74 protein-coding genes, 2 tRNA genes and 1 pseudogene are annotated in these 84,567 nt (G+C 40.4%); 28 read left to right on the top strand and 49 right to left on the bottom strand.

What is annotated here, in order from left to right:
* The coding region (locus tag CWC16_RS12730; RefSeq protein WP_502705075.1) for an HvfA family oxazolone/thioamide-modified RiPP metallophore at positions 1-219 on the bottom strand (219 nt) is incomplete at its 3' end.
* A gap of 227 nt (positions 220-446) precedes the next feature.
* Here CWC16_RS12730 and CWC16_RS12735 point away from each other — a divergent pair.
* Positions 447-1,427 (top strand): tRNA-dihydrouridine synthase, encoded by a 981-nt coding sequence (locus tag CWC16_RS12735; protein WP_138541794.1) that lies wholly within the window; start codon positions 447-449, stop codon positions 1,425-1,427.
* 57 nt (positions 1,428-1,484) lie between these two features.
* Entirely contained in the window at positions 1,485-1,817 is a 333-nt protein-coding gene (locus CWC16_RS12740; RefSeq protein ID WP_138541795.1) for a TraR/DksA C4-type zinc finger protein, read from the top strand.
* A gap of 4 nt (positions 1,818-1,821) precedes the next feature.
* Here CWC16_RS12740 and CWC16_RS12745 read toward each other — a convergent pair whose 3' ends face one another.
* From CWC16_RS12745 to pyrC, 9 genes are all read right to left on the bottom strand, one after another.
* Positions 1,822-2,865, bottom strand: a complete 1,044-nt coding sequence (locus CWC16_RS12745) for a hypothetical protein (RefSeq protein WP_138541796.1) — start codon at positions 2,863-2,865, stop codon at positions 1,822-1,824.
* A 63-nt stretch (positions 2,866-2,928) separates the two neighbouring features.
* Positions 2,929-4,188, bottom strand: a complete 1,260-nt coding sequence (locus tag CWC16_RS12750) for a tetratricopeptide repeat protein (protein WP_055016587.1) — start codon at positions 4,186-4,188, stop codon at positions 2,929-2,931.
* Positions 4,189-4,199: 11 nt separating this feature from the next.
* Positions 4,200-4,814: an energy transducer TonB gene (locus CWC16_RS12755; protein ID WP_004588133.1), complete on the bottom strand. Its 615-nt coding sequence runs from the start codon at positions 4,812-4,814 to the stop codon at positions 4,200-4,202.
* On the bottom strand, positions 4,814-5,218 hold the full coding sequence (locus CWC16_RS12760) for an ExbD/TolR family protein (protein WP_004588134.1): 405 nt from the start codon (positions 5,216-5,218) through the stop codon (positions 4,814-4,816). Before CWC16_RS12760 ends, CWC16_RS12755 begins: the two co-directional genes overlap by 1 nt.
* Before the next feature lie 14 nt (positions 5,219-5,232).
* Positions 5,233-5,757 (bottom strand): MotA/TolQ/ExbB proton channel family protein, encoded by a 525-nt coding sequence (locus CWC16_RS12765; protein ID WP_004588135.1) that lies wholly within the window; start codon positions 5,755-5,757, stop codon positions 5,233-5,235.
* Complete coding sequence (locus CWC16_RS12770) at positions 5,757-7,121, bottom strand: MotA/TolQ/ExbB proton channel family protein (RefSeq protein ID WP_004588136.1); 1,365 nt, start codon at positions 7,119-7,121, stop codon at positions 5,757-5,759. Before CWC16_RS12770 ends, CWC16_RS12765 begins: the two co-directional genes overlap by 1 nt.
* Before the next feature lie 7 nt (positions 7,122-7,128).
* Positions 7,129-7,899, bottom strand: coding sequence for a DUF3450 domain-containing protein (locus tag CWC16_RS12775; protein ID WP_004588137.1), 771 nt, complete (start codon positions 7,897-7,899; stop codon positions 7,129-7,131).
* Positions 7,900-8,735: 836 nt separating this feature from the next.
* Positions 8,736-8,939 carry a cold-shock protein gene (locus CWC16_RS12780; RefSeq protein WP_004588138.1) on the bottom strand — a complete coding sequence of 68 codons (204 nt, stop codon included), beginning with the start codon at positions 8,937-8,939 and terminating at the stop codon, positions 8,736-8,738.
* A gap of 463 nt (positions 8,940-9,402) precedes the next feature.
* Complete coding sequence (pyrC, locus tag CWC16_RS12785; protein ID WP_055016586.1) at positions 9,403-10,452, bottom strand: dihydroorotase; 1,050 nt, start codon at positions 10,450-10,452, stop codon at positions 9,403-9,405.
* 213 nt (positions 10,453-10,665) lie between these two features.
* On the opposite strand from pyrC, the gene CWC16_RS12790 reads away from it, so the two are divergent.
* The 3 genes from CWC16_RS12790 to CWC16_RS12800 all read left to right on the top strand — a co-directional run bounded on the left by CWC16_RS12790 (position 10,666) and on the right by CWC16_RS12800 (position 15,218).
* The gene (locus CWC16_RS12790; protein ID WP_138541797.1) at positions 10,666-13,035 is read left to right on the top strand and encodes an EAL domain-containing protein; all 2,370 of its coding nucleotides are present in this window, start codon (positions 10,666-10,668) and stop codon (positions 13,033-13,035) included.
* A 479-nt stretch (positions 13,036-13,514) separates the two neighbouring features.
* Positions 13,515-14,402 (top strand): LysR substrate-binding domain-containing protein, encoded by an 888-nt coding sequence (locus CWC16_RS12795; RefSeq protein ID WP_138541798.1) that lies wholly within the window; start codon positions 13,515-13,517, stop codon positions 14,400-14,402.
* A gap of 51 nt (positions 14,403-14,453) precedes the next feature.
* The gene (locus CWC16_RS12800) at positions 14,454-15,218 is read left to right on the top strand and encodes a YdcF family protein (RefSeq protein WP_249929247.1); all 765 of its coding nucleotides are present in this window, start codon (positions 14,454-14,456) and stop codon (positions 15,216-15,218) included.
* 11 nt (positions 15,219-15,229) lie between these two features.
* Here the strand turns inward: CWC16_RS12800 and CWC16_RS12805 are convergent, their stop codons facing one another.
* The gene (locus tag CWC16_RS12805; protein ID WP_138541800.1) at positions 15,230-15,982 is read right to left on the bottom strand and encodes a Nif3-like dinuclear metal center hexameric protein; all 753 of its coding nucleotides are present in this window, start codon (positions 15,980-15,982) and stop codon (positions 15,230-15,232) included.
* Between the two features lie 150 nt (positions 15,983-16,132).
* Here CWC16_RS12805 and CWC16_RS12810 point away from each other — a divergent pair, with 150 nt between their 5' ends.
* A complete protein-coding gene (locus CWC16_RS12810) occupies positions 16,133-16,501 on the top strand; it encodes a hypothetical protein (RefSeq protein ID WP_138541801.1) in 369 nt (122 codons plus the stop codon).
* A gap of 140 nt (positions 16,502-16,641) precedes the next feature.
* Here CWC16_RS12810 and CWC16_RS12815 read toward each other — a convergent pair whose 3' ends face one another.
* The 6 genes from CWC16_RS12815 to CWC16_RS12840 form a co-directional block, all read right to left on the bottom strand.
* On the bottom strand, positions 16,642-19,818 hold the full coding sequence (locus tag CWC16_RS12815) for an amidohydrolase family protein (RefSeq protein WP_138541802.1): 3,177 nt from the start codon (positions 19,816-19,818) through the stop codon (positions 16,642-16,644).
* A 97-nt stretch (positions 19,819-19,915) separates the two neighbouring features.
* Entirely contained in the window at positions 19,916-20,740 is an 825-nt protein-coding gene (locus CWC16_RS12820) for a M90 family metallopeptidase (protein ID WP_138541803.1), read from the bottom strand.
* A 58-nt stretch (positions 20,741-20,798) separates the two neighbouring features.
* The gene (locus CWC16_RS12825; protein WP_349665940.1) at positions 20,799-23,687 is read right to left on the bottom strand and encodes a ligand-binding sensor domain-containing diguanylate cyclase; all 2,889 of its coding nucleotides are present in this window, start codon (positions 23,685-23,687) and stop codon (positions 20,799-20,801) included.
* Between the two features lie 354 nt (positions 23,688-24,041).
* Positions 24,042-24,680, bottom strand: a complete 639-nt coding sequence (locus CWC16_RS12830; RefSeq protein WP_138541840.1) for a CatA-like O-acetyltransferase — start codon at positions 24,678-24,680, stop codon at positions 24,042-24,044.
* A gap of 108 nt (positions 24,681-24,788) precedes the next feature.
* Positions 24,789-25,829 (bottom strand): Leu/Phe/Val dehydrogenase, encoded by a 1,041-nt coding sequence (locus CWC16_RS12835; protein WP_055016578.1) that lies wholly within the window; start codon positions 25,827-25,829, stop codon positions 24,789-24,791.
* 450 nt (positions 25,830-26,279) lie between these two features.
* Complete coding sequence (locus CWC16_RS12840) at positions 26,280-27,806, bottom strand: fumarate hydratase (protein WP_055016577.1); 1,527 nt, start codon at positions 27,804-27,806, stop codon at positions 26,280-26,282.
* 170 nt (positions 27,807-27,976) lie between these two features.
* Between CWC16_RS12840 and pabB the strand changes: the two genes are divergently transcribed.
* From pabB to CWC16_RS12855, 3 genes are all read left to right on the top strand, one after another.
* The gene (gene pabB / locus CWC16_RS12845; protein ID WP_138541804.1) at positions 27,977-29,323 is read left to right on the top strand and encodes an aminodeoxychorismate synthase component I; all 1,347 of its coding nucleotides are present in this window, start codon (positions 27,977-27,979) and stop codon (positions 29,321-29,323) included.
* Between the two features lie 6 nt (positions 29,324-29,329).
* Entirely contained in the window at positions 29,330-29,905 is a 576-nt protein-coding gene (locus CWC16_RS12850) for an NUDIX hydrolase (RefSeq protein WP_171037657.1), read from the top strand.
* 102 nt (positions 29,906-30,007) lie between these two features.
* Positions 30,008-31,384 (top strand): L-serine ammonia-lyase, encoded by a 1,377-nt coding sequence (locus tag CWC16_RS12855; protein WP_055016574.1) that lies wholly within the window; start codon positions 30,008-30,010, stop codon positions 31,382-31,384.
* Positions 31,385-31,451: 67 nt separating this feature from the next.
* Here the strand turns inward: CWC16_RS12855 and cysB are convergent, their stop codons facing one another.
* Positions 31,452-32,429, bottom strand: a complete 978-nt coding sequence (cysB, locus tag CWC16_RS12860; RefSeq protein ID WP_055016573.1) for an HTH-type transcriptional regulator CysB — start codon at positions 32,427-32,429, stop codon at positions 31,452-31,454.
* 292 nt (positions 32,430-32,721) lie between these two features.
* Here cysB and CWC16_RS12865 point away from each other — a divergent pair, with 292 nt between their 5' ends.
* Complete coding sequence (locus tag CWC16_RS12865) at positions 32,722-33,480, top strand: hypothetical protein (RefSeq protein ID WP_138541805.1); 759 nt, start codon at positions 32,722-32,724, stop codon at positions 33,478-33,480.
* Between the two features lie 250 nt (positions 33,481-33,730).
* Here the strand turns inward: CWC16_RS12865 and CWC16_RS12870 are convergent, their stop codons facing one another.
* Complete coding sequence (locus CWC16_RS12870) at positions 33,731-35,023, bottom strand: NCS2 family permease (RefSeq protein WP_138541806.1); 1,293 nt, start codon at positions 35,021-35,023, stop codon at positions 33,731-33,733.
* Between the two features lie 117 nt (positions 35,024-35,140).
* On the opposite strand from CWC16_RS12870, the gene CWC16_RS12875 reads away from it, so the two are divergent.
* The 3 genes from CWC16_RS12875 (at position 35,141) to CWC16_RS12885 (ending at position 36,828) form a co-directional block, all read left to right on the top strand.
* Complete coding sequence (locus tag CWC16_RS12875; RefSeq protein ID WP_138541807.1) at positions 35,141-35,596, top strand: tetratricopeptide repeat protein; 456 nt, start codon at positions 35,141-35,143, stop codon at positions 35,594-35,596.
* A 275-nt stretch (positions 35,597-35,871) separates the two neighbouring features.
* Positions 35,872-36,306: a SulA-like leucine-rich domain-containing protein gene (locus CWC16_RS12880; RefSeq protein WP_138541808.1), complete on the top strand. Its 435-nt coding sequence runs from the start codon at positions 35,872-35,874 to the stop codon at positions 36,304-36,306.
* A 42-nt stretch (positions 36,307-36,348) separates the two neighbouring features.
* Positions 36,349-36,828 (top strand): YchJ family protein, encoded by a 480-nt coding sequence (locus tag CWC16_RS12885; RefSeq protein ID WP_138541809.1) that lies wholly within the window; start codon positions 36,349-36,351, stop codon positions 36,826-36,828.
* 116 nt (positions 36,829-36,944) lie between these two features.
* Here CWC16_RS12885 and CWC16_RS12890 read toward each other — a convergent pair whose 3' ends face one another.
* Together CWC16_RS12890 and CWC16_RS12895 are read right to left on the bottom strand one after the other, a co-directional pair.
* Positions 36,945-37,247: a DUF6172 family protein gene (locus CWC16_RS12890; protein WP_004589192.1), complete on the bottom strand. Its 303-nt coding sequence runs from the start codon at positions 37,245-37,247 to the stop codon at positions 36,945-36,947.
* A 190-nt stretch (positions 37,248-37,437) separates the two neighbouring features.
* Positions 37,438-37,965, bottom strand: a complete 528-nt coding sequence (locus tag CWC16_RS12895; RefSeq protein WP_138541810.1) for a VC2046/SO_2500 family protein — start codon at positions 37,963-37,965, stop codon at positions 37,438-37,440.
* Between the two features lie 112 nt (positions 37,966-38,077).
* Here CWC16_RS12895 and CWC16_RS12900 point away from each other — a divergent pair.
* Positions 38,078-38,162: transfer RNA gene (locus tag CWC16_RS12900), tRNA-Tyr, on the top strand.
* A gap of 48 nt (positions 38,163-38,210) precedes the next feature.
* Positions 38,211-38,295, top strand: a tRNA-Tyr gene (locus CWC16_RS12905).
* A 62-nt stretch (positions 38,296-38,357) separates the two neighbouring features.
* Here the strand turns inward: CWC16_RS12905 and CWC16_RS12910 are convergent.
* Positions 38,358-39,008, bottom strand: a complete 651-nt coding sequence (locus CWC16_RS12910) for a M48 family metallopeptidase (protein ID WP_138541811.1) — start codon at positions 39,006-39,008, stop codon at positions 38,358-38,360.
* A 298-nt stretch (positions 39,009-39,306) separates the two neighbouring features.
* On the opposite strand from CWC16_RS12910, the gene CWC16_RS12915 reads away from it, so the two are divergent.
* A complete protein-coding gene (locus tag CWC16_RS12915; protein WP_138541812.1) occupies positions 39,307-42,639 on the top strand; it encodes an MHYT domain-containing protein in 3,333 nt (1,110 codons plus the stop codon).
* A 9-nt stretch (positions 42,640-42,648) separates the two neighbouring features.
* Positions 42,649-43,644 (top strand): response regulator, encoded by a 996-nt coding sequence (locus CWC16_RS12920; RefSeq protein ID WP_138541813.1) that lies wholly within the window; start codon positions 42,649-42,651, stop codon positions 43,642-43,644.
* On the opposite strand, the gene CWC16_RS12925 is transcribed toward CWC16_RS12920, so the two are convergent.
* Both CWC16_RS12925 and CWC16_RS12930 read right to left on the bottom strand, forming a co-directional pair.
* Positions 43,641-44,069, bottom strand: a complete 429-nt coding sequence (locus CWC16_RS12925) for a VOC family protein (RefSeq protein ID WP_138541814.1) — start codon at positions 44,067-44,069, stop codon at positions 43,641-43,643. The genes CWC16_RS12920 and CWC16_RS12925 overlap by 4 nt on opposite strands.
* Position 44,070: 1 nt before the next feature.
* The gene (locus CWC16_RS12930; RefSeq protein WP_138541815.1) at positions 44,071-44,727 is read right to left on the bottom strand and encodes an HD domain-containing protein; all 657 of its coding nucleotides are present in this window, start codon (positions 44,725-44,727) and stop codon (positions 44,071-44,073) included.
* Positions 44,728-44,866: 139 nt separating this feature from the next.
* On the opposite strand from CWC16_RS12930, the gene CWC16_RS12935 reads away from it, so the two are divergent.
* Positions 44,867-46,057: a class I SAM-dependent methyltransferase gene (locus CWC16_RS12935; RefSeq protein WP_138541816.1), complete on the top strand. Its 1,191-nt coding sequence runs from the start codon at positions 44,867-44,869 to the stop codon at positions 46,055-46,057.
* A gap of 97 nt (positions 46,058-46,154) precedes the next feature.
* On the opposite strand, the gene CWC16_RS12940 is transcribed toward CWC16_RS12935, so the two are convergent.
* The 11 genes from CWC16_RS12940 to CWC16_RS20250 form a co-directional block, all read right to left on the bottom strand.
* Positions 46,155-46,451 (bottom strand): PilZ domain-containing protein, encoded by a 297-nt coding sequence (locus CWC16_RS12940; RefSeq protein WP_055016272.1) that lies wholly within the window; start codon positions 46,449-46,451, stop codon positions 46,155-46,157.
* Between the two features lie 9 nt (positions 46,452-46,460).
* Positions 46,461-46,841 carry a response regulator gene (locus CWC16_RS12945; RefSeq protein ID WP_055016273.1) on the bottom strand — a complete coding sequence of 127 codons (381 nt, stop codon included), beginning with the start codon at positions 46,839-46,841 and terminating at the stop codon, positions 46,461-46,463.
* Between the two features lie 74 nt (positions 46,842-46,915).
* Entirely contained in the window at positions 46,916-50,803 is a 3,888-nt protein-coding gene (gene hrpA, locus CWC16_RS12950; RefSeq protein ID WP_138541817.1) for an ATP-dependent RNA helicase HrpA, read from the bottom strand.
* 93 nt (positions 50,804-50,896) lie between these two features.
* On the bottom strand, positions 50,897-51,931 hold the full coding sequence (locus tag CWC16_RS12955; RefSeq protein ID WP_138541818.1) for an isoaspartyl peptidase/L-asparaginase family protein: 1,035 nt from the start codon (positions 51,929-51,931) through the stop codon (positions 50,897-50,899).
* A gap of 124 nt (positions 51,932-52,055) precedes the next feature.
* Complete coding sequence (locus CWC16_RS12960; protein WP_055018555.1) at positions 52,056-52,763, bottom strand: SapC family protein; 708 nt, start codon at positions 52,761-52,763, stop codon at positions 52,056-52,058.
* A 338-nt stretch (positions 52,764-53,101) separates the two neighbouring features.
* Complete coding sequence (gene pgl, locus CWC16_RS12965; RefSeq protein WP_138541819.1) at positions 53,102-53,812, bottom strand: 6-phosphogluconolactonase; 711 nt, start codon at positions 53,810-53,812, stop codon at positions 53,102-53,104.
* Positions 53,813-53,815: 3 nt separating this feature from the next.
* Positions 53,816-55,288, bottom strand: a complete 1,473-nt coding sequence (gene zwf, locus CWC16_RS12970) for a glucose-6-phosphate dehydrogenase (RefSeq protein ID WP_055016278.1) — start codon at positions 55,286-55,288, stop codon at positions 53,816-53,818.
* Positions 55,289-55,555: 267 nt separating this feature from the next.
* Complete coding sequence (gene pgi / locus CWC16_RS12975; RefSeq protein ID WP_138541820.1) at positions 55,556-57,202, bottom strand: glucose-6-phosphate isomerase; 1,647 nt, start codon at positions 57,200-57,202, stop codon at positions 55,556-55,558.
* Positions 57,203-57,542: 340 nt separating this feature from the next.
* Positions 57,543-59,768 (bottom strand): aminotransferase class V-fold PLP-dependent enzyme, encoded by a 2,226-nt coding sequence (locus tag CWC16_RS12980; protein ID WP_138541821.1) that lies wholly within the window; start codon positions 59,766-59,768, stop codon positions 57,543-57,545.
* Positions 59,769-59,894: 126 nt separating this feature from the next.
* Positions 59,895-60,971 (bottom strand): AI-2E family transporter, encoded by a 1,077-nt coding sequence (locus tag CWC16_RS12985; RefSeq protein ID WP_138541822.1) that lies wholly within the window; start codon positions 60,969-60,971, stop codon positions 59,895-59,897.
* Positions 60,964-61,182 (bottom strand): hypothetical protein, encoded by a 219-nt coding sequence (locus CWC16_RS20250; RefSeq protein WP_138541823.1) that lies wholly within the window; start codon positions 61,180-61,182, stop codon positions 60,964-60,966. The genes CWC16_RS12985 and CWC16_RS20250 overlap by 8 nt, the downstream gene beginning before the upstream one ends.
* Before the next feature lie 147 nt (positions 61,183-61,329).
* Here CWC16_RS20250 and CWC16_RS12995 point away from each other — a divergent pair, with 147 nt between their 5' ends.
* From CWC16_RS12995 to CWC16_RS13015, 5 genes are read left to right on the top strand one after another with little or no spacing between them, the layout of a single operon-like run.
* A complete protein-coding gene (locus CWC16_RS12995; protein ID WP_138541824.1) occupies positions 61,330-61,995 on the top strand; it encodes a hypothetical protein in 666 nt (221 codons plus the stop codon).
* Position 61,996: 1 nt separating this feature from the next.
* Positions 61,997-63,454, top strand: a complete 1,458-nt coding sequence (gene bepA / locus CWC16_RS13000) for a beta-barrel assembly-enhancing protease (protein WP_138541825.1) — start codon at positions 61,997-61,999, stop codon at positions 63,452-63,454.
* Between the two features lie 54 nt (positions 63,455-63,508).
* Positions 63,509-63,856, top strand: a complete 348-nt coding sequence (gene arsC / locus CWC16_RS13005; RefSeq protein WP_138541826.1) for an arsenate reductase (glutaredoxin) — start codon at positions 63,509-63,511, stop codon at positions 63,854-63,856.
* Positions 63,856-64,410: an NAD(P)H:quinone oxidoreductase gene (gene wrbA, locus CWC16_RS13010; protein ID WP_138541827.1), complete on the top strand. Its 555-nt coding sequence runs from the start codon at positions 63,856-63,858 to the stop codon at positions 64,408-64,410. Before arsC ends, wrbA begins: the two co-directional genes overlap by 1 nt.
* Complete coding sequence (locus tag CWC16_RS13015) at positions 64,407-64,850, top strand: DUF2069 domain-containing protein (RefSeq protein ID WP_055016287.1); 444 nt, start codon at positions 64,407-64,409, stop codon at positions 64,848-64,850. Before wrbA ends, CWC16_RS13015 begins: the two co-directional genes overlap by 4 nt.
* Positions 64,851-64,963: 113 nt before the next feature.
* On the opposite strand, the gene CWC16_RS13020 is transcribed toward CWC16_RS13015, so the two are convergent.
* Positions 64,964-66,301, bottom strand: coding sequence for an ankyrin repeat domain-containing protein (locus CWC16_RS13020; RefSeq protein ID WP_138541828.1), 1,338 nt, complete (start codon positions 66,299-66,301; stop codon positions 64,964-64,966).
* A 209-nt stretch (positions 66,302-66,510) separates the two neighbouring features.
* Positions 66,511-67,104 carry an MlaC/ttg2D family ABC transporter substrate-binding protein gene (locus tag CWC16_RS13025; RefSeq protein ID WP_004589167.1) on the bottom strand — a complete coding sequence of 198 codons (594 nt, stop codon included), beginning with the start codon at positions 67,102-67,104 and terminating at the stop codon, positions 66,511-66,513.
* A gap of 246 nt (positions 67,105-67,350) precedes the next feature.
* Between CWC16_RS13025 and CWC16_RS13030 the strand changes: the two genes are divergently transcribed.
* Complete coding sequence (locus CWC16_RS13030) at positions 67,351-67,887, top strand: acyloxyacyl hydrolase (protein ID WP_138541829.1); 537 nt, start codon at positions 67,351-67,353, stop codon at positions 67,885-67,887.
* 120 nt (positions 67,888-68,007) lie between these two features.
* Here the strand turns inward: CWC16_RS13030 and CWC16_RS13035 are convergent, their stop codons facing one another.
* Together CWC16_RS13035 and bamC are read right to left on the bottom strand one after the other, a co-directional pair.
* The gene (locus CWC16_RS13035) at positions 68,008-69,378 is read right to left on the bottom strand and encodes a YjiH family protein (protein WP_138541830.1); all 1,371 of its coding nucleotides are present in this window, start codon (positions 69,376-69,378) and stop codon (positions 68,008-68,010) included.
* A gap of 70 nt (positions 69,379-69,448) precedes the next feature.
* Positions 69,449-70,507 carry an NlpB/DapX family lipoprotein gene (bamC, locus tag CWC16_RS13040; protein ID WP_055016291.1) on the bottom strand — a complete coding sequence of 353 codons (1,059 nt, stop codon included), beginning with the start codon at positions 70,505-70,507 and terminating at the stop codon, positions 69,449-69,451.
* 360 nt (positions 70,508-70,867) lie between these two features.
* Between bamC and CWC16_RS13045 the strand changes: the two genes are divergently transcribed.
* Together CWC16_RS13045 and bcp are read left to right on the top strand one after the other, a co-directional pair.
* Positions 70,868-71,404 (top strand): glycine cleavage system transcriptional repressor, encoded by a 537-nt coding sequence (locus CWC16_RS13045; protein WP_138541831.1) that lies wholly within the window; start codon positions 70,868-70,870, stop codon positions 71,402-71,404.
* Positions 71,405-71,414: 10 nt separating this feature from the next.
* Positions 71,415-71,894, top strand: coding sequence for a thioredoxin-dependent thiol peroxidase (gene bcp / locus CWC16_RS13050; protein WP_058548127.1), 480 nt, complete (start codon positions 71,415-71,417; stop codon positions 71,892-71,894).
* A gap of 95 nt (positions 71,895-71,989) precedes the next feature.
* Here bcp and CWC16_RS13055 read toward each other — a convergent pair whose 3' ends face one another.
* From CWC16_RS13055 to queE, 4 genes and pseudogenes are all read right to left on the bottom strand, one after another.
* The gene (locus CWC16_RS13055) at positions 71,990-72,487 is read right to left on the bottom strand and encodes a lactoylglutathione lyase family protein (RefSeq protein WP_249929248.1); all 498 of its coding nucleotides are present in this window, start codon (positions 72,485-72,487) and stop codon (positions 71,990-71,992) included.
* A 78-nt stretch (positions 72,488-72,565) separates the two neighbouring features.
* Positions 72,566-72,646, bottom strand: a pseudogene (locus CWC16_RS20365) (twin-arginine translocation signal domain-containing protein); the annotation flags it as partial.
* A gap of 576 nt (positions 72,647-73,222) precedes the next feature.
* Positions 73,223-74,440 carry a hypothetical protein gene (locus CWC16_RS13060; RefSeq protein WP_138541833.1) on the bottom strand — a complete coding sequence of 406 codons (1,218 nt, stop codon included), beginning with the start codon at positions 74,438-74,440 and terminating at the stop codon, positions 73,223-73,225.
* A 449-nt stretch (positions 74,441-74,889) separates the two neighbouring features.
* Positions 74,890-75,555, bottom strand: coding sequence for a 7-carboxy-7-deazaguanine synthase QueE (gene queE / locus CWC16_RS13065; protein ID WP_138541842.1), 666 nt, complete (start codon positions 75,553-75,555; stop codon positions 74,890-74,892).
* Between the two features lie 145 nt (positions 75,556-75,700).
* On the opposite strand from queE, the gene queC reads away from it, so the two are divergent.
* Positions 75,701-76,357, top strand: a complete 657-nt coding sequence (gene queC, locus CWC16_RS13070) for a 7-cyano-7-deazaguanine synthase QueC (RefSeq protein ID WP_089348066.1) — start codon at positions 75,701-75,703, stop codon at positions 76,355-76,357.
* Between the two features lie 70 nt (positions 76,358-76,427).
* Here queC and CWC16_RS13075 read toward each other — a convergent pair whose 3' ends face one another.
* Complete coding sequence (locus tag CWC16_RS13075; RefSeq protein WP_055016298.1) at positions 76,428-76,877, bottom strand: methyltransferase family protein; 450 nt, start codon at positions 76,875-76,877, stop codon at positions 76,428-76,430.
* 197 nt (positions 76,878-77,074) lie between these two features.
* On the opposite strand from CWC16_RS13075, the gene CWC16_RS13080 reads away from it, so the two are divergent.
* Positions 77,075-77,317, top strand: a complete 243-nt coding sequence (locus CWC16_RS13080; RefSeq protein WP_138541834.1) for a hypothetical protein — start codon at positions 77,075-77,077, stop codon at positions 77,315-77,317.
* Here CWC16_RS13080 and CWC16_RS13085 read toward each other — a convergent pair.
* The 5 genes from CWC16_RS13085 to CWC16_RS13105 all read right to left on the bottom strand — a co-directional run bounded on the left by CWC16_RS13085 (position 77,314) and on the right by CWC16_RS13105 (position 83,433).
* Positions 77,314-78,351 carry a DEAD/DEAH box helicase family protein gene (locus tag CWC16_RS13085; protein WP_138541835.1) on the bottom strand — a complete coding sequence of 346 codons (1,038 nt, stop codon included), beginning with the start codon at positions 78,349-78,351 and terminating at the stop codon, positions 77,314-77,316. The two genes, CWC16_RS13080 and CWC16_RS13085, sit on opposite strands and share 4 nt — an antisense overlap.
* Positions 78,352-78,452: 101 nt before the next feature.
* Complete coding sequence (locus CWC16_RS13090; protein WP_138541836.1) at positions 78,453-79,124, bottom strand: tRNA (adenine(22)-N(1))-methyltransferase; 672 nt, start codon at positions 79,122-79,124, stop codon at positions 78,453-78,455.
* Entirely contained in the window at positions 79,125-80,063 is a 939-nt protein-coding gene (locus CWC16_RS13095) for a class I SAM-dependent methyltransferase (RefSeq protein WP_055016301.1), read from the bottom strand.
* Positions 80,064-82,058 carry an excinuclease ABC subunit UvrB gene (gene uvrB / locus CWC16_RS13100; RefSeq protein ID WP_138541837.1) on the bottom strand — a complete coding sequence of 665 codons (1,995 nt, stop codon included), beginning with the start codon at positions 82,056-82,058 and terminating at the stop codon, positions 80,064-80,066. It lies immediately after the preceding gene.
* Positions 82,059-82,062: 4 nt separating this feature from the next.
* On the bottom strand, positions 82,063-83,433 hold the full coding sequence (locus CWC16_RS13105) for an MATE family efflux transporter (protein ID WP_138541838.1): 1,371 nt from the start codon (positions 83,431-83,433) through the stop codon (positions 82,063-82,065).
* Positions 83,434-84,567 lie beyond the last annotated feature (1,134 nt).

Here is an 84,567-nt window from a genome sequence, read left to right on the forward strand (position 1 = left end):
ACATTTGCCTTCGCCGCACTTGCCTTCTTTTTTACCTTTTGCGTCGCCGCCACACTTGCCTTCACCGCACTTACCTTCTGCCGCATCAAGCTGGTATCCGGTCACTAGCTGTTGAAATTCAAATGGGTTTGCTTGTGCATCTGCAGAGGCAAAACTTGCAGAGCCAACAACTACTGCACCTAAGGTTAACGCGATTGAGTTTTTCTTTACTGTATTCATTGCATAACTCTCTTATATAAGTGTGTATTAAGATAACGCAAACTAATTATTGTCAATTATGCGTTGCTTGTATAATTAAATAGACCCTCTAACAGATAAAAACTTTCATTTATTTTCATTTTTTTTACTTTTAAATATATACAAACAAATATGGACAGTAATTTAAGTTTTATCAAACCACATTTTGCGGGTACACTACGCATCCGTTTTTTTAGTCAAAATACTCTATGAAACTTGTTTTAGCGCCTATGGAAGGTGTTGTTGATTTTAAAATGCGCCAACTTCTTACCGATATTGGTGGCTTTGACTTATGCGTAACAGAATTTGTTAGAGTGATTGATAGGCGTTTACCTGCAAAAGTGTTTTATCGCTATTGCCCTGAACTCAATAATAACGGTTTAACCAAAGCAGGTACTCCTGTGCGCGTACAGCTATTAGGACAAGTGGCAGACGTTTTAGCTGAAAATGCCGTCAGAGCGATTGATTTAGGCTCCCACGGTATAGATCTTAATTTTGGCTGCCCTGCAAAAACGGTTAATAAAAGCCGCGGGGGAGCTGTACTGCTTAAAGACCCTGATCATATGTATGATATAATCAAAGCGGTAAGGGATGCGGTAGATAGTAAACACCAAGTAAGTGCAAAGATACGATTAGGCTTTGACGATGATAGCAATAGCCAGGAAATTGTAGATGCCGTTGTAAGTGCCGGAGCAGATAGTATTGCTATACATGCACGTACCAAGCGCGATGGTTATAACCCACCTGCTTATTGGGAAAAAATCCCCCCGCTGATAAAAGGAAAAAACATCGCAGTGGTTGCCAACGGTGAAATTTGGCAAGTGGAAGATGCTCTACTTTGCCAAACCCGAAGTCAGTGTAGCGATTTAATGCTAGGACGCGGTGCACTTTCTCACCCTGATTTAGCGAAAAAAATTAAAGCACACGTTAATAATGAACAATATAACGGCCTAGAGTGGGAACATATAATTTATCATTTGATTCATTCAGCTGTTCATCAGGATCCTGCACAAGATGAAAAATACTTTGCCTCTCGTACTAAGCAATGGCTAGGTTACCTTAAACGTCAATACCCTCAAGCCATTTCACTCTTTGATGAAATAAGACGTCTAAAAGTAAAAGGAGAGGTCGCGCAGGTTTTAAAAAAATACGCTAAGTCTCCGCAACTTGATTCAAATCATAACGTATAATCAGCACAGCTCAGATAATACCGGTATAACGAAACGCTAAATGAAGGTTATACCAATATGCTTTATCAGCAACAACTGCACAGTGAAATAGCTCACGTTAAATCAGCCATATTAGCAATGCTGAATCAGTCTTCCCACCCTGCTCATCTTAAGCTACGTAACGTTATACTGACAAGCCAGTACAATGAATGGCTTGATACTGCCACTTATAACTTAGGCCCTGAGTATCAAACCTTAGTGAATAGATTGGCAAAATTGGAAGCAGCAATAAGCCAGATTGATATTGGTCAATACGGTTATTGCTGCGACTGCGAAGAAGCAATTGCAGAGCACTTGCTTAAACAAGACCCTGCAACACAGCGCTGTGAAATGTGCGCTAAGCGCACGTAAGCACTTAAAGCGTTAATAATTGCCCAGCAAAACTAAAAGCGTGGCCAGGATAAAGTACACTATCTTCAACTAAATACTGCGCGTTGCGCTCTGAAATAGCTAACCGTTTTACTAAGTTCACTTTTGCCTGAGATAAAGTCCATGCATGGTAGTGTATACCGACATCGGTTTCCATTAGCGCAAGCATTAGCCTCTTATCTTCGGGACTTAGCTGGCTATTTTTAGCCATAGCGGGCAATAGCATGAAATCAGTTTGCCAATCAATCCCTTTTACTTTTGGCGCCTTGCTTAAATATTGGCTTATAAACGAAGTACGATGATGCCCGTTATAGCTCAAATTAGGTGCAGTGTGCGAGTTCATTTGAAGATGCTGATTGATAGTATCAACCCATTGCAAAGGCGACTTAACTGCCCCACTGAAGTAATTTAGTTTACTTTGATACCATTCACTGCCATTAGCAAGTCCACGTAAGCCAATGCTTCCCCTTGGCTTGTACTGGGCCAAGTAATCATGAAACTCGACAATCTGAGCTTTTAAACCGTTTGCGTTAGCGTGTTTTAATAATGCCGTTTGTAAGTAACCCTGCAGGAGGCTTAATTCAATCTTGTTTAATCTCAAATTGCTTTGCAGCGCACTGTCTAATTGATCTTGAGTGAACTTAAGCCACTCAATTACCTGTTTAGAATTAGTACTTTGCATTTTCGCTGATAATAGATTGTCCAACACATTAACATGTGCTGGCCAGCTGAAAAAGCGCTCAGGAAAACGCTCGGCAATAATTAAGTAATTTAGCTGCTGCGTTTGCGCGTTTGAAAGAGTCATTGTTTGTAGGCGCTGATACATCTGATGACGAAGCGATAAATACGCTGAGGAAAAAGGCAATACTTGTTCAGTGGATACCCCTGCAGCGCCGACAGGCTTAAGCGCCGTATTTAAACTTTTGATACTTTGCTGCGCAGCATCATAAGATTCAAAAGGCAGTGGTTGTTTTGAACAAGCAACCAAAAACAGACTTAATAGGACAGACAAAAGATGCGTTTTATTCATTATAAATTCCAATAAAAAAAGCCCCATAGGGGCTTTTTATATAATTGCTAAAACAAATTAAAGTTAAATTTTAACACCGTTGCGAGCGGCTTTATCTTTAATAAATGTAGACCAACCTTTAGCAAACTTACGTGTGCGTGGGTCATCCATTGCTTTAGTAATAGCAGCATAAGCTTGCTTGTATTTAGCTTGGTAGTAATACGCTTCAGCTAAATCTGAATAAATGGTGCCTTTTTTGTCAGAGCCTAGCTCTAACGCTTTGTTCAAACGAACAACAGCAGCACTAAAGTTTTCAGATTGTAAAAGTAACGAACCTGCTTTGCGGTAAAGCTCTGCATCGTCGTCAAATTTAGCAGCTTCTTCGTAGTACTTTGCAGCTTTTTCGATGTCTTTAGAACGGTGGTAGTTACTAGCAATTGCGTTAACATTTTGCTTAGTACGCTTAACTTTGTCTTCTTTAATCGCATTTTCAAGGGTTTTAGCCGCTTTAAATGGAATTTCGTTTAAAGAGTAAAAGTTAGAAAGTACTTTGTAATCTACTTCCGCTTCAAAATAGCCATTTTTGAATGCTACTTCCATGGTCGCTAGACCTTTGGCGTAGTCTTCGGTTTGTAGGTAATATTTACCTAAACTAACCCAGGCTTTTTTGTCATCTGGCCAAACTCGTACAATCTCTTCACCAATTTTCACCATGTTGGCGTAATCTTTAAGTTCAAAGTAAGAACCTAATTTTAATTGGTAAGGCGCCTTGTTAGGCTCCTTTTGTAATGAGATTGCCTTGTCGGCAGGTTCAAAAACATCACGAAACTGACCTAACTGATAGTTAGCTTGCGCAATACGAGTGTACACTTTAGGGTCTTCTTCGCCGGTGAAGTCCATCCAAGCAGTATAAGCTTTTTTGGCTTCTTGAAACTTTTCAGTACCTGCGTATAAATCACCTAATAGCTTTAATGTTTGCTCGTGATCTGCGAAGTTTAAAATATCAGGGGCAACCGCTTGTCTAGAGTATTTAATCGCTTCATCGTACTTCTCTTTTTGCGCGTACATGCTACCTAGGTAACGATTTACAGTCGCTTTATCAAAGTCGTTAGATGCATCAATCTCTTTTAACAAGGCAATTGCTTCATCAATTTTGTCTTCATTGTACAAGTCAAACGCTTTAATTACCTTTTTACCAGTACGCTCGCCCATGATTTTAGTCTTGGCTTTTTTACGCTCTTCAATTTTAGCGTAATCCGGCGCTGCTAATACAGGTGCAGTAATAGCTGCACCTGACACAGACATAAGAATTGCAAGAGCAGTTACTTTAGATAAATTTCTCATTACTCGCCTCCTTAGCCTTGGTTAAGTTTAAAGTCTAGTTGAACTTGTAAACCAACTTGTTTCTGTGGTTTACCGTCAATAATTTTAGGACGGTATTTCCACTTGCGCAGTGCACGTTTAGCTTCACGGTCAAAGATACGTTTCGGTTCTGCGTCAATAACTTGAACGTCAGTTACGCCACCTAACTCATCAATTGTGAACGAAAGTTGTACCCAACCTTCTTTACCATCACGCGCTGCTTGCGTTGGATATTTTGGTTCAATACGAACGATAGGTGTCGCATCACCATCTCGTCCAAATGCACCTGGACCACTTAGTCCACCAGCCGAACTTCCTACATCAATGCTACCCATGTTAAATGACATAGCACCAGGGTTAGGATTGTTATTCTCCGGCTGTGGCGGCTGCGGTTTAGGCGGCTGCTTTGGCGGTGGCGGAGGCGGAGGCGGAACACGCTTCCTCTCCTGCACCTTAGATTCAGGCGGATTCGTCATTATTTCGACTATGATCTGCTCTTTTTGTTCAGTATTACGGTCAGCCCCACCAGAGATGAGGTAAGCCATGAAGTAGAACAAGCCGAAAGTAACTGCCCCACCTGCAATCAGTGAAAACAGAAAACGAATCATTACTGATCTCCAGCTATTGAAATTCTCAGGTTATCACCTGTCGCTTTGATCTGGTCCATAACTTTAACCACTACGCCGTGTTTTGCTTCTTTATCAGCTTGCAAAATCACAACATCAGTAGGTTGTTCTGCTAATAAACTTTCGATTTTTGCTGAAACACGTTCAACATCAACTTGCTGTTTATCAATCCAGATAGCACCATCACTGCGAATAGCAACAAAAATGTTAGCATTTTTTTGCTTCGTAGCTTGGGCCGCTTTAGGTTTATTGACCTCGATACCAGCCTCTTTAACGAACGATGTAGTTACGATAAAGAAAATAAGCATGATAAATACGATGTCAAGCATTGGCGTCATATCTACCGCTGCTTCTTCTTCTTCACGAAAACGTTGTTTACGTGCCATATTTAATTCTCTCTCTAGTGATGAGGCATGCTATCTACAAGTTTGGCTTTCACCATTCTCGCTCTTGCCTCAAGGCGTGAGCTAAAGAAAACTCCAGATAGTGCCGCAACCATTCCAGCCATTGTTGGGATTGTTGCCATTGAAATACCTGATGCCATTAAACGTGCATTACCAGTACCTTGGGTTGCCATGGTTTCAAAAACCGCGATCATACCCGTTACAGTTCCAAGTAAGCCTATTAAAGGACAAACAGCTACTAATGTTTTAATCAACAACATACGCTGATCTAATTTTTCAGACGCTTCAGAAATCCATGCTTCACGGATTCTGTGTGCGTACCAAGACGTAGTGTCTTGGCGGGCATCCCACTTTGCTACAATATCCTTCGTTAAACGAGGAAATTCAGCAAGTAGGAACCAATAGCGCTCAATCATTAAAACCCACATAAGAAAGAGTGCTATCGCGACCACGTATAATACCTGGCCGCCTGTGCCAACAAAATCCCTGATAGATTCCCATATCTCCATCAGGACTAGCATTAGGCTTTCTCCTTCTCCGCGTGAGTAGCAACGATACCCGCGCTTTGCTCATCAAGGATATGTAATACTGACTTACTACGACCTGCAACAATTGAATGAAGTAGGATAAGTGGTAGTGCAGCAATTAGACCTAGCGCTGTAGTTACAAGAGCTAGAGAGATGTTACCAGCCATGATCTTCGGATCGCCCGTACCGAACAATGTGATTGTTTGGAACGTTAAGATCATACCGATTACTGTACCTAGTAGACCAAGTAACGGTGCGATTGCAGCAAGAATCTTGATGATGTTGATACCAGCTTCAACACGTGGCGTTTCACGTAAGATAGCTTCATCAAGTTTAAGCTCAAGGTTTTCAACGTCTTGGCTCTTGTTGTCATGGTACACTTTAAGAATACGACCCAGTGGGTTGTTTGTATTCGGTGTAGACAAGTTTTTAAGCTGAGACTTGATCTTAGAAGTAGTAAGCGCTAAGTCAACGAAACGTACTAAGAAGATTAGTAGACCAACAGCTAATAAAACTGTGATGATGTAACCAACTTCAGCACCTTGCTCGTAGTATTCCATAAGCGTTTTCTTCTGCGTGTTGATACGTAAGATTGCACCACGAGTCGGGTCAATGTATACGCCAGCGTAATTATCAGAAGAAGTACCTTCAAGAGCAGAGATACCATCTAAAATGTAGCTATCAGGTTGTTTACCTAAAGGCTGAATAGATTTTGTCTCTGGCGAGTAGATTAAGTAACCTTCGTCAGTAACTAAGTTAAAGTTACCAATACGTGTTACTTGCTTAACTGTAGAGTTACCGTCAAGACCTGACACTTCAGTTTCAAAAGTAGAAACTTTTGCTGACTCAGTCATTTCTGTTTGAAGTGCAATCCAAAGTTCTTCAAGTTCACGAACTGTTGGAAGTTCTTTAGCAGCTGCTAATGAACGAAGTACTTCTGCACGGCCTGGCTTTTCAGCACTTACTAATGAAGCTTCGATAGAACCGATAGCGTCTTGCGCTGCACGACGTACAACACCAAACATTTCACCAAGAGTACCTTGCGCGTTTTGAAGCGCTTGCTCTTTTTCAGCTAATGTATTTTCGTTTTGTGCATATTGCTTAGCTAAGCTGTCACCGCGTGCTTTTTCAGACGCTAATTGGCTTTTCGCTTTGTTAAGTAATGCTTGCTTGTCAGCACGTTCTGATAAGAACTCTTGCTCACGTTGCTTATTGATTTTACCTTCAGAGATACGTTCTTGCTTTACTTGCTCAAGAATTTTATCTAAAGCATCAGTATTTGCATGTGCATTAAGCGCGGTACCTGCAGAAACAGATAGTACTGCTGCAACAGCAAAACCTTTAAATAGTTTCTTCATTATTCGATTACTCCGCGCCAAAGATTGGTAGTTTAACAAGTTCTAGTGTCGCTTGCTTACGCGCCATACGAATCACTTCTTTAACTGGTTTTAGGTATTCTTCACCTAATTCTTTCCACTCTTTAGTGTTGTTGTCCCACACCCAAGCGTGTTTTAAGTCAAAAGATTGTGCTACGTAAGTGATACGACCTAAACGACCGATATCAACGTTAATGTTTTTACCATCAACTTCTAAAGTACCTTGAGAAGCAGTTACAGCTGAGCTATAAGCAGTTTCAACTGTGTATGCTTCAAGAACTTGGCGGAATTTCTCAGACGTCGTTACAGACGCAGAAGCCATGATTTCACGAAGTCTTTCTACACGAGCAAGACGAGAATCAAGATTGAACGGAACGTCCGCTTTGATGAATTGCTCAAGCGTATCGATCATGCGATACATCAAAGGCACAACGTTTTGTTTAGTGTTATCGATAGTAGCGATTTGACGGTCAAACGATTCGATTGATGCATTTTGGTCAGCGACCAAACGTGCTACGTGATCGTTGTACACTTTCATAAGTTCAGTCTCATCAACAATACTACGGTACTCAGCGATTAGCTCTTGAGTTTGACCGTATACGTTGTCAATTTTAGTTTGAGACTTAACAGCAGCCTTTTGAATTTGCTGACCTGCTTTTTGCACGTCATTCAAAGGATCTGCAATCACATTGCTGCTTGCAAATGCAAAAGCGCCAACCAACGCAGATGCTACAAGACTCTTTCTGATTTTAACAGACATAGTTCCCAACCAATTAAGTAATGTTACTTTTATAATTTAATTATCAACCTTATTAAGGATGACAACCCTGATATCTTTTAATAGATATCAACCCTCCAATAATGCTAAATGCAATACGCCCTGTCAACTTGATGTTAGCTATTCTAAGTAAATAAATACCGTAAAAAAGCTAAAACTAAAGTACCATAAAAAATACCGTTAACATAAATGTAACCACCACCAAGCCGCCTTAGTATTATATAGCCCCTTTAAAATTAAACACTAGTTAAAAATTAGACACTTACGCGAAACAAAAATGCAACATCTTAACAAAACTGAATTACACCTTAAAAAAAAACAAAAATAATAAATATGTGACAAATTAATGAACTAAATTTAATTAAATTAGGCTAAAAATACAGCTTATCTTATAAATCCTACGCTTTATCGTATAAAAATAAGGCTATTTAAAAGCGCTTGTGGCGGATGTATAAATATTACTGCAAATAAGTTAATAAGCTTTAATTATTCTTATCCAAAGTAAAACGCTATTAAAGCCCCTACAACGGCCGTTATTTTACAGTTTGTTGAGACATAGTGTGTATTGTTTAATTTTGATGAGAGTGCGTTGGCTGCAACTCGCTAATGTATTAAACAGCGCCGTTGTTCAAAGAAGAGTTAGCTATTAATTAGGAAAAACTAAGCGTGTTTAATGTAGAAACTATTAAGAGAGGTAAACTGCAAAACTGAATGCTTTACTGTAGAGCGAGAGTGAAAACTAAGAAGGGGAATTTTTAAGAATTATGGTGAAACAGAAAACTGCTTCACCAAGATGAACTAAGGTTCACATAATTAAATTATGCTACTTCTACGTTCTCAGCTTCAGGGCCTTTTTGACCTTGTTTGATGCTGAAAGTCACTGCTTGACCTTCGCTAAGAGTGCGAAAACCAGAACCAGTGATTGCGCTGAAATGTACAAACACGTCAGGACCATTTTCTTGTTCAATGAAACCAAAGCCTTTAGCTTCGTTGAAAAATTTTACTTTACCAGTAACCGACATACTAAATTTTCCTGTAAGTCAATAATTAAAATTCAGCCATATTATTATGGCTATATCCTCCCTGAGTCAGTGCCCAAAATTCTGGAGGTATAGTACAGGAACAAGTTTTAACCTAACCGGTAACCTTAAACGCAGCACAATATCCGTAAATTCAATACGCAAAAACTCAAAGCAAGTTAAGGTTAACACATTAATATTTTTTTGGCTCTATTAATTGAGATTTATTTGCTAAGAACAAAGATAATTAAAGAGATAAACATAAGTGGTTATTTTTAAAGCTTAAATTGCTTAATAAACAGTAAATTTTTAACTTGTAATTGTAACAAATCGTGTTTGGGTAGTCAGCTTTGCAAATAAAGAGAGTTGCAAGTAGCGTTAAGAAGAGTGCAAAGGCTAAATTACAAGCAAAAAAAGGCCGTACAGCAAGCTATACGGCCTTATTATAATATACATTTAATGTACTTTATTTAACCTGCCAGTCAATCGTAGCTTCTGCCTTAATAGGCACAACTTTCGAGTCACCAAGAGTATAGCTAGCAGGTACTTGCCAAGGGCTTTTCTCTAAGGTAATAGTATCGGTGTTACGAGCAAGGCCGTAAAAGTCAGGGCCAAAATGACTTGCAAATCCTTCCAGTTTATCCAGCGCCCCTGCTTCTTCAAAAGCCTCTGCGTAAAGTTCAATAGCAGCATGGGCTGTATAGGCGCCAGCACAACCACAAGCAGCTTCTTTTTTATCTTTATAATGCGGTGCTGAGTCAGTGCCTAAGAAGAACTTTTTATTACCACTTACCGCAGCAGCCATTAAAGCTTGTTGATGAATATTACGTTTTAGGATAGGCAAACAGTAATAATGTGGGCGTATGCCACCTGCTAACATATGGTTACGGTTATACAATAAGTGATGCGCGGTAATCGTTGCGGCTACATTTTGTGGAGCGGCTGTTACAAAATCAACAGCATCTTTTGTTGTAATGTGTTCTAGCACTATTTTTAGATTTGGAAAGTCTGCTACAACATCGCCTAAAATTGTCTCTAAAAATACTTTTTCACGGTCAAAAATATCTATTGATGAATCAGTCACCTCGCCATGCACTAATAATAGCATGCCCACTTCTTGCATCGCTTCTAGTACAGGATAAATATTCTTTACTGAGGTAACCCCTGAGTCTGAGTTAGTGGTTGCCCCAGCAGGGTAAAGCTTTGCAGCAACAATTTTACCAGTTGCTTTGGCTTTTTTGATTTCTTCAGGTGTGGTTTTATCAGTTAGATAAAGCACCATTAGCGGTTCAAAGTTGCCTTGCGGCCCCGCTGCCATAATTCGCTCTCGATATGCTAGCGCTAAATCTGTGCTGGTTGCTGGCGGTACTAGGTTTGGCATTATGATGGCGCGGCCCATGTAGCGGCTAATATCGCGTACTGTATCTTTAAGTTGCTCACCATCGCGTAAATGGACATGCCAATCATCAGGACGAGTTATGGTTAATGTGTTTTTTAAATTACTATTAATGCTCATTACTTTTTTCCACGGCTGAATTTATCCGATCATAGGCATATGGGAAGATCTAGTAAAGTGTTATCTAATTTATTCCCTTCTTTGAGGCTGCAAAATACGATTGGGTTTAAGTTTAACGACGAATACCGCCATTTAAGCGTTTTATTTTGAACCTGCCTTAAATTTGGGTTAACTTATCACTGCTAATACAAATAAAAAGAATAAAAATACCTTATGTCGAATCACCTCGATACTTATAAAGCGCTCGAAATTAAAACCGAGCAGCTAAGCATAATCAATCAGTTCTCTTCTAGCTTGTTACAGCTCGATACCTTAGAAGAATTATTTGAGTATGTAACCACTCAAGTAGTTAACCGCCTCGGGTTTGTTGATTGCGTGATTTACCTGGCTGATGAAACGCGCCTGCTGCTCAATCAAGTTGCCTCGATGGGGATAACTCATTCGCGAGACAAGTACCAAGCGGAGCGCAAAATAATTGGCTTTAACGAAGGTATAACCGGTTATGTAGCCCGTACGGGCACCGCTATTATTATTGGTGACGTAACGCAAGACCCCCGCTACATTGCTGATGAGCGCCCTGCCCAGTCAGAGCTGTGCGTGCCACTTATATACAAAGATCAGGTTTTAGGGGTGATTGATTGTGAACACCCAATAAAAAACTATTTCACGAACGCCCACTTGGAAATTTTAACCACGGTTGCGCATTTATTAAGTGCTAAGCTCAACCAAGTAAACACAGTTAATAGCTTAAAGCACACAGTAAATCAGTTAAACGACGCCCAAAAGCTTGAAAACAGCTTACTGCAAATAGCTAATTTAACGTATAAAGCCAGTAACCTAGATACCTTTTTTGAATCACTGCACAACATAATAAATAGCTTACTGCCAGCCGATAACTTTTTTATTGCTCTTTACGATAAGCAAATAGACATACTCGATTTGGTTTACATTGTTGAAGAAGGCATACAAACACATGCACATAAAAAAATATCAAAAGAACAATTAAAAGATACAGCTTCGTATTATTTATTAAAATCAGACCGTGTACTGCTATTAAACCAAAATGATTATCAGCAACATATAGACAATGGCGACTTTAAACTTGTAGGTCGTCTTTCGGAATCTTGGCTAGGTGTACCTTTTAAAGCGAATGATAGGATAAGCGGTGTAATCGTTGTGCAAAGTTACGATAAAAAACTGCACTATAGCGAGCACGACAGTGCGCTTTTAACCTACGTAAGTAGGCAAATTAGTATGGCCATAGATAGGCAGCTTGCAAGGCAAGAGCTTGAACACAAAGCATTGCACGATGAGTTAACAGGGCTTGCTAATCGCTCGTTACTTATTGAGCGTATTAAACATGCTATTTTGCGTTTATCACGTGTTAAAAAAGGCACGAGCCATGCCTTGCTTTATTTAGATTTTGATCGATTTAAAAGTATAAATGATTCGCTTGGTCATGAGGTTGGCGATCATTTTTTAATTAAAATTTGTGAGCTCATAAAAGGCACCGTCAGAAACACCGATACATTTGCACGACTCGGTGGCGACGAATTTGCCATTTTTATGGAAAATATCACCCACCGAAACCAGGTTAGCGAAGCACTAAAACGCATAAATACAGCGCTTGCTAAGCCACTAAATGTTGATAGTCACTTATTACAAGCATCAACAAGCATTGGCATAGCCTTTAGTGAAAGCAGCGACAATAAAGCCTATTTGCTATTACAGCAGGCCGATGCCGCTATGTACGAAGCTAAATCAAGCGGGCGTGGCCAGGTTAAGTTTTTTAATAACACCATGCGTAAAAAGCTCAAAACACATGCCGATATAGAAAACGACTTACAACACGGCATTGAACACAACGAATTTGAGCTTTATTTTCAACCTATTTTTACTATAGCGACAAGCGAAGTTGTCGGCTTTGAGGCATTAGTGAGATGGCACCATCCTAAAAAAGGGTTTGTGCCACCCAATGAGTTTATTCCGATTGCCGAAACCACCGGGCAAATTATTAACCTCGATTTGCACTTGCTTGACCTCGCTGCACAACATATTGCGCACTGGCACACATTAGGCCATCGCTTTTTAAAAGTAACGGTCAATGTGTCATCGCGCCACTTTGCTAGCCTCGACTTTGTTGCCCAAGTTCACGCATTGTATAATAAATACCAACTGCCTTTAGGATCGTTGTGTTTAGAAATCACTGAATCAGGGCTTATTGCTAACCTTGATTTAGCAACGCAAATAATAGAAGGGCTTGCCCCACTTAAAGTGAAGTTATGCTTGGATGATTTTGGCACCGGTTACTCAGCGCTTGGTTACTTACACCAATTACCTATCCATATTTTAAAAATAGATAAAAGCTTTATCGATCACCTCAATAAAACCAATAACCCGTTAGTCGAGGCCATTCTCTCACTAGCGCAATCATTAAATTTTGAAGTAGTGGCCGAGGGAATCGAAACCCAAGAGCAACTCACTATTTTACAAGGCACTCAATGTAATTACGGTCAAGGCTTTTTAAAGTCAAAACCGGTTACAGCACAACGCGCTATTCAACTTATCAATAAACCCCTGTAGTAGCTGTTATCCAAAGGCTTACTTTTTCACAACCAAAAAGGTGTAAAAAGTAAGCCCCGTAATACCCATTCGTTTATTTAAGCGCCCAGTTTTAAAGCAATAAAAACATATTATTACTGTTTAAGCTTTAGCCCATTAAACACATACTTGTTTTGCGCGTTTTTATAATTACTTATCCTACTTAGTTTTTATAATTACTTATCCCGCTTAAAAACCTGTGCCATTTATTAAGTGCCCCTGTCCATAACGCTGCTTTACACCGCAGCTACATAACCCATAAAACAACTTGAGCTAAACTCATGGCAAACTCATCAAACCAGTAATAAGTAAAGCACCCACATTAGTTAATTTAACTTTAAGGGGGCATATTAGTAATTAATGGATTATTTTAGCCGTCTAGACGTTGAAACGTTTTTTGTAAAGGCGTAGTATGTAATCAATCTGAGCCAAACTCACTTTTACCTTGAGAATTATTAAAGATGATTGATATAAAACACCTTAAAACTATTGCGACATTAAAAGACACCGGATCGTTAGTTAATACAGCCCGCGAATTATTTTTAACGCAATCAGCTTTATCTCATCAAATTAAAGACTTAGAAAACAAATTAGACTGCCAATTATTCGAAAGAAAAACGCAGCCTGTGCGCTTTACGCCTCAAGGAATGCTTTTACTTGAACTTGCTAACGACGTTTTGCCTAAAGTAGAAGCCACGAAGTGCCGTTTAAAAGAAAGCCTTAATCAACCTATTTCCCAACTGCGCTTAAGTGTTGAATGCCATGCATGTTTTCATTGGCTGCTGCCTACTATTAAAGAATTTAATAATTTTTGGCCAGACATTAAAATTGACTACGAACGCGGCTTTAGCTACGACGCTATACCTGATTTACTCAATGATGAGCTCGATTTAGTATTGACCTCAGATATACGTGAACCTGATAAGCTTGAATACGCTCACTTATTTGATTTTAAATTAAAGCTTATCGTCGCCCCTGATCACGACCTAGCTAAAAAAGCATATGTAACGGCGCTTGATTTAAAAAACGAAACCATTATTTCGTATCCTATTCCCCGCGAGCGACAAGATATATTTAAACACTTTATTCAAAATGCCCGCTTTGACGGTACCTTAAAAAATGTAGACCAAGGCTTATTAATTTTTCAGCTTGTGAGTGCAGGAATGGGTGTAGCAGCGCTGCCTGATTGGTTGGTAACACCTTACGAAAGCCAAGGTTTAATTAAATCAATTCCGCTTGGAGCACTAGGCCTAACCCGCCCTATGTACCTAGCAATGAAAAGAGACATGAAAGACAACCCCGTTTATCGGCATTTTTTAAATACCTGTAAGCAAAATAACGGTCGATAAATCACAAACGAATAAGTAACATAAGGCCTATTGGGTTTTATGTTGCTTGTTATGTTTGAATTAAAAAAGTTATTAGGTGGCTTAATTATGCCGCTCCCGCTATTTGGCTTACTTACGTTTGTAATGCTAGTTTTAGCGTTTCGTGGACGTAAGCCTGCTTTAGTGCTCGCAAGTTTGAGTATATTAACGCTTATAGTGTTAAGTACACCGTTTGCTGCGCATCAACTGATTAAACACAATGAGCCCGTATCACTGGCATTTAATGCACTAAAACACCCTAGCCTTGATAAGATTGTTGTGCTGGGGTGCGATATAAACCCAAACCCTGCTTTAAGCGCTAATAATCAGTTAGGAAATTGTGCGCTTACTCGCTTGGTAGAAGGCGTCAAGCTTGCAAAAAAATACCCTAATGCAACGCTTATCGTGTCTGGCGGTGGCTACAATAAAGTAACAAATAGCGCGTTAATGAGCCAAGTAGCAACAGATTTAGGAGTAAGCAAAAGCCGCATAAAACAAAACCCGCAAGCAATGGATACCGCTGCCGAAGCCAAGCTACTCGCCCCTAAACTCGTTGATTTTAAAGTTGCACTAGTTACGTCTGTGCTACACATGCCGCGCGCAAAAAACTTGTTTAATGCCCAAGGTGTTAAGGTAATTCCTGCCGCTACGGATTATCACAATTTTGCGGCTTTATCTTTGTATAAACAATTTATACCAAATGCTGAGGCATTACGTGTAGTAACGCAATATGCCCATGAAGTGATTGGGAATGCTTGGATAAGTGTGCGCCGCTGGATAAACCCAGAGGCGCTGTAGAGTATATACATTTATACTGGGTTATCTATATCTATAAAACTCACATCAAAACCATGCTCTTTAGCAAGTAGCTCACCAAGCGCTTTAATTCCGTACCGTTCGGTTGCATGATGCCCTGCTGCAAAAAAGTCTATATTTTGCTCTCGCGAGCTATGAATCGTTTGTTCTGATGCTTCACCCGTTAGGTATGCATCAACTCCCTGCTCTGCTGCTAAATCGATATAACCTTGCCCGCCTCCTGTACACAGCGCAATGGTGTTAATTTTTTCATCGCGTACAACACTACTTAATGGTTCACGGTTTAAAACTTTAGCTATTTTATTTGCAAACTCGCTACCTGTAAGTGGAGTTTTTAACCGTCCTTTCATAGCAACGCTATTAGTTACGGGTTCAAGCCCTGTCTCTATTTCGATATCGAGCAAATTAGCCAGCTGGGAGTTGTTACCTATAACAGGGTGAATATCAAGCGGTAAGTGATAAGCAAATAAATTAATATCGTGCGCTAATAAGGCCCCTATACGGCGTTTTTTCATGCCGGTAATAGGCTGCGATTCACCTTTCCAAAAATAACCATGGTGAACTAAAATCGCATCGGCTTTTTTTTCTATTGCTGCATCGATGAGTGCTTGGCTTGCAGTTACCCCCGTAACAATCGTTCTGATTTCGTTTTTACCTTCGACTTGCAGCCCATTCGGGCAAAAATCTTTAATTGTCTGAGGTTTTAAAATGTCGTTTAATAGTTGGTTAAATTCTCTACGTTGCATACTTATTACCTTACTCAGCACTGAATTTTGTGCAAATTTTGGCGTTTATGGGGCTAAAATGGAAGGAAAATCGCAAAAAATTGAAAAACAGTTGGAAAATAGGTATAAATACGGCTTCTTTATCTGTGTTCACAACGTATAGGGTCTCTGATGAGCAAACTAGACAAAACAGAAGTTTTATCTGCCTTTGAAGCTGCATATGAAGCTGCCAATGGTAAAAAACCTGAAATTACTACAAAACCAGGCTGGTACAGCATCGATGGTGGCAAAAACTTACGCCTAGCTGATGTAGCAGAGCTAACGAAAGAACTAAGCGCTGGCACATCGCCTGCACAAGCTGAGCAAAAAGCGCCTGCGAATAAAACTAAAACTAAAGCGGCTGCGCCTGTTAAAGCACAAAAAACGGCACCGTTTACTGTTGTAACACAAAGCGAAGACGGCTACACAGCTGAAGAGCTTTGGATCGTTGAGCTTGCAAGTAAAGATCACGACTGTCGCTTACCGCGCGGTGTTGTTTAAACACCATGTGATTGATAAAAAAGCCGCGTTAAGCGGTTTTTTTATGCCTATTTATCACCTTCTATCAATTCGCTTTATTAAATAATTTATTTTGAGCTAAAAAAAGCGGCTAATAGCCGCTTTTAAAATGTGTATTACAATTATAGCTTTTCAAAATAAAGTGGCTTTCGCGGCTTTTTACCCACTTCGTTCATTGTGCTTGCATCAAATAAGCGCCCATTGATCATGGTATAATCGACTTTATCTGAATCGCGAATATTTTTCAGTGGATCGCCATCAATAACTATTAAATCGGCAAGCTTACCGACTTCTAACGAGCCTATATTTTTATCAAGCCCTAAGTATTTAGCAGGGTCAAGCGTAGAGGCTCTAATTGCTTCAAGTGAACTCATACCGCCTTGAGCAAACATCCACATTTCCCAGTGGGCACCTAAGCCCTCACGTTGCCCATGCGCTCCTAAATTTATCAGTACACCTAAATCTTGCAGCTCTTTAGCAACACGGGCGTTATTAAAGTGGTTATAGTGATGATCGGGCGCTTTTACTCGGCGCATTGAGCGCGGTAATAATTGATTTTTAGGCACAAATTTACTTAAACGCGGATGATTCCACACGTCGGTTTTGTCATACCAGTAGTTTTCCCCCCAAATTCCGCCATAGGCGACAACAAGTGTTGGTGTGTAACCTACATCACTTTGCGACCATAATTGTTTTATATCATCGTAAATATTCTCAACCGGAATTGAGTGCTCAATGCCCGTATGGCCATCAACAACCATGCTTAAATTATGTTGTAACAGTGAGCCGCCCTCTGGCACTATCATCATTTCCAGCTCTCGCCCTGCTTCAATAACTTGCTGGCGTTGCTCGCGGCGCGGCTGGTTATACGATTTAACACTAAACGCCCCAACCTTTTTAAGGCGCTCTAAATGAAATTTAGCATCGTCTAAAGAGTCAATATGCGAGGTGTAACCAGGCATATTTGCTCCATATAAAATAGTGCCGGTAGAGAAAATTCGTGGCCCAACAATCATGCCGGCCTTTTGCAATTCACTGGCAGTAAAAATCTCTGATGTATCGTTTGATGGGTCATGAATTGTGGTAACACCGAGCGCTAAACCTGCGAAGTTTTTCCAGTTTTGCTGTGGGATTATTTCATCACTTGCCTGAGAGCCATGTGCGTGCGCATCAACAATCCCAGGCATAATTGTTTTACCTGTAACATCAATAACATCGGCATCTTTAGGAATAGTAACCTCACCCACTTTGCCAATCGATTTAATGTGTTTACCATCGGTAATTATAACGCCGTTTTCAATGACCTGTTCGCCATTCATGGTAATAATGTTTGCCCCTTTTAAAGCAATCATACCTTTTGGCGCGGCCATTTTTTTACTAAAGCTAATGTTTTCGCCACTTTTAACTTTAAAGTCGGCCTCGTCTGCATTGTTTATAGCAAACATGCCATCAAGGCTTGCATGGTATAGCTCGGGGCCTAAGCTCCAGTACAGCTTATTACTATTAGCACTCCAACTTATGTTTTCACCCGCACGTACAGACAGCTGCTCAATAGGAAACTTGTTATCTTTAGGGCTTATTGTGATAGGTGAACCGCTTTGCACCAGCGGGGTAACAAATACTTTAAAACGCTCTGCAAACGCTAAGTATTTACCATCTGGTGAAACTCGAAATTCAGTGGCATGCTCCGACTCATAAAGCTTACGTATCTTTTTACTCTCAAGCTCCACAACACTTAAGGTAGGCTTAGGCCACGGGCTCATGATAAATACACGGTCATTGGTACTACCAAACTGAGGTTGATAACCACTTTTAGAAATAAGCTCGCTCTCTCCCCCTTTTGCACTTACTTTATAAACGCCCGGGTTAAGCGACCACTTAGGATTTAAAATACTTCCGCCGGTGGCTTTACGATAAACGACCGTTTTGCCGTCGGGGCTAAACGTTGGCTCTACATATTTACCCGGTTGCGTTGTAATAGTATCACCACGACCACTGCGCGCAGAGACCACACGCACAGTGCCTTGCTTACTGTCATTCCACGTGGTGTAAACAATCTTTTTGCCATCGCGGGAGTACTGCGGGAACAGCTCATAATGATCGGTTTGTTTAGTTAAGCGCTTAATTTTACCTGAGTCTAAATCGCGTTTATAAATATACCCTAATGCTTCAAAAATAGCGGTTTCGCCATCTGGGCTAACCTGCACGTTACGCAGCATTTTTACGTCAAACTCATCAGTATCTAAATCTTGTGTAAAGCGTACTGCCTTTTGAAGCTTTTTAGTGGTTTGTACTTTAAAGTCAATTGGGGCGACTGTTTTATCATCAACGGCTAATTTATGAATTGTACCGCCAGCCCAAAACACAAGCTCTTCGTTATCTGGAGTCCAAGCAATTGTCGGGTAAACACCATGAATAGCCCAGGTTTCTTGCATATCGCGTTCAAGCTTGTCGTAAAGCTTAGTGTGCTCGCCACTGGTTAGGTCGTATAAGTACAAGCTGGTTTGAAAATCATCACGTCTTATATAGGCAAGCTTTTTGCCATCAGGTGAAGGAGTCGGTCTTATTGCACCCCCCATTCCTTCAATAATTGTTTCAATTTCGCCGGTTTGTCGGTCAAAGCGCTTAATTTTATAAATACCGGCAACAGAATCTTTAGAGTAGTGAAAGGTTTTACCAGGCGTTGCATCATGAGAAAAGTAAACATAGCGCCCATCTGGCGAGAACATTGGCTCACCTAAGTCTTTTTGGTCGTTCTCGCGTTTAGTAAGCTGAACACCTTTACCACCGGCTTTGTGATAAAGCCACACTTCTCCAGCCCCTAGTGAGCGACTAGCGGTAAAGTGTTTACGTGCGACAAGGTAATCGCCATCAGGACTCCATGCGGGGCTGTTTAAAAGTCTAAAGGTTTCGTCAGTCACAGCGTGTTGATTGCTACCATCAACATCCATAACCCAAATATTATCACCACCGCCTTGATCTGAGGTAAACGCAATGTGTTTACCATCTGGGCTAAAGCGAGGTTGCATTTGCCAAGCAATATCTGAGGTGAGTTTAGTTGCTTCACCTCCGCTTATAGGCATAGTGTAAATGTCGCCAAGTAAGTCAAACACTAGCGTGTTGCCATCAGGACTAACATCAATGTTCATCCATGTGCCTTGCTCGGTACTAATGGTTGCATCTAAAAACTCACCTTTTGGTGAGTCTACCAGCCACTTTTCTTGATCTTCGTTTGCGTAAGGCTGACCTATTGCTAGGGCGACTGATAAAGCCAGTGCAGTGTGAAGCATTTTTTTCATGCATTTCTCGCTTGTTATTATTGCAGTTAAACTCTCTAACACGATTGCAACAAAAACAGCGCTAACTTGCCAGCGATATCAGACCAAGCACCAAAAATTAATGCCAAACTATGGGGTCAAATTGGTAGTAATCCACCAGCATTCTATAAATTTCAGGGTCGTGTTGTCTAAGCTGCGCTGGCTTTTCTAAAAAGGTCTCTGTGAGTACAGCAAAAAACTCAGCCTCGTTGGTTGCCCCATAGCTATGAATAACATGGGGCATGTTATAAGCAACATGACTTTTTAACTGTGCAAAAGCACGGCTAAAAACACGGGCCCACTCTTTGTAAGCATTGGGGGTTTTTAGTAATGGAGTGCCAGTGGTTTTTCCGGTTTCTTGATCTAACTGGTGGGCAAATTCATGAAACACTAAATTATGGCCATCGCTTGGTAAACGGTTGCCTTCTAGTACATCGTGCCAACTCAGCACTAATGTGCCACCAGGCCACGACTCACCTAAGCGCACAGCGTTGTGGTAACTAACCAGCCCAGCACTATCTCGTGTAGATTGCGGCGCGTAATACGCACTAGGGTAGAGTAAAATTTCTTTTACGTTTTTATAAAGTGGCCAAGGTTTATTAAGCACTAACACACAGGCATCGGCAGCAACTATCAGCTTCATGGCGGGGGTTAGCTTTAGTCCGTCTCGGCCTAAAAAGCGCTTTTCGCTTAAAAACCATATTATGTGGCGCTCAAGCTTTGCTCTGTCGTTGTCCGTCATCTTTTTATAGATAGGCATGCAACGAAGGAGTATTTCTTTTTGTTGAGAGTTTAAAACCGCGTTTTTATATTTTTTATTCCAAAGCCAGTTTTGTAGTGTCTGCCAGCGCCAATAAATTACAACAAAAATAGCCAAAGCAAAAATGAGTAGCCCGTTTATCATGGGGACATCCAAAATAAGTTAGTCTCTTATTAATATGTGCGCCTGCACTCATTTTCAATCAGATAATTTCTGTGCAATTTCGTCCGCTATTTTTAGCTTTGTATAAGGCTTGATCTGCTCGCGATAAAAGACGGTCGTAATCACCCACGTTGGTTGAGTCAGACAAACCAAAACTCGCTGTTACACTTAACCCCTCACCAATAGCCGAAAAGTCATGTTGTGCAATGCTCTCGCGCAGTGCTTCACATATCATTTTTGCTTCGCCAGCGGTTTTATCTGCAAAAACAATGGTAAACTCTTCACCGCCCCATCGTGCTATATGCTGGTTTTCTTGGCAGCCATTTTTAAGTAGATCTGCAATAGTACAAATCACTTTGTCACCAATTATATGCGACCAGTTATCGTTAATTCGCTTAAAGTGATCAATATCCAGTATGGCTATGGCTAAGGGTCGGTTTTGCTGTTTGTAAGTGGCAAAGTTATGAGCAAGCCAGCTATCAAAAGCACGCCTGTTAGGCATATCGGTAAGTTGGTCGTGCGTTGCTTGGTACGCAAACGCATTGGCTTGCGTTTGTAGGTCTTGCGTTTGTTTTTCTACGCGATTAGTCAGCTCTATTTCTATTTTTTTATAGTGATATAAACGGTATTTGTATATGGCAAAAATCACCATTAAAAAAAATACAAATATTGCAAACCTAAATTGCGGTTTTTGCCAAAAAAATGACTGAATTACAATATTTACAGCTTGCTGATTATCTTGCCAATGTGCGTTAGGGTAACTTGCGCGTACCATAAAGGTATACTCCCCTGGGGGTAAATTGGTGTACTCAGCACCGGTCATATGCTGGCGACTAACCCATTTATCGTTAAATCCTTTTAATTGGGTTTGAAAGTTTAATCGCTGCGGCATAATAAAGCTCAGCCCTGCATAATGAAACGATAAACGAGAAACCCCCGGCGGCAAAAAGACCGACTCCCCTTCAAGCGGAAGTGCAATAGGCTTACCATCTACAAAAATATTTTCAATAATGGTCGGCAGTGCAATTTGCGTTGATGCTTTTAAGCGAGCAGGTTTTACAGTACTTACCCCCTTAGCAGTTGCAAACCAAATACTCCCATCGTGATGCGTTACAGCCGAAGGCGTTGAGCCGCCATTAGCCTGCGCACTTAACATGCCATCGCCTTCATCATACAGTTGATAGTTAAGCACAGGTGCTTTAGCGTTCGCAGGCGCATCGAGAATTTGTTGTATATGATTTTTATCGATTTGAATGATCCCGCGGTTGCTCGAAAGCCAAAATGAACCATTATGCGGCACCACTTGAAATAGTTTATCGATAGGTAAACCTTGCTCTAAGCCAAGCATGGCCATTTTCCCGCTTTTTAGCTCATAGCGTACTAAGCCTCTATCTGTAGCCATCCAGGTATAAGTATCATCAATATAAAACCCAAACGCATATTTAGCAGAAAACTCACGCGGAAATTCAACCGTTGTAAAGTGTTCACTAACAATATCAAATACCACCACCCCATTGCCGGTGCCTACCCAGATATTACCTGCGTTATCTTCACTAAGCGTGAGTATAAACCCGCTTGGTAACTCTTTTTTATTTGTAAATTGCTCTAAGCTGCCATCTTCATTTATGCGCGTAAGCCCCATAGCGGAGCCTATCCACAAACGGTTTTTAGAATCAAATAATAACGCTCTTACTTCGTTACTTCCAAGGCCCGTGCTACGACTAATGAATGGGGTAAAGGTATTATTGACTACTTTTAAAACACCCGAGGTATAGGTGCCAGCCCATACACTCCCATCGGGTGCTTCGTGTAAACTAAGTATAGAGTAAGGATTGCTTTGTTTAGAGCCTGAGACCAAGATAGCACGATTGTTTTTGATTATGTTTAAGCCTGAGCTACCCCCAACCCATAAACTACCATCAGAGTGAGAAAGCACTGTACGGGTATAATCCCCGGCTAAGCCTCTCTTATGGGTCCACGATGAAAACGGCGACTCACGCAGACGAAACAATCCCGCGTTTGTGCCAATCCAAATGCTATTTTCTCTATCTTGTAACAAAGACAAAATTCGGTTGGCTGGCAGTCCGTTTTTGGCATCTAATTGCTCTACACCGTCAGGTGATAACCTAAATACCCCTTTATTAATTGTGCCGAACCATAAATCACCATGATTGTCCTCTAGTAAACTAGAAATTGATTCATTTGCAAGCTGTTCATGTATAGGCCGAAACTGCGAATTTATTTTGATCCATGCGCCTTTTTCGCTTCCCACTATCAGCGAGCCGCCTCGGGTAATTAATAAATTGTATACGGGCGCATTGGGTAAACCAAAGTGAGGCGTCATTAGGGTGGGTATTTTATTATCTATTTTATAAAGGCCCGCACTAGTTGCAGCCCAAATAACCCCGTCGCTGTCTTCTATAACGCGATAAGCACTCACATTTTTAATTATCGCAAGGTCGGTATCGCTGTTGTGCTCACGATAAAAAACCCCATCGTTTTCAAGGGCTAACCATAGGCTTTTATCAGCACTTTCTATTAAATGATTAACCATGGTAGACGCTGAGCGCTGCGTGTCCCACTGCCTATGTTGATATAAACTAATCCCACCTCGCGAGCCCGCTATATATAGCCCACCGCTTTGTGTTGGTGTTAAGGCCCTTAAACCTGAGTCGGGTAAATTATTTATATGGGCACGGGTTAGTATTGTAAACTCTTGCCCATTAAACCGTGCTAAACCTTCCCAGGTAGCAACCCATAAGTAACCATCTTGAGTTTGAGTAACACTATTAATACTGTTATGCGGCAGTCCTGAGCGAGTATTCCATGTTTCAGAAAAATAATCGCTTAACGGTAAGCGCGTTTGCTCTTGAGCTTCACATAAAAACATGACGAAAAAAGAACATATAATGCTTAATTGTCTCATCATCAACTGCCTTAGTTATTCTTTTACTTGTGTAAGCGTTTTAACGTTATTTAAGCGTAGCGGGAAAGAATTTACTCGACACTGCTCACATCTAAACTGTACATCCAACAAAGTGCTAAAATCCCTATACGCACGGGGTGAATACACTATGCTTTGTTTAAGCGCTAACAAGCGCTTTAATTTAAACTAAACAATAGCGTCAACAACAAATAATACGTGCTAAAGACACCTTTTAATAAGTTATTAAAGCGTTATGCTTTAAACGGATCAGCTAATCGTTACAAATTAACTTATACCCACCTATTTAATTAAAAATACTACCATAGCGAATAAACACATTGCATTAACTAAATTTAATTAATCTTTACAAAAGTTGTTAATATTATCTTGTAATACGCTTATAAACGCTGCGACGTGTAAACCGTCCATTAAAGAATGATGCACATCAATCGAAAACGGCATTAGTCCCGTGGTTTTATTATATTGACCAAACACAAACTTAGGAATGCCTAAACATTTCCCTTCACTAAAGGCATGCGAAAAACTGCTAAAGTTCAGCCATGGCAGCACTGAAATATGTATCAAATCAGCCTGTCCTTCGGTTTGATTGAATGCCTGAGAAAATAACGGTTGAGATTTAGCATTGGCACTTATAGTGGTCGCGTGTTGAGAAAAAGCTTCAAAGCAAGATGAATAATTAAAATAACTAAATATAAACGAATCATCGCTGGCAAGCTCTACCACACTCGCTCTAACTTGCTTTAAGCGCCATGGACGCTCATTGATAATCCTTAGCATGATCGGGTTATAGGCGTGGCATGCTGTTAGTGTGGCATGCACATATGCTTGAAAAAAAGACAGTTTATTTTGTTTACAATATTCAAATAAAGGCTTGGCGTTAAGTGTTACACACACATTAAAATATGGCTGGGTGAAGTTTTTAAACAATTCAAAGTGTTGCTTGCGAGGCCAAGTATCAAAATCAATTGGCTCCATTAAGGCGTTTGTATTAGTCATATTATCCATACGGTTAAAGGTAACGCCATAAAGTATAAACAAAAAAGGCGTACCAAAGTACGCCTTTTTAAAAATAATAGAGCTAAATTAAAGACCGTTTTTAATAATCTCTTGCGCTAACTCATCGGCTATCAAATGCGTTGATTTTTGCTCTTTTTCACTACGCGCAAAAATTTCAGTAAGCGTATCGTATATGCCTTCAACATGTTTATTAGACGCCGCTTCACTGTAGCCTTGAGGTGCAGTTTCGTAATACACATTAATAATGCCACCAGCGTTAATAACGTAATCGGGTGCATACAAAATACCTTTTTCACGAAGTACTTCACCGTGGCGAGATTGTGCTAATTGGTTATTTGCACAACCTGCAATAATCGTTGCTTTAAGGCGTGGTATAGTTTCATCGTTAACCGTTGCGCCAAGCGCACAAGGTGCGTACACATCAACATCAAGATCGTAAATTTCATCAATACCTACCGATGTTGCACCAAAGTCATTAACTACACGTTCTACTGAATCTTGATTTATATCAGTTACAAATAGTTGCGCACCGGCCTCAGCTAGGTGTTTACATAAACCATAGGCTACAGCACCTAAGCCTTGCACAGCCACTTTAATACCCGAAAAATCTTGATGACCTCGCTGATGCTGTAACGCTGCTTTAATTCCTAAAAAAGTACCATATGCTGTAAAAGGTGACGGGTTTCCGCTTTTCCCTTCAAGGCCCAGTACATAGTTTGTTTCTTTATTCATTAATGCAACATCATCGCAAGTAATGTTCACATCTTCTGCTGAATAGTAACTGCCATTTAATCGCTCTAATTGGCGGCCAAAAGCACGGAATAACTGCTCAGACTTAATTTTTTTTGCATCACCAATAATAACTGATTTACCACCACCAAATGGCAAACGTGCGACTGCATTTTTATAGGTCATGCCCTTAGATAAGCGCAGCACATCGTATACTGCATCTTCATCTTTTGCATAATCCCACATTCTACAACCGCCAACTGCAGGGCCAAGGTTGGTATTGTGCACGGCAATAATTGCTTTTAAACCTGACGCTTCGTCAGAACAAAAAACCACTTGTTCGTGGTTATCAAATTCAGCTTGATTAAACACAGCCACTGTTATTACTCCAAAATAGTTTACCCGTGAGAGGGATGAGCGCTGGAAATTGACGAAACTTTACCACTTCATTTTTGAGGGGGCTACACAATGACAAGTTAAACCCTTAAAAAGTGAGCTATATAAATTAATAAACCTATATATCATAAAAACATGGATAAAAAATCCAACAGAAGGCATATAAGTTAAATTTAAAACTAACACCGCCGATCAAAAGTACGCTCACACTTACGTGAACGTAAAGGTAACGCTAAGTGTAAACCTTGTATTACACTGCTCCCCTCCCAGCAAAGGCGCACAGTGTATAGGTTTATGAAGAAAAAATCAGATTTACCGCAACTGGTCTGAGGTGTTTATTTAAAGAGGTGATTTGCGCTTTTTTAGTGTGTTTATTAAAAAATACAAAAAAAGCGAGCCTAAGCTCGCTTTGTTATTAGATTACGCAAACCTTTATTTAAGCTTACCGTCTAGCTCTTCAATTTTAGCTTTCCAAATGGCAGGGCCTTGTGTGTGTGCATTTGCACCTTCGCTATCTACAGCAACTGTAACTGGCATATCTTCTACTTCAAATTCGTAGATTGCTTCCATACCTAAATCTTCAAAGGCAACCACGCGTGCTTTTTTAATTGCTTTAGATACTAAATATGCCGCACCACCTACAGCCATTAAATAAACCGATTTATGCTCTTTAATCGACTCAACTGTAGCAGGACCACGCTCAGCTTTACCTATCATGCCTACAATGCCGGTTTTTTCTAACATCATATCGGTAAATTTATCCATGCGTGTTGCGGTTGTAGGGCCTGCAGGGCCTACAGCTTCATCACCTACAGCATCAACTGGGCCAACGTAATAAATAAACTTATTATCGAAGTCTACGCCTTCAGGTAAACCTTCACCTGAATTGATCATATCTTGTAAGCGTTTATGGGCAGCGTCACGGCCTGTTAAAATAGTGCCTGAGAGTAAAATAGTTTCACCCATTTTCCACTCACGAGTATCTTCTTTAGTTAGCGTGTCTAAATTAACACGACGCGTTCCTTCACCTACTTCAAAGGTGACTTCTGGCCAGTCTTCTAGCTTAGGCGCTTTTAAATCTGCAGGGCCTGATCCATCTAATGTAAAGTGTACGTGGCGCGTAGCAGCACAGTTAGGGATCATCACTACAGGTTTTGATGCCGCATGTGTAGGTGCAGTTTTTACTTTAATATCAACAACCGTTGTTAAACCACCTAAACCTTGTGCACCAATACCTAGCTTGTTAGCACGTTCAAAAATTTCTAAACGTAATTTTTCTTCTGTTGTTTGTGCACCGCGCTCCATTAGCTCATGAATATCAACAGGGTCCATTAACGACTCTTTGGCCATTACCGCTGCTTTTTCGGCGGTACCGCCAATACCTATACCTAGCATGCCAGGCGGACACCAGCCTGCGCCCATCGTCGGTAGCGTTTTTTCTACCCATGCAGCGACATCGTCAGATGGGTTTAGCATAACCATTTTACTTTTGTTCTCTGAGCCGCCGCCTTTCGCTGCAACCATTACTTCTACTTCGCCACCCGGCACTAAGTCAATATGAACAACTGATGGGGTATTATCTTTGGTGTTTTTACGCGTGCCTGCAGGGTCAGCTACAATAGAAGCGCGTAGTGGATTATCTGGGTTTAAATATGCGCGACGTGTGCCTTCATCAACCATTTGTTGTACAGTTAAATCTGTTTTATCCCACTTAACATCCATTCCTACTTTTACAAAACAGGTAATAATACCCGTGTCTTGACACAATGGACGCTTGCCTTCAGCCGACATACGCGAGTTAATTAAAATTTGCGCGATTGCATCTTTTGCAGCCTTGCTTTGTTCTTTGTTATAGGCTTTTTCTAGCGCTTGAACAAAATCAAGAGGGTGATAAAAAGAAATATATTGCAACGCATCTTCAATGCTATCAATAAAGTCTTGCTGACGGATTGTACTCATTAGTGGTTCCTTAAGTTAGCGTTACGCTTAAGCGTAATCTATACCAAACCGGTGACGGTGGTTTGCACTGTTTTAATTACAACGTAGATTTGATACTAAACGCTGCCAAAAAAATTTGACTTATGATACCCTCCCAGCCCGTTTCGAGCCAGTTCTTAAAGGGGCAGCAAATGCTAAACAATGAAAAAAATTGTGTAAAATTAGCCATAACACAAAACTGCATTGATGTTTTCGCGCATTTTGCGCATTTACCCTATGCCGTATTACTAGACTCAGCCAATAGCGAGCACATAAATAGTCGCTACGATATTATTGCGATAGAGCCCCACGCTATTTTAGAAGTCAATAACAATCAAAGCGTATTTAATCAGCAACTTGACTCACGTAGCCCCTTTACAATAATGAACGATGAGCTAAGTAAACTTAGCACGCAAAAAGCCGCTAATAACCTGCCCTTTAATGGCGGCTGGCTTGGTTATTTTGGTTACGACTTAGGCCGTATTATTGAGCACATGCCAAGCACAGCAAAACACGATATAACGTTGCCACAAATGGCCATTGGTCTTTATTTAGATGCGCTAATATTTGATAAACGCCAGCAAAGCTGGTTTTACGTTTCTCAACCAAAGATAAATCGCCTAGCGCTTTACCAGCAATATTTAGCAAACGATGTAGCGCCTGCACACTTTTCGCTCACCAGTGATTGGCAATCAAATATGAGTAAGCATGAATACGCTGATAAATTTTCGCAAATACAAGATTATTTAAAAAGTGGTGATTGCTATCAAATCAACCTCGCGCAGCGCTTTAGTGCTAGCTTTAAAGGCGATCCTTTCCAAGCCTATAAAATATTACGTGTAGCAAATAAAGCGCCGTTCTCTAGCTTCATAAACCACCCAGGTGGTGCCATTTTATCAATATCGCCCGAGCGCTTTATTGCAGTTCACGACAACATAGTTGAAACAAAACCTATCAAAGGCACTTTGCCACGTATGGCCGATGCCATCGCAGACCAACAACAAGCCAGGGCCCTTGAAAACTCAACCAAAGACCGCGCAGAAAACGTAATGATTGTTGATTTACTGCGTAACGATTTAGGCAAAGTGGCAAAGCCTGGCTCTGTAAAGGTGCCCTCACTGTTTGCTATTGAGAGCTTTCCGGCTGTTCATCACTTAGTCAGTACTGTCACGGCCGAACTCGATGAGAATAAAACGTGTGTTGATCAACTTGAAGCTGCATTCCCCGGAGGGTCAATCACCGGTGCACCGAAAATTAGAGCAATGGAAATAATTGAAGAGCTAGAGCCTCATAGGCGGAGTATTTACTGTGGCTCTATAGGGTATTTAAGCGCCTGCGGTAATATGGACACCAGTATTACAATCCGTACATTAGTTTGTCATAACGAGCATATTTATTGCTGGGCCGGCGGGGGTATTGTCGCTGATTCTAAAGTCGAATTGGAATACCAAGAAACATACGATAAAGTGAATAAAATACTTCCTTTATTAAAACAGTAGAACGCTTTGAATAGTGAACATATTATGGCGCGGTTTCAGCTAAGCCCTACTGCCGCGCCAAATCAAATAAAAGATACCCGTAAAAAGCGTGCCAGTGCGGTTATGCTGCCTATTATTGATGTTGATAACCACGCGCATATTTTATTGTGCAAACGCCCTACTTATTTACATCACCACCCTGGGGAAATTTGTTTACCCGGCGGTAAGTTTGAGCAAAGCGATAAGCACCTGCGTACCACAGCACTTCGAGAACTACATGAAGAGCTTAATATAGCGCCAAGTCATGTCACAGTGCTCGGTCAGCTGCCGCAATACTCTACCCTAACGGGCTTTAGCATTAGCCCATTTGTGGGTTTACTTGATAAACACACAGTATGGGAGAATGATTATAATGAAGTGCAAGCAAGCTTTTTACTGTCGCTTACTGCGCTTTCAAACGAGGCCAATTGGCAGCCCATTCCTTTTCAGCGATTTGGCAAAAAAATCAACTTGCAAGGGTTTAGTACACCGCACGGATTACTGTGGGGAGCAACGGCTAACATTATAAAAAACTTTACAAAACAGCTTGCCCTACCAGTTTAAAACTTATTGGCAAATAGTTACATAATATAGAATTAACGTTATGATACTCGACCGTTCAAAGAACAGCTCCAGGGCTGAGTAAATATAGTAGAGACCCATAATATGATCAGTGCATTTGATATGTTTAGCATTGGTATTGGCCCATCGTCGTCACACACCGTTGGCCCAATGCGCGCCTCGCGCTTATTTGTTAATGACCTTCAAGAACAACAACTTTTAACTTCTGTTACCGATATAAAAGTTGAGCTTTATGGCTCACTGGGTCAAACCGGCGTAGGCCATGGCTCCGGTAAAGCCGTAATATTAGGACTTGCAGGATACGATCCAGAAACAATTGATGCTGATTTAGTTGACGATATTCTTGCTACCATTGAAAAAGAGCAAGTGATATACCTAAACCAAACCCATAAAGCGAACTTTCCTAAGCAAGGAGCTATTGTTTTTCATCGCCGTAAAACCTTACCTAAGCATTCTAATGCAATGGAAATTATTGCCTCAAGCAATGGCGAAAAAGTATATAGCAAAGTGTACTATTCTATTGGCGGCGGCTTTATTGTTACCGATGAAGAATTTGAAAACGAAAAACAAGCAGCCCTTGATATACGCGAACAAAACCCTGCGCCTTACCCATTCGAAAGCGCAAAAGATTTGCTAGAGCTATGTAAAGAATCCGGCTTGAGTGTATCAACCTTAATGATGCACAACGAAAAAACGCTGCGCAAAGAAGACGATATTAAAGACGAGCTATTTAATATTTGGCAAGTTATGAAAGCCTGTATAGAGCGAGGCATGCGCACCGAGGGCATTTTACCTGGTGGTTTAAAAGTTAAACGCCGTGCACCTAGCTTATATTTAAAACTCAATGTAGAAGTAAGCAATGACCCGCTTAGAGCAATGGATTGGGTGGATTTATTTGCCCTTGCTGTAAATGAAGAAAATGCCGCGGGGGGTCGCGTAGTTACTGCGCCTACAAATGGCGCAGCGGGTATATTACCTGCCGTACTAATGTACTACCACACGTTTATTAAAGAAGTGGACCGCGACATAGCCACGCGCTATTTATTAACCGCAGCGGCTATTGGTATTTTATACAAAAAAAATGCCTCTATTTCGGGTGCAGAAGTAGGCTGCCAAGGTGAAGTGGGTGTGGCTTGTTCAATGGCTGCCGGCGCACTCACCGAAATTGTTGGTGGTAATGTAGTACATGTTGAAAACGCCGCAGAAATAGGCATGGAACATAATTTAGGTCTAACCTGCGACCCTGTAGGCGGATTGGTACAAGTACCGTGTATTGAGCGCAATGCCATGGGCGCCATTAAAGCAATTAATGCCTCGCGCCTAGCAATACGTGGCAGTGGCGAGCAAAAGGTGTCGCTTGATAAAGTCATTAAAACCATGCTTGATACTGGCAACGACATGAAAACCAAATACAAAGAAACCGCACGCGGTGGATTAGCGGTAAACATTATTGAATGTTAAGCGTATAAAAACAAAAAACCGCGTATTTTAGTAATACGCGGTTTTTTATTTTTAGTACAAAGCTTTGCTATTTTACCGGCAGTTCTATGTCTGCAAACAACGCATCAACATCTTCTTGATTACGTAACAAACTAGCGCGCTCTACTCGCTCTTTAGTTAAATGCGGGGCAAAACGTTCAATAAAGTCATACATATAAGTACGTAAAAAACTGCCCTTTCTAAAGCCAATTTTAGTTGTACTCGCTTCAAATAAATGACTAGCATCAATACACACTAAATCAGTGTCACTTAATTGATCAACGGCCATTGAGGCAACTACACCTACACCTAGCCCTAACCTTACATACGTTTTTATTACATCGGCATCTGTTGCAGTAAACACAATGTGTGGCTCAAGGCCATGTGCGTTAAATGCTTTGTCGAGTTCAGAGCGACCAGTAAAACCAAATACATACGTAATAAGTGGATACTGAGCTATATCAGCAACAGTTAAACTGTCGGCCTTTTGTGCTAATGGATGATCTTTTGCCACTACAATGCTGCGATTCCAATGATAACAAGGCAGCATAACTAAATCTGAATATAAATGAAGCGCCTCTGTTGCGATGGCAAAGTCAGCGTCTCCGCGCGCTGCCGCATCGGATATTTGTTGTGGTGTACCTTGGTGCATATGCAGCGAAACAGCGGGGTATTTTTTCATAAACCCTTGGATAACACTGGGTAAAGCGTAACGAGCCTGAGTATGTGTAGTGGCTATATTTAGTTTACCTTGATCAGGCAAGGTATGCTCATTAGCAACGGCTTTTATTCCTTCGACCTTAGAAAGAATTTCGCGAGAAATGTTAATTATTTCTTCACCGGCACTTGTAACATGCGTTAAATGTTTACCACTGCGGCCGAAAATTTGTACACCTAACTCATCTTCTAGCATACGCACTTGTTTAGATATACCAGGCTGTGAGGTAAATAAACTTTCAGCGGTAGCTGATACGTTTAGCTTATGATTTTGAACTTCTACTATGTATCTAAGTTGTTGTAATTTCATGGTTGCAGTTTTAACGTTGTTATTAGGCCAGCATGAAGGGAGCAAGCTACAGAGACAAGTTTACTTTATACAATACTTGCCTGAATGCATACTTATACCTTCATTATTTAGACGCTAAGGCTAGCATAATAAATTCGCTTCAGGTAGCGATGTTTATTCAGGTTCAACTTATAATACATTATTCCTATATCTAATTTTTAACATATTTTAAAGTTAATCAGCGCAAAGCTACCCTCAAAGCATATATTTGATGTAATATAAAAAAATAGATTGTGAATCCGAGAGTTAAGCCATGATCGTTTCGATTATAATTGTGCTTATAGTGGCGCTAATAGTGATTGCACTGTGGGTAAGCGCTGTACAACAGCATAAAGAAAAACAAGAAGTTGAACGTCGTAAAGAATTAACAAAACAAAAAGCGATAATCGAAGAAACCGAAGAGGCGCTAATGAATAGTGCCAATATTCCGCTTTCTGAAAATGTTATACGCGCTTTGCAACGTAGATGTTACGAGGCGCTAAACGCCATGGTGAAACACTCACCTAATTCTAAAGCATTAAAAAGTAGGATGAACGAAGCAAAAGAAAAGCTAAGTGCGCCAGTACAAGGCAATAGCAACGACAACTTATCGCTACCAAGTAACGACAAACAATTAGTTTCGTTAATACAAGGTATAAAAAAGCTTAGAGTAATTATGCGTTCGGAGCATAGTAAAGGACGCGTAGATAGCCAAGTATTTGCCGCAGAAGACAAGCGTCTAGAAAAATTACAACTGAGAATTAATATAGAAAGCCAAATAAAACGCGGTTTATCTGCTCGTTCGGCAAGTATGGTGGGCTCTGCCAGGCAGTATTTTGAGAAAGCCTATGCCACGCTTAGTGCCGTTACCTATTCAGATGAATACGTAAATACTAAACGCCAAGAAGTCGAAGCCTATTTAGAAGAAATAAGTACTGAGCTAAAAGCGTCAAACGCCACCGCCCTTAAGAAAAAAGCAGAAGCTGAGCAAGATGAACTCGATGTGTTATTTGCCCCTAAAAAGAAATGGTAATTTTAAATAACCAAAAGTAAGCCCATACACAATGTATGGGCTTTTTTGTATCTGCTAAACTGTTTTTACCATGGGTGAATACAAATGTACTTTAGGGCACTACCTAGCACTCACTCCGTTATAAACTCTCATTTACCACTGCAAGAGATATACACGGTATAACTAGGCAATGGCACTGAGTGATAGCCGCTAAATAATAATTTACCCGCCCTTGAGTACATCTGTTAATTCAACGAATCGGCATTAGCTATTATGATAAAAACGCAAACTTGATAATAAACAGCGCCGTTAAAATCCACACACTAATACTCACTTGATCGCGTTTATCACATAGTAACTTAACCGCAGTATACGATATAAAACCAAGCGCAATACCATGTGCAATAGAGAATGTAAGTGGCGTCATAAGCAGTACAACACTTACCGGAATTGCATCGCTCATATCATCCCAGTTCACAAACTTAAGGTTTTGCAGCATTAATACCGCAACGTATAAAATAGCACCCGCTGTTGCATAAGCTGGCACCATTTGCGCAAGCGGCGCAAAAAACATCATTAGCAAAAAGCATACACCTACAACGACGGCTGTTAAGCCAGTACGCCCGCCAACTGATACACCGGCCACAGACTCAATATAAGAAGTGGTTGTTGAAGTACCCAACATTGCGCCGGCAATGGTCGCTGTACTATCTGCACTTAAAGCACGCCCTAAGCGCGGCATGTTGCCTTTTTCATCGGCTAAGCCTGCTTTTTGAGTTACCGCAACCAACGTCCCTGATGTATCAAATAAGTCAACAAACAAAAACGCAAAAATTACGCTTAACATGGAAAGTTCAAGGGCCGCTGCAAAATCAAGTTGCATAAACGTAGGTAAAATAGACGGTGGCATTGAAATTACGCCGTGGTACTGAACTAAATCAAGGCTTAACGCAATACCTGTTACTAGCAAAATGCTAATAAGTACGCCACTTTTTATATCGCGATAAAGTAAAGCCGCAATCACAAAAAAGCTTAATATAGCTAATAAAGGGCCCGCCGAAGTGATATCACCAAGCTGCACTAATGTTGCTGGGCTTGAAACAATAATCCCTGCATTTTTTAGTGCAATTAACGCTAAAAACGCGCCTATACCTGTTGCTATAGCTTGTTTTAAAACCAAAGGAATCGCATTAATTATCCACTCGCGGACCTTAAACAAACTTAATATTAAAAATATACAACCAGACATAAATACCGCACCTAATGCAGCCTGCCAGCTATAACCCATCCCTAAAACTACACCATAAGTAAAAAATGCGTTAAGGCCCATACCTGGCGCAAGTGCTAAAGGATAATTGGCCCACAGCCCCATAATAAAACAGCCAATAGCAGCTGCAATACAAGTGGCTACAAATGCAGCACCTTGATCCATGCCTGCTTCAGCAAGCATTGCAGGGTTAACAAATACAATGTAAACCATAGTGATGAAAGTAGTGACTCCTGCAATGCTTTCGCGTCGCACATTGGAGTTGTTTTCGCGGAGTTTAAATAGAGCTTCGAGCATAATAGACTTGTGGTTGTAAAAAGTGACGAGATTTTATCATAAAATTAAGTATAAACAGGACATTTTACCTTGCGATATACTAAACTGTTGACGTAGAAACTATATAAAAGAAAATGTATGAATAAGACTCAGCCTAGCGGACAAGACTTAGAGCAGCAATTAAACAACATTTTAGACTTTGTAACTCAGCCTATAAACCAAAGCGCTGAAAGCAATAGTGATGTAAGCGAGCACACAGCACTTAATAAAGCACTGTATTATTTAAAACATAATCAAGCACCATTGGCAGCTAAATGGATGCGTCTTGCCGCAATGGCCGGAAATCATCGCGCCCAGTTTTATTTAGGATTATTTTTTGTCAAAGGCCAAGGCGTACCAAAAAGTGTATTTCACGCAGCAGCATGGCTTAGTTTAGCCAGCAGCCAAGGCTATGAACCGGCAACCGCTGCTTTAGATGATTTAAGAAAATATATCGACACCAAACGTCTTAAAGACGCTCAGTGCTACGCAGCAAGCTTGTTTGAGCAAATACACCAAATACAGTATGCTCACTTAATCCCCAAAAATGACTAACTACTGTATTGCTAAGTACTGTAAAACACATTAAAACAACTGTATAGCCACCTCTTAAGTACTGTATAGCGCTGCTACACTTTATACAGTTGCGCAAGCACCCTCATTTTTCACTCTCACAGATAAATTATAAGCAACTGTTTTTAAAGTGTTATTTTTATTATTTATTTTTTAAAGTCATCAACTGTATAAAAAATAACAAAAAACACTTGCACACAACAACTGTATAAACTACTGTATACATGTACTGTATATAAACCCAGTGAGTGAGACCTATGCTACAGCCAATTACCGTAAGAAACGTTAAAAGCTACCAACAACATGACGAAAATGAGTTAGTAAACTTAATAAAAGTCGAAGATGAAATTTCTGCAACATTTGAGATGCTAAAAGTGTTGCACCAATACAATAGCTCGAATGCGTGGACCTTACTAATTGCGCCTGACCATGTGCCCAGTAAAGCCTTACTAGATAGCTGCTCTATTGATACCAGCAAATTGCTTGTGATAAGGCAAAAGCATTTAGTAAATTTAGAGTATGTGCTTAACTCCGCACTTCATAATGGAAATTTTGCAGCCATTATTACGTGGACCGACATAGTCAGTGAGCAACAGCTTGTTAATTTATCGCTTAATTTAAATAAAAGAAGCGCTAAGCTATTTTGCTTTACTAAAAAAACCAGCACTACAGCAATATCACTTACTCAATAAGCTTGGTAAAATACATTTTTGATTTATGTTAATTAGTATTTTATGAGTGTAACCAGTACCAGCGCCTGCAAATGCAACAGTCAGCTTAATTATGGCGACTGTTGCCAACCTTATCATCTTGATATAAAAACCCCAGAAACACCTGAGCAATTAATGCGTTCGCGTTTTAGTGCTTATGCATTAAAAAATGCATCTTATGTATTTAAAACTTACGCTAAAGAAAAACAAGCACAAAACCCAGTAAATGAAATTGCTGACTTTGCCAATAGCTGCCGCTTTGTAAAATTAGTTGTACGCGACACAAAACAAAGTGATGAGCGAGGCTCTGTTGCCTTTAACGCGTATTATTTTTACCAAAACTTATATTGTGAACTGGATGAGAAATCAGACTTTATAAAAGAGGATGGTGAATGGCGTTATTTAGAGGGTATTATTAATCCGGTAGCCGATATTAAAGTTAATAGAAATGACCCCTGCCCTTGCGGAAGTGCTAAGAAATATAAAAAATGCCACGCTTTATAAAGTAATACACTTAAAGTATAACGACGCTTAAGTAATTTCAATAACGAACTTAACCACTAGCTAAAACAAAAAATGGACCATTTAGGTCCATTTTCTACAATATTGTTATTGGGTTTTTATTCATCATCATCTAAATCGAACGATTCACGCTGCGCAGGTCTAGCTAAAATCTCAACATAGAATGAAGTAAGCGCCTGCTTTTCGATTTCGCTGATCTTGTTGTTAATTTCAGCTACGTGAACAACTTCGGCATCATCGGCACTTGTGCCAAACTTACAGTCAAACGCCCAGTAATCAGCTTCAACAGGTAGCGTTTTATTGCGCTCTCTTTTCAAATATTTTTTCACTTCATGCTTTGCAGCATCAACCATACGAGGGTATTTGATTTTCTCATGATTTAGCGTGAATGTTTTCTTCATTACGTTCCTAATTACCTTGATTTAATGATAATGGCACTCAAGTCATACCATTTGCAGCCATTATAGCAATTGCATTTAATTTGTGGATGCTTTTTTTAAACAAAAAAAGAATTGTTCTATTTTATTGCATAACCGATTATTAAATATAAGGTGTTTTAGGCTTTTAAAACGTACAAGTGTTAAATTATTTTTATGCGTTAGCAACAAGCAATGGCTTATGTATAGCCTCATTAGTTAAATCGTCATAAAATGCTGCGGCGTCCATTTGTGGACTTGCAAGCGCGGTGTGCGTGTCATTTAAGCGTCTGCGTACTGATAGTTCACAATTATCGATTACTGTTAAAGGAATATGTAACTTATCATCTCTAATCGCTAGTGGCTCAGGGTTTAAGCAGTGACTTAATTTTATTGCTTTCATACCTGCTTGCTCACCTTGTTGAACAATCACCGATGCGTGCTCTTGCCCTATGCTCATATCAAATTTATCGGGAGCTAATAATTGCTTTGGCCCAGCACCAAAGCGCTCCCTTAACTGTTCTTCGTCTACATAAGCACTATGCGTCTCACTTTTTGGCAAGTGAAATTGACTAAAATCCAGCGCATCATGCGATAGCATCGCTAATAAAAGTGAGAATTCACCTCTGCGATTTTCATGCACACTTTTATTTAGCCTGGTCTTTAGCTGACTCTCTGTGATTAACAAATCATCGATTTGCATAGTCTTTAGCCGATTATGATAACTGGTAGATATTTATCGGCTTTATTTCAAATTTCTTTAGCTTTTTTCTTTACTTAAATACGCAGTTTGCTATTATCAGCGCCGTTGCATTGGAGGGGTTCCCGAGCGGCCAAAGGGATCAGACTGTAAATCTGACGGCTCAGCCTTCGCTGGTTCGAATCCAGCTCCCTCCACCACTTTTCTTACCGCTAAGTTAAGTGGGGCCAAATGTAACAAAATAGTGTGGAGGGGTTCCCGAGCGGCCAAAGGGATCAGACTGTAAATCTGACGGCTCAGCCTTCGCTGGTTCGAATCCAGCTCCCTCCACCACTTCTTATCTTCAGTATCTTTTTCTATCTCTTTTTTATCACTATTTAAATCTCATTTTTAGACTAATTATCAAATACCCACTGTAATGTTGCCCCGTGATTTTTAAGCCATGCTGATGCCAATTTATAATCGGGATAAAATTTAGCTACGCGCTTCCAAAAAGCGTTGCTGTGGTTTAAATGCGTTAAATGAGCCAATTCGTGCACAATAACATAATCAATTATATGATGCGGTGCCCCAACAAGGTTTAGGTTAAAGGTTAGTTCTCGTCGAGAATTACAACTCCCCCACTTACGTTTATAACTTCCAATCGTCAATTTAGTCGGTAATGCTTCTGACATCTGTTGGCAATAATAGGCTAAACGCATTTCAATGTAGTTTGTTAGCATTTCTTCAAGAGCAAGGCAAAGTAGCTGCTTACGTTTTTCGAGCTGTTTTTTTACTCGTTTAGAAGTGTAAATAATAAACTCGCTGTCGGACTGCTGAACATACGAGCGTGTCCCTTTAGCGAAAGTAATAGTATATGGTTTAGCAAACACCGTAACTTTCTGACTTTTAAATGGATATTGATGAACATCAATAGCATTAAGTTGTTTATGTAATTGCGCAGCTACCCACTCTTTTTTACTGAGCAGCCATTGTTCTATATGTATTTTTGATACGTGCGTAGGTGCATAAACAGTAACTAATTGTTGGCTAACTTTTATTGCCACTGTTTTACGCCTTGTACTTCGCTTTAACTGATACTCAAACAAGGTGTATGCTCAAAATCTAAAAAAGCCTATTATAAAGCCTTATCTATTCAATGTAGTTATTTAACGATAAATAAATAGGTTCAGTATTTTTTACTAACTCAAAATAACGTTTTATTAATGAAGTGCACTGCGTATGTTAATATTTTTACAAGAAAAAGTAACTTCACAGATTTATAGTATAAATTATTAGATTAACAGTTTATTTATATAATAAATCTATTAAACTAGTTTAATAAAGATACTAATTTGAGTCGTTATGCTCTCTGCATTTTTTATAACCGATCAAGATCCGAGCCTTATTATCAATGGTGCATATAACCCTATACTGGTTAGTTTATCGGTCATTACCGCTATTTTTGCGGCCTTTTTTACCGTATGGTTAGTTGATGTAGCTAAGCAAACACAGTTCGAAAGCTATAAACGCCTAGCCAATATAACCGGAGCCACTGTTTTATCGGCCGGCATATGGAGCATGCACTTTATAGGTATGTTGGCTTTTTCGCTATGTACAGATATAAGTTATGATCCGCTGATAACCCTTTTATCTTTTTTACCTGCATTTATTGCATGCCAATATGCCTTTTCGATTTTAGTAAAATCGCAAGGCTCGTTCAAACACCTTATTATTTGCTCTATTTTACTTGGCTCAGGTATTGGCACAATGCACTACAGTGGCATGGCGGCTATGGAGCTGGCCCCGTTACTACGTTACGACCCAGCCATGTTTGCTTTATCGATCGTGGTCGCTGTTGGTTTATCGTTTATAGCACTTTTTACCCGTTATTATTTAACGCGTTTGCTACCTAATTTATCACAGATACAAGCGCGTGCTATTACCGCTATTATTTTAGGCTCAGCAGTGGCAGGCATGCACTACATGGGTATGGCCGCTACCCGCTTTGTTGCAACCACACCGCTTTTACCTGATTATCAAGAGTCAACCACTGAGCTTGCTTTTGTGGCTATTGCCATAGCTACCGCGACGGTTGCTATAACTTGTGTTATTGCAGTTATAAATGGCATGGTAAGATACCGCTTATTACTTGAGGAAAAATCGGCGGATGAATCGCGCTTAAATGCTATTTTAGGCACTGCTATTGATGGCATTGTAACTATAGATCACACCGGCATTATATTGAGCTTTAACGAAGCTGCCAGCAAAATTTTTGGTTGGCGAGAAAGTGACGTTCAGGGGCAAAATGTAAAAATGCTGATGGCCGATGAAATCGCCCGCCACCACGATGGCTATTTGTCTAACGCCAAAAATGTAGATCTTGGTAAGGTAATTGGTATAAATAGAGATGTCTCTGCTAAGCACAAAGATGGCCACCTCTTCCCAATACGCTTAGGCATAGGAGAAGTTAACCAGCCCGACCAGATGCCGTTATATGTTGGCTTTATCACCGATTTAACCGAACAACGCGCCTTGCAACAAAGCCTTATTGAAAAAGAGCAAAAGTACCGCTCTTTAATGGATAATATGCCTGGCGCTGCTTTTCGTTGTAAATACGATGAAAACTGGAGCATGTTATTTATCAGCCCGACCATAACGGAGCTCACAGGCTACACGCCAGAAGAGTTCACAGAAAGCTGCATTGAATTTAATGATCTCATTTTAAAAACAGATCAACCAACGGTTAACGAAGCCGTAGCACAAGCCATGACCTCAAGCTTAAAATACTCGGTAGAATACCGTATACGCCACCGCAACGGTAAAGTCGCCTGGGTACTCGATAAAGGCAGTATAACCCTTGATAAAGAGAATAACCCGCAGTGGATAGATGGGGTGCTCGTTGATATTACAGAGCAAAAAGAATACGAAGACAAACTAGAACAAGCTAAATTGCAAGCTGAAGAAGCTGCGCACGCTAAGCAATCGTTTATGGCTAATATGAGCCACGAAATTCGCACGCCAATGAATTCTATTATCGGTTTTAGCGACCTACTCATGGACACACCGCTAAACCAAGAACAGCAAAAACATTTGGTTACAGTCAATAATGCGGCGCGTTCATTATTGAGACTCCTTAATGAAGTGCTTGATACCGCAAAGCTTGAGCGCGGAAAGTTAACGATTGAACCAGTACACTTTAGTTTGAAGCAGGTACTCGATAGCATTATTTCGACATTTTGGCTTGAAGCAAAAAAGAAAGACCTGCGCTTAAAGTTAAACATTAAAGACTCTGTGGCCAGCACCTACTATGGCGACCCAGATAGGTTAAGGCAAATTTTAACCAACCTAATCGGTAACGCCATTAAATTTACCGAGCAAGGATCGGTTGAGCTCACTGTAAGCACCACACAAACCGAACAGCTCTTTTTTGAAGTGCAAGATACCGGCATAGGTATTGCTAAAGACCGTGTTAAAGCTATTTTTCAGCCGTTTGTTCAGGCCGATGGCACCACAACTCGTCGCTTTGGTGGTACAGGACTTGGCACAACCATTAGTAAACAATTAGTAGAGCTGATGGGCGGCACCATAAACCTAGTCAGTGAAGAAAACAAAGGCACCTGCTTTTATTTCTCATTACCTCTTAAACAAGGCGATGCAGAAAAAATAGATCATTTCGATGGCCTACACACCCAGTTACCCTCACTAAGAGTGCTGGTGGTGGATGATATCGAGCAAAACACCGAGTTACTCTCTTTATTACTTTCTAAAGATCAGCATTTAGTTACCAAGGCAAGCAACGGTTTAGACGCTGTGGAAATATTCGAAAAGCAAAGCTTTGATGTCATACTGATGGATATTCATATGCCTGAGTGTGATGGCATAGAAGCCACCACGAAAATTAGAGCCATAGAAAGGCAAAGGCAGCTTAAATTCACCCCTATTATTGCCCTAACAGCCAGCGTGCTTCAGCAAGATAAACTTACAGCTAAACGTGCTGGTATGAACGGCTTTGCTAATAAGCCTATAGATATAAATCAGCTTAACCAAGAAATTGCCCAAGTGCTTGGCTTAGGTATTGCAAAAGATATGGTGATTAGCCAATCAGACCCTGAGGCTAAACACATCGACTTTGAAAAAGGTGTGATGCTTTGGGGCAATAAATACAAGCAGTTAACCGAAATTGCCAAATTTATAAATGACAGTAATAAACGATTTGATATTTTATTTAATACTAAATTATCGCAGGTTAAAAACGAGCATAGCCTAATACACACCCTTAAAGGAGTTGCTGGTAATTTAGGTCTTACAACATTAATGACTTTATTAGCCAATTTAGAACGCGAGCAAATACCTGAGCAATCTCAAGCGTTAGTTACACAAATAAAAGATGAATTAGAGACCATAACGCAATTAATATCAGGCGATGAATGCACACAAATCACACCTGCTGAAAGTGAGGATATTGAGCAAAAAAGCACGCTAAGCACAGCTGAATTAAAGTCACTGTGTGAAACGCTGCACCATGAAGCGCAAAGTGCTGAGCTCAACGATGATTTACTTGCACAGCTTGAAAATAACGTCCCTGCACACTTACAAACTAAAATTAGTGAGGTTGTAAACGCGTTTGATGAATTTGATTTTGATCAGGCACAACACATACTAGACGATTTAATTAAAGAGTTTACCGAAGAATGAGAATATTGAATGGATTTTAGCAACGACAAGCCGCGTATATTAATCGTTGATGATGAACCTGCTAACTTAAAAGTTATGCGAGAAGTATTAGGTAATCAATACCGCATGTCTTTTGCTAAATCAGGCGCTGCAGCACTTGCCCTACTTGAGAAAGAACAGCCTAAGCTCATATTACTCGATATCATGATGCCCGATATGAATGGGTTTGAGGTATGCCAAATACTTAAAAGCACACCCACGCTTTCGCACATCCCGATTATTTTTGTAACGGCTCTTGGCGATGAAAGCGATGAGTTTAAAGGGTTTGAACTCGGTGCGGTTGATTACATTACTAAACCTATTAGTCCTGCGATTGTACGCGCACGTGTTAAAACACATTTATCGCTTGTACAAGCTGAGCAATTAAAGCAAGCCCATGTTGATTTAGTACATAGATTAGGCCGCGCTGCAGAGTACAAAGACACAGACACTGGTGAGCACATTGCTAGAATGAGCCAATACAGTAAATTATTAGCATTAGAATTTGGCATGGGTGAGCAACAAGCAGAGCTACTTCGCCAAGCAGCCCCTATGCACGATGTAGGTAAAATAGGTATTCCGGATGCTATTTTATTAAAGCCTGGGCGATTGACCCCTGACGAATTTGACCACATGAAACAGCATGCGGCTATTGGCGCACAAATTTTAGCAAATTCCTCATCACCGCTATTACAACTTGCCCATAAACTGGCTATAGAGCACCACGAAAAGTGGGATGGCAGTGGCTACCCTAATGGTTTAAAAGGCGAACAAATATCGGTTGAAGGGCGTATTGTAGCGATTGCAGATGTATTTGACGCCCTTACCTCAAAACGCCCTTATAAAGAGGCTTGGAGTGTAGAAGAGGCGCTTGAACATATGCAAGCACAAGCAGGTAAACACTTTGACCCCGACCTCATCAACTTATTTGTAAATAAGCTCGATGGTATAATCGCAATCAAAAACGCATACCAAGAGCAACACTAAGTATTGCGCTTGCGCGAACCTTGTTTTACATCGCCATATACCGCTTTTATGTGCGGGTAGTCATGAGAGGTTATTTCGTGGCTATTCCCACTGTTATCTTTAAAATAAAGTGAAAACGTAACACCATGATCGGCCAGCACTGTTTTTATGTTTAAGCCTTTTAAATAATCAATCCAACAAATAAACTGTGCACCTGTGGCTGAAAACGCAATCCCTTTACTTCGCCCTTGTGCTTCAAACAACGCTAAACGTGTTGTTTTTGCGGTATCTTCAAGTGTGAGTGGCCCCTTGCCATTTTCATTCCAAAAGGCAAGCTCTTCAACAACGCTAAAGCCTAACACCTGCTTGTACCATTTTAGCGCTTCTTGGATGTTTTCAACATTTAGGTGGCAATGATCTATGCCCGATAATAATGGAGCACTCATACTATTGGCCAATTTCTGATTTTAACTGCACTAAAAACGCATACATATACGTTGTGCGTCGCTCTGCCTCAGCTTTAGCTGAGGGCGTATTCATGCTCTTAGCAATATGAAGCAATTTAATAAAAAAATGATCCAGAGTATAGGTTTTATCATCTGCTTCGCGGTTAACACAAAACGGATCATCAGGGTTGTACAGTAAGCGACTGATAGAACCCCCTACTTTCATACAGCGGCTGACACCTATTGCACCGAGTGCGTCCATCCTATCGGCATCTTGCACGATTTGAGCTTCTAAAGTTTTAACCGCTATATTGGCGCTAAAGCTATGGGCGGCTATAGCATGATGAATATCATCAAACAAACTCGCGTCATAGTTAATTGACTTTAAAAACGCAATGGCTTTATCTGCCGCCATGGTTGACGCTTTTGCTCTGTCAGGATGGTTTTTTGCCACTGCAACACAGTCATGCATCCATGCTGCGGGCAAAACAATATTCATATTGGCTTGCTCGGCGTGACACAATTGAATAGCAACACGTACTACGCGCTCTATATGTGTTATGTCGTGGGCTACATCAGCATGTATTAGCGAAGTAATAAATGTACGACATTGAGAATCTAGTTGTTGTAACTCAGGGGTTAAAACAGAGTTGGCCACAGTTATGTTCCAAAAACAAATTAATATAAAAATTGTTCATACTTTACCGTGCTTTACACCTTCCTTGCAAAACATTCATTGTATGTTGCTCTTTGCTTGACTAAAATACAGCGCTTATTTATTACTACTGAGAAGCCTTATGTCATCTGCCGTTTACCTCCAAGCCGGTCGCGAAAAATCATTAAAAAGAAAACACCCATGGTTATTTTCTAAAGCCATCAAAAAAATTAAAGGTAAACCAGGCCTAGGTGATACGGTAACAATACACGACAGCGAAGGTAAATTTCTTGCCACCGCAGCTTATAGCCCTCATTCACAAATAAGAGCGCGTGTGTGGAGCTTTGATGAAAAAGAAGTAATAGACCAAGAATTTTTTGAGCGTCGCTTACGCCGTGCTTTACAAGCACGTGAGCATGCAATCGCCGAAGGCGGTTTAACTGGATTTAGATTATGTGCTGCTGAGTCTGACTATTTACCTGGTGTTACTATCGATAAGTTTGATAACACCTTAGTGTGTCAACTATTAAGTGCTGGTGCTGAGCGCCATAAAGGTGAAATTGTAGGCGCATTAATGGCTATTTTTCCTGGTGCAAATATCTATGAGCGCTCTGATGTAGACGTGCGCACCAAAGAAGGTTTAGAGCCCATCAAAGGCGTTTTGTGGGGAAACGAGCCTTCAGCACCTGTACTTATTGAAGAAAATGGCCTAAAGCTTGAAGTGGATATTTTAGAAGGTCACAAAACAGGCTTTTACCTTGACCAGCGTGATAGCCGCGCAGCACTTGAGCGTTTTTCAAAAGATAAAACCGTATTAAATTGCTTTAGCTACACAGGTACATTTTCATTGTATGCCTTACGCGGTGGTTGTAAACACGTTACTAATGTTGATGTATCGCAACCAGCGTTAGATACCGCTAAGCGTAACGTAGAGCACAATAACTTAGATTTAAATAAAGTCGATTTTGTAAAACAAGATGTGTTTAAGCTATTGCGCCAGTACAGAGATGAAGGCAAACAGTTTGACACTATTGTAATGGACCCACCAAAGTTTGCAGATAACAAAGCACAGTTAACTGGAGCGTGTCGTGGGTATAAAGATATAAACATGATTGCTATGCAAATTTTAAAGCCAGGCGGTACATTACTTACCTTTTCGTGCTCTGGATTAATGGAGCAAAATTTGTTTCAAAAAGTGGTAGCAGACGCTGCGCTAGATGCGGGTAAAGAGCTATTGATTATGGAACGTTTAAATCAAGCGGCCGATCACCCTATTGCGGGCAGTTACCCTGAAGGCTTTTACTTAAAGGGCTTAATTTGTAAGGTTTACTAAAGATTATTGTCATTACCTACAAGGACGTAGGTAATAAAAATCGAACGTAATTTAACCCCTGCGATGGCAAAAGCCACCAGCTAGGTGCTTATTTAATTTAGTTAAACTGGACTATTTCTAATCCTGCTGTAATAGTGCCATCGTCCTCTTTGCTAGCACGTATAACCTTAGCCGTTGCGTTTAAAGAGGCAATACTTGGGTGAGTTGACTCTATATTAACCTGAAGCAAAGTATCGAGTTCAAGTAAATCATCTAAATGAAGTGATAAACCAGTGGCACTTAAATCCACACATTCTGCGGTATAATTTAGCCCTGCAATAGGCTCAATTGTTGTTAATTGCGCAGGCGTATTAACCTGCATACGTCTAAAATTGCGCTTATCTTCAGTAAACATGCATCACCTTTAAACAACCGTGTTTATTTGCTCAAATAAAGTACCCATCGAAAACGGTTTTACCACATAGGCATCACACCCTGCATCAAACCCCGCCTGCTTTTCCGAAGGCGACTCTAATCCCGATACCATAACAACGGGTATATTTTTAGTCTCAGGCGTGTGCTTAAGCATCCGACATGTATCATACCCATCTAGGCCTGGCATACATACATCAAGCAAAATAATATCCGGCGGGTTAGCAATGGCAGACGCCAAACAGCTTTTGCCTGAGTCAGCATAACTAACTTCAAATTTTGAAGTCAGCGCAGATTTAAGCATTTCATAATTAAAATACTCGTCATCTACAACTAACAACCGCTTAATCTTATGTTCAACCGATGAGGACATAGGTATGTCGCTTCCTTCTCAACCAAAAATAAATCCTTCTATTAAGGTACTAAGCTTAATAGAAAATGCAAGTTTTATTCTATCTCTTTTATCGCATTCATAACGCGTTTTGCAGAGATAGGATATGGGGTACCTAAGGTTTGCGCAAACAGTGATACTCTAAGCTCCTGCTGCATCCAAAAAATAGCCTCTACCTCTTGCGGGATAGGTAAGCCTTTTGGAATTTTATTTACGAGCTTTTTGTACTCTTGCGCTACTTTTTCAAGCTCTAAAACACACAGTCTATCGCGGTTAGGATCAACAGGCAGTTTTTCTAAACGTTTTTGAATCGCTTTTAAATAACGAATTAGGTCGGGCATTTTATTTGCACCGTGAGCACTCACAAACCCTTTGAAGATAAGAGACTCAAGCTGCGATTTTATATCGCCATGGGCAGTTATCATAGTTAAATCGACACGCCCTTTCATTTTTTTATGTAACGCGTGGGCAATGCTTAAAACTTGTTCAACCTGGGTGGCAATTTCTACTACAACATCGCCTAGTTCGCCCCTAATATGCTCTTTAACTTTATCAAAAGCCTCTTCATCGCGTATATCACCATGCTTTAATAATAAGCTGTCTACACCGGCTGCAATACAATCGTCAATTAAATCTGCAATTTTACCAAACGGATTAAAGTACAAGCCCAGCTTAGCTTTATTGGGCAAGTTTTGCTGAAGGTACTTTATTGGTGAGGGTACATTTAATAATACTAAACGACGTAAACCTTGCTGATGTGCTTGCTGTGCTTTTTCTTCGCTATCAAAGAGCTCAATTGCCGCAGTGGATTTTTTATCTACCAGCGCTGGGTAAGCTTTTATTTCGTATTGGCCTTGCTTTTTAACGTACGAGGCAGGCAAAGCGCCAAAGTCCCAGTGTGTTAAATCGGCTTTTTCAATGCCTTTATCGGCCACTTTTGACAGCGTATCGGTTACTTTGCCTTGTAGCTGTGCTTTTAGTTTTGCTAAATCGAGACCGCGTGCAAGCAATTTATCGTGCTCGTCACGTACCTCAAACTGTAAGCGTAAATGAGGCGCCAGTGCGTTTAAATCCCACGCCTCTATCTCTACTTTTACGCCTGTCATTCTTAGTAAGCGTGTAGTAAGTGCATCGAGTAAGCTGCCTTGCATAGGCTCAATGGCAGCCAGTACAGCATCAGCGTAATTAGGAGCAGGTACAAAGTTACGACGTAACGACTTAGGCAGCGATTTTATTAAACCACTTATTAGCTCATGCCTAAAGGCAGGTATGTGCCAATCAAACCCGGTTTCTTGCACTTGGTTTAAAAGTGCGACCGGTATTTGTACAGCCACCCCATCAACAGCTTGTCCTGGATCAAAATGATAGCTCAGCGGTAAAATGATATTATCTTGCTGCCATGTATCAGGGTAATCAAATTCAGTTATATTACTTGCACCGTGTTGCATAAGCTCTTCACGGGTCATGTATAGATAGCGTTTATCTTTTTGCTTTTGCGCTTTATACCACTTTATAAAGGCTGCACGGTTGTTGATTTCTTTCGGTATTTTTTTATCGTAAAATTCAAATAACGTTTGCTCATCAACCAAAATATCGCGACGTCGCGATTTATGCTCAAGTACCTGAATATCTTCTATTAGCTCGCGGTTGTACGCTAAAAATTGCTCATTTAAGCCAAGCTCTTGCTCTACAAGGGCGGTGCGTACAAACAGTTCACGACTAACTTTAGGGTCTATATTGCTATACACACAGCGGCGTTTATTAACCACCAATAAGCCGTACAAGGTTTGTTGCTCGAACGCGATAACAGCGCCTGGTTTTTTCTCCCAATGCGGCTCAGAATAGCTTCGTTTTACTAAATGCTGTGCAAGGGGCTCTACCCAATTAATATCTATTTTGGCATTAATACGTGCGTATAGTTTACTGGTTTCTACCAGCTCTGCCGACATAATCCATTTGGGGCTCTTTTTAAATAACCCAGACCCCGGAAAGATATGAAATTGGCTATTACGAGCGCCTTTATATATTTGCTTTTCGTCTTTAAAGCCAATATGACTTAACATGCCGCTCAGAAGCGCTTTGTGAATTAGCTCAGAGTCAGCCACTTGGGTGGTGGCTTTAATTTTCATTTCGTTGCACACAGTGCTTATTTGATAAACAATGTCTTGCCACTCACGAATACGCATATAAGCTAAAAAGTCTTTTTGGCACAACTTTCTAAACTGGCTATTTGTCAGCTCACTTTGCTGCTCTTCTAGGTAATTCCAAAGGTTTAAAAAAGCAATAAAATCCGAGTCAGGGTCGTCAAAGCGGCTGTGTTTTTCGTTCGCTGCGGCACGTTTTTCTTGCGGGCGCTCTCGTGGGTCTTGAATCGACAGCGCAGCCACAATAATAATAACTTCTCGCAGTGCACCGAGCTTATTAGCCGTGAGCACCATTTTAGCTAAGCGCGGGTCGACCGGTAAGCGGCTAAGCTCACGACCTGATTGCGTTAAACTCGTTTGATGGCGTTTTTTACTCGGCTTAATCGCCTGTAGTTCTTCAAGTAGGGTTAAACCATCGTTAATATTGCGACTATCTGGCGCTTGTACAAACGGAAACTCGCTCATATCGCCAAGCCCTAATGCCAACATTTGCAAAATAACAGAGGCTAGATTGGTACGCAGTATTTCTGGGTCTGTAAATTCTGGGCGAGATATAAAGTCATCTTCTGAGTACAAGCGTATACAAATACCCGCTTCAACACGGCCACAACGCCCCATACGCTGGTTGGCACTTGCCTGAGAAATTGGCTCAATAGGTAAACGCTGTACTTTAGTACGATAGCTGTAACGGCTAATACGCGCTGTACCTGGGTCTATTACATAACGAATACCTGGCACCGTTAATGAGGTTTCGGCCACGTTGGTTGATAAAATAATATGGCGGCGCGAATGCGGGGCAAATATACGGTTTTGCTCTGCGTTAGATAAGCGCGAGTAAAGTGGTAGTACGTCGGTATGTTTTAAATTACGTTTAGAGAGCGCCTCTGCGGTATCGCGTATTTCGCGCTCGCCATTTAAAAATATAAGGATATCCCCAGGCCCTTCAGCACACAGTTCATCTACCGCATCAAAAATACCTTGCAATTGGTCGCCTTCGGCTTCCATAGCGTCTTTATTAATATCGCTTATTGGGTTATAGCGCACCTCAACGGGGAATGTACGTCCCGACACTTCAATAATGGGGGCATCATCAAAGTGCTTTGAAAAACGTTCAGGATCAATGGTCGCCGAGGTAATAATAACTTTTAAGTCGGGGCGCTTTGGCAATAAGTTTTTTAAATACCCTAAAATAAAATCGATATTTAAGCTGCGCTCATGGGCTTCATCAATGATGATGGTGTCGTACTGATTTAAAAAGCGGTCTTGTTGTATTTCGGCGAGCAAAATACCGTCGGTCATTAGTTTTACATAAGTATTATTAGAAACCTGATCGCTAAAACGTATTTTAAAACCGATTTGTTGGCCGAGCTCACATTTCATTTCCTCAGCAATGCGATTAGCTACACTGCGCGCGGCTAACCGCCTTGGCTGAGTATGGCCAATAAAGCCATCAACCCCACGGCCAAGCTCTAAACACATTTTTGGTATTTGCGTGGTTTTACCTGAGCCTGTTTCACCGGCAATAATCACCACTTGATTATTCGCAATAGCGTCTTTAATGACGTCCTTTTTTTGACTTACCGGTAATTGCTCAGGGTACGTTACAGCGGGCAGCTCAGCTAAACGTTTTTCACGTAGCTGCTGGCTGCGGGTAATATCAGCCGCTATTTTTTCAAGGGCATTGGCCTGCTTAGTCTCGTCTTGTATTTTTTTTACGCCATGTAAGCGTTTTTTAAATATAAACTGATCTTTTTTTAAGCACGTTTTAAGCTCGCCAAACAACTGACCTAGGTTTACCACCCGCACACCTTATAAATTTAATAAATGAGGGCTAATAGTATCAAAATAAACGCGCAGCGTTAATCCTACAATCTCTATAAGGCTTATATATCGCTATTGGTTTTTAAAAATGCCTACAAAGGTTGCTTGCGTGTTCGACTTGCTCGCTCGGTACATACCCGAGGTATTAAATGGCATGCTAATATGACCTTTAGCATCCACAATAATAACACCACCTGTACCACCTATAGGCGCAAGCACTTGGTTAATAACCTCATCCCCTGCCTGCTCAATGGTTTTATTTTGATATTTAACACGTGCACAAATATCACTGGCAACACTGTAGCGAATAAAATACTCACCGTGACCGGTGGCCGACACCGCACACGTCTCGTTTTCAGCAAAAGTACCCGCACCAATCACAGGGGCATCGCCAATTCGGCCAAAGCGTTTTGCGGTCATGCCTCCTGTAGATGTACCTGCCGCTAAATTACCATTTTTATCCAGAGCCACGGCCCCTACTGTGCCCAATTTATAACTTGTTGGCAGGGCTCTATGTGCAGCTTGGTAGTTTTTGCTGGTTGCTTGTTCTTTTTCTAATTTTTGCTTCGCTTTTAAAAGTGCTTCATAACGATGTTTAGTATCAAATATATTGTTTTCTATCAGTTCAACGCCCTGCTCTTTGGCAAATTCTTCAGCCCCTTGGCCACTAAGCATTACATGTACAGAGTTATCCATTACTAAGCGAGCCAATTCAATTGGGCTTTCTATGTGTTTTACACCTGCAACTGCACCTGCTTGACGGTTTCGCCCATCCATTATGGAGGCATCTAGTTCATGACTGCCATCATAAGTGTACACGGCACCGCGCCCGGCATTAAAGTAGGGTGACTGTTCTAATACTTTAATAGCAGTGGTTATTGCATCTAAACTTTCGCCCCCTTTTTCAAGCACGCTGTAACCAGCCTCTACTGCTTCGGCTAGTTTAGCTCGGTAGGCTTTTTCTTTCTCTGGGGTAAACTTGGCTTTTTCAATTGTGCCTGCGCCACCATGAATCGCAATGGCAAACGGGGCTTGTTCACTTAACGCTAGTGTACTGAATGTTAAGCAGCTGCTGGCTAAAACCGATAATAAGACTGTTTTTTTCATCGTGGGCTCTTTTTACATATAGATAAAAAACAATGTGAATGGTCACAACAAAAATTTCAACTAAAGCAAGATTAATGGCATAAAAAAAGCGCCATTAGGCGCTTTTTATTAAACGTGTACGTAATTACGCGCTTTGCTTTGCTTTTAAACGTGCTAAACGTGCTACTTGGTGAGTAGATGTTAAGAACGAATAAATAGGTGCTAAGTAACCGCGCTTACGAAGCTCTAAAAAGTCTTCATCGCTTAGTGAGTTTAGTTTTTTCTCATCGATAAGGTAAATACCGTTGATGTCTTTTTTCTCGCCTTTAATGTCTACGGTTAGCGTTTGCGCTACTAGTAGCTCTTTATCAGCTAAGTATTTAGTGAATGCTTCTGTTACTTGAGAAAACTCAATGAAAGACACTAAAGACTCTTTACGGCGCTTTAAGTACTCTGTTTCTTCACCGTTTTCAAATAATGCGTTGCCTTCCTCTTCACCCACAAGCGAGCTTGCTTCATCAATAACAATACCGTACTGATCTTGCTCAGGGTGCTTTACTAGACCTAATGGGTAGCGTGTAGATGCCATAGGCGCAAAAGCTGCTGTCCATTTACCATCTTCTACAAACAGGTTTTCACCTGGCTCTAGGCCAAACATTGCAACTGCTTGAAAAGTACCGCTTTCGTTGTTTTTAACAAAAGACATTGGGAATTCATTTGCTACGCGTGCAAACTCATGTGCAACGACTGGCACTAAATGTTGAGTTTTCATAAATTCAACGTTGATGCCGTTTTGAATTTTAGTGTTGGCATGCTTTTCGTTGTGTAAAGGCTGTACTTGTTGCTCCGCCATGTTACTGCTCCGTTTATTTTTAATATATATGTTTCATTGTTAATGCCTTTAGGCTAATGCTTTTGAACGAAAAAAGGAAGGGAAAGTTTTATGACAACCGTCATGAAAAAATAAAGTTTAACTAAATCTGTGCGTTGCTAAAAAACAGACAATAAAAACTTAGAAAATACGCTCAAAAACAGTACAAATAACGAGTAATTTTAATACAACCCCATAAAACCTATTAACATTGGTTAACAGTTTAACCGTATTTTTTGAATAACTTTAGTACGTTATTTAAGCAAATAAAAAGGCAGCTTAATTAAGCTGCCTTTTTAAACTGTAAACAAGCGGCTAAATTAAGGCGCCCAATACACTTCAATATTTATGCTTGGATGGTTTAGCACAGCGCGAAGTGGCATGTCGTTTACATCGCCCCCCGCTTTAGCCTGCTTGTAAACCGCTAGCTTTTCTTCACCACTGATCAGGAGTTTAACCACTTTAGAGTTAGCTATTGCATTTAACGTAAGTGTCATACGCTCTGTGATGCTACCCGTTACTTCACTTTCAATTGCATTAATAGCGCACACAGTTTGCTGTGTTGTTAAACCGTGCTCAAGGCCCTGTGCATGCGGAAATAAAGACGCTGTATGGCCATCTGGGCCCATGCCTAAAATTGTTACATCGTACGGTGCTTTTAAAGCGCTATAAGCGGCTTCACATACTTGTGTGCCCTGCTCGGCCGTTGCTGCATCATTTTTCATGGTAATAAAATTAGCGGCACTGCCATGATTTTGTAACAAGGTGCTTTTTATAAACGCTTCGTTACTTTTTCCGTGGCTTGGCTCAACCCAGCGTTCATCAACCATGGCTACATCTATATTTTGCCAATCTAAATCAAGCGTAGATAGGTGCTTGTAGGCCGGCGCCGGAGACGAACCGCCCGATACCATAAGCACGGCTCGGCCATCACTTTTTATGCCATCGCGTAAAGACTGCTCAAGCGTGCGTGATAGCTCAGCGGTTAACTCATCTTTTGAGTCAAAAAATTTTTCAACAAGTGTTGCCATACCTTACGCCTTATCGCCTGTGTTAAACCACACGTGATTGTTTTCAGCTAATAATTCATCAGCATCATCTGGCCCCCAGCTACCAGCACGGTAAAGTGCAGGTTTGCCTTTGGTTTGCCAGCGCTCAATAATTGGATCTATCCACTTCCACGCTTGACGAACTTCGTCACGGTGTATAAATAACGATGGGTTATTAGCGGCAGCATCAAGCATTAAGCGTTTGTACGCATCAGAATGGAAACCATTACTATATGCTTGAGAAAGCTCAATATTCATCGTTACCGGCTCTAATTGCATTTCCAAGTTATCAAGGCGCTTAGACATAAGCGTTAATTGAATTGTCTCTTCCGGTTGCAAGCGAATAACAAGGCGGTTTGGCTCAATATTACCCACGTTTTCTTCATAAATATTGTGCGATACTTTTTTGTATTCAACCACAATTTCTGCACAACGTTTAGCCATACGCTTACCAGTACGAAGGTAAAATGGTACCCCTGCCCAGCGCCAGTTATCAATGTGTGCACGAATAGCCACAAAGGTTTCTGTTTTGCTTGAACCTTCGTTAAGCTCTTCTAAGTAACCCGGTACAATTTTACCGTTTAAATCCCCTGGTACGTATTGACCGCGAACGATATTTTCATCTACGTCACCTTCAAGTAGCGGACGAAGAGCTTCTAATACTTTAAGTTTTTCAGTACGGATGCTATTTGCGTTTAGTTTATTTGGTGATTCCATGGCCACTAAGCACAATAGCTGTAAAAGGTGGTTTTGCACCATGTCACGCAATGCGCCGGCTTTATCGTAAAAACCGGCACGGCTTTCAAGACCTACTGTTTCAGATAAACTAATTTGAATATTATCAATAGATTTAGCATCCCACATGTTTTCAAACAGTGAATTTGAAAAACGCAGCGCCATTAAGTTTTGTACTGTCTCTTTACCTAAGTAGTGGTCAATACGGAAAATTTGCTCTTCGTCAAAAAACTCTGCAATTTTACCATTGATAGCCTCTGCTGATTCGCCGCAGTAACCAATTGGCTTTTCAACAACCACACGTGAAGTGGGTGTGATTAAACCTTTCGTTGATAAAATTTCACAACATGTGCCGTAAACAGCAGGCGGTAGTGATAAATAAAATACGCGAGATTTATTGCTATCGTGCTCATCTAAAATGCCTTTTAGTACATCCCAGTTGTCGTCAGCTTCGGTTACGTTGCTTACTACAGGCACTAAGTAAGTAGAAAATGCTTTCCAATCTTTAGCGTTATATTCGCCTTTACTTAAAAATTCTTTCAGTGCGTTGTGGGCTGTTTCTATGTAGTCAGCGCGCTTACTTTCTTCACGCACTGTAGGCAATATGCGCGAGCCTTCTGGTAAGTTGCCTTCTTGATATGCTCTGTACATTGCAGGTAGCAATTTGCGTAACGCAAGATCACCACCGCCCCCAAAAATTATAATATCAAAAGGATTAAGCATAGTTACTCTCTACGTTTGTAATACCTAAAAGCGACTTCCATAAGCCACTTGGTATGCAGGTTTAGTGCTTGAATGACAGTGGCTCTTAGTGTTAATAAAAGCCTATTGAATATTTTACGCTAAGTTGTTGTGTTTATTATTTGACTCTTTGCACAATTAAATGAGTCTTAGGAGTCCTGTAAATCCTCTCACAAAAATACAGGCCCTAAGAACTCCAGCGCTACCCGTTCAAAGGTACTCGGTTTGCTTATTACATAAGCGAATATATTACTGCGTACGGTGCTGCTTGTAGTACGCAATTAAGCCATTTGTTGAACTATCGTGCGCATGTTTTACGCTGTCATCGGTTAGTTCGCTTTCAATTTTAGAGGCAAGGCCTTTACCAAGCTCTACACCCCATTGATCAAAAGAGCAAATTTCTAAAATTATGCCTTGGCAGAAAATTTTATGTTCGTACAGCGCAATTAAGCGTCCTACTGTTTTTGCATCAACTGTATCTAGCAGTATAGATGTTGTAGGACGGTTACCCTGATGAATTTTATGATTTAGTAACTCATCAATTTGTGCTTGTGTTTTACCTTTAGCGGCTAAATCTTCTGTGACTTGCTGTGCATCTACACCGCTCATCATTGCTTCTGTTTGCGCTAAAAAGTTAGATAATAAAATATCGTGATGTTTATCTACGGCTACCTGTGGCTTAACTGAGGCAATAAAATCTGCTGGTACAATTACATTACCTTGGTGTAAACACTGATAAAACGCATGTTGGCCGTTAATACCGGTCATACCCCAAATAATAGGTACCGTTGTATAAGGTACCGTTTCGCCTGCAAAATTGACGTGTTTGCCGTTACTTTCCATCTCACCTTGTTGTAAATACGCAGGTAACATATGAAGCGCTTGGTCATACGGTAAAATAGCTTGCGACGTAAAGCCTAAAAAGCTGGTATTCCAAACACTTAATAGTGCCATAATCAGCGGAATATTTTGCTCAAATGGTGCTGATTTAAAGTGCTCATCTACTTCAAATGCGCCTTCTAAAATAGCTTCAAACGCGTCATAACCTAGGTATAACGCAATAGGTAAGCCTATCGCACTCCAAAGTGAAAAGCGACCCCCTACCCAATCCCACATAGTGAATACGTTTTCATCGCTAATGCCAAAGGCTGCAGTTTTTTCTAAGTTTGTGCTCACAGCAACAAAATGCTTGGCAATGGCGCTGTCATCTTTTGCTGTTTGTAAAAACCAATCAACGGCCGTTTTGGCGTTGGTCATGGTTTCTGATGTGGTAAATGTTTTCGATGAAATAACAAACAATGTTGTTTCTGGATCAATTGCTTTTAACACAGAGGCAATTTGAACACCGTCAGCATTAGATACGTAATGAACATTTAAAGTGTCATCAGCAAGTGCTTTTAGCGCTTCGGTAGCCATTTGTGGACCTAAGTTTGAACCACCTACACCAATGCTTACCACATCTTTTACTGTTTTACCTGTGTAACCAAGCCACTGACCACTGCGTACTTTTTCTACAAAGGTTTTAATTTTTGCTAATTCATTATCAACCGCTTTGGTTACATCTTCGCCATCAACAACTAAAGGTGTATGGGCGCGATTACGTAAAGCAGTATGAAGAACAGAACGCTCTTCTGTAATATTAATTTTTTCACCGCTGAACATTTTGTCGCGCCAAGAGGCGATATCGCACTCTTTAGCAAGCTCGATCAGTTGTGCAAAAATAGTTTTATCGATACGTTGCTTTGAATAATCAAACAACACACCTGGAATTTGAGTAGAGAATGCATCAAATCGTGTATCATCTTGTGCAAATAACGTTTTTAGATGGGTGTGTTTCATCTGCGCGGCACTAGTTTGTAGTGCTTGCCAACTTGCTAATTGCGAACGATTAGACATGTAAATATCCTCTAAAATATTTAAACTAATGATTTAAAAACAGTTTTAGGTAAAAAGACTTCGCTTATTGCGCGTAGTGCTAGTAAAAAAGCAAGCGCCTAGTATAACGAAAAAAGCAATAAAAATGCTGTTTTTATAATTTATGATGCAGATAATAACGCAATTTTTTACTTTTGACACCGGTATCATAAAAATTTTATGAATTAATTACCCACAAATTTTAACCATTTAACAGTTTAATCAACATTTATTAAATATTCATGAATTACGAATAAAATGCATCGCCTACACTCGCCTCGCTTTATAGGTGGTTAAAACACCCACAAAACTAGGCCAATAATTAGCTTACCAACGCCAAGCCACCCGCTACGTTATAAATATTCGCAAAGCCTAATTGCTGTAAATTTGCCGCTGCAATTTTAGAACGATTGCCACTTCTGCACAGTAATATATAGGTGTGCTGCGGGTTTAACTGGTTTTGGACTATAGCGTTAGCCATACGACTCAGTGAAATATTAAGCGTATTAGCTAAAGGCGCGGCAAAAAGCTCCGCTACATTAATAACACCATGTTCATACGGCTCACGGGTATCAATTAAATACACATTTTTTTGCGTTAGCAACATTTTAGCTTGCGCAAAGTCTAGCTGCTTAGTGTCAGATTGAACCGCCGCTTGAACATAGCCACACAGTTGGTTACTGGTTTGCACATGCAGCTGATCGTGTTGCGCTTTTAGCTGTGCAAATTGCGCCGTACTTATTTCTTTATTTAAGAATGGACTAAGCAAAGGCGTTTGCGCACGTACAGTACGCCAGTTAATGGCAAAGCATTGCTGATAGTCATGCCCCGAACAAATAACCGTATCGTCACTTATTTGCTCGCCAAGGCTGATAAGTGAGTGTGCCATTTGCGTTGCACTGCCCCCTTCAAGCGAAGTATTGCCAAGCCCTGCAGGTAAAATTAAATCCCCGCAAAAACAATAATCAATATGATCTGTGGAGCACTCTTTTAATAAATAACTCACGCTGTCTTTACTGTGCCCTGGGGTTGGCACTGTAATTAATGTTTTTGTGCCCAGGTCAATGCTATTTTGCATCGCATGCGTTGTGCCCAGTACTTCATTTAATAAAGCCACTGCGCTTGGACGGTCTTGGTGCTTATGCGTATCTAAAATTGCTTTTACATTGAGCTGTTGTGTGCTGACTATTTTTTCAAAGCGCGGTATAAGCTCTAATACGGGGTCAATAATAATGGCGCTATTGTCGTTACTTACATACAACCAGCTACACGCTCCTTTATGCCTAAATTGTGTTAATCCCAGCGCGCACACTTCTTGCTTTGGCGACGCACTGTCAGAAACAATTAAACAGTTAGCCTCTAGCACGGCTTTTAAAGAGCTAATACGTGCACACGCTTGATCTATTTGTGCTTGAGTAGCGGCTGGGCCAAACGAAAGTCTAATCGCATTTTCGCTTTGCCAATCGGTTGCGCCCATTGCATCAAGCACAAAACTGCGTGTTGCGCCTGTGCTACACGCTGAACCACCACTGACTCTAATGCCAGCTGCGTCAAATAAATCAATCACCTCTTTAGAGGTAAGCGTATCGACAGCAAAATTAAGGGTGGTAGGGACAGACTGAGAAAAGTCATGATTAAAAGTAATACCCCCAAAGGTACTTTGCAGCGCATTAAGCAGTTGCGCTCTGTAGCTATTTAATACCTCCACCGATTTAAACGTGTCGTCATTTTTATCTAGCAGCAAATCAAACAGTTTATTAAGCCCTGCTATGCCTGGTAGGTTTTCGGTACCAGAGCGCATGCCGCTTTCTTGCCCGCCCCCTGCAATAAATGGGGTATAGGCACTGCCATTTTTAATGTATAAAAAACCAATACCTTTAGGTGCATACAGTTTATGGCCCGAAAATGGGGCATAATCTATACTGGTACTACTAAGTTTAAGTGCTTGTTTACCTAAAGCTTGTACACAATCTACCATCCACGAAACCGATTTATTACGACTACGAATAGCATGCTCAATAGCGTTTAGGTCTTGATAAACTCCAGTTTCGTTATTAACCGCCATAGTGCAAATCATCAGCGCGTTATTAATGTGCTTACTAATAAACGCTAAATCTAAAATCCCTTTGCTATCCACAGGGATAGCTAATAATTGGGCGTTAATGCCTAAAACGCTATTCCAATGTTTTAACGTGTTAGGCACCGCCTTGTGCTCTGTGGCTCCGTACAATAATACTGGGTTTTGGATAGTATGATTTTTAGCATGAATGAGTGTTGAAACAATGGCTGTTTGTATGCCCTCTGTCGCGCCTGAAGTAAAAAGAATATCCCCCTTAGGCGCTCCAATAACATTTCGTGCATTTTGTCTTGTCTGTTCCAATAAATACTTAGCTTGTATTCCGCTTATATGGGGGCTTGATGGGTTACCAAAACAAATTTGCATGGTGTGCGACACCACGTCGGCAATACAGGGTAAAACAGGTGTTGTAGCGTTTGCATCAAGATAAACCTGGGCTGTTTGTTCATCGTGCAATAAAAACTCAGACATTAAAAACGCACCTTTATTACTAAAAAATATATCTTATACCCAATAGTACATAAGTTTGTTCACATTGGGTAATAATCAATTAGTAACTTAGGTGCGTTTACTATGCTTTTTTAAACTAAAAATACGTTACTCTGGCAGCTCTTTTGTTATTTCTCCATGGGTGGATGACCATGCATTTATTAGCGCTTTTACGAGCGATGCGAGCGGAATGGCAAAAAACACGCCCCAAAACCCCCATAAACCGCCAAAAAATAGCACTGCAACAATAATAAATACGGGGTTCAAATCAACGGCCTCAGAAAACAATAAAGGCACTAATACATTGCCATCGAGCGCCTGAATGATCCCATAAATTACTAATACGGTCCAAAACTGTGTTTCGATACCAAATTGAAATAATGCCACCGCTGCAACAGGTATGGTAACCAACGCCGCCCCCACAAACGGAATTAACACCGAAAACCCAACCAGCACGCCAAGTAATGCTGCGTAACGTAAATCAAGTACGGTAAAGGCAATAAACGAGGTGCCACCGACAATTAAAATCTCGAATACTTTGCCTCGAATATAATTCATTATTTGCTGATTCATTTCGTGCCACACTTGCAAAATTAACCGTCTCTGTCGCGGAATAAGCGTAGCGGCACTGCTGGTAAGCTCAAGCTTGTCTTTAAGCATAAAAAAGACCAGTAACGGGACAAGTACCAAATAAATAAGCCAAGCCACAACATCTTTTAACGAAGTGAGTGAAAACGAGACAATAACTTGGCCAAATTCGAGCGCCTTGGCCTCTACACTGGCTACAATAGCTTGAACCTGCTCGGCATTAATTAAACTGGGGTATTGCTGTGGTAGGGCCATTAAAAATGACTTACCTTGCTCTACCATGTGCGGGGTTTCTTGTACTAAATTACTGGTTTGCTTCCAAAGCACAGGGCCAATAACCAAAATAAGGGTAAGCATAACCCCGGTAAATATCAGCATAACAATGACCGTGGCGCTAAAGCGTTTTAACCCAAAGCGTTCTAAGTGTACGACCGGCCAATCAAGTAAATAAGCAATTACCAATGCCACTAATACAGGAACAATTAACGCGCCAAAAAAGTACAGCAATGCCACTGAGGCAATAAGTAAAAAAAGTAAGGTGACTGAATGAGGATCTGAGAACTTCCTTTCGTACCATGTTTTAACGTATTCAAACATGCAATGGCTCCACTCGTAATAGTCCTAGGTGTTGATCAAATTTATATGTATATGCATTTTTGCTTAAAAAACGCGTAATATCATCAGCGCTCTCATTGTTATTAATACTAAACGCTATTGCCTGATTTGATGCCTGCGCATTTCGAAGCGCTAATTTAAATTGTACAAACTGTTGTGGGCATTTAAATTTTTTTAAATCGCACTCTAACATAACTACTTTACTCGCCAAGTAAAATGAATAATAAGTCGTATACTGTCGGTCATTCTATTTATAAAATGTCAACAGCAGTAACTTTTTCTTAAAACCATTCCTGCAATGGTTTATCCTTATAGCATAATTAGCAGTAAGGATAAGTTAATGCCTGGCACGCATAATAAAGCGCAACTACCGAGTAATCCAACTCTCAAAGAGATTAATTGGTATAAAAAGCAGATAAACTGGGGAGAGCTTCCGCCTTTTTATCACCTCGTTGCTTCTTCTGTCAGCGAAGCTGAGGGAATATTGGAGCACGGGTTTGATAACGCTGTAAAAAGCCTGCTCAATAGACGCAATTGGAACTTAGACTTACTTGAAGGCTATGAAGATAACTTTGGCGAAATACATACCAAACATAAGCCCCGTATTGCACTACACCAAGTATTTACTGACCGAGGCTTTGAGCTCTGGGCGCAACCCTATGCTAAAGATATTATTATTGATCAATACGTTAGAGATAACCGCTTTATGGAGTTTAAAGTATGGGATCCGCATTCAATGAAAAATCTAATCCGCATAAATCAGCTCCATAAGTTTATTGGCTTTTATTTTGAGCGCGGCGATAAGGCCGATAAAGCCATTATTTTACATGCACATAAGGTAGTACATAAAATTATTAAATTTTTGCAGCAGGAATTGAACGTTGTAAAGCTTGATGGAGTCACAATAAAAGAACTCTACCAATTGTGCGAAAAAGACAGCCGTGCAAGCAGCGACGAAATTGACATAGCAAAAATTGCCATTGGTGAACAAATAAACAAGGAATAAAATGCAGCTAAAATCAGCCTTTATCACTTTATGCAGTGCCGCGCTTACCTTTAGCCTACTCGTTAGTGAGCCGTTAAAGGCACAAACAAACTTTACGCTACCCGATTTAGGCACGTCTGCGCTACAAGTTTTGCCACTTGAAAAAGAACAAGCCATTGGCGAAGTGATGATGATGCAAATAAGAGGCTCATCACCGGTGGTAAACGACCCTGTTTTAGACGAATACTTAACAACACTTGGCCGCAAACTAGTCGCTAATGCAAACGACGTGCGTTTTCCTTTTTCGTTTTTTTGGGTCAATAACAACGAAATTAATGCCTTTGCTTTTTACGGCGGGCATGTAGGTGTTCATACTGGGCTAATTGCACAGTCAGACAACGAAAGCCAATTTGCCTCTGTACTTGGACACGAAATAGCGCACGTAACTCAGCGCCATTTAGCGCGTCGTATTCAGCAACAACAAAACAACAGCGCACTGACTATTGCAGGCATGATAGCCGGTATATTAGCCACCGTTGTTGCTCCCGACGCAGGTATTGCTATTATTTCGGCTAACCAAACCCAAGCCGCGTTTAGCCAACTAACTCACAGCCGTGCTGCCGAGCAAGAAGCCGACAGAATTGGTATGCAAACCCTTAATAACGCCGGTTTTGATGCGCGTGCTTCGAGTGAGTTTTTAACTAAACTTGCAGCGCAAATAAGGTACAAATACAAGCCACCCGCTTTTTTACTGACCCACCCATTGCCAGAGAGCCGCGTGTCTGACGTACGCCTACGTGCAGAGCAATACCCTGTGCGTCATTTAAACCCAAGCCTTGAGTTTAATTTAGCAAAAAGCCGTGTACTCGCCCGTTATGCCAATAAGCCTGAAAACGCCGAGGCGCTATTTAGAAAGTTAATGCGTGAAAACACTTACAACAACACCGCGCTTAAATATGGCTTGGGTATAAGCTTGCTTGACCAAGACAAACTCGATGAAGCCGCAGAAATATTAGAGCCACTACTTGCACAAAACCCTAAAAATTTATTTTATATCGATACCCATACCGATTTACTCATAGCGCAAAAAAAAGCCGACGAAGCTGTAACGTTTTTGGCTGAACTAAACAACTACCGCCCAAACAACCAAGTTATTACTTTAAACTATGCAAATGCGGCATTAGAGGCTGAGCAGTTTGAATTAGCGGAAAACATTTTAAAAAGTTTTTTACTTGAAAAGCCCGACCATAACTTAGGCAAACAGCTTTTAGCCGACGCCTACAAAAAACAAGACAAGCTCGCTGCTTATCACGAAGCCAATGCAGATGTGCTTGCCCAATATGGTGCTTACATTAAAGCCGCAGACGAAATCCAAAAAGCGCTTAACTTCGTAGAACCCACAGAGCTGGTTAAACAGCAACGTTTAAAAGCCTTGCTTACTCAGTATCGCCGTTTACAAAAAGAGCTTGCAAGACTTTAAGTCTGCAAGCGCTTGCCCTAAAATAGCGGCAAATTACATTTTGGAATTAATTGTATGTCAGTGACTATTTATCATAACCCGCGTTGTTCAAAGTCGCGTGAAACCTTAGCATTACTTGAGCAAAATAATGTAACTACCAGCGTAGTAGAGTATTTAAAAACACCGCTTAACCATGAACAAATTGCAGAGCTTTTAGAACAACTAGGCTTTAGCTCAGCACGCCAGCTGATGCGCACAAAAGAAGATGCATACAAAGCGCTTAACTTAAAAGAAGAAACCAACGAGTCAGCGCTAATAAATGCCATGGTAGACAATCCTAAACTTATTGAGCGCCCTATTGTACAAAACAACGGTAAAGCAGCCCTTGGCCGTCCGCCTGAAAACGTATTAAGCGTATTATAATGAGAACCCGCATTGTTGTACTGTATCACTCTAGCCATGGCTCGGTTGAGGCTATGGCGCACGAGATAGCCGAATCTATAGAGCAACAGGGTGCCACAGCGGTATTGCGTACTTTTGTAGCTAAAAATCCGCACGATATTGTTATCACAAAAGATGATTTAATAAATTGTGACGGCCTTGCTTTTGGTACACCTACCCGCTTTGGCATGATGGCATCGCAGGCAAAAACCTTTTGGGAAACCACCAGCGATCTTTGGATTAAAGGTCAATTAATAGATAAACCTGCTTGTGTGTTTTCGTCCTCAAGCAGTATGCATGGCGGAAATGAAGCCACCTTACTTAACTTATCATTACCACTACTACATCACGGCATGATGTTATTGGGGGTACCTTACGAAGTACCTGAGCTACTAGCCACGCAAACCGGTGGTACTCCTTATGGAGCAAGCCATGTAGCTGGCAGCAGTAATACAAATACATTAAGTAAAGATGAAATTAAAATATGCCAAAGCGTTGGTAAACGCCTTACTCACATTGCGAGCAAACTTCAATGAATACTGCAAACACCCCAGCTAAAAAGCCAATTACTGTAAAATTTCAGCGTACTGCTATTTTTGGCTATGTGGGTTTATTACTTTTATTACCTTTGTGGATGTACTTTGTCCCGCCGCTAAACGGCAACGCAAGTTTTGTATCGTTGTTTGTGCCTATTATACCTTTACTATTACCCCTTAGAGGCTTTATTAAAGACAATACTTACACTTACGCTTGGGCCAACTTTGTTGTTATGCTGTACTTTATACACGGTTTAACCATGCTATGGGCTGCGCCTGATGAGCTAATATGGGTGTTATTAGAGCTTGTGTTTGCCTCAGCTATGTTTGTAGGCTGCACCTATTACGCAAGGCACCGTGGACAAGAACAAGGCTTAAAAATACGTAAGCTTAAAGAAGAGCTCGCAGAAGAAAAAGCCGCTAACGAATATACTAAATAATACTAATTTCGCAAAATAAATTATTTAAGCTGAAATAATAGCTTATACATACAAAAAACGCGCTTAACATAACAATGTAAGCGCGTTTTTTTGAGCTTTTAGTTTGCTAAGCCTTATACCAATTCGCTCAGCGCAGCAAGTGCAACGATACTGGCTAATCCAAGCTGAGCTATTAAACTCAATAACGAAAAAACACGCAGAACAAATAATCCCCACGGGTGCTTTATATGAGGATAAAGCGCACAGCGTTTTAAGCTTGCCGCAAAGAAAAAACACACCGATGCAATCAGTGTAAAAATTAAAGTCAGCTCACTTTTAATAGCAATGCTTTCATCAAAAAAGAAATAGAGCTGAAGTGGGAATAAAATAGTCACAATGGCGTGTAAGGCATGCACCTTTTTAATGCGGTTAAACTGCCCTTCAGGCGAAAGCTCTTTTATACCAAAGTCGCGCTCAAGGCATTTAACTAAATTGGTTGCTTTAATACTTACCGCTAACCGATAACAACTTAGGCCCTCGTTATTGCGTGCTCTAAAGTCGTAACCTGCTTTTAGTAATAACACCATAAGGGTTTCATTTTTGGCTAACACCGCATAGTGCAAGGCTGTATTGCCTAACGTATCTTGCGCTTTTTGATCCTGTTTTGCCAGCAGGGTTTCTATTACGTTTACATAGCCTTTTTCGGCCGCCCACATAAAGGCTGTTTTATTGTTTTCATCGGCCAAGGTACCGGTAGCGCCTTGCTCGATAAAACGCATAGCCATGGTTTGCTTAGCACCTTTTTGGCTTAAATGAGCTAGTAATGCTTTTTCAAGCAATACTATAGAATCAACCTCAGGCGAAACTTGCGTTAACAGCGTAAAATAGTCTTTACCGTTTGCTACTTTTTGACTGGCAAGTTCTGTAAGCTCATTTAAATTCGCGACCGATTCGGGTAAAAAAGCACTTAAACGGTCTCTAAAATCGACCTCTTGCCACAGTGCCAGTGTGTCGTATGCACTTAATTTACTGCCACTGTTTAGGGCATGTTCAATTAATAAAAAGTAACGTTTACTAAATAATAAGCTAAACAAAGAAAGCGGCGTATCAAGAGCATTTTGCGCCGCCACGCTGGCGTATTTTTCTAAGCGCTGGCACAGCATTAACGCCATAGATTCGTTGGTGTATTCGTTATCTAAATAATGATTTTTAACAGCAGCAATGTAAGCATGCGCATCTTCATCATATTCACTAATATGCTGAAAATAACACTCTTCAAAGGGTTCAAGCGGGGTTAACCATATCAAATAGTAAATGGGTGGTAGCACAGTGGTGCATACACCGTCATCTTCAATAGTAGAACGACATGCAGGCCAAGCTTCTAAAGCATCTAAAATAAAGGCACCGTTTTGTTCTACAAGTCCTTTAATAAGTAATGGGTATTCCTTTGGCCAAATCAGTACATTTTCCATTAAAACAGCACAACTCCAGTGTAGCTTGATGAGGGGTCAGTTATAGCAGTTTTTAGCTGACACCACGCTTAATCGACGTGGTGATATTCTATCACACCTTTTTTTTGCTGCGAGCTTAAAGTAGATGAATATCAAGAAAATATAAAAGCAGCCAATACACTCAAGTGCGGCTGCTTTTGTGGTTGGAGGGGGTCTTAATCAGGCAGGAACTATTTATTTTTTAGTTCAGTAATTACTTGCTCTAAACCGACATCAGAAATACGTTGAATGATCTCTTTTTGCTTAGCACTTAATAGCGAAATACCTTCGGCAACAATGTCGTATACTTTCCATTGCTGGTCTTTACCTTGGCGCAGCTTAAAATGCAGGTCAATCACAGGCGCGTTTGGCTCAATAATTTGCGTTTTAACCGTGGCGTACTCAGAGTCGCTTTTAGCGGTATCTTGTTCAAAGACTACTTGTTGCCCGGTGTACTTCATTAGCGCACCTGCGTAAGTGCCTGTTAAATAATGCTCTACTGCATCAATAAAGCGTACAGCTTGCTCACGCTCAATGCCTTTTATGTGTTTTCCAAGCAATTTAAACGACACAAACTTAATATCTATGTTTGGCATTAAACGCGTCTCTACAATGCGCGCCATATCGGCTTTGCTTGCATCACCTTGTGCATTTACTTTTGCAATATCGCTAAAAAGCGTATCGGCAACGCCCTCAAGCATATGTTGAGGTGACTGCGCAGTTTGCGCAAATAACGCGCTGCTAAAAAAGGCAGCAGCAATAAAAATAGTGTTAAAAAGTTTCATGAGCGTGACCATGTGTGTGATTAAGATGTGGCTAAATTACGCGATTTTAAATCACAAAAAAAGACACAAAAATGCACCTTATTAATGCCAAATTGGCACCAATAAAATAAACTATTTAATTTCAGTCAGTTAAGCATCTCTTGTTAACACCCCATAAACAAGCGGTATTTTGTCCTCATTGAAAATGTAAATATCCCGCCCTTATCATTCAATTACTCATTCGACTCACACACCAATTTGGCAGTTATGAAAACGGTATATAAAACTTTCACTATTACTTTATTTTTAATTATTTCTGTATGGGGTAACTTTGTATTTGCGCAGTCTAATCATGGTTACGCCGTAGATATGCTCAAAGGCGAAGGCAACGTAAATGGTATTAAGCTAGCTTATCAATATCACGCTCCTAGTTTGCAAAACTTAGTGGGCGATGCGCGCTTTTATTTTGAAACCAGCGTTAATATGTGGCAGTACCGCCATGGTGACAACTCGCAATCTAATCTTGTGCTGGCTATGTCGCCTGTGCTGCAGTTTCCTGCTTTTAGTTTTCACAATACCCCGTTTTATATTGAAGCAGGTATTGGTGTATCGCTTATTGATGAAACTAAATTTGCGGGCAAAAACATGAGCACTCACTACCAATTTGAAGACCGCATAGGCCTAGTTGCAGACTTTGGCCACACTAACGTAGCGCTTCGGGTTATTCATTACTCAAACGCCGGATTTAAAGCCCCTAACCCGGGTTTAAACTTTTTAACTCTTTCGGTGGCAAGGCGTTTTTAACCTTCATTTGCATCTAGTATCAATTTGCTACTTAATCATGTTAAGTATTAAGCTAAATTGAAATAACTAGCCACAAAAAAGCCCCGATAAATCGGGGCTTTTTTTGATTAAAATACGCTACTAGCCAACTAACCAATGCGCCATTAAGGCAATAACCGGCAGTGTAATAAGCGTACGCAAAATAAATATAACGAACAGCTCAACAATGTTTACCGGTATTTTACTACCCAGTAAAAGTGCGCCAACCTCAGACATGTAAATTAGCTGAGTTACGCTCATTGCAGCAATAATAAAGCGCGTTACATCACTTTCAATGGTCCCTGCTGCCAAAATTGACGGAATAAACATATCGGCAAATCCCACCATAATCGTTTGTGCCGCAGCCTGTGCCTCGGGGACGTGTAACCATTCTAAAAATGGCACAAACGGCATACCTAAGTACTGAAATACCGGCGTGTACTCTGCAATAATAAGTGCAAATGTACCCACCGCCATAACTACAGGCAGTACACCAAACACCATATCAAGGGCATTATGTACGCCCTCTTTTAAGGTACCTTTAAAACCTGATGAGTTATTGGCTTTAGCTAATGCAACATCGAGCGAGTGCCCTACTAAGCTTTTACCCGTTGGGATAGTCTCAGCATCTCGATTTGGCTCACTGCCATCAATAAGCAAATCTTTTTTAAAGCAAAGTGGTGGTAAGCGCGGCACAATAATAGCGGCAACCACACCCGCTAAACATACGGTGGCATAAAATGGGGCAAATAAGTGCTCTAATTTAACTTGGCCTAAAACCACTAAGCTAAAGGTAATTGAAACTGCCGAAAACGTAGTACCAATAATAGCGGCTTCGCGTTGCGTGTAATGCTTTTGGTCGTACTGCCTTGCGGTCATTAAAATACCGACACTGCCATCACCTAACCATGACGCAGTACAGTCAACCGCACTTCGCCCAGGTACACCAAATACAGGGCGCATTACCTTGGTAAGCATGGTGCCAGCAAGTTCTAATAACCCAAAGTTTATTAGTAAAGGCAGTAATAAACCGGCCAGTATAAATACCGAAAACAAAACAGGTAATAAGTCGTTTAATACTAAAGCGCCTGTGTTTGCTGAGGTAATAGCCTCGCTACCTAACCCTAAATGGGTCATTAGCACAAACGCCATACCAAATAAACGCACCACTAACCACACGACACTTACATCAAATAAATGCTTTAACAGGGGTGATTGGCAAATTGCGGCGGGTTTAAATACTTTGGCGATCACCGACATAACGCCAGTAATACAAATAATTAAGGTAATAATTGCTTGCGCTGAACCAGACATCAACGCTTGCACGCCTTTAGCCATTAACGCAATAGGAATGGTCATTCCGTCGGCGGTAGGAATGGGTGTCATAAATAAAAACACACCAATTAACGACGGTACTAAAAAAGTAAACCAAGTGCGCCACGTATAGTGCCCGCGAGGAGGTAACTGAGACATATTTTTTAATCCATAAAAACTACAAAAAGAGCAAAGCGCTCTTTTTGTAGTAAAAACTTATTATTAATTATTAAATTTTGATGCCGCGCTGAATTAGTGCTGCTTCTAACGCTTGTTGTAAGCCATTCATGGTGCCAGGTTCGAGTGTTTCGCCTTTATCATCCATCCAGGTTAAGCTTGTACCGCCTTCTTTAGTTTTACTGACTAAAATTTGGTATTGGCCTTCTTCAATAGGAAGCTGCGCAACGTCATCGCCCCAAATAGAATCCCATACGCTGCTCTCTGGCTTGTTGTAGTCGGCAGTTATTAAGCCGGTATCGGTTTTAATCTCAACAATAGTAAACGATAGGCGCTCTAAAAAGCCTGAGAAGCGATCGAATACTGCATCGTATGATTGCTCAGTAACAAGTGCAGCATTGCCCTTATTATCAAAGCCCATTTCTAAAGAAATAATACCTTGGCGCTTACGGTTTTCTACTTCTAGTTGACGATAACGATAGTCAAACTCAGCTACAACTTGGTTAAGTGCACGTACTTCTAATTGCTGCTTAAGTAAATCAGTTAATGTGTCATCACCTTTAAAGTCAATAAGTTCAGCGCGTAGCGAAGCAGTACGCTGATGCGATTTTTCTTCAATTGTGAATCTAAAGCGCTCCAGGTTTTCGCTTACCTCATCATCCCACAACCAGCTTTCTTCCGCTTTGATTATTGCGTACCAATCGGTTTCGATAATACCAAGTAGCTTATCTTCTTTTGTGGTCGTTGCATTATTTTCGGCAATAACCGCTTTAATTGAATCCCATACAAATTCATCTAAATCAACAATGCCATCGTTTTTATCAAAATAAATACGCGCTTGTTTGTCGCCTTCTTCTACCCAGCTACCTTTAGCAACAGTTAAAACCTGTGCTGGTGGACGATAGTTTGTTGCCTCTGGGTTGTTATCGTATTGGCCCACATCCATTTTATAAACAGGATCTTGCGCTGGTTGAGATAACGATGGCGGGGTTTTAACACCTTCATGGGTGCGATAATTGCGTTCGTTGTGCGCTTCATTAATAAAAACATTACACCCTGATAAACTTACCAATACACTCACTGCAAGTGCTTTTGGGATCCAATACTGCACAGATATTTCTCCTTAGCATACCCTTTAATTGTTTTACACGTATATGAGTGGGTAATACCGAATTTGGTTCAGTGTAAAATCAACATTAACTTTACATTTATTATTTGGCTGTCTAATTGCAATAAAGTTCACACCTAGGTGTTATAAAATCAATCACAGCAAAAAGACAAATTTAAGCTATGGTACTTTCCTGTGCCAGTAAAAACAAGGAACACAACGTTTTAAAGCGCCTTTAATTAAGCACCTATGTAGTTTAGGCTGTTTTTTGTGTTAAACTTCGCCGCCGTGCATCGTATTGTAGGTATAACGGGCTATATCAACTCGGTTGTTATAATTCAAAAAACGTAGGTATTAAACTTCATGACTGCATTTTCAAATCATCAAATTGTTTTAACCGCTATTGGCGAAGATAGACCGGGAATTGTAAGTGAACTTACACAACTTGTAAGTGATTGTCATTGCAATATTATAGATAGCCGAATAGCCATTTTAGGCAGCGAATTTACCTTCACCATGTTGCTAAGCGGCGATATGTCGGCCATTAGCCGCATAGAGCATACCTTGCCCACTAAAGGCATGGAGCTTGGCCTACTCACCATGATGAAGCGCAGCACCACTCGCCACACCGAAAGTGAATTTTGCGCCGGTTACACACTCGAATATACAGGGATAGACACCCCTGGCACACTGAGTAAAGTAACGCGCTACTTTGCCGACAACAACATTAGCATTTGCTCCTTAAAGTCAGATACCTATGACGAAGAAGTCGATACTAAAATGCGCTGTGAAATTGAATTTAATATTCCGGTTGATGTAGACATTGACCAATTTAAAATTAGTTTTGAAAACCTTTCTCACACACTTAACGTAGATTATATTTTTAAACGTATTCGCTAAGGAGCAAAGCATGAACAAAATTAGCCCACTACAAGCCGGTGATACCGCACCCGCTTTTAGCCTACAAAACCAAAACGACGAAACAGTCACATTAAGTGAGCTGTTAAAAGAGCAACAAGTACTGGTGTACTTTTACCCAAAAGCCTCTACACCGGGCTGTACGGTACAAGCCGAGAACTTACGTGACCAACAAGCAGAGCTTGCTAAATTTAACACCCGTGTTGTCGGTATTAGCCCAGATCCAATTAAGCGCCTTAAAAACTTTGAAACTAAAAAAGAGCTTAATTTTGATTTATTAGCCGATGAAGATCACGCCATTGCTGAAGCATTTGGTGTATGGGGCTACAAAAAGTTTATGGGTAAAGAATACGATGGTATTCACCGCCTAACATTTTTAGTAGGCCAAGACGGTAAAATTAAACACTTATTTGATAAGTTTAAAACTAAAGATCACCATCAAGTGGTTTTAGATTATTTAGCAGCAGAATAAGTAAGCTGTAAGCTGTAAGCTTTAAAAAAGCGTTGCTCTTGAGCAACGCTTTTTTATTGACGTTTTTTAAGTACGGTTGCACGTTACATAATTAATTAACCATAAGCGCCACTCGAATATATAAGCTCGTAACTGTGGCTATAAATTTCTAAAATATTGCCAAACGGGTCTTCCATGTAAATCATGCGGTATGGTTTTTCCCCTGGGTAATAATAGCGCGGCGCTTTCATACGCTTTTTACCACCTGCGGCCACTATTTTATCAGCAAGCCCTTCTACATCAGGGTCTTGAACGCATAAATGAAATATCCCTGTTTTCCAATATTCAAAATTATTTTTAGGGTTTTGCTGATTTTTAAATTCAAATAGCTCAACGCCCACCCTATCACCTGTTGATAAATGGGCTATTTTAAAGCTGCCCCACCCCGCACCAAATACATCTGTGCACATTTCACCTATTGGTGATTTATCTTCTGTTATTTTTGTAGGCTTCATAATTAAATACCAGCTCAACACCTCAGTGTAAAACTTAACGGCTTGCTCTAAGTTTGGTACTGACACACCTATATGCGAAAACGTACGCGGATAAGGCATGCGTGAAGCAGGTAAGCCATTTGCTTGCTCGCCTTTACCAACCGCTTGCAGGTTGGCATTAGCATTTAAACTAGTAAACAGCATAGGCAGCGCCGCAGCACCCAGCCCTGCTGCCGATAACTTCATAAAGTCTCTACGGTTTAATTCTTTTTTATTCATGGCATATTCCTTAACGGCAAGGGCGTTAAAAGTAATTAAAGGGGATTAATTAGCCATAATAAATGAATGTAGTGAGGACAAAAAATTATCAAATATGATATTTATGATTACGTTTTGTGATGATAGAGCTGAAACATATTTATTATTTTACTGCGGCTCTATAAATATTCAGGTTTTGCCATACATCATCCGCAACTAAAAAATTAGGTATAACATCTACAAGCAGAGCTTCTGAACTCAACGTTTTTCTATGTTACTTACTTAAACTTTGATTAAGCAAAAGCATGATCGAGGGACAAGTCGGCGTTACATAATTTTAAAGTATGGAATCAAGATTTGACCCCTTTCCAGCCCCTTCTTGCTTTAAATAAAGAGCCTCTAAACCATTAATAGTATTTTTCATTTATTATAAATCCTTTATCTCACTTAACAGCTAAGAGTAAATTTTGGTATTGAACATCTTCAACAATAGCCCTGTTTAAACCGTGTTTAAAAACTATCCAGAGAGCTTTAACGTAATAAACAAGGGCGCTGCTAGAGATACTTTTAATGATCGTCTCATAGTGAGCTCTATTTTTAAGACTTTTGAACTGGCTTATCTTCATTTTTTAGTTTGTCTCTAATATCAACTTTCTTAATAAGCTCCATCATTAATTCTTGTGTATTTAAAGGAAAACTGTCTAGTTGAGCTACGTTCGTTTGTCTCGAAGCAAAAATACGTTCTGCAATTGAAATTTTAATACGGTTTTGATCTGCTTCTGGGAGTGAAGCAATATAAGGTGTAATTGCTTTTAAATCTAATGCTGTATGGTGGTAATTATACTGTTGCTCGCGGTGCTTTGTTGACTCTCTAGACAAATAAGCAGCTGGGATTGATAGAATAAACACTAATACAGTGCGAAAAATAGAACTTTCCCAGCTAAAGCCAGAATGAGTTGAATCATAAAATGAATAGCAAACGATATATATAATAATCGCCATACAAGATATTGACCCAACTCTTAGCCAATTAGCCGCTTTTCTTTCATCTGCTGCACTATGGTCATAATCTTGTGCCATTACCCTATTAGCAGTTTGCCCTAGAACTTCATCCATATGCTCTTTTTTCTCTTCTAGCTCTGCTAAAGTGGTTTCGAAAAGTTCTTCAATTACATTAGCCTTAGACCGTAATACCTCGAGATTATTGTCTGTTGTAATTTCAACCTCATTGATTTTACTTTGGAATTTTTGAACTATTTTATCTGTTTGTTGTTTATGATCGCTTAATTGAGAGTCTAATTCTTTACCTATAATGTTCATGGACTCAGCGACAATTTTCTTTTGAATTTTAGAGTAACCAAACGTTCTAGTGTCCTCCAACTCTAATGTATCAACTTTAGGTATGTTAAAAGCATGTATGAGCTGGTTTACCTTTTTAGATAAGGTGTGCATCATTAATGAAACGTGCTCATTAACTTCTTCTAAATTCTGAGCTACCTGCAAAAAATTTTCAAGGTTAACATCTAGACTGTGTATGTGATTTGAAATAGCTGCTAATAAAAACCCGAACTTATTTATAGAGCCCTGTATGCGATATGAACCCACTTCAAATTTGTTTAAGAAATCGACGTCCGCAACATTTGATAATTCGGAAAGTTCACCATTGATAGCTTGAAAATCATTATCTAGCAAAGATAATTGCTTAGCAATAATGCCATTTTTAGTATACGAACTTGTTTTCCTTATAAAATTTTTAATTTCAGTAAAGTCATTATTGATTGAATTGACTATCTCAAAGACTTCTTTTACTAGCATGATTCCATTCCTGGTTTTTATTATAGATTTTCATCTATTCTACATAACTTCTCATATATTAAACTAAAAAATCACTCGATATCTAAGATACTTCTTTTTCTTCATCATCGACAAACCTAAAATGGCCGTGCTGTTATCGCGGCTCAACGGAATACCATATCACTTTAGAATCAAATACAAACCAATGGGGACAAATCTAGACTTCATACATTATAAATTAATTAGCTATTAATATTTGTCTAAACTTAAGTAAGTTACTGTGTCGATAGCGCTTCGCTTATCCGACCTACGTGTTTAAATAAGCTGGTGTGGTGCTTGATGTAAAGAGTGGGTAATGGAGTTGTGGTGTTGGGTTTCGTTTCACTCAACCCAACCTTGTATCTACGTAATATAACTTAACGCCGAACAGCTTGTCGCTTACAGCTAAGCACTTACAGCTGCTCTTTAGTTTAGCTAATTCCTAAATATTTATGTACTTGTATTGATAGGCGCCAATTTTTGGCGATACAGGTATCGATTGCAAGTTTGGTTGCTGATACTTTTTGGCTAATTGGCTGTAAGTATACAAGCTTCGGGTTAACACCTGTTTTAGTAAATAGTTCTTCTAGCTCTTCTACATGCTTTTGCATGGCAACCGGGTGTTTTATTTCGTTGGCGCGCTTCATGGCGCTGGTAAGTACTTCGTAGCCGCCGCGCATGTTAATTTTAGGCGATACGGTCACCCAAGTTTGCTCTGGGGCAAGTATTTCAAAGGTGCCGCTGGTTTCTATTTGTGTTGTAAAGCCATTATCGTGCAATAGCTTACACACTGGGTTTAAATCGTACATGCATGGCTCGCCGCCGGTAATGACAACATGCTTTGCCGTATAACCACGCGATTTAAATAGCTCAAGCACTTGCTCGGCGCTGGCATCGGCCCAATGATCTGAATCGGCTTTTTTTTCTACAGTTTCATCAAGTGATACTTTGTACACGTTATCGACTTCCCAAGTTTGTTTAGTATCACACCATGCACAGCCCACTGGGCAGCCTTGCAAACGCAAAAATATTGAGGGTGTACCGGTAAAACTTGCTTCACCTTGGATGGTTTCAAACACTTCATTAATTTTGTACAAAAGAGATCTCACTTACTGCCTAGCTGCAACATTGCTACTATAAAAGACGAAAAAGCGCTGCCCAAAAATTGTTATTTAAGCTGCGGCCGTGTAGTATATCGCGCCCTGATATAAACCTCTATTAAAACTAAAGAGCAATCCAGATATGACGCAAAAAGTAGTTGTTATTTATTCCGGCGGTATGGATTCGTTTACCGTATTAAATAAAGCCTTGCAGCAAGGCCATGATGTTTATGCCCTTTCATTTGACTATGGTCAGCGTCATGTTAAAGAGCTTGAAGTGGCTGCACAAGTATGTGAAAAGCTTAATGTGCCGCATAAAATTGTAGATATATCAGCAATTAATCAGCTTATTGGTGGTTCATCCCTCACTGATGATATAGATGTACCTGAAGGCCATTACGAAGAAGAAAGCATGAAAAGCACCATTGTGCCAAATCGTAATATGATTTTGCTTTCGCTTGCGGTTGGTTACGCAGTATCACTTAAAGCAAGCCAAGTATATTACGGTGCTCACTCGGGCGATCATGCTATTTACCCTGACTGCCGCCCTGAGTTTGTGCAAAAAATGGATGATGTATGTCGTATTGCAAACTACGATGCAGTAGAAATTTTTAGCCCGTACTTAAATAACACCAAAATTGATATTTTAACCGACGGTATAAAAATGGGCTTAGATTACAGCCAAACGTGGACCTGTTATAACGGCCGTGAAAAAGCCTGTGGAAAATGTGGCGCATGCCAAGAGCGTTTAGAAGCATTTAAGCTTAATAACGTTACTGACCCGTTAGAATACGAATAACCTACACTAACACATGCGTAAAACGCAAAAAGGCTATCATTTCGATAGCCTTTTTTGTTATTGCTTAAAGTTAAAGCCAGCGTTTTACTTTGTTTTTATACTCAGTGAATTCTTGGCCAAATAATTTAGTTAACGCCCGTTCTTCGGGAATTATTTGAAAAAGCGTTAAATACACAATAAAACCAATGATGCATAAAAGTGCCCACAGCGAACTCAGCCATATACCCCACCCTGCTAAAATAAATGCAAACCCAACATACATAGGATTGCGCGAAATTTTATAAATGCCGCTGGTTACCAACTTTGATGCCTGCTCGGGCTTATTAGGGTTTACTGTGGTTCGGGCAAGCTTAAAGCTAACAACGCCGGCAATACAAAATACACAGCCAATGATTACTAGGCTTGCCGCTAAATAGGTAATAAACGCTGTAAAATCAATAACACTGTAATGCGCGATTAAAGCCATAACGCCTGCAAAAAACAGGACCACTATAACCGGTGGAATTTTATTATTTAACATAGCAACTCACTGTATTAATTATAAAAACACGTACTTTATGTTCTATCAGTATTAAACAATAAACCGTATGTATCAATGATGAACACAACTTCATGCAGCCACAATCGACAAATAAAGTTACAATTGTCAGGTTTAACCACTTTAAAATACGGTTATACTTTACACAACTAAAGCGATGAATATAAAAGGAAGTGGTTATGTCAGGCACTACAATGATAGTACTTATTGTACTTATTTCGGTTGGCTCTGGGGTTATTTACGATATGTACAAAAAGCACCTTGAGTTTAAACACAAAATGCAAGATAGCAACCACGATGCGAATAAACAGCTTGCCGAGGTAAGTGCGCAAGTGGTTGCTTTAAAAGAGCGCGTGCAAACGCTTGAGGCCATAGTGACAGATTCAAGCTACACCACAAAAGAAGAAATTAACCGCCTTTAAAAACGATATAAATGAGCGTTTTCTGGCTGCTCTATGCCATGAGCAGCTAAAAACCCATCAATAGCTTGGCCGCAGCCCTGCGGGGCACGAGAGCTATCTATTTCAAAATTAAGTTTATTAGCATGTTGTTTGCCAAGTGAACACAAGCCCAAGACTTTAGGCGAGCGCATTGCGACACTAAGCTCCCCTATTTTTTCTACACAGTTGTGTTTACTAAATCGGGCAAACCCTTGGTATTTAAATTGCTCACTCACATACCCATTACTTATATCAACCAGCGCATTGATAAGGCTATGTAAAAAGCTATTTTCGCTGCTATCACTGGTTAAAAATGCAAAAGTTTTGTTATTAAATTCAGCAAGCTGGCAAGTGTTGCAGTGTAATTTTAAGGTGTATAAACACTGCTGCGAGCTTATTTGCTGCATAGCACTTAGCGATACCTTAGCACTTGCAAATACCACCCGTTTTAATAACTGTTCAATAGTATGTCTTTGCCCGGTGCCCGGCGGTGCATGCGCAGTAACGAGCTCTGCATTTTGTGCCATAACCGGTAGATCATGATGATTATTAAACGGGGTGCTGGTTGTATTATCGCTGTGAGTAAGTTGAAACAACTCTCTTACTTCGTGCTCTCGCGCTATTTTAAGCGCTAAAAACGCTGTTTGAATAAGTTCTGAGGTCGGTAAGTTATCCTCTACTATCCAGCGCCTACCAAACAGGAGCTTTTTGTCGGTGCCCTCGCCCGCATAACTACTGGTTTTGTAGTTATCGGGGCTAAGTACGGCGACTTGCAAATAAAGTTGTTCATTTTTTTGCGCAGCAAGCACCCTAAAGTGCGCCGAAAAATCAATATCTTCAAGCACCTGATTAACGCTTGATAAGGTGTGTTTATAGCGTAAAAAATGCTGTGGAACTATCCAGCTTTTATTCGCAAGTTGCACTAATGGCGCATACGAAATTGGTTGCTCGTAACTGTTTTGCCACTTTTGCTCTGCACTGAGTAACGGCTCAATGCGACTTTTTTTATCTGACATACGTAAACCAAATAAGCTCGCGCAAGGCGATATAATCTATGTTGATATTACGTTTTAGCGCCTTAAATTAGATCACACAATTAGCCCTAAATAAGTCATTTTTAAGCGCCGCTAAGGTTTTTATAATCTGTTATAACTTTTTGATAATAAAGCTCATCTTTATTAAGCATATTATTATAATGAGTGAGTAACTGTTTAAGGTATTGCCTGTGCAATGCATTGTTTAAATCCCACATGCTGTTGCCAGTAGATGTAAGCAATGTGGCGCTACGTTGACTTACCTCTATAAGCTCATAATAGCGGTTGTTTTCAGTGATCAATTGCTCGCTTTCAAGGCCAAAGCCTAATTTGGCCAAGCCACTGCGCAAATGATAAGTATGGTGTATAGGACAAACTATAAAGCGGGTGCTTGCCACTGATGCAGCGCAATTGTTTTTAATAATGCCGGCGACAAGTTTTAGCATTAATTCGCCGCCAACTCCGGCGATAACCACGGTATTTAATTCATTAGGAACCAGTTTTATTTCTCTAACATTTTGGCAAAATACTTCGTATTGCACATCACTTGGCAGTGTTTGGCTAATATTTACTAGGTGCTCGCTCAGCTCTGCCATTATTTTATCTACCACATCAACAAAATTAACCTGTTTTGCAGCGCGGCGCTTTAATAGTGCAATGCCTAAGTAACCATGGTCACAGCAGCAATCCCAAATAACATCTACTGGGTTAGTAATTAACGCATTAATTGCGTTTAAACGCTTACTCAGTTTCATTTAAGTTAAAGTGTGCGCCGTTTTATAAACTAACGCTTTTAGGCTTTTATTACTGTCTACTTCGACAAAACGGGCTGTGGGTGCAAGGCGCTCAACAAATTCTATTGCGCCTTGGGTGTGCTCGTTGATTAAAGCCTTAAACGCATCTTCGCTAAGCTCTGGGCTATTAGCGCATAATAAAAGCTGTGTGGTTTCGCACAAAAGTTCTGGTAATCTGCGCAGTACCTTTTGATAATCTTTAGTTAGAATAAAGCTGCCCTTTTGAAAGCTTGGCGGGTCTACAATAATTAAATCAAACGGCGCTGCTTTTTTTAATTTACCAAACGACTTTAAAATATCATGAGGTAAAAAACTCACTCCACGCTCAAAACCGTTGAGTTGATGGTTTTGCTTACCAACTTTAAGTACGCCTTTGCTCATATCCATGTTCATTACATGATCAGCCCCGCCTTGCATTGCCGCAAGTGAAAACCCACAGGTGTATGAAAACAAATTAAGTACTTTTGCATGTTTACTATTGGCAGAAACAAACTCACGTCCGCTGCGCATATCGGGAAAAATTCCGGTATTTTGGCGGCTTGTTAAATCCACTAAAAAACTGATGCCGTTTTCTTTTACCACATGTGGCGAGGGAAGATTGCCATGCACTAAACGATTATTGCTTTGTACACCCGCGCGCTGTTGATACACAAGCCCAGTAATAAGCTCGGGGTGATGCTGCTGCGCCCATGTCCAAAGGGTATTGGTCAGTGTATTTAACGTGGCGTCGTCAATTTCATCATACGAAATTAAAAATAAGCTCGGCGGGTAAAAATCTAAATTAATATGACTTAGCGATGCCACGCTATGCCCGCGGCCATGGAATACGCGGCATAGTTCGTTTTGTAGTAATGGCGCATCTTCAAGCGCACTTATTAGAGGCGAAAAATCGGGTGTCATTTAGTTAATCAACTGTTGTTGTAGTTCGTGTATTTCGTCGCGTACCGACGCGGCTTTTTCAAATTCAAGATCGCTGGCATAAGCATGCATTTTGCTTTCAAGCTGTTTAATTTGTGTGGCAATTTCTTTAGCACTGAGTATTTTTTTAGACTCTTTACGCACTAGTTTAAGATTATCTTGTGGTGCGGCTTCTTCGCCCACATCCATAATATCGGTGATCTTTTTAACCAAGGCTTGTGGCTCAATGCCGTGCTCTATGTTGTAGGCATGCTGTTTTTCACGACGGCGCTGCGTTTCGCTAATCGCTTTGTCCATCGATTTAGTTACTTTATCGGCGTATAAAATGGCGCGCCCGTCGAGGTGACGTGCAGCACGACCAATGGTTTGAATAAGCGAACGTGCTGAGCGTAAAAAGCCTTCTTTATCGGCATCTAAAATGGCAACTAGCGCCACTTCTGGCATATCTAAGCCTTCTCGTAATAAGTTAATACCCACTAACACATCAAACACACCGGCGCGTAAATCACGAATTATTTCAACGCGCTCTACGGTGTCTATGTCTGAGTGCAGGTAACGTACTTTTACATTGTGCTCGCTTAAGTAATCTGTTAAATCCTCAGACATGCGCTTGGTAAGCGTAGTTACCAGTACTCGCTCACCTTTTTCTACACATTTATAAATTTCTGAGAGTAAATCATCTACTTGGGTGCTTACAGGGCGTATTTCTATTTCTGGGTCTAACAGGCCTGTTGGGCGTATAACTTGTTCAGCTACTTCGCCTGCGCTGCGCTCTAATTCAAAATCACCCGGCGTTGCCGATACATAAATAGTTTGCGGTGCTATGGCTTCAAATTCTTCAAACCTAAGTGGGCGGTTATCCATTGCCGATGGCATTCTAAAGCCATATTCAACTAGGTTTTCTTTACGGCTTCTGTCGCCTTTATACATGGCACCAATTTGCGACACAGTGACGTGCGATTCATCAATTATCATTAATGCATCGTCAGGGAGGTAATCAAGCAATGTGGGTGGTGGATCGCCCGGGGTACGCCCCGATAAATAACGGCTGTAGTTTTCTATGCCCGAACAATAACCAAGCTCGGTCATCATTTCTATGTCGTATTGGGTACGCTGCGCTATGCGCTGCTCTTCTACCAATTTATTGGCACTTAGTAGTTGTGCTCTGCGCTCTTTAAGTTCGGCTTTTATTTTTTCTATGGCATCAAGAATTTTTTCGCGAGGCGTTACGTAGTGCGTTTTAGGGTAAATAGTGGCACGAACTATGTGTTTTTCAACCGCACCGGTAAGGGGGTCAAAAATACTGAGGCGCTCTATTTCGTCATCAAACATTTCTACACGCACTGCATAGGTGTCTGACTCGGCCGGGAATATATCTATTACTTCGCCACGCACACGATAAGTACCACGGCTAAAGTCAATGTCGTTACGAGTATATTGCAGCTCAGCTAAGCGGCGTAGCATATCCCGTTGGTCGACCTGCTCGCCTACTTTTAAAAGCAGCATCATTTTCATGTATGAGTCGGGGTCGCCCAAACCATAAATAGCCGACACAGAGGCCACTATTATGGTATCGCGTCGCTCAAGCAGTGCCTTAGTAGCACTTAAACGCATTTGTTCTATGTGCTCATTAATAGAGGCGTCTTTTTCTATAAACGTATCGCTGGCAACCACGTAGGCTTCTGGCTGGTAGTAATCGTAGTAAGATACAAAATACTCAACTGCATTATTAGGAAAAAACTCTTTCATTTCTCCATACAACTGCGCGGCTAACGTTTTATTATGCGCCATTATTATTGTTGGGCGATTTAAATCACTAATAATATTGGCCATGGTAAATGTTTTACCTGTACCTGTGGCACCGAGTAAGGTTTGATGCGCAAGCCCGGCTTCTAAGCCTTCTTCAAGCTGTTTAATCGCTGTGGGTTGATCGCCCGCGGGTTTAAATTGTGACTTTAGCTCAAAGTGATCACTCATTCATTTACTCCGTTACCGTGTTACTACATATTGCATCTAGTTCTTTTACAAACCATTTGTACGCGACTAACCCTGTGAATACATTACCGATCGCAGCGCCAATAAATAAACCAATCAAGCCACCTAGCATACTGCCTACATAAGCAAAAGGCAGGTAAAAAACAAACAAACGAATAATACTTAAAAACAATGCATTCATAGGTTTGTGTAAAGCATTAAACGATGAATTTGATAAAATGATCACCCCTTGAAAACCATAACTTAGTGGTATGGTGTATATAAAGAGCTTAATAACATCGATTACAGCCTGTTCTTTACCAAATAATTGGCTTATTACCCCTGAAAGCGCAATGAGTAAAATATAAATAGCAAATTGCCATATCATCACAAATTTAAGCGTACCAATGTACGCCTCTTTTACGCGGCCTAATTTACCCGCCCCAAAGTTTTGGCTAACAAAAGGAGGCAATGTCATCGACAAAGCCAGCACTAAAATACTGGCAATTGATTCAATACGGCTGCCCACACCAAAAGCGGCAACCGCTTCGGGTCCATGATTAGCAACGAGTGCGGTCATTACAGCCATTGCCACTGGGGTAAGCATGTTAGCCCCCGCTGCGGGTAAGCCGATTTTAAGCACTTTTGTTATTGCACTTAGCGCTGTTTGATTACCCGCTTTTAAGCTCAATAGTCGTTTTTTAACGCCCAACACGTATAGAATAATAACAACAGCAACGCCCCAAGCGATAACACTGGCAATAGCGGCACCTTGAATGCCTAAAGCCGGTATTGGGCCCCAGCCAAATATTAAAATAGGATCGAGTATGGCGTTAATTAGCCCTGCCCCACCCATTACTATACTAGGGGTTTTAGTATCGCCACTGGCACGTAATACCGAATTACCTATCATGGGGGTGATTAAAAATACGCTACCAATAAACCAAATATTCATATACTCATGAATAAGTGGCAGCACTAATTGTCCGGCTCCCAATAAAGTGAATATTGGGTCTATTAGTAAATATCCAACAAACGAAAGTAAAATAACTAGTAGTAGCGCTACAATAAGCGACACACTGGCATCAAAGCGCGCTTCTTCAATTTTATTACTGCCCAAAGCTTTAGCTATAACCGCTGATGTGCCAATACCTAAACCTATGGCCAGGCTTATTACCGTAAAGGTTACCGGAAACGTAAAGCTTACCGCCGCAAGGGGCTCTGTGCCCAACATACTAATAAAAAATGTATCAACAATGTTGAACATCATTAGTGTGATCATGCCAAAGATCATCGGAATGGTCATTTTCTTTAATGTAGGCAAGATGGGATCGTTAAGTAAATCTGGGCGTGACTGAGAATGTGAAGTTTCGCGCATGGAATAAATAAGCCTCTTTTACTGAGCTTGCCATTTTAAAGCATCATAGCAATTCAAGCCACGGATTTATCAATGGATTTTGTACTATTAATAAAGCAGCAATATAAAAATTAGGTAAAGTCGAACTTTTATGCATTTGTAGATAAATACACTCTTAGAGCACTAAAAAACAATAAGTGAACATTTTTATCACTTTTTTAACATTACCTCCTGCTAATTCGCTGAATTTTTACACAGCGCAGTATTAATCATTATTGCAATAAATTAATTTACTCATCACCGCATGGTAATTCAGTATGTATTTATAAGCCTATGTTTTTAAATGTAATAAAAAAATTGATTTAAAAGCTTGAAATCGTTGTAGTGCCCATAAACTCTGGTCGGAACACTGTTCTTAAAGTTTCATAAACAGAGTTATCCACAGAAACCGTGGATAACTCAGTCCAGCCCGCATTTATAAAGGCTTGCACGCTGACTATAATTTAGCTCTCGCTTCCATTTTGCTAAATGCTAAAGTTAAAAACTTATCAATGCTTGCAAACAAAAAATTAAGATAAGCAAAATTTTGCCTCGGATGCCTCCATATATCACTTATTTATCTTAGTTAATTATTTAGCAACTTATTGATAGTTTTGTTTTTGTGTAGCTTTTCAAAATAAACTACTAAGAAACGTGTTTACTCGATTGGCTATGTTAAAACACTGCAGTAGAAGAAAAACCCATTACTGGATTTTTAAAAAACTTCTGCTAGCTAAATTTATACTTGCCTTTATGACAATAGGATTAAATACAAATTTACTAATTAGCTGCGATAACTTTTACTTCACTGGCATTTTTTACACATAAATTAAACAATCACTAATTCATGAGCGCTGTTTTTTTCGTATTGATGTAAGTTTAAATACAGATTTATCTCTATGATTTGCATAAATAGAGTTATAAAATGCGCAGATCGAACATAAAAACAACGAATAAACCACTTTTTTAAATTTATGACTTTTATATGTTGACACTTTGCGGCTCCATCATTAATATTTCGCCCCGTTGAAAGGCATGACGCTTCCCCCTTAGCTCAGTTGGTTAGAGCGACGGACTGTTAATCCGCAGGTCCCCCGTTCGAGTCGGGGAGGGGGT

This window comes from Pseudoalteromonas sp. S3776 (genome assembly GCF_005886915.1).
Taxonomy (GTDB): Bacteria; Pseudomonadota; Gammaproteobacteria; order Enterobacterales; family Alteromonadaceae; genus Pseudoalteromonas.

Coding starts and splice junctions, on each gene's coding strand:
- CWC16_RS12735 (WP_138541794.1), top strand. CDS start 447: ATGAAACTTGTTTTAGCGCCTATGGAAGGTGTTGTTGATTTTAAAATG.
- CWC16_RS12740 (WP_138541795.1), top strand. CDS start 1,485: ATGCTTTATCAGCAACAACTGCACAGTGAAATAGCTCACGTTAAATCA.
- CWC16_RS12745 (WP_138541796.1), bottom strand. CDS start 2,865: ATGAATAAAACGCATCTTTTGTCTGTCCTATTAAGTCTGTTTTTGGTT.
- CWC16_RS12750 (WP_055016587.1), bottom strand. CDS start 4,188: ATGAGAAATTTATCTAAAGTAACTGCTCTTGCAATTCTTATGTCTGTG.
- CWC16_RS12755 (WP_004588133.1), bottom strand. CDS start 4,814: ATGATTCGTTTTCTGTTTTCACTGATTGCAGGTGGGGCAGTTACTTTC.
- CWC16_RS12760 (WP_004588134.1), bottom strand. CDS start 5,218: ATGGCACGTAAACAACGTTTTCGTGAAGAAGAAGAAGCAGCGGTAGAT.
- CWC16_RS12765 (WP_004588135.1), bottom strand. CDS start 5,757: ATGCTAGTCCTGATGGAGATATGGGAATCTATCAGGGATTTTGTTGGC.
- CWC16_RS12770 (WP_004588136.1), bottom strand. CDS start 7,121: ATGAAGAAACTATTTAAAGGTTTTGCTGTTGCAGCAGTACTATCTGTT.
- CWC16_RS12775 (WP_004588137.1), bottom strand. CDS start 7,899: ATGTCTGTTAAAATCAGAAAGAGTCTTGTAGCATCTGCGTTGGTTGGC.
- CWC16_RS12780 (WP_004588138.1), bottom strand. CDS start 8,939: ATGTCGGTTACTGGTAAAGTAAAATTTTTCAACGAAGCTAAAGGCTTT.
- pyrC (WP_055016586.1), bottom strand. CDS start 10,452: ATGAGCATTAATAGTAATTTAAAAAACACATTAACCATAACTCGTCCT.
- CWC16_RS12790 (WP_138541797.1), top strand. CDS start 10,666: ATGTCGAATCACCTCGATACTTATAAAGCGCTCGAAATTAAAACCGAG.
- CWC16_RS12795 (WP_138541798.1), top strand. CDS start 13,515: ATGATTGATATAAAACACCTTAAAACTATTGCGACATTAAAAGACACC.
- CWC16_RS12800 (WP_249929247.1), top strand. CDS start 14,454: ATGTTTGAATTAAAAAAGTTATTAGGTGGCTTAATTATGCCGCTCCCG.
- CWC16_RS12805 (WP_138541800.1), bottom strand. CDS start 15,982: ATGCAACGTAGAGAATTTAACCAACTATTAAACGACATTTTAAAACCT.
- CWC16_RS12810 (WP_138541801.1), top strand. CDS start 16,133: ATGAGCAAACTAGACAAAACAGAAGTTTTATCTGCCTTTGAAGCTGCA.
- CWC16_RS12815 (WP_138541802.1), bottom strand. CDS start 19,818: ATGAAAAAAATGCTTCACACTGCACTGGCTTTATCAGTCGCCCTAGCA.
- CWC16_RS12820 (WP_138541803.1), bottom strand. CDS start 20,740: ATGATAAACGGGCTACTCATTTTTGCTTTGGCTATTTTTGTTGTAATT.
- CWC16_RS12825 (WP_349665940.1), bottom strand. CDS start 23,687: ATGATGAGACAATTAAGCATTATATGTTCTTTTTTCGTCATGTTTTTA.
- CWC16_RS12830 (WP_138541840.1), bottom strand. CDS start 24,680: ATGGAGCCAATTGATTTTGATACTTGGCCTCGCAAGCAACACTTTGAA.
- CWC16_RS12840 (WP_055016577.1), bottom strand. CDS start 27,806: ATGAGTACAATCCGTCAGCAAGACTTTATTGATAGCATTGAAGATGCG.
- pabB (WP_138541804.1), top strand. CDS start 27,977: ATGCTAAACAATGAAAAAAATTGTGTAAAATTAGCCATAACACAAAAC.
- CWC16_RS12855 (WP_055016574.1), top strand. CDS start 30,008: ATGATCAGTGCATTTGATATGTTTAGCATTGGTATTGGCCCATCGTCG.
- cysB (WP_055016573.1), bottom strand. CDS start 32,429: ATGAAATTACAACAACTTAGATACATAGTAGAAGTTCAAAATCATAAG.
- CWC16_RS12865 (WP_138541805.1), top strand. CDS start 32,722: ATGATCGTTTCGATTATAATTGTGCTTATAGTGGCGCTAATAGTGATT.
- CWC16_RS12870 (WP_138541806.1), bottom strand. CDS start 35,023: ATGCTCGAAGCTCTATTTAAACTCCGCGAAAACAACTCCAATGTGCGA.
- CWC16_RS12875 (WP_138541807.1), top strand. CDS start 35,141: ATGAATAAGACTCAGCCTAGCGGACAAGACTTAGAGCAGCAATTAAAC.
- CWC16_RS12880 (WP_138541808.1), top strand. CDS start 35,872: ATGCTACAGCCAATTACCGTAAGAAACGTTAAAAGCTACCAACAACAT.
- CWC16_RS12885 (WP_138541809.1), top strand. CDS start 36,349: ATGAGTGTAACCAGTACCAGCGCCTGCAAATGCAACAGTCAGCTTAAT.
- CWC16_RS12890 (WP_004589192.1), bottom strand. CDS start 37,247: ATGAAGAAAACATTCACGCTAAATCATGAGAAAATCAAATACCCTCGT.
- CWC16_RS12895 (WP_138541810.1), bottom strand. CDS start 37,965: ATGCAAATCGATGATTTGTTAATCACAGAGAGTCAGCTAAAGACCAGG.
- CWC16_RS12915 (WP_138541812.1), top strand. CDS start 39,307: ATGCTCTCTGCATTTTTTATAACCGATCAAGATCCGAGCCTTATTATC.
- CWC16_RS12920 (WP_138541813.1), top strand. CDS start 42,649: ATGGATTTTAGCAACGACAAGCCGCGTATATTAATCGTTGATGATGAA.
- CWC16_RS12925 (WP_138541814.1), bottom strand. CDS start 44,069: ATGAGTGCTCCATTATTATCGGGCATAGATCATTGCCACCTAAATGTT.
- CWC16_RS12935 (WP_138541816.1), top strand. CDS start 44,867: ATGTCATCTGCCGTTTACCTCCAAGCCGGTCGCGAAAAATCATTAAAA.
- CWC16_RS12940 (WP_055016272.1), bottom strand. CDS start 46,451: ATGTTTACTGAAGATAAGCGCAATTTTAGACGTATGCAGGTTAATACG.
- CWC16_RS12945 (WP_055016273.1), bottom strand. CDS start 46,841: ATGTCCTCATCGGTTGAACATAAGATTAAGCGGTTGTTAGTTGTAGAT.
- CWC16_RS12955 (WP_138541818.1), bottom strand. CDS start 51,931: ATGAAAAAAACAGTCTTATTATCGGTTTTAGCCAGCAGCTGCTTAACA.
- CWC16_RS12960 (WP_055018555.1), bottom strand. CDS start 52,763: ATGGCGGAGCAACAAGTACAGCCTTTACACAACGAAAAGCATGCCAAC.
- pgl (WP_138541819.1), bottom strand. CDS start 53,812: ATGGCAACACTTGTTGAAAAATTTTTTGACTCAAAAGATGAGTTAACC.
- zwf (WP_055016278.1), bottom strand. CDS start 55,288: ATGCTTAATCCTTTTGATATTATAATTTTTGGGGGCGGTGGTGATCTT.
- pgi (WP_138541820.1), bottom strand. CDS start 57,202: ATGTCTAATCGTTCGCAATTAGCAAGTTGGCAAGCACTACAAACTAGT.
- CWC16_RS12980 (WP_138541821.1), bottom strand. CDS start 59,768: ATGTCTGAGTTTTTATTGCACGATGAACAAACAGCCCAGGTTTATCTT.
- CWC16_RS12985 (WP_138541822.1), bottom strand. CDS start 60,971: ATGTTTGAATACGTTAAAACATGGTACGAAAGGAAGTTCTCAGATCCT.
- CWC16_RS20250 (WP_138541823.1), bottom strand. CDS start 61,182: ATGTTAGAGTGCGATTTAAAAAAATTTAAATGCCCACAACAGTTTGTA.
- CWC16_RS12995 (WP_138541824.1), top strand. CDS start 61,330: ATGCCTGGCACGCATAATAAAGCGCAACTACCGAGTAATCCAACTCTC.
- bepA (WP_138541825.1), top strand. CDS start 61,997: ATGCAGCTAAAATCAGCCTTTATCACTTTATGCAGTGCCGCGCTTACC.
- arsC (WP_138541826.1), top strand. CDS start 63,509: ATGTCAGTGACTATTTATCATAACCCGCGTTGTTCAAAGTCGCGTGAA.
- wrbA (WP_138541827.1), top strand. CDS start 63,856: ATGAGAACCCGCATTGTTGTACTGTATCACTCTAGCCATGGCTCGGTT.
- CWC16_RS13015 (WP_055016287.1), top strand. CDS start 64,407: ATGAATACTGCAAACACCCCAGCTAAAAAGCCAATTACTGTAAAATTT.
- CWC16_RS13020 (WP_138541828.1), bottom strand. CDS start 66,301: ATGGAAAATGTACTGATTTGGCCAAAGGAATACCCATTACTTATTAAA.
- CWC16_RS13025 (WP_004589167.1), bottom strand. CDS start 67,104: ATGAAACTTTTTAACACTATTTTTATTGCTGCTGCCTTTTTTAGCAGC.
- CWC16_RS13030 (WP_138541829.1), top strand. CDS start 67,351: ATGAAAACGGTATATAAAACTTTCACTATTACTTTATTTTTAATTATT.
- CWC16_RS13035 (WP_138541830.1), bottom strand. CDS start 69,378: ATGTCTCAGTTACCTCCTCGCGGGCACTATACGTGGCGCACTTGGTTT.
- CWC16_RS13045 (WP_138541831.1), top strand. CDS start 70,868: ATGACTGCATTTTCAAATCATCAAATTGTTTTAACCGCTATTGGCGAA.
- bcp (WP_058548127.1), top strand. CDS start 71,415: ATGAACAAAATTAGCCCACTACAAGCCGGTGATACCGCACCCGCTTTT.
- CWC16_RS13055 (WP_249929248.1), bottom strand. CDS start 72,487: ATGCCTTATCCGCGTACGTTTTCGCATATAGGTGTGTCAGTACCAAAC.
- CWC16_RS13060 (WP_138541833.1), bottom strand. CDS start 74,440: ATGCTAGTAAAAGAAGTCTTTGAGATAGTCAATTCAATCAATAATGAC.
- queC (WP_089348066.1), top strand. CDS start 75,701: ATGACGCAAAAAGTAGTTGTTATTTATTCCGGCGGTATGGATTCGTTT.
- CWC16_RS13075 (WP_055016298.1), bottom strand. CDS start 76,877: ATGTTAAATAATAAAATTCCACCGGTTATAGTGGTCCTGTTTTTTGCA.
- CWC16_RS13080 (WP_138541834.1), top strand. CDS start 77,075: ATGTCAGGCACTACAATGATAGTACTTATTGTACTTATTTCGGTTGGC.
- CWC16_RS13085 (WP_138541835.1), bottom strand. CDS start 78,351: ATGTCAGATAAAAAAAGTCGCATTGAGCCGTTACTCAGTGCAGAGCAA.
- CWC16_RS13090 (WP_138541836.1), bottom strand. CDS start 79,124: ATGAAACTGAGTAAGCGTTTAAACGCAATTAATGCGTTAATTACTAAC.
- CWC16_RS13095 (WP_055016301.1), bottom strand. CDS start 80,063: ATGACACCCGATTTTTCGCCTCTAATAAGTGCGCTTGAAGATGCGCCA.
- uvrB (WP_138541837.1), bottom strand. CDS start 82,058: ATGAGTGATCACTTTGAGCTAAAGTCACAATTTAAACCCGCGGGCGAT.
- CWC16_RS13105 (WP_138541838.1), bottom strand. CDS start 83,433: ATGCGCGAAACTTCACATTCTCAGTCACGCCCAGATTTACTTAACGAT.